Below are 115,343 nucleotides of genomic sequence, written 5' to 3' on the forward strand. Positions count from 1 at the left end.
GGTCAGCCAGCCCGCCTGGGCGGCATCGACTGGCGAGCCCGGCAAGATATCAGCGGCCAATTGCATCAAATCGCGCATGGACCCGTCAAAGTCCATACGCCCCTCCACGTAGGCCTCGCCCAACTGTCCGGACTGGCCGGCAGCCAGTTGCGCCAAGGTGGCATTGTCTTTGATCGTCAGATGAACCGATGCGTTGGTTGTCCCGACCTGCTCACCATTGGGCAAGGTCAGTCGAACCGGAACGCTGAGTTGATCTAATTTGGCTTGGACCATGGATGAAATTGAACTCAACTTCGCCTCCTTGCATGTAAACAAACAAAGATGACAATGTGCCGCCTACCGCGACACACCGCCCGTAAGCTGTCAATCCTGTAGCCTAATACAATCCGCCCCTGGATCCGTTGCGTCAAAGTCACGGATCACATACTTCAAACCTAAAGCACTCACCCCAATATTGACGTTGCCCCATGCTAAACTGCCTGCCTTTGGCCCATTGCATCGGCTTGCATTGATGCGCGGCACAGGGTAGTGGGTTCAGGCTCTCGGCCAGGATCTGCCCCACCTTAATACTTGGCCCGATGACACGCAACCACTCCCCTGCATTTCCACCCTGGCTGATTCTGATGGGGCTACTCACGGCCCTGGGCCCTTTGGCCATTGATATGTACCTGCCCGCCTTCCCGGCGATGGCCCAGAGCCTGAACACCTCGGCAGGCATGGTAGAGCGCACGCTAGCGGGTTTCCTCTTGGGCGTCGGTGTGGCCCAACTGGTCTATGGCCCAATGGCGGACCGCTTCGGCCGCAAGCTGCCCTTGCTGATGGGCGTGCTGATTTTCACCACCGCTTCTTTTTTCTGTGCACGCGCCAGCGATATTGATGAACTAACTGTCTGGCGTATCGTCCAGGCCTTCGGAGGGGCGGCTGGCATGGCCATTCCCCGTGCCGTGATCCGGGACCGTTTCGAGACCCGTGAAGCCGCCCGCGCCCTGTCCATGCTGATGCTGATCATGGGGGTTATGCCCATTCTGGCTCCGCTGATTGGCGGCCAGATCCTGCTGTTTAGCGACTGGCGCGGCATCTTTTACTTCATGGCAGGCTGTGGTGTGCTCCTGTGGCTGCTGACTTTTTTCACCATGAAAGAGTCTCTGGCCCCGGAGCGCGTACTGCCGCTGCAGCCCAAACTGATCGCACATAATTACAGCGCCTTGCTGCGTGACCGGCCGTTCATGTTTTATTCCCTGGCCGCCGGTTTCAGCTCTGCGGGCATGTTTGCCTATATCGCCGGATCGCCGCGCGTTTTTATCGACTTGTTTTCTGTCGAGCCGCGTCATTTCGGTTTTTATTTTGGTGCCAATGCGGCCTGTCTGATTGTTTTCTCTCAAGTCAGTGCCCGCTTGCTCAATACTTACAGCCCACCCACATTGTTGCGCGTGGCGCAGGGACTGCAGGTGATCTTTACTGTGCTGGGCGCGATTCTGACCCTGCTGGGCGTGCTGGATCTGACCTGGTTGATGGTGACACTGATGGGTTTTATGGCTTGTCAGGGCTTTGTAAACCCCAACTCCGCCGCCCTGGCCCTGTCTGAACAAGGTCTTCGCCTGGGAACTGCTTCGGCCTTGATGGGCGCTTTGCAAATGATGTGTGGAGCGTTAGCCGGTTTCGCCGTCAGCAGTTGGGCTGCTCCCAATGCTTTGCCATTGACCGCCGTATTGGCGATCTGTGCCATCTTATCGTGGCTGTTTGGCCGCAATGCCGCGAGGAAAGCACGGTAAAACTTGATCTAAGTGATTTTTCCATATTAGAATAATCTTCTTTGTACCCCAGCACTGGGGTTAACACGATCCTAATTTTACAATCGCCCGCGGCTTTTTTCGTTTAGCGGAGGCTGATTTAGATCTCAAGGGGTATGACCATGGCACGCGTATGCCAAGTGACCGGAAAAGGCCCAATGTCGGGCAACAATGTTTCGCACGCCAACAATAAAACCAAGCGTCGCTTCCTGCCAAACCTGCAGTCCCGTCGTTTCTGGGTTGAAAGTGAAAACCGCTGGGTTCGCCTGCGCGTTTCCGCTAATGCTATCCGCACCATCGACAAGAACGGTATCGACTCCGTTCTGGCCGAAATGCGCTCCCGCGGCGAAAAATACTAAGCTGCGCTTCTTAAACATTTAACCAGGAGCTCATCATGGCTAAAGGTATACGCGAAAAAATCAAACTCGAATCGTCCGCCGGCACCGGTCACTTCTACACCACCACAAAAAACAAGCGCAACATGCCTGAAAAAATGGTGATCAAGAAATTTGACCCCGTCGTTCGCAAGCACGTCGAGTACAAAGAAACCAAGCTGCGTTAATTCGCGCCCGCCGCTACTGCAGCGGATTGGTTTTCAAAAAAAGCCCCTGCCCTGCAGGGGTTTTTTTTGCGCTTCACAGGCTGCTGTGACAGGCCTGCCTCCTATCTGCCATTACGCTCATGCACACTGCCCACCATGCAGCCGTCCACAGCGAGATTTGCCCCGTATAATGGCGGATACTCCTTTACTTTTGTCTAAAACGGTATTGCCACTCATGCAGGAACGTTACAACCCCAGCGAGGTTGAACAACTCGCTCAGCAAAACTGGACCGATCGGGACGCCTATCGCGCCGTCGAAAACGCCACCGCTCCCGATGGCTCGCTCAAACCCAAGTTTTACGCATGCTCCATGCTGCCCTATCCCAGCGGCAAGCTACACATGGGCCACGTGCGCAACTACACCATCAACGACATGATGGCGCGCCAGCTACGCATGCGCGGTTTTAACGTTCTCATGCCTATGGGCTGGGATGCTTTTGGCATGCCTGCTGAAAACGCCGCCATCAAATCGCAAGTGCCACCCGCCAAGTGGACTTACGACAATATTGCCTACATGAAAAAGCAGATGCAGGCGATGGGGCTGGCTATCGACTGGTCGCGCGAAATGTGCGCCTGCGACCCTGAATACTACAAATGGAACCAGTGGCTGTTCCTGAAGATGCTGGAAAAAGGCATTGCCTACCGCAAGACCCAGACCGTGAACTGGGACCCGGTAGACCAAACCGTTCTGGCCAACGAACAAGTTATTGAAGGCCGTGGCTGGCGCTCGGGCGCGCTGGTTGAAAAGCGTGAAATCCCTGGCTACTACCTGCGCATTACCGACTACGCCGAAGAGCTGCTGGAGACCGTCAAAACCGGCCTACCCGGCTGGCCCGAACGTGTTCGCCTGATGCAGGAAAACTGGATCGGCAAGAGTCAGGGCGTGCGCTTTGCCTTCCCTCACGAAATTCGTGACGAGCAAGGCCAACTGATTCAGGATGGGCGACTGTACGTGTTCACGACCCGCGTGGACACCATCATGGGCGTCACTTTCTGTGCCGTTGCCCCTGAACACCCACTGGCTGCTTTGGCTGCTCGTCACAACCCTGAGCTGGCTGCCTTTATCGAGGAATGCAAGAAAGGCGGCACCACGGAAGCCGATATGGCGACCCGCGAGAAAGAAGGCCTGCCTACCGGCCTGAGCGTCAAGCACCCCCTGACGGGTGCGGACGTTCCTGTCTGGGTCGGTAACTACGTCTTGATGAGCTACGGCGACGGTGCCGTGATGGGCGTGCCCGCTCACGACGAGCGCGACTTCGCCTTTGCGCTGAAGTACCAATTGCCTATTCAGCAAGTCATTGGCGTTGAAGGCAAAGAATACGACGCCACCCAATGGCAAGACTGGTACGGTGACAAGCAGCAAGGTCAAACCATCAACTCCGGCAAATACGACGGCCTGGCGCACGTCGCTGCCGTCGATGCCATTGCTGCCGATCTGAACGCCAAAGAACTGGGCGAGAAACAAACCACCTACCGTCTGCGCGACTGGGGCATTTCCCGTCAGCGTTACTGGGGCACCCCAATCCCGATCATCCATTGCGACGATTGCGGTCCGGTGCCTGTTCCAGAAAAAGACCTGCCCGTGGTTCTGCCCGAAGAGCTGATTCCCGATGGCAGCGGCAACCCGCTGAACAAGCACGAAGCCTTCCTGAAGTGCGCTTGCCCTTCTTGCGGCAAACCGGCTCGTCGCGAAACGGACACCATGGACACCTTTGTGGACTCGTCCTGGTACTTCCTGCGCTACACCACCCCCAATCTGCACGATTCCATGACTGATCCACGTAGCGATTACTGGATGCCCATGGATCAGTACATCGGCGGTATCGAACACGCTGTGCTGCACTTGCTGTACGCCCGTTTCTGGACCAAAGTCATGCGCGACATGGGGCTGGTCAAGATCGACGAGCCCTTCACTCGCCTGCTGTGCCAGGGTATGGTGCTCAATCACAGCTACACCCGTCGCACCCCACAAGGGGGTATCGAATACTTCTGGCCTGAAACTGTCGAAAACATTTACGACGAGAAAGGCGCGATTATCGGTGCCCGCTTAAAGAGTGATGGTCAGCCCGTTCAATACAACGGTATTGGCACCATGTCCAAGTCCAAGAACAACGGCGTGGATCCCCAGTCCCTGATCGATACCATGGGAGCAGATACCGCCCGCCTGTTCATCATGTTCGCCAGCCCGCCTGAGCAGACACTGGAGTGGTCGGACTCGGGCGTGGACGGCGCCAACCGCTTTCTGCGTCGCTTGTGGGCCTTCTGCTACAACCGCGCCGATGCTCTGCGCGCTGGCAATGCACAAACGACCGACTGGAGCGATCTGGACGCTGCTGCCAAACGTGCCCGTCTGGAAATCCACTCCTTGCTCAAACAAGCCAATTACGACTACGAGCGCATTCAGTACAACACCGTCGTGTCGGCTTGCATGAAAATGCTCAACACCCTGGAGCAGACGCAATGGGAAGACACGCCGGCCGCACAACGTGCGCTAGCTGAAACTACCTCCATCCTGTTGCGCGTTCTGTATCCAGTTGTCCCCCACATCACCTGGCAGTTGTGGCGTGAGCTGGGTTGGGCTGACGGTCAAGGCGATATGCTGGATGCCCAATGGCCTGTCGTGGATGAACAAGCCTTGATTGCCGACGAAGTCGAGTTGATGCTGCAAGTCAACGGCAAGCTGCGCGGCTCTCTGGTCGTACCCCAGGGAGCAGAAAAGGCCGCCATTGAACAAGCCGCAGCCGAACACGCAGCGGTGCTCAAGTATCTGGAAGGCCGTCCCGCCAAGCGCATCATCGTGGTGCCTGGCAAACTTGTTAACGTCGTAGGTTAATCATGCACTTAGCCCGCCTGCTTCCTTCCAGCGCCTTGTCTGTTCCTGCACCCAGGTTCTGGGGACTGGCGGGCTTGATCATCCTGCTCAGTTTTTTTCTGACAGCGTGTGGTTTCCACCTCAAAGGAATAGCCCCACTGCCGTTCAACGCGATTTACACCAACATTACAGACAACAGCGCTTTTGGCGCGAACCTGCGTCGAACCCTATTGGCCAGCTCGCCTCAAAGTCGCTTTGTGGAGAGCCCGCAAGAGGCCCAGGCCATTTTGCGACAGCTCTCGCTCAACCGTAATCAGCGTGAAATTTCCATCAATGCCAAAGGCCAGGTGGAAGAATACGAACTGCAACTGACCTTCACATTTGAGCTGCTGGACGCCAAAGGCCGCGTAGTGCTGCCGCCCACCACGCTGGACGTCATACGTGAAGTGCCTTATGACGCGGAAGCCGTCCAAGCCAAAGACAGCGAAATCGAGATGATTTTCCGTGATATGGAACAATCCTTGATCAACCGCATTGTGCGTCGCCTAAGCTCGCCCGATGTCACCAGCGCCTACCTCTTCATCAGCAGTCAGCCCGAGCTCAGTTCCATGGAAGAGATGGAGCTGCTGCCCAACCGACAACAGGCACCGTTGTAAAGATGGGGCGCAGGGTCGACCACGACACCTTGCTGCGCGAGCTGGCCACGCCATCTGCAGCCTTCCAACCGCTTTATGTGGTGTCTGGCGACGAGCCCCTTTTGCTGGTTGAAGCCGCCGATGCCGTGCGCGCTCGCGCCCGCCAGGATGGTTTTACGGAACGCAGCAGCTTTACCCTGGATGCACGCGCAGATTGGTCACAGCTGTTTGCTGTCGCCCAGAACATCTCTCTGTTTGGCGATCAAAAACTGGTGGATGTCAGCATTCCCAGTGGCAAACCGGGCAAACCAGGCGGCGATGCTTTGCAAAAACTGTGCGGACTGATCAGTGGCGGGCAGATGGATGGCACCAGCTTTCTGATCCAACTCCCCCGCCTGGATAAAGCCACACGCAACAGCAAATGGTGCCAGGCCCTGGAGCAAGTGGCCAGTTGGATTGACATCCAGCCCGTCAACCGCAACTCCCTGGCAGGCTGGATTGCCCAACGCCTCAAAGCACAGGATCAAAGCCTGGAGCGCAACAGCCTGGAATGGATGGCTGACAAGGTCGAAGGCAACCTCTTGGCGGCTCACCAGGAAATCCAGAAACTGGCCCTGATTTACCCTCCCGGTCAGTTAAGCCAAGAGGAACTGGAAAACGCCGTCCTGAACGTGGCTCGCTACAGCGTGTTTGATTTGCGCGACTCCATGCTGGCTGGCCATAGTCAACGCGCCCTGACTGTACTCGATGGCTTGCAGGCAGAGGGCGAGGCCCTGCCTCTGGTCTTGTGGGCGGTAGGCGAGGAAATCCGCACCCTGGCACGTTTATCGCAAGCCCGTCAACAAGGGCAGGATCTGTCCAACCTGTTTCGCCAATACCGCATTTTTGGCCCACGCGAAAAACTCGTCCGTCAGGCATTGGACCGCATCCCGCCTCAAAGCTGGCCTGCCTCGGTGCTACATGCTCACGATATAGACCGATTGATCAAAGGCCTGCACCCCAGCGGACGTCAACAAGACCCGTGGGAAGAAATGCGCCGCCTGACCATGCGTATCGCGGTTGCGACACAAGCGCCCCGCCGCTAAGCGTCCGACACCCCTTAACTTCTTAATTGTTGCGATAATGCTCTCTTGAACCGGAGAGTTACACGGCTATGAACGATATCACCCAGTCCTCTACCACCACCCAGGTCGGCGATCTGTCCGCCATGATGCAAGATTTGGGCAAGCGCGCCCAGCTTGCAGCCCGTCGCATGCGCGCCGCCACAGGCAAAGCCAAGGCCGATGCCCTGCGCTATATGGCGGATGCCCTGATTGAGCAAAAAGCCCAGTTGCAAGCGGCCAACGAACTGGACTTGCAGGCAGCACGTGAACGTCAGATTCCCCCGGCCATGATCGAGCGCCTGGCTCTGTCAGACCGGGCACTGGAGATCATGACCACAGGCCTGCGTCAAATTGCGGACATGGACGATCCCGTTGGCCAGATCAGCGCCTCGCGCACCCGTCCCAATGGCATGCGCGTGGCTCAGATGCGTGTACCTTTAGGGGTGATCGGTATCATTTACGAATCGCGCCCCAATGTGACCATTGACGCCGCCGCCTTGTGCCTGAAATCTGGCAACGCCACCATTCTGCGCGGCGGCAGTGAAGCTTTTCACTCTAACCAGGCCCTGGCACACATTATTTCCAGCAGTCTGGAGCGTGCCGGCTTGCCTAAAGATGCCGTGCAAGTCGTTCCCACCACCGATCGCGACGCCGTTGGCTTGCTCGTCACCATGAACGACTACGTGGACGTCATTGTCCCGCGTGGTGGCAAGAGCCTGATCCAGCGGCTCAGCGCCGAAGCCACGGTTCCCCTGATCAAACACCTGGACGGAAACTGCCACGTCTACGTGGATGAATTTGCCGATCTGGAAAAAGCCTCTCGCATCGTGTTCAATGCCAAAACCTACCGCTACGGTATTTGCGGCACCATGGAAACCTTGCTGGTTCACCGCAGCATTGCACCGGCTTTCCTGCCAGAAATGGCCCGCCAATTACAGGACAAAGGGGTGGAGTTGCGAGGCTGTGAACAAACCCGTGCCCTGGTCGCCAACGTGGCCCCCGCTACCGAGCAAGACTGGGAAACCGAATTTGCCGCGGCCATTCTGGCGATCCGCATTGTCGATTCCATGGACCAGGCCATGGACCATATTGCCCAGTACAGCTCTGAGCACACAGAATCCATCGTGACAGAAAACCTGAGCCAGGCCGAGCGCTTCCAGCGCGAGGTAGACTCCAGTTCCGTCATGGTGAACCTGCCTACCTGTTTTGCCGATGGCTTCGAATACGGCCTGGGTGCAGAAATCGGTATTTCCACCAACCGTCTTCATGCCCGTGGCCCTGTTGGCCTGGAAGGCCTGACGACCTACAAATGGGTCTTGCATGGCAATGGCCAAATACGTGGTTAAATCATGCTTTGGTTAAAAACATTTCACATCTTGTTTGTAACCTCCTGGTTTGCGGGGCTATTTTATCTGCCCCGCATCTATGTCAATCTTGCCCAGGAGCAAGATACCAAGACCTATGAAACGCTCTTGGGTATGGCCCGACGCCTGTATCGTTTTATGGCCCCTTTGGCCATTTTGACCTTGCTGACAGGCCTGGGACTATTTTTGTATTACGGCATAGGCAAAGGACAGGGTTGGATGCATGCCAAACTAACCCTGGTTTTGATCCTGTTTGCCTTTCACGGTGTGTGCGGGCGCTATCTGCGGCAGTTCCAACAAGGGAAACAAAGCCGCTCACACGTATTCTTCCGCTGGTTCAATGAAATTCCGGTCATCGTTCTGCTGCTGGTCCTCATCCTGGTGGTTATAAAACCCTTCTAATACCTTATTCATGTCAGACCAATCTGAACGCAAGACACTTAGCCTGAGCCCAGGCACTAAAAAGAAAGCCAGCAATGCGGAACCCCGCGTGCGCTCGGGTGCGCGCGCACGTGCGGCCAGCCAGCAGCAAGACCGCCAAGGCGGCCCCAAACGCGAGGCACGCCCCTACGTAGAAAAACGTGACCAGGAACGCCGTGAGCGTCCCGCATTCAACCGTGACCGCGAAGGTGGCCGTCCGCAATCGGGCGAACGTCGTGAATTCTCTGGTGAGCGTCGTGAGCGTCCCGCATTCGACCGCAACCGCGAAGGTAGCCGTCCGCAATCGGGTGAACGTCGTGAATTCTCTGGTGAGCGTCGTGAGCGTCCCGCATTCGACCGCAACCGCGAAGGTGGCCGTCCGCAATCGGGCGAACGTCGTGAATTCTCCGGTGAACGCCGTGAGCGTCCCGCATTCAACCGTGACCGCGAAGGTGGCCGTCCGCAATCGGGCGAACGTCGTGAGTTCTCTGGCGAGCGCCGTGAACGTCCCGCTTTCGACCGCAACCGCGAAGGTAGCCGTCCGCAATCGGGCGAACGTCGTGAATTCTCTGGTGAGCGTCGTGAGCGTCCCGCTTTCGACCGCAACCGCGAAGGCGGCCGTCCACAATCGGGCGAACGTCGTGAATTCTCCGGCGAACGCCGTGAGCGTCCCGCATTTGACCGCAACCGCGAAGGTGGCCGTCCACAATCGGGCGAACGTCGCGAATTCTCTGGTGAGCGTCGTGAGCGTCCCGCTTTCGACCGCAACCGCGAAGGTGGCCGTCCGCAATCGGGCGAACGTCGTGAATTCTCTGGTGAGCGTCGTGAGCGTCCCGCATTCGACCGCAACCGCGAAGGTGGCCGTCCACAATCGGGCGAACGTCGCGAATTCTCTGGTGAGCGTCGTGAGCGTCCCGCATTCGACCGCAACCGCGAAGGTGGCCGTCCGCAATCGGGCGAACGTCGCGAATTCTCTGGTGAGCGTCGTGAGCGTCCCGCATTCAACCGTGACCGCGAAGGTGGCCGTCCACAATCGGGCGAACGTCGCGAATTCTCTGGTGAGCGTCGTGAGCGTCCCGCATTCAACCGTGACCGCGAAGGTGGCCGTCCACAATCGGGCGAACGTCGCGAATTCTCTGGTGAGCGTCGTGAGCGTCCCGCTTTCGACCGCAACCGCGAAGGTGGCCGTCCGCAATCGGGCGAACGTCGTGAATTCTCTGGTGAGCGTCGTGAGCGTCCCGCATTCGACCGCAACCGCGAAGGTGGCCGTCCGCAATCGGGCGAACGTCGTGAGTTCTCCGGTGAACGCCGCGAACGTCCCGCATTTGACCGCAACCGCGAAGGTGGCCGTCCACAATCGGGCGAACGTCGTGAATTCTCAGGTGAACGCCGCGAACGCCCGGCATTCAACCGTGACCGCGACAGCCGCCCGCAAACCGGTGAACGCCGTAATTTCTCTGGCGAGCGCCGCGAACGCCCTGCGTTCCAAGGTGACAAGGAAACTTCGGACCGTACCCCTGCTGGAAAAATGCCCAGTGGCTTATTCAAGCCCGCCGGTGACTCGGATGCCTTTCCGCAGTACGTGTCTCCCATCCAGCGTGTAGATAGCCCTCAGGCCCCCAAGCCCGGCCAACGCCTGCCCGATAGCAATATCGAGCAAAATGAGCGCGTCCAGGTCAAAGCCCTGCAAGGCGAACGCTACCGTCTATTTGCACCCTGCCCCCAAGGGCTGGAAGAGGCGCTGTCGCTGGAACTGCAAGCACTGGGTTACGAGAACGTTCAAACCGGCCGTGCCGGCTGCCATTTTGACGCAGACTGGATTGGCGTCATGCGCGCCAACCTGTCCTCAAGACTGGCGACACGCATTTTGCTGGAAGTCTCGCACGCTCCTGTCACCAACGAGGAAGACATTCTGGCCCTGGCCCGCGTAACGCCTTGGGAGCGCTGGTTCGGCCCCGAGCAAACACTGCGCGTTGACACCTCGGCGGTACGCAGCCCCATGCAAAGCCTGCAGTACTGCAATCTGCGCGCCAAAGACGGGATTTGTGACCGCCTGCGAGATCTGGAAGGCGCACGTCCTTACATCGACACGGTACGCCCGGACGCCAAGGTACATTTGTTCCTGGATGAGACCAGCGCCACCTTCTATCTGGACACCAGTGGCGAGTCCCTGTTCAAGCGTGGCTGGCGTCACGACAAGGGCGATGCGCCTTTGCGTGAAAACCTGGCAGCGGGCCTATTGGTCCTATCTGGCTGGGACCCTAGCAAACCCTTGATCGACCCCTTCTGCGGTAGTGGCACAATTCTGATCGAAGCCGCCTGGATGGCTCTGGGAGCACCTCCCGGAATCTGGCGCCCCTTCCATTTCGAACGTCTGCGCTGCCACGACCAGCGTTTGTGGCGTGACATCAAGGACGAAGCGCGTTCCATGATCGCCCCTCGTCTGGATACCCCGCTCATTGGCTACGACATCAACCCTACCGTTCTGGATGCTGCTCGTTCCAATCTGGAACGCTCGCACCTGACGCTGGAGACGATTCGCTTCGAGCAAGGCGATGCCCTGAAGATTCGCCCCGAGACAGAAGCCGGCTGGATTGTCACCAATCCTCCTTACGGCGAGCGTCTGGAACATCAGGACGAGGACTTCTGGCCAAACTGGGCCAGCAACCTCAAGCAAAACTTCGCCAACTGGAGCGTCAACATGATCAGCAGCGACCTGGAGCTGCCGCGTCATATGCGCCTCAAGCCCAAGCGTCGTTACCCACTGTATAACGGCGCTCTGGATTGCCGTCTGTTCTGCTTTGACATGGTTCCGGCCAGCTATCGCAATAACGAAACGGCCTCGGGCACCAGCGAAGATTCGGTCAACGACGATTAAGCGTTAAACAGTCTTGCACATGCCCCAAGGGCCAAGTCCATATCAATCAATGGCTTGGCCCTTGTTTATAGGGGCGACGTTCCGTTCGCCTCCGATATACGCGATAATGACAGTCTTGCCTGCTTCAAAACGCACCATGACACCCACCTTCACTACTCCTGGCCGCTGGCGACGCTTTGCCTGCATGATGTATGAATCCATCCTGCTGTTTGGCGTTATTTTTACTGCCGGCTATCTGTTTGATACTTTGACCCAAAGCCGTAGCGGCCTGGATCTGCGTCATGTGCGTCAGGTCATTCTGTTTATTGCATTGGGGATTTATTTCGTACTGTGCTGGCGCAAAGCAGGCCAAACCCTGCCCATGAAGACCTGGCATATGCGTCTGGTGAACGAGCAGGGCCAGATTCCTGCCCTCGGTACCCTGCTGCTGCGTTATATTCTGCTATGGCCCCTGCCCTTGCTGGGGGCTTTGCTGATTCAGCTTCTGTCTGGCTACACAGGCTATGCGTCCACGGACCTTCTTATTGTGTTTACGCCTTTTCTGAACTTTATCTGGACCTGGTTCGACAAAGACCAGCAGTTCCTGCACGACCGTCTTAGCAAGACTCGTCTGATCGATGCGCGCCCCACCCGTGTTACTTCGGCGGCCACCTGAGCAGGCAGGCTGCCTCTTCATTTTTTAGTAGTACCGCAAAGTCATGACTGACATTTTAAAAAAATACCTGTTCGCCGACCAAAGCACACGCGCCCAGATTGTCCATCTTGAACAAGCCTGGCAAATGGGGCTGGAACACCAACACTACCCTGCCTGCATCCGCGACTTGCTGGGCGAGTTGGTAGCCGCGTCGGTGCTCCTGGCGGGCAATCTCAAGTTTGACGGCTCCCTGATTCTACAAATCCAGGGTGATGGTCCCATTGCCCTGCTGGTAGTGGAGTGCACCTCGGACATGGACATACGCGCAACGGTTTCGCTGCGTGAGAACCATCCCGTGCCCCAAACCGGCACCTTGCAAACCCTGCTGAATCCGCAAGGCCAGGGCCGCTTTACTGTCGTCTTGGCCCCTCGCCAAAGCAGCAAGGACTTCCGTCCCTACCAAGGCGTAGTTCCGCTGGAAGGTGAAACAGTCGCCGAGGTGCTGCAAACCTATATGCGCACCTCCGAGCAACTGGATACACACTTGTGGCTGGCCGCCGATGAGAACCGCTGTGGGGGTCTTTTGCTACAACGCATCCCACCCCAAGGCGGCCACAGTCTGGCTCAGAACCTGGACACCTGGGAACGCGCTCTGGCGCTGGGCTCCACGGTCCAGACCCAGGAGTTATTGCAACTAGATAGCGACACCTTGATTCATCGCCTGTTTTGGGAAGAAGATCTGCAAGTCTTCGAACCCCAGTCCGTACGCTGGCATTGCCCTTGTTCCCGTCAACGCGTCAGCAATATGCTGCGTATGCTGGGCCAGGCAGAGATCGAGCAAATGCTGGCAGAACAAGACACCATCAATGTGTCCTGCAACTTCTGCGGTAAACCCTATCAGTACGATGCAATCGATTGTGCATCCCTGTTTGTCGACAAGGGCGACACGCAGCCGGGTGATGACACCCTGCACTAGGCCGATGTCTCTACGAGACACTACGCTCGCACAAGTCCCTCTATCGGGCTAGAAGACAGTCAGCCATGATGACAACCATCATGGCTGATTTTTTTTCTTCACTCCATCGCCAATCCGGCTTGGCAGGCTCTCACATCATGGGAGCCCTGCTGGCCATCATCCTGCTTAGCTGGCTGGTGCTGGACGTGCTGACGCTGTACTCCTTGCGCGTACGCCTACAGCACGGTCTGTTACAGGCCGCACGCCAGGCCAGCGTGCATCATGCCCAGCCTGAAACCATTGCCTTGGCATTCGGCCAAACACTGGCCGCTGCCAACGTGCCCCTACACGATCAGTGGCAAATCCAGATTCTGTCTCCCTCAGTGCAGGCTTTTATGCAGTACGGCAAGCCCTCCGGGCAGCATAAGGGGCGTGCAAGTATTACCCAAGGCTGGCAGGCGCTGCAAGACGGGCAAGCCAGCCACGGCGGCCCCAGCATCTACCAGGCCAACACACTACACTTGTACCTGCTCTATGCCCATAAGCCAGGGCCTCTTTCCTTGCTTCGCCTGCTACCCAAGTTTGCCGCCAGTATGCCCAGTCCTTCAGGTTCGGCAGCAGTCTGGCTACGCCTGGAAATCAGACACCCTATGCAGTCCGATGCAGTGCAGTGGGATGACTTAGCTGACGGTCGAGTTATCTATACCCAGCAAACTGAAAACGCGCTTGCCTTGCCAGTTTCCCAAACAGGCTGGTCAGCAGATAGAGAGCCAGCGGGAATACCATCGACGGATGGGAGTGGTCGTCTTCCCTCATGGAATGACTCTGTTCAAGGACCAGGTGATGGCACCCACTCTCCAGGACCTGCCGCCCCCACCCCAGACTCAGGAGGAGCTGACTCCCTGCCCCCAAACCCCGCCTGCTACTAACTGCAGCGCGACCCAAGGCGGGCGTCAGGTGTCGGCGGCATAGGACGCTATAAACGCATTCCTGCCCAAGCGGGATACAGAATTACAACCCGTTGTGGCCGTAGTCAGGGCAGTAAAGAAGACCAAGGAGAAAGAAAGTGCAGATAAGGCGATCACAAAACCCACAAAGCCAAAGGGACTTCATAGCCACTACGCCACTAACTCTTATCCTGAGATGACTGGCACTTAAAACCAAGTCCCATTCAGGCCCACATCCAAGGGGCGCAACAAAGCCCGGATCAACGACCCAAACATAAGGTAGAAGAATAATCAGAACTGAACTGGCTGATCAGCCATTCCAGCAGCGCCTTGCGCGCTACTTCTTAGCGTGGGCTGGCTGTCGTGGCAGCCGAACCACCGGGAGGCACGATCTGCACAAAGATCTCGCCTTCACGCATCATGCCAAACTCGCTACGGGCCCGCTCTTCAACGGCATGAGTACCCGAACGTAAATCCTGAACCTCAGCCAGCAAAGCGTTATTACGCGCTGTCAGGGCTTCATTGGTTTCTTTTTGCGCGACCAGCTTGGTCTGCATTTGCCGTACGTCCAGCCAACCGCCTTTGCCCCACCATAAAGCGTAATGGGTTACCAGGGTCAAACACAGCAGGAGCAGAACGATCAGGCGCATGGCGATATAAGAACCGGGTCTTACGACCCGGTCCATCAAACAGAATTAGCGCAGATTATAGAACGCTTCGCGACCTGGGAAGGTAGCAACTTCTGCCAATTCTTCCTCAATACGCAACAACTGGTTGTACTTGGACATGCGATCAGAACGGGACAAGGACCCTGTTTTGATCTGCATGGCGTTCGTCGCCACCGCGATGTCCGCAATGGTGGAATCTTCGGTTTCACCCGAGCGGTGCGAAATCACGGCGGTGTAACCAGCGCGCTTGGCCATCTCAATAGCGGCAAAGGTTTCGGTCAGGGTGCCGATCTGGTTGATCTTGATCAGGATCGAGTTACCGATACCCAACTCGATCCCTTTCTTCAGAATCTTGGTGTTGGTCACAAACAAATCGTCACCAACCAACTGGATCTTGTCGCCCAATTGCTGGCTCAGAATGCGCCAACCGTCCCAATCGTCTTCGGCCATGCCGTCTTCGATGGAGATGATGGGGTACTTGTCGCACCAGTTGGCCAACAGGTTGGCAAAGTCTTGCGAGCTCAGGGACACGCCACCTTCGCCAGCCAGGTGGTATTTACCATCGCGGTAGAACTCGGAAGCCGCGCAGTCCAGGGCCAGAGCAATCTGGGTGCCAGGCTCGTAGCCAGCTTGCTCGATAGCACGCAGAATCAGCTCGATCGCGGCTTCGTGGTTGGCCACGTTCGGAGCAAAACCACCCTCATCGCCCACCGCAGTGGACATGCCCTGATCGTGGATCAGGCCTTTCAAGGTGTGGAAAACTTCTGCACCCATACGCAGCGATTCGCGGAAGCTCTTGGCACCCACGGGCATGATCATGAACTCTTGCAAGTCCAGGGTGTTGTTGGCGTGTGCGCCACCGTTGATGACGTTCATCATCGGCACAGGCATGGCCATGGCACCGCTGCCACCAAAGTAACGGTACAGGGACAGACCCGAATCATCAGCAGCGGCACGGGCCACCGCCATACTGGCAGCCAGCATGGCGTTCGCGCCCAGGCGGCTCTTGTCTTCGGTGCCGTCCAGCTCGATCAGGGTGCGATCGATAAAGGTTTGTTCTTGAGCATCCAAACCCATCAAGGCTTCGGAGATCTCTGTGTTCAGGTTCTCGACAGCGCGCAAAACACCTTTGCCCAGGTAACGGCTCTTGTCACCATCACGCAGCTCCAACGCTTCGCGAGCGCCAGTGGATGCACCAGAAGGAACGGAGGCACGCCCCATAGCGCCCGATTCGAGCAATACATCACACTCCACCGTTGGATTACCACGGGAGTCCAGAATCTCGCGGCCAATAATATCTACGATTGCACTCATGATTTTGACAGTCCTGCCTGAAGTAGCATTAAGCTAGATAAGTTAAACAATCCTGCTGCCGGGCGTATCGCCGTAAACCGATATGAAGATCAGCTTGAAAAGGCGCCTAGCCTGGAAGTTGAAAAGATCAGCAAGCGCGACAGCTATAGTGCAATCAGCGCCCCTGCCCTCCTGCTAAAACAGGATTGTACCTGCCCATGACACAGCCGTGCCATGTCTGGTCTCGAAAGCTGGAAAAAAGCCGGGACTCCAGCCCCTGCCTTCGTCCTGATCGAAACCGGCACATGTTTATTATCACCAGAAATTCCGAGACTAGGCGGCGTCTCTGTAAATACAAAAAGTACCGATACGTCTCAAAGTAAATCTTTGTCGGCCGCTTTCAACAAGGCGCTTTCCCAGTTGCCCAACAAGGTGATCAACTGGTTCAAGTCCTGGTCGGAGAAATCTTGCAGCATGGCCTCCACTAGGCGGCGGCGACGCGGCAAGGTGGCCTCAACCAGCTCACGGCCAGCAGGACTTAGGCGCACATTGGTCAGCCGATTATCCTGCTCATCGGTGAAGCGCTCAACCAGCCCCAAGGACTCAATGCTTTTAAGCTGCCGTGTCACCGCAGCCGGATCAATGCGCAGCAAGCGAACCAACTGCTTTTGAGACAGGCAGCCGTTCTCTTGGTACAAGCCAATCAGGACACGCCAGCGCGGCAAGGGCATGCCCAACTGCTGGTCAAACGCCGCCATCAGACTGCGATAGGTGCGCCCCAATTGCTGAGCCGCTTGAAGTTGCGGAAATTCATTCATCATGTTCAAGACTGTTCTTGACGATTAAACCGTATTGGCGGCACTTTACGTACCCAATAGAAACACCAGACTATCAGCAGCAAGGTCACGGCCATACCCATATTGACGGCATGCGCCAGAGCATCGCGGGCCAAGCCCAGATACATCTGCCCGTCCAGCCCGGCCTGCTCCAGAAACTGTGACTGCTGGCTTGCACTCATCAAGACTTGCGGGTCTTGCAGCGCGTTAACGACATTTGCAGGCAAAGCCGTCAATTGCGTGCGGATGGATTCGCCATATTGGTAATTGATCAAGGCTCCGACAACAGCAGTTCCCAACATGCCGCCCACCATGCGCATGGACTGTAGCATGGCCGTGGCAATCCCCAGCATGGAACGCTCTACAATTTCCTGCGCAAACACCGTCAAATTCGGCATGATGAAACCAACCCCGGTTCCGGCAATCGTGGCGTACAGGACAAAATGCCAGTGCGGATCGGTTTTCTGGATGAACACCATGCCCAGACAGGCAATCGTCAACAACGTCAAGCCCAGGTACAACATCAGGGTGGGACGACGCAGCCGCGTAATCATACGGCCATTAATGATACTGCCCACCGTAATGAACACGACCAAGGGGGTGACCAATAAACCGGCTGTTTGAGGGCGTAGACCATACCCCCCTTGCAACAACAAAGGCGCGTAGAACAAGAGACCAAACAGGATAAAGCCCAAACCGGCAGACAGAACCAGCAAGGAGAATTGAGCAGGACTACTGAACAGAACCAAGGGCAACAAAGGTTCCGCAACCCGCCGCTCCCAACTGACCAATAAGACAAAAGCGGCCACACTACACAGCCCCAACAAGACCATCAAATAGCTGCCACCATAGTGAGGCAGCAGCTCTACCAATAGTTGAACACAGGCCAAACCGACCATCAGCAAAAAAGCGCCCAGATAATCCAGGCGAACTTGGGTTTGACGAAAGTGACGAATCTGCGGCAGGTAGCGATAGACAAAATACAGGCTGAGTAAGCCAACAGGCAGGTTGACATAAAACACAGAGCGCCAGCCGTAGTGCTCGGTCAAAATCCCACCCAGAAAAGGCCCTATCCCGTTCGCAATCCCAAAGGACGCGCTAAGCATCACTTGCCAGCGCAAACGCACACGAGGATCGGGAAACAGATCAGGCACACAGGCAAATGCCGTCCCTACCAACATGCCCCCGGCTATACCCTGCAAGGCCCGCGCAAGCACCAACTGCAGCATGCTTTGCGCCATGCCACAGAATACAGAGGCCAAGGTAAAAAGGACAATGGACACCAGCACGAAGCGGCGGCGTCCATAAAAATCCCCCAAGCGACCAAAGATAGGTACGGTAATCACCGAAGTCAGCAAATACGCGGTTGCCACCCAGGCATACAGCTCAAAGCCATGCAGCTCGGACACGATGGTGGGTAAGGCTGTCCCTACCACGGTCTGATCAATGGCTACCAACATCACCACAAAGCACAAACCCATCATCGCTAATATAGATTCTGTGACTGACAAGACACGCCCCGGCGTCTTCTGCGTCGATTCTGTTGCGTTTACCATTTCTATTGACCACACAATTATTGCCTAGTCAATGATTCTACGGGGGACTGAAAAACCTGACAAGTACGGCCTGAATCAACCCCTGTCCCACTATCCCGATACACAATAACGATCACCTGCAGAGCCATGCTCTCCACGCACATCTGTTCCACAGGAAAACAGTATGAATATCATGATTATTGGTGCCAGCATGGGTCTGGGTCGCGCCTTGATGGACGGCTTGGCCCAAGATGGCAACACGCTGTATGGTGTGGCCAGACGGCCACCCAGCACCTTGGCCAGCTCCCTGCACCCAGACCCCAGCGCCCATCAACATTGGATCAGCGCCGACTTGTCCGAGCCTGACGCCGCCAGCCAATTGGCAACCGCCTGCCCGGACTTGCTGGATGTCCTGATCTATAACCTGGGAATCTGGGAAGACACGGCATTCAGCCCGGAATACGATTTTCTATCGCAGTCCGATCAAGCTTTGCGCCGCCTGGTTGATGTAAACCTGACCGGCGCGTTATTGGCTATACGCCACTTGCTGCCCAATATGCTGCGCAGCAGCCAGCCCCGCTTGATTCTGACAGGCTCCACTTCGGGCCTTCGCCAAAGCGGTCGACCGGAAGTTGCTTTCGGGGCAACGAAATTTGCCTTGAGTGGTTTAGCTGACAGCCTGCGCGAAGGTTATAGGGATCAAGGCCTGGCCGTCACGTGTCTGCAACTGGGCTATCTGAATACGGAAGATGGCCTGGATGTTCCGCTGCGGGCCGCCGCTGAACGGGACCAAGGCCAGACAATTCCAGTCCATGACGTCCTCACCATTGTGCGCAGCCTGCTGCAACTGTCTCCCGCCAGTTTTGTCCGCGAGCTTACTCTGCCTGCCCTGCGTGATCCACGTTTTTAAACCGCAAGCGTCGCCACGTATTCACAAGGGGCATGGGACGATAAGGAAAGGAAAAAGCACTCTCTGCGGCTGATAGAGCACCTGGTGACGCTGAAAAATCCGCCCGCTCGCACCTGCCTTCAGGCACAAAGACATTCGGCATTCGGCATTCGGCATTCGGCATTCGGCATTCGGCATTCGAGAGCATTAAAACAAGAGCAACGCCTTCAGGCAATAGTGGTCGAGCAGGTCGGATCTATGCCTGCAAGCATAGAAAAAGGGAGTGTTTTCGCACTCCCTTTTTCTGCCTGTCTAGATGGAATAGCCTGTTTTTACAGACCTTGCACCACGTACATGGTCATTTTGGCCGCACCTTCACGCGCTTTACGGGCACGACGGTATTCCTCGGAATCATGGAAAGCCTGGGCCTGTTCCAGCGTGTCGAACTCCATGACCACGGTACGCAAAGGCGCATTGCCTTCCAGAGCGACCGTTTCGCCACCACGCACCAACACTTTCACATTGTGAGCTTTCAGGGCAAGGCTGGAAAACTCCTGGTACTGCTTGTACTGTTCGGGGTTGCTTACTTCGACATTCGCAATCAAATATGCAGGCATACTGTCTCCAAAACTATTTTTAATAGCCGTGCTGCAGGGCACCGCTGTTTTTAACAATCGAATCGATCTGTTGCAGCGTCCGCAGCAAATCTGACATCTGTGACAGGGGAACGGCATTGGGGCCATCAGACAAGGCCTTGTCCGGATTAGGATGAGTCTCCATGAACACGCCAGCCACACCTGCTGCAACTGCGGCACGCGCCAGTACGGGAACAAACTCACGCTGACCACCCGACGAGGTGCCCTGCCCACCCGGCAACTGCACCGAGTGAGTGGCATCGAACACGACCGGGCAATCCGTGGCGCGCATGATCGCCAAAGAGCGCATATCGGATACCAGATTGTTGTAGCCAAACGAAGCGCCACGCTCACAGACCATGATGGTGGAGCCATCACCGCCCATTTCCATTGCCGCTGCACGTGCTTTTGCCACCACCTGCACCATATCCTGAGGGGCCAGGAACTGGCCCTTCTTGATATTCACGGGTTTCAGAGTAGCGGCGCAAGCCTGAATAAAGTCGGTCTGACGGCATAGAAAAGCGGGGGTTTGCAATACGTCCACCACGGCTGCCACATCATCGACCTGATCTTTGTCGTGCACATCGGTCAGGACCGGCACTTTATAGTGTGAGCGCACATCCGCCAGAATCTGCAGACCTTCCGCCATGCCGGGACCACGATAGGACTTATCCGAGCTCCGGTTGGCCTTGTCAAACGAGCTTTTGTAGATAAAGGGGATACCCAGAGCCGAGGTAATCTCGGCGAGTTGACCCGCTGTATCAAACGCCATTTGACGCGACTCAATCACACAAGGGCCAGCGATCAGAAAAAAGGGGCGATCCAGGCCAACATCGTAACCGCATAAATCCATAATAGACCTCGTTTCAGTATTGCTGCATTCTCCCACATTCCAGACAGCGATGCTGCATCACCGTGCAGCATACTTGTCTGCCTAAATGAAAAAGCCCGCATAGCGCGGGCCTTTTCAGTCATACCAAGTTATCAAGCCGTTTTTTTCTGGCGCTCCAGAGCAGCTTTGATATAGCTGGTAAACAGCGGGTGGCCATCACGCGGGGTCGAGGTGAATTCCGGATGGAATTGCACACCCATGAACCAAGGATGATCAGGCAGTTCCATGATTTCTGGCAGGTTCTCGGTAGGAGTACGAGCCGAGATTACCATACCCACTTCTTCCAGGCGCGGCACGTACAAAGTGTTGACCTCGAAGCGGTGACGGTGGCGCTCGTTGACTTCTGGGCCATAAATGGCTTCAGCGCGCGAACCAGGTTTCACGGGGCAACGCTGTGCGCCCTTGCGCATGGTGCCGCCCAGATCGGAGGTGCCATCACGGTGCTCGATCTTACCTTCACGATCAGCCCATTCGGTAATCAGAGCCACTACCGGGTGCACGGCGGATGGATCGAACTCGGTAGAGTTCGCGCCCACCAGATTGCCCACATTGCGAGCAAACTCGACCACGGCCAATTGCATGCCCAGGCAAATGCCCAGGAATGGCACGCCGTTTTCACGAGCGTATTGAATGGCGCGAATCTTGCCTTCAGTACCACGTTTGCCAAAGCCACCTGGGACCAGAATGGCATCCAGACCTTTCAAGCAATCCGTACCTTCATTCTCGATCACTTCGGAATCCAGGTACTCGATATTGATACGGGTGCGAGTATGGATACCGGCATGAACCAGCGCTTCGCTTAGCGACTTGTAGGATTCGGTCAGGTCTACGTACTTGCCAACCATACCAATGCGTACTTCGTGCTCTGGATTCTCCTGTGCCTGGACCAAACGATCCCACATGGAAAGATCTGCCGGTGGAGGCGACAAGGCCAAGGCATCGCACACCAAGCTGTCCAGACCTTGCTTGTGCAGCATGGCTGGAATCTTGTAAATGGAATCCGCATCCCACACCGAAATCACGGCGTCCATGGGCACGTTGGAGAACAGCGAAATCTTGGCTAGCTCGTCATCAGGAATGACACGATCGGCTCGGCACAGCAAAGCATGGGGGTGAATACCGATTTCACGCAGCTTTTGCACCGAGTGCTGGGTAGGTTTGGTCTTGAGTTCGCCAGCCGATGCAATGAAAGGCACCAGTGTCAGGTGAACAAAAGCGGTGTTGTTACGGCCCAGGCGTAGGTTCATCTGGCGGGCAGCTTCCAGGAAAGGCTGGGATTCGATGTCACCCACTGTGCCGCCAATCTCGACGATGGCAACATCAGCCTCGCCATTGTAGGCAGCCTTGGCGCCACGAATGATGAAGTCCTGGATTTCGTTGGTGATGTGCGGGATAACCTGCACGGTCTTGCCCAGATAATCCCCGCGACGCTCTTTGCGCAGCACGGATTCGTAAATCTGGCCCGTGGTGAAGTTGTTGACCTTGCGCATGCGAGCGGAAATAAAGCGCTCGTAGTGGCCCAGGTCCAGGTCAGTTTCCGCACCATCCTCAGTAACAAACACTTCACCGTGCTGGAAGGGGCTCATGGTGCCCGGGTCTACGTTAATGTAGGGATCCAGCTTGAGCATAGTCACGCGCAAACCGCGGGACTCCAGGATGGCAGCCAGGGATGCAGCCGCAATACCTTTGCCCAGGGAGGACACAACGCCTCCCGTTACGAATACATATTTGGTGGTCATTATAAAAGGCGCCTGAGGTCAAATCAGGCGATAGCGGGAAATTTGGATTATAACGGCAAGCGCCCATGCTTGGCGACCCGACAAGTGGCATTTCACAGCGGAAATACCACTTGTCCTTGCAACTATTGACAACAGCAGACGGTGCGATCAGATCGCCTGCGTCCTTTGCTCAAGCCATGTACGTGCCTCACCATGAACACGGGGCAAGAGACGTTCGCGCACTTGCTGATGATATTCATTGAGCCACTGACGCTCGGCAGCGGTCAGTAGTGCGGCATCTATACAACGCGTATCAATGGGGCACAAGGTCAGGGTTTCAAAACGCAGAAATTGCCCGTACTCGCTGCGCATGGCTGGTACCGCCGCCACCAGATTCTCGATACGAATGCCCCACTGGCCGGGACGATACAAGCCAGGCTCGTTGGACGTAATCATACCGGCACGCATGGCCGAATGAGGTCCGATACGGCCTCGCCAGGAGATAGACTGCGGACCTTCATGCACATTCATGAAGTACCCCACGCCATGTCCGGTGCCATGACCGAAGTCCAGCCCCTGTTCCCACAAAGGCTGACGCGCCAGCACATCAATTTGCTGACCGGCAATGCCTTCCGGGAACACCAGCATGGACAAGGACACCATGCCTTTGAGCACCAGCGTGAAGTCACGAATCTGCTCGGCAGATACCTGCCCCACCGGCACCACTCGGGTGATGTCCGTCGTCCCCCCCTGATACTGCCCGCCCGAATCGATCAGCAGCAAGCCATTGCCATCAATACGGGCATGGGACTGCTGGGTAGCCTGATAGTGCGGCATGGCGCCATTGGCGTTATAAGCAGCAATCGTGCCAAAACTAGGGCTGACAAAGCCTTCCTGACGAGCACGGGCAGCGCAGATATGTTCATCCACATCCAGCTCATTCACGTCGCTTTGCTGCTCAAACCAGGCAAAGAACTCGCATAAGGCAGCGCCGTCTTTTTCCATGGTTTCACGCACATGATCCAGCTCGGCATCGGTCTTGCAGGACTTGAGCAATTGAGCGGGATTGATGTACTCCACTACATTCAAATGTGCCGCCAGTTGCGCCGCCCAAGCCGTGGTCCGCGCCATATCCAGCAGGATAGGCATGGACGCGGGTAAAGCACGCATGAAGGAGGACAACTCGGTATAGCCTTGAACTTGCACGCCGTCCAAAGCCAGCGCCTCCTGTATGCCTGCCGACAGCTTGTTGCTATCCACAAACAGAAATGCCTGATCCGGGCCAATCAACAAGTACGACAGGAACACCGGGTTATAGGACACATCACTGCCGCGCAGATTCAGGGTCCAGGCAATATCATCCAGTGCGCTCAGCAAATGCCAATGGGCGCCCTGCTCCTGCATGGCGGCCCGGGTGCTGCTCAAGTTTTCCTGACGAGTACGGCAGGCAAAAGGGGGCAGATGCTCCACCACCTGGCCAACAGGCGCAGCAGGCCGGTCCGTCCAGATCGGGCTGAGCAAATCGGCTTCCAGCACCCACTCCAGCTCCGGCGTGGCCTTTTGCCAGGCCAGCAGACTTTGTGCCGACACCGACTGGCTATCGAGCGCGACTCGCGAATGGGCAGGCAAATGCTCCGCCAGCCAATTGGCTGGCTCCGGCACGCCGGCCTCGCCGGCACGTTGCAATTGAATGCCGCTACCGTCCAGCTCCTTGGCTGCCTGCTCCCAATAACGGCTATCGGTCCACAAGCCGGCCCAATCGGCCGTCACCACCAGGAGCCCGGCCGATCCGACAAATCCGCTGAGCCACTGACGGCTTTTCCAGCGATCAGGCAGGTATTCAGACAGATGAGGGTCGGATGTAGGCCAGATGCTTGCCTGCACGGACTGAAATTGCATTTGTTCGCGCAGCGCCTGCAAGCGTGCGGCAACGGGGGGATGGGCCATGCCAACTTCCTTTACATAAACAGCGTTCACGCACCGATCAAACATAAAAAAAGCTCCGACTCGCGCCGAAGCTTTTTAAGCCAGAGAGACCGATCAGGCCACCGCACTGACGTCCAGCGGGACGCCTGTCTTGGACTGAATGTACTCAAGGCTGACTTCTGGTGCCAACTCAAGCAACTTTAAACCATTTTCCGTCACTTCCATCACTCCCAGATCGGTAATGATGAGGTCAACCACCCCCACGCCTGTCAGGGGCAAGGTGCAAGCAGGCAGAATTTTCAGGTCTTCCGTGCCATCTTTCTTGGTGGCCACGTGCTCCATCAGGACCACGACACGGCCAACGCCAGCGACCAGATCCATGGCACCGCCCATGCCCTTGATCATCTTGCCAGGGATCATCCAGTTGGCCAGATCACCCTTTTCCGACACCTGCATGGCGCCCAGAATCGCGATATTGATCTTGCCGCCACGAATCATGGCAAACGAGTCTGCCGAGGAAAAAATGGACGAACCGGGCAAGGTGGTGATGGTTTGCTTGCCAGCGTTGATAAGGTCCGCATCAATCTTGTCTTCGGTCGGAAAGGGGCCAATGCCCAGCAAACCGTTTTCCGATTGCAACCAGACTTCAATGCCCTCGGGCACGTGGTTGGCAACCAGCGTAGGCAAACCAATACCCAGGTTGACGTAAAAGCCGTCCTGAAGCTCCAGGGCGGCGCGTGCCGCCATTTGATCTCTATTCCAAGCCATTATTATCTTGCCTCGCTAATCAGGAAGAACGAACGGTACGCTGTTCAATGCGCTTTTCAGGCTGTGCATTGAGCACGATACGGTGCACATAAATACCGGGCAAATGCACATCATCCGGGTCCAGGCTGCCGGTCTCGACAATTTCCTCGACCTCGACAATGGTGATCTTGCCAGCCATGGCCACGTTCGGGTTGAAGTTGCGCGCGGTCTTGCGAAACACCAGATTGCCGCTGCGGTCGGCCTTGTAAGCCTTGACCAGTGACACATCGGGCACCAGGGCCTCTTCCATCACGTATTGCTGACCGTTGAACTCGCGAATTTCCTTACCCTCAGCCACGATGGTGCCCACGCCTGTTGCGGTAAAGAAAGCAGGAATGCCTGCACCACCGGCACGCAACTTTTCAGCCAATGTGCCCTGAGGGGTGAAGTCCAGCTCCAGCTCGCCGGCCAAATACTGACGTTCAAACTCTTTGTTCTCGCCCACGTAGGAGGAAATCATCTTGCGGATCTGACGAGTTTCCAACAACTGACCCAGACCAAAGCCATCCACCCCGGCATTATTGCTAATGCAGGTCAGGTTTTTGACTCCGCTATCGCGCAGCGCAGCAATCAGCGCTTCGGGAATTCCGCACAAGCCGAATCCACCTACCGCGACTGTCTGTCCGTCGGCAACGACTCCCTGCAACGCCTCCTTGGCGCTTGGATAGACTTTATTCAATTGACTCTCCAATAACTCTTTAATTGGCCTAAACAGCAAACTTTGTCCAATAATGCCGCTATGCACCATAAGGTGCTATCAGGCATTCTACGACTTGACTACGCTTTCCGTATACGTAAAGCTTAACCCTGAAAAACCGAGTGTATCTGTTTACGCTCATCTTCGGTCCAAGGTTGAGAGCCACCTTGGGGGTTAATGGACACTAGCACACAGCGACCACGTGCATAAATGACATCAGCTTGATTTGCGTCACCTACAAAGACTTCCAGCTCAATGCTGCTGCCGCCGACTTTCAATAATTTATGCACAATCCGAACAGTCGCCGGATACAGGATCGAACGCAGGAAATCCAGGCTGGCATGAGCCAGCACCCCGGTACGTGGAGAAGGTGGCACCATGCCCAGCCTCATCATTAACTGAACACGCGCTTCCTCGATGTAGCGAAAGTAAACCGTATTGTTAACATGATTCATGGCATCCAGATCGCCCCAGCGCACGGCAATATCAAAAGTGGCTCCTGCACCAGAATCTACTACTTGTGTCATTACATGCTCTCCTTACTGATATTTACTGATGAACCCGGAAGCGGACGGACACCCCCCCTAGCCTCTGAACTCAAAACGGGATTGCTCAGACTACAATACAATCGACCGTACGCACAGTACACGAATTTCACCCGCCAACAATCAAGAACAAAGCGCTAAGCCGTAATAGGAGATCAGCAGCAATGTCTGAACGTGAATCGATGGAATATGACGTTATTATCGTCGGCGCTGGCCCTGCTGGTCTGGCCACCGCGATACGTCTTAAACAGCTCGCCCAAGAAAAAGAACAAGAAATCAGCGTCTGTATCCTGGAAAAAGGCGCTGAAGTGGGGGCCCATATCCTGTCCGGCGCCGTCATGGATACGCGCGCGCTGGACGAACTGCTGCCGGACTGGAAAGCGCAAGGCGCCCCCATTTCGGTAGAAGTGACCGAAGACAAATTCCTGTTCCTGACCGAAAAAGGCGCACGCAGCACTCCCATGTGGTTGCTGCCCGACTGCTTCAAGAACCATGGCAATTACATCGTCCGCCTGGGCAATGTCGTGCAATGGATGGGTGAACAGGCCGAGGCCCTGGGCGTGGATATATTCCCCGGCTTTGCCGCTGCCCACATTCTGTACGACGAGCAAGGCGCGGTACGCGGTGTTTTGACCGGTGACATGGGCGTGGCCCGTGACGGCACCCACACCTCCCACTACCAGCCTGGCATGGAATTGCTGGCGTCCTACACGATTTTTGCCGAAGGCTCGCGTGGCCACCTGGGCCGTGAGCTGACCGAACGCTTCAAGCTGGACGAATCCCGCAATGCACAAAGCTACGGCATTGGCATTAAAGAGCTGTGGGAAGTCGATCCATCCCAGTCCCAGCCCGGTCTGGTGATTCACACCGCTGGCTGGCCTCTGGATTCAGACACCTACGGTGGCTCCTTCCTGTACCACCTGGATAACAATCTGGTCATGGTCGGGATGGTGGTGGGTCTGGATTATGCCAATCCCTGGCTGTCTCCCTTTGAAGAGTTCCAGCGTTACAAAACTCACCCTGCCCTGCGCGCCACATTTGAAGGCGGCAAGCGCATTGCTTACGGGGCTCGTTCCCTGACGGCCGGTGGTTTGCTGGCACTACCCAAACTCAGCTTCCCCGGTGGCGCACTGGTCGGTTGTGATGCGGGCTTCCTGAATGCCTCACGCATCAAGGGTAGCCACGCAGCCATCAAATCCGGTTCACTGGCCGCTGAAGCCGCTTTCGAAGCCTTGCAAGCGGGTCGCAAGCAGGACGAACTGTCGCAATATGCCGAGAATTTCAAACAGTCCTGGCTGCATGAGGAACTGAACAAGGCCCGTAACTTCAAGCAATGGTTCAAGAAAGGTCGCTCGATTGCGTCCGTCATGACCTTTGTGGAGCAAGGTCTGCTCAAAGGCAAAATGCCCTGGACGCTACGTAACAACAAGCCTGACCACGCCTGTTTGCAGCCGGCAGCCGAATGCGCCCGCATCGACTACCCCAAGCCTGATGGCAAGATCACCTTCGATCGTCTCAGTTCCGTGTTTATTTCAAACACCAACCACGAAGAAGATGAACCTGTTCACCTGACGCTGAAGGATCCATCCGTGCCTGTAGCCGTAAACCTGGCTCGTTACGGTGGCCCTGAAGCCCGCTTCTGTCCGGCCGGCGTGTACGAGTTCATCAAGACCGAAACCGGCGACGACAAGCTGCAGATCAATGCACAGAACTGTGTGCACTGCAAAACCTGTGATATTAAAGACCCTACCCAAAATATCGTCTGGGTGCCTCCACAAGGTGGTGAAGGTCCGGTGTACAACGGCATGTAAAAATAACTCTGGCCTTGGCGATAACACCAAGGCCAGACAGTTTGATGCTGAAAAAAACCACCCACTGAACTGCACCCCAAAAGTTGGACATTGATCCGACCTTTAGGGTGTTTTTCATGGCGAAATACAATAGTCAGTTCACACGCGGGTGGTTTTTTTAAGTTCTTTTTGACTTGCGCGATCGGCTGGGCCAGTTAACGACAAACAGCCCCAGTAGAATCAGGCCAGTTCCCATCAACTCCAATTGAGTGGGCCATTCGTCCAACAGCAACCAGGCCAGCAGAACGGTCAGTGCAGGCACACCCAAGCTGGACATACCAGCCAAGGTCGCGCTGACGCGGCTGACCACCGCCATCCAAAGCAACCAACCCACGCCAGTGGCGATCACACCCAGATACAGCACACCGCTAAACATTTGCCACTCCATCACCAAAGAGCGCTGGGGGATCAAGAAACTCAAGGGCAGGACAATGACCACTCCCAAAAGGCATTGCCAGACTGTGGCGTTAAGCAGCTCAACACGATGACGTTCAAATAGCTGCTTGGAGTAAATTGCCCCCAAGGCCCAACTCACACCGCTGAGCGTTGCCAAAACAGAACCCAGTATGCCGCCCATTCCCTTCCAAGGCGCGATCAGGAGCATCAAACCCAAAATCGCAGGCACCATACCCATTACGTGGCGCTTTTGGGGACGCTGTCCCAACATGGGCCAGGACAACAACAAGATCCAGATGGGCATGGTGTAAGCCAGGGCAACCATCTTGCCCGCCCCACCCACCTGCAAGGAAAACTGGCTAAGCAGCTGAAATCCAGTGGTCTGGAAAATGGCCACACCCAGACTCAGCTTCCAGGGTGTGGGCCGCAAATGTCCGCCTTTAAGACGCAGCACCAACCATAAGAAAACGAATGCCACTGCATAGCGTGCTGCAATCAGATCAACTGGCCCAATGTAGACGGTCATCGCCTTCATCACGACCCAGCTCATGCCCCAGGTCAGCACCACCAAACCCATCAGCGCCAAAGCACCCCTGTCTGCCTGCTGTTCCCCACTCAAACCTTTCCCCTTTTCTTTGAATTCATGGACCGATGTTTTGACCACGGACTCAATGCTAGGCTAATTCCGTATTGAGCAGGTCTCAAAGACACAATAATCAGAAGCAATAAAAAAACCCTGGCTCCGGAAAGAAACCAGGGTCAAACAGGAACTACCAAAAAACTTAGTGTGCTTCGGACAACTGATCCAAAATTGCTGGGTTTTCCAGCGTGGATACGTCTTGCGTGATCGGCTCGTTATTGGCAACAAAACGCAGCAAACGACGCATGATCTTGCCCGAACGTGTCTTGGGCAGGTTCTCGCCGAAGCGGATCTCACGCGGCTTGGCGATAGGACCAATTTCCTTGCCTACCCAGTTGCGCAGATCGGCGGCAACCTTGTCAGCCTCTTCGCCCGATGGCAGATCGCCATTGAGCACCACAAACGCCACAATGGCTTCACCCGTCGTTGGGTCAGGCTTGCCCACAACAGCCGCTTCAGCCACCAGTGGGTGGGCAACCAAAGCCGACTCCACTTCCATCGTGCCCAAACGGTGGCCCGAGACGTTCAACACATCGTCAATACGGCCCATGACCCAGAAATAGCCGTCGGTATCACGCTGCGCACCATCACCGGCCAGGTAATAGCCTTTGAGCTCAGGCGGAAAGTAGCTTTTCACGAAGCGATCCGGGTCACCCCAGATGGTGCGTATCATATTGGGCCAAGGCTTGCGAATGACCAGGAAACCGCCGTTGCCGCGCTCGACCTCCTCACCTACCTCATCCACAATCGCCACGTCCATGCCGGGAAATGGCAAACCGCAGGAGCCGGGTTTCAATGGAGTGGCGCCTGGCAAGGGAGTAATGACGTGACCGCCCGTTTCAGTTTGCCACCAGGTATCCACAATGGGGCAACGCTCGCGGCCCACATTCTTGAAATACCACATCCAGGCTTCGGGGTTGATGGGCTCACCCACCGAACCAATAATGCGCAGGCTGTCCAGATTGTATTGTTTGGGGTGAATGGCCTCGTCCGCTTCGGCTGCCTTGGTCAGGGAGCGAATAGCGGTAGGTGCCGTGTAGAACACCGTCACGCCGTGGCGCTCAATCATGTTCCAGAAACGGCCAGCATCCGGATAGGTAGGCACGCCTTCAAACACGACTTGTGTCACGCCAGCGGCCAGAGGGCCGTAGGTGATGAAGGTGTGGCCTGTTACCCAACCAATGTCGGCGGTACACCAGAACACATCGCTGTCTTTGGCATCGAAGGTCCACTGTACGCTCAGCATGGCACCTAGCAGGTAGCCAGCCGAAGAGTGCTGCACGCCTTTAGGCTTGCCAGTGGAGCCAGAGGTGTACAGAACAAACAGAGGGTGTTCTGCATTCACGGACACGGCTGGGCAATCGCTGCTTTGGCCCTTGACGGCATCTTCCCACCACAGGTCACGGCCTTCGTGCCAGGCAACAGGCCCGCCTGTACGCTTGTACACGATAACGTGACGCACGGCTTCGCAGTCGCCTCCGCTCAGGGCTTCGTCAACTGCATTTTTCAAAGGGATGGCACGGCCACCGCGACGTTGCTCGTCAGCGGTAATGACCAAGGTAGCGCCCACGTCCACCGCACGTTCGTGCAGACTCTTGGCCGAGAAACCACCAAACACCACAGAGTGGGTAATACCCAAACGGGCACATGCCTGCATGGCCACAATGGCTTGCACCGACATGGGCATATAGATCAGGGCGCGTTCGCCGGTTTTGTAGCCCAGGGCTTTCAAACCATTGGCAAACTGGCAAACTTGTTCGTACAGCTCGCGGAAGGTCACTTTAGTGACTTCGCCACCGTCAGCTTCAAAGATCAGCGCGGTTTTGTTTTCGGTGGGTGTGCCCAGGTGCTTGTCCAGACAGTTAGCCGAGACGTTCAGCTCACCATCATGGAACCACTTGTAAAACGGGGGCTTGCTATCGTCCAGAACCTGGGTGAAAGGCTTGGTCCAGACCAGACGATCACGGGCCAACTCCGCCCAGTAGCCGGGATAATCCTGCTCGGCCTTCTGGCAAAGCTCTTGGTAGGCTGCCATGCCAGCGATGCGAGCATCGCGTTCCAGATCCGGGAACACGGGAAATACCCGACTTTCCGACAGGACGGATTCAATAGACGTTGGACCGCTCATAGTTTGGCTCCTTTATTTTCCAGATTTGGTGTTTTTTTTGGGATGCGCAAGGGCAGCCCAGCTTAATTTTATATAAACGTAACGTGCCTTACTTACTCAATCCTGACAACTGAGATCGGCTTGATTCTTGGCCAAAATGCCACGCGGAAAATTCAAACGCGACAGGATCAGCAGGCCCGCCAGAAAAAACAATCCCGTGCAGGCCAGAGCCAAACGGTGGTTTCCACCACTTAGCCAAGTCACCAGACCATAAGACAGCGGACCACATACGGCAGCCAACTGAATGGCAAAGGTCCACAAGGCGAAAAACTCGGCCAAACGGCTCTTGGGTGCCAACAAGCCCACCATGGCCCGACCCGCACTTTGACTACTTCCTATACATAGCCCGGCAACGGCTGCTGCGGTCCAAAATCCGGCCAAAGAACGCGTACTGACCGCAATCCCCACCATGACTAGCCAAGCGCACAGCGTCAGTGCCAACGCACGCCGATGGCCAATGCGATCTTGTACATGGCCAAACAGCAACGCCCCCACCGCTGCCGCGATATTGACGGTAAAAATCAAGGCCATGGTTTGCGCCATCGTAAAGCCCATGGCCTCAGTGGCGTACACCGCTGACAAGGTAATAATGACGGCAATCCCGGCCTGATAGGCAGCACCACACAACAACAAGGTGCGGAAATCGGGAAAATGCTGATGCACATCGCGCGCCGATGCAATCAGACGCGACAGCATGCCTTGCTGCTCTGCGCCACTAGGTGCACTGCGTTCGCGCAGAAACAAAAAAGAAGGCAAGGCCGACAGAGCAAACAAGGTAGCCGTAATCAAAGCAATGCCCGGTACATACTCCTGAGCCGTCCAGCCCTGCGACGTTGCCCAGGTCAAGAAACCGAGAGACAGCCCCAAAGCCAACATGCCCCCAAAATAGCCAAAACCCCAGCCCCAACCAGAGACTCGCCCCAAGGCGTCAGGCCGAGCGATTTCCGGTAAGAAAGCGCCGATAACGGACTCGCCTATGCAGTAGCAATAATTGGATAACGCAATGAAAACCAGAGCCCAGACAATGTCATTGGGGCCGGCCCAATACAACATCACGGTTGCCAACACGCAACCTATGGTGCTGCTAAACAAAAGCCGTCTTTTGCCTTGACGGGCATCGGCTTTTGCACCGAGTCCGGGCATGGTCAACATGATGCTTAAATACGAAGCAGACAAGGCCAAGGTCCATGCCAAGGTAGCCCAACTGCGGCCTTCAGCGATCACACCTACAAAATAGGCACTGTAAACACTGGTCAAAATCACGGTGGTGTAGCCAGAGTTTGCAAAATCGTACATGGCCCAAGCCCACAACTCACGCAGCCGTACTCCTTCATTTAGTGCTTTCCCTAGGGCTTGTCCTATAAATCGCATCATTCAATCTCTATAAACAGTAAAACTTCGCTCTATTTCGGTTAATTTCCTGCAAGCCACCCAAAAGAGCACTGGACCCATGAACAGGGCCTGAAAACCGCTGCCAGCCACACTTTGCAACTGTATGATTCAATCGCAAAATACACTCCTACAATGCTTTACGGTGCAATTATCATCCGGTACACTGCTTAGCACTCAACGCACAGCAACGTTCGGCAAAGTATGGTGCTTTTAGCCATACTTACAGCCCTGATACCCATCAATTGCTGCTAATTTCAGCAAAAATAGGCATCAAGGTTGTGCTGCTGCCCACCAAGTCCTTAAAAAAGCCCTGGTCATGCCGCCACATTACCTGAATCCACCCGCACTTTTGCATATTACTTATCGCAGCGCCAAGTATCTTTTGTTAGCCGGTGCGCTAGCCTTAACCGGGTGCGCCACCACTGGAACTCAACAGTCCAGCCAGAACAAAGATCGTGCAGAGCTGGATCACGCTTACTACGCCGATTACGAATTCCAGACCGAGTCCGACCCGTTAGGTACGTATCTGGCCAATCGCGCTCGCAACGACATTAATATTGCGTATAGCAGCGATCGTCGCCAAGGGCGCACCGAAAGCCGCAGCAGCCGAAACGCTTCCTCTAACCATGGCTTGGCCACCACTGCCCTTAATTTTCTGGGCGTGAAGTACAGCTTTGGTGGCGACGCTCCCAGCACTGGCTTTGATTGCAGTGGCCTGGTGTCTTACGTCGCTGAAAAATCCCTGGGACTGAAACTGCCCCGCCAATCCAAAGACATTGCTAAAGAAGGCATCTCAGTTAACCGTAGCGAGCTGCGCAAAGGCGACCTGGTGTTCTTCAATACCCGTGGCGCTCGTTTCTCTCACGTAGGCATTTACTTGGGCGATGACAAATTTGTTCATGCGCCTCGCACTGGCGCCGTAGTACGCGTTGAGAGCATGCAAGTGGGTTACTGGAAAAAACGCTATAACGGTGCACGGCGTTTGGCCGCTGCCGATACCCAGCAATCCGAAGCCCGTCTGCGTAGCGTCAAGTAAAGACCGCCCTGCTGCCATTTCAGGCAATACACAAAAAAGCCACTGTGATGAAACAGTGGCTTTTTTTCTTACAGATTCCTTCTTTGCCCCAGTAAGTCATGCCGCCAATCTAGTGGCTCTTGGACTTACCGAGCGGACAAGACTCACAATAGCCGCATTGGGTTAAGGCTTGCTTCATACTGCAAACCGAGCGTCGGCAGGCGACCACTCGAATACCGGACTTCAAGGCAGCGGCCCGGAAGGTTTTCATGACGTTGTGACCCAGGAAATCGGTCAGGAGAATCAACAAATCGGTGCCCGAAGGCAACTGCAGGGTTTTTTTCTGATGCGCGGGATCACGCCCGCTAATATGGTGTTTGATCGAAATATTGTGGATCTTGAGCAGGTCGGGAATATTCCCCAGACGGTCTGCTCCAACCACGACTGCACTGACGTATTGAGACACAGAAAGCTCCATTGGCTAAGAAAGTTGGATAATGATAATCATTCTTATTATCATAGTCAATTGAGTCGATAGCTTGTTTCAATTTTTACTTATTACCTTCGACCATAAGTCCTTACCAACTTTGCAATCATCCGCTGGCAGCACAAACAAGAAGAGCCACCGTGTGATCACGATGGCTCTGTTACCAGCCCAACAGCCGCTGCTTTACAACGGGCTACCAGTCTGCTTTTCATCCAGAGCGCTAAGCACCACATCGCGGGTCAATTCCGGTGCCAACATCTCCAGCAACTCGAAAATGTAGTCACGTAAGAAGGCCCCGGCTTTCACCGCTACCTTGGTATGGTGCGCGCCGAACAAATGCCCTGCTGGCAGGCCCACCAAACCCTTGTCACGACGCGGATCGAACGCGATGCCAGCGATGATACCGATACCCAGACCGACATCAACGTAGGTCTTAATCACGTCAGCGTCAATCGCCTCCAGCACAATGTCCGGAGTGATGCCGTGCTTGGCAAAGGCCTCATCAATCGAACCCCGACCCGAGAAGGCATGGTCGTAAGTCACGATGGGATATTGCGCCAGGGTTTCGATGGACAGTTGCTTGTTGGCAGGCAGATCAGCCAACGGATGATCCGGCGTCACCACCACCGTGTGCTCCCAGGTGTAGACCGGCAACGCGACCAGGCCCGGCGTCAAGGCCAGGGTTTCAGTTGCAATCGCAACGTCGGCCTGCTCGTGTAGCACCATCTGGGCCAGCACGGGTGGGCTACCTTCCGCCAAGGACATATGGACCTTGGGAAAGCGACGACGGAATTCAGGGATCACCTTGGGCAGCAAATATCGTGCCTGGGCATGGGTACAAGCAATGACCAAAGTGCCCTCATCGCGGCGGGCGAAGTCGTCGCTGACACGCTTGAGGTTGTCGATCTCGCGCATGATGCGGTCAATCACCTCAGCGACGGCTTCGCCCGGTCGGGTCAGGCCCTTAATGCGTTTTCCATGACGTTCAAAAATCTTGATGCCCAGCTCATCTTCAAACTCGATGATCGCCTTGGACACCCCCGGCTGGGAGGTATAAAGCGAACGAGCGGCTTCAGTCAGATTGAAGTTACGTCGGATGGTCTCTCGGACAAAGCGGAATTGTTGAATATTCATATGTTAATAGCCCCAGGTACAGGACTATTATATGTAATAAGAAGCAGCCCGCTTATTGCATTAAGTTATATATATAGATGCAACCATTACGTCATGCTGATGGTTGTATTCATTGTATTGGCGTGAGCCTGCCAACGAGCCGTGACGGTTTTGGTCTGTGTCCAGAACTGAACAGCCTGTTTGCCGTTCGGGCCCAGGTCGCCCAACTTGGACGCACGCGAACCCGTGAAGCTGAACCAGGCTACAGGCACAGGGATAGGGATATTGATACCAATCTGGCCTACGTCGATACGGTTCTGGAAGTAGCGCGCATGGCCGCCATCCTGGGTGAAGATGGACACGCCATTACCATTGGGGTTGCGGTTGATGAACTGCACCGCTTCTTCCAGGGTGTTGACACGCACAATGCACAGCACAGGCCCGAAGATTTCTTCTTCATAAATGCGCATGTCGGCTTTCACATCATTGAAGATGGTTGGGCCTACAAAGTTGCCGCTTTCATAACCAGGCACCTTCACGCCACGCCCATCGAGCAAGAGGCTGGCACCTTCCTGTACCCCAGCTTCAATCAAGGACTCCACACGCTGACGAGCACGTGGCGAGACCAGTGGGCCCAGATCGGCCTGACGATCAGTACCGACATTGACCTTCATGGTTGCGGCACGCTTGACCAGCTCATCGATCCACTCGCCGGTTTCACCAACCATGACGGCCACCGAAATCGCCATGCAGCGCTGGCCTGCCGCACCAAAAGCAGCACCCAGCAACTGGTTGATCGCTACATCACGATCGGCATCTGGCATCACGATGCAATGGTTTTTAGCACCCATCATGGCTTGCGAGCGCTTGCCTGCCTCCGTCGCACGACGGTGGATCTCGGTGCCGACAGCAGTCGAACCAATAAAGGACACGGCTTTGACTTCGGGGTGAGTGACCAAGGCATTGGCAATCTCTGCACCGCCGTGAACCACGTTCAGCACGCCTGGCGGCAGACCGGCCTCCAGAGCCAGCTCGGCCAGCATCAGACTGGCGCTAGGATCCTGCTCGGAAGGTTTGAGCACGAAGGTATTACCGCAAGCCACGGCCAGCGGGAACATGAAGCACGGCAGCATCACCGGGAAGTTGAATGCGGTCACGCCTGCACACACGCCCAAGGGTTGGATCAGGGTGTAGACATCAATACCACCTGCGGCGTTTTCTGCATACTCGCCCAACTGCATCGAAGCAATGGAACACGCGTATTCGATCACCTCCAGGCCACGGCCTACTTCACCTTCAGCATCGGGCATGGTTTTGCCGTGCTCACGCGAGATGGCCTCAGCCAGCTTGGTACTGTTTTCACGCACCAGACGCTGCAGATTCAGCATGACGCGCATGCGAGCGCCCTGGCTGGAATGGCGCCAGCTTTCATAGGCTTTGGCCGAGCTGGCAATAATGGTCTCCAGCTCTTCCATTGTGGCGTAAGGCACTTGGGCCACCACTTCCTGGGTGGCTGGATTGAGCACATCGTCCCAACGGGTGCTCTTGGATTGAACATGTTGTCCATCGATCAGCAAAGGTACACGAACCACTTCCGTCATAGCATGTCTCCAATGAATTGCTCAGGCGGCTAAGCCTTATTTGTTATCCCACTTGTATGAGGGTTCTCATCGAGTGTAGAAGCCTCAAGACCCGTTTACCATGATGAAAAATGCACAGGAGCTGGGCATTTATGCACAAGTCTTTTTCAAGGCGGGCTCATCACGATGGACTGGGATAATCTGCGTTATTTTCTGGAAGTGGCTCGCTGCCAACGAATCAGCGTCGCGGCCCAGCGGCTGGGCGTGCAACACAGCACCGTAGCCCGCCGTATCCAAGCCTTGGAGCAGGAATTGGGCTTGCGCCTGTTTCACAAGTCCACCGTCAGCGGCTATAGCCTGACCAGTGAAGGGCTGAATCTGCAGCAACGCATGGAGCCAGTAGAAAACCGCTTGCTGGCGGCACGAGATGCGATTACCGGCAAGGCCAGACCTTTGACAGGTAAGCTGCGCCTGGGCTGCACCGAAGCCTTCGGCAGCTATGTACTGACACCCTTACTCAGCATTTTTCAGACTCAGTATCCGGAGCTGACTCTGGAGCTGCTGCCCGTGCCCCGGCCTATCAGCCTGTCACGTCGGGATGCGGACTTGGCCATTGCACTGGAGCGCCCCCAGCGTGGGCCGTACTGGTGCACGCGTTTGGCTGACTACAGCTTGCGGCTCTATGCCCATCAAGATTATTTGAATAGCCACCCACCCATAGAAAGCGTGCAGGATCTGTCTCGGCATCGCTTTATTGCCTATGTAGATGATCTGGTGTTCAGTGACAGCCTGCGCTACCTGGAGGAAATTGTCCGATCTGCCGCCGTACGCTTTCGTAGCACCAGCGTGATTGCACAGTATCAGGCTACCTTGCAAGGGCAAGGGATTGCCGTGCTGCCCTGCTTTTTGGCGAAAACCGATCCACGCTTGCGCTGTGTTCTGCCCGATCAGGTGGAGTTGCGTCGCCGCTTCTGGATGTTCTGCCATGAAGAGCAACGTCAAAATCCCAGCCTGACCCGGTTGTGGCACTTTCTGAAGCAGTCGGTGGAAGAGCGACAAGATTTGCTGGATGGGGCGTAAAGATCAGCTTCCTTCTATACACCTCAAAGCATAGAGAAAGACCGAGCCTGCCTCGGTCTTTTTACATTTACCTCCCTAACTCATGCAGACCCCGCCTCAGGCGCCGATTCCCAGCCGTAGCCTCACTCCTGAACGCTTAATTCCCTCCTTCCGCATTCTGCTTAATTTTTAAGTAATGCGAATTATTTACATTGACCGACGGTCGGTCGGTAATTACAATCACCTCCGCTTGGCCTTCTGATCTCTCCCACACCTCAGGAAACGTTGTTATGAACTCCCATTGGTTTTCCAGAACCCATTCGGCAGAAATGGGCTGGTCGGCTTCACCTCGTTTGCGCTACACCGCACTTGCCACCACTTTAATGTTGATCAGCGCACAGTACGCGCAGGCACAAACCACCGCGCCGTCCTCTCAAAAAACCACTACATCCAACGCCCAGCAGCAGTCCGACGATGTGGCTACCCTGCCTTCAATCACTGTCACATCCCAGAGTGGCTCAGACACGGAAAACGGCCCGGTACAAGGTTATGTGGCAGAAAAATCCCGCATCGGTACCAAGACCAGCACCTCCATTCTGGAAACACCCCAATCGGTTTCCGTTGTGACTCGCGAACAAATGGATTTGCAACAACCCACCAGCAGCAGTGCTGCCTTGCGTTACGCTGCCGGTGCGACCAGCGAACGCTATGGTGGCTTTGGCAGCTATCTGGATATGACCCGTATTCGCGGTGTGGACGCGGACTACTACCTGGATGGACTGCGTGTTATCGGCAACCCCGGTAGCTGGCTGCCCCAAGTAGATGCCTATTCTCTGGAACGAATTGAAGTGCTGCGCGGGCCTGCCGCCGCCATTTATGGTCAGGGAACCGGCGGCGGGATCGTGAATCAAGTCAGCCGCAAGCCGCAGGACATCGCCGCCCATGAACTGAATATTCAATATGGCCGCTTCAACCGCAAGCAACTGGGCTTTGACAGCACCGGCCCCATGAATCAGGACGGCACCTTACTGTACCGAGTTACAGCCAGCGGGCTGGATAGCGAAGGCCAAATTGAGGACACACGCCACAAACGGCTCTACCTCGCCCCCGCCATTACCTGGCGTCCCAACACGCAAACATCATGGACAATTCTGGCTACCCACTCGCGTGAGCCCGAGCTGCCCAACTACAACAGCCTGCCCGCTGCCGTTCTGGGTCTGGAGGGCGGGGCTTATCCTGAAGTGGACCGTCATCGCAACTTCACGGACAGCAACTTCGCCCAGTCCTCCCGCAGGCAGAACTCCATCAGCTCCTTGTTCGAGCACGAGTTCGACAATGGCTGGAATTTTGTCAGCAACGCTCGCTATATGTATGTGCAGTCCAATATTCAGCGCGGCGTAGTGTATGGCTATCAGGACGTCAATGGCATGCCGCAGTTGAAAGGCTCGTATGAACTGACGCCCGCCAAGGTCAACACCTTTTCGATGGACAACTATCTGCGCGGCGAACTGAAGTTGGGTGCCACCACGCACACGGTTCTGGCTGGCATAGATTACTCCAAGGGTACCCTCAGAAACGAGCTGTACAGCGTTGGCCCCATCCTGTTTGACCCGTATGGCGACATTCACCACCCGAATATCTACCCGGACTTCACCGCCAGCTACGCTGCACCCTGGAAAGTCCAGCAGGACTTCACCCGCGTTGGTGTGTATCTGCAAGACCAGATTGCTTACGGGCGCTGGCGTCTGACCTTGAGTGGCCGCCACGACTGGTCCAAAACCGACGATCAGACCCACAGCTACTCCCCCACTCCGCGCGACACCCATCAAAACGACAAGAAATGGAGTGGCCGCGCCGGTTTGAGCTATCAGTTCGATATGGGCCTGGCTCCCTACATCAGCTACGCCACTTCCTTCGATCCGATCCTGGGTACCAATTACAAAGGTGAAGCCTTTGTCCCTATCGAGACCAAGCAAACTGAACTGGGTATCAAGTATCACCCTGCTGGATCGAAAACCTTGCTGAGTGCTGCCGTCTTTCAGCTTGAGCAAACCAATGTCAAAACAGCGGATGCCAGCCATCTGGGTTTCAACACGCAAGCCGGAAAAGTGCGTACCCGTGGCCTGGATCTGCAAGCTACAACCGAGCTGGCCCGTGACCTGAACCTGATTGCCAGCTACACCTATCTAGACAACGAGCTGGTGCAAGACGCGAGCTATCAAGGCAAGAGCCTGACACAAACGCCCAAACACAGTGCCTCCCTGTGGATGGACTACGCCTTCAAGCAAGGTCTACTCAATGGTCTGCAAATGGGAGCAGGCGTTCGCTATCTAGGCAAAACCTATGGTGATCCCACCAACAAGCTGGAAGTTCCCTCGGCAACGCTGGTGGACCTGGGCCTGAACTACAACCTAGGCATGCTCTCCCCAGACTTGAGCGGCGCGACCCTCAGCCTGAATGTGAACAATCTGACGAACAAGCAGTACATCGCCAGTTGCACCTCTCGCCTATATTGTTTTGTTGGTCAGGATCGAACCATTACGGCCAGCCTGAACTATCGCTGGTGATCCCTTTGTCTGCACAACGCTATACCCGACGCGATGTCCTGACTCGCCTCCTGGCGGGTGGGGCCTTGCTCGCCAGCCCAAGTCTGCGGGCTGGCACTGCCAACGTCATTGAAGATATTGCGGGACGCCGCGTCACGCTTGGCCAACCCATCAAACGGCTTTTGCTGGGCGATGGGCCCTTGGCCTATGTGATGGCCCTGCTCAAACCCGAAGATCCCTTTGGTGGCATTGTGGGCTGGGGAGATAACTTTCGGGCGGCGGATCTAGATGGCTATCAAGCGTATTTGGACCGCTTTCCGAGCATAGACCGCATTCCCACCTTCTCCAGCCGAACAGTGGACTCTATCGGCACCGAATTGGCCATTTCATTAGAGCCCGATGTTCTCATCATGAACCTGAGCTCCAAGCCTGCCGCCGAATCCTCGGGTTTGATGACGCGCCTGACCCAGGCCGGTGTGCCCGTGGTGTTTGTGGACTTTCGCACACGCATGTTTGGCAACACCGCCCGCAGCATCCTGATTCTGGGCGAGCTACTGGGACGCCAGGCACAGGCACAGAGCTTTCTGGACTTTCGACAAACGCAAATTGATCGGGTCAGCACGGCCCTGCAGTCCCTTCAGCACCGGCCCACGGTCATGATTGAACGCGCCGCCGGACTATATGATGACTGCTGCCTGAGCTATGGCGATGGCAACTTTGGCGAGCTGGTTGCCGCAGCCGGGGGCGACAATCTGGGCACCCGCTTTCTGCATGGCACGTTTGGCACGCTACATCCCGAACAAGTCATTGAGTCCGACCCGGATATCGTGTTGGTCACTGGCGCAAACTGGGCTTTGTATTCGCCAACCGGAGATTGGGTCAATCTGGGGCCAGGGGCCGATCCCGAGCAAGGCCAGGCACGCCTGCGACGCTTGATGAAGCGCCCCGCCTACCGCTCCCTGTCAGCCGTACAGGAAGGCCGGGTTCACGCCATCTGGCACCCCTTCTACGACAACCCCTACTACTTTATTGCCCTACAACGTATCGCCAAGTGGCTGCATCCCGAACGGTTCCGCACACTGGACCCGGACGCTACGTTTGACGAGCTGCATCAGCGCTTTCTTCCCGTTTCTTATCAGCCCGGCTATTGGCTTAGCCTGAGCGGAGTTTCCCCATGAATCCTCTCCTTGTTTCGGGGTCAGCCCCGTCAGGTCGGCAGTTTTACACCCGCCTGATTCATCGCCGGCGGCTGTTGCTACTGACTATCAGCGTTCTGACCCTGCTCTGTTTTCTAGCCGACTTGTCCTTGGGGCAAGCGCATTACAGCCCAACCCAAGTGCTGGCGGCCTTATGGGATAGCCAAGCGCCCCTCTCCGTCCAGGTGATTCTGTGGGATATACGCCTGCCAGTCGCGTTGACGGCTTTAGTCGTTGGCGCCAGCCTGTCCGTAGCAGGTGTACAAATGCAGACCGTACTGGGCAACCCCTTGGCCAGTCCGTTTACCCTGGGCCTGTCTGCAGCAGCCAGCTTTGGGGCGGCACTAGGCTTGATTCTGGGTGTCAGTATCTTGCCAGCATCCGCCGTCTCATTTGCCATTCCCGTCAATGCCTTTCTGGTCTCCATGCTGGCGGCCTTGTTCATTTACCGGCTAAGCCAAAAACGGGGTATCACCACCGAGATGATTGTGCTGCTGGGCACCACGCTGGTCTTTACTTTCACCGCCTTGCTGGAAGCTTTGCAATACGTGGCCCCCGATCAGGCCCTGTCTGCCGTGGTGTTCTGGACCATGGGCAGTTTGTCGCGCAGCAATTGGCTAAAACTGGCCATCATGAGCGGCATCTTGCTGACGGTCTCCCTGGCCTTTGCCCGCCACGCCTGGGCCTTGACGGCTCTGCGGCTGGGCGAGGCCCGCGCCAGCAGCCTGGGAGTTCCGGTGGCTCGCTTGCGCCTAAAAGGTATTTTGCTCGCAAGCCTGCTGGCCTCTGTCTGCGTCTCCTTTGTGGGCACGATAGGTTTTGTGGGTTTGGTCGGCCCTCATATTGCCCGTCTGCTCGTGGGTGAAGATCAACGCTTTCTGCTGCCCGCCTCTGCACTTTGCGGTGCCTGCATGCTGTCGGCTGCCTCGGTATTGAGCAAGACACTGGTGCAAGGACAAGCCCTGCCCATTGGCATTGTGACCTCATTGGTTGGGGTGCCTTTATTCTTCATCTTGATTCTGCGTACAAGGAAAGTCTAATGGACCTGCTCAACGTCACCAATCTGTCCGTATCCTTTGCCTCGCGCCAGATTCTGCACAAGCTCAGCTTTGGTCCATTGAAGGCAGGCTCCCTCACCGCCCTGCTGGGCTCCAATGCCGCCGGAAAATCGACACTGCTCAAGTGCCTTGCCGGAGAGCTGGGTGGAACGGGGCAGGTAGAAGTGCTGGGTCAGCCGCTGGAATCCTGGCCCCCTTTTCACCCCCATCGCCCGGCTCATGTTCCACAAGACATATCCATGAACTCGTCCCTGCGTGTCTTTGAGGCCATCCTGTTGGCCAGCAAGCAAGGCGGTGGCTGGGGCGTAGAGGATCAAGAGCTGGATAAGGTCAGCCAGATGCTGAAAACCCTGCAAATTCAGGCTTTGGCAGACCGTGAGCTGGCTGCGCTGAGCGGCGGACAACGCCAACTGGTGTCAATAGCACAAGCCCTGATTCGCCAACCCCGCTTGCTTTTGCTGGATGAACCAAGCAGCGCGCTGGATCTGCAAAACCAGTATGAAGTTTTTGACTTACTGCGCCGTGTCGCTCAAGAACAAGCCATGTGCATTGTCATGGCCATCCATGACTTGAACCACGCCCTGCGCTTTAGCGACTGGGTAGTGGTCCTGCATCAGGGTCAGGTTGAGGCCATGGGACCTCCTTTAGACGTCCTGACCCCGGATCTGCTGGAAAAAGTCTATGGCGTACAGGCCCGCGTGGAGATGTGCTCGCAAGGCCATCCCTTCTTGCTGGTGGATCAATCTGTACGTAAACAACTGCGCTTTCAAACACAGGTAGCTTCATGATCACTCCCCCCTTGATTCTTTTAGCCATGCCCAGCATTCATTCAGGCGCCTGGCGGTATCCTGGAGCGCATCCGGGTTTCCAGACCGATTTTGAACAAATGAAATGGTTCGCCCAAACCCTGGAGCGGGCCTGCTTTGATGGCCTGTTCCTGCCCGATACACTGGCCATCCGGGCCGCCCCCATGGAAGCACTGATGCGGGGACACAGCACGGTGACGCTGGACCCGTTAACCCTGCTGCCGGCCCTGGCCGCCGTTACCGAGCATCTGGGCCTGATCGCCACGGCCAGCACGACCTACAACGAGCCCTACATGCTGGCCCGCCGTCTGGCCTCGTTGGACCGCATCAGCGCAGGCCGCGCAGGATGGAACCTGGTGACCTCCAGCAATCCCAATGAGGCCGCCAACTTTGACCTGGAAGAGCATATGGAGCACAGCGCCCGCTATCATCGCGCCCGTGAGTTCTGCACGGTCATGGATGGCTTGTGGGAAAGCTGGGAAGAAGATGCCTTTTGTCGGGACACCCAGACCGGCCAGTATTTCCAGCCCTCCAAGATGCAGGTTCTGAATCATCAGGGCGAACATTTCTCGGTACGTGGCCCCTTGAACGTCGAAAGACCTGTCCAAACCCGTCCCGTCATCGTGCAAGCAGGAGCATCAGAGGCAGGACGCCAGATTGCTGCCGAAACCGCCGAAGTGATCTTTACCTATCAAACAGACCTACCTTCGGCCCAGGCGTTTTATGCCGATATGCAAGCCCGTGCCCAGGCGGCTGGCCGGGAACAGGCTTTGAAAATCATCCCGGCTGTTTTTGTAGTCTTGGGAGACAGCCTGGAGCAGGCCCAGGCCAAACGACGCCAATTAGATGAGCTGGTTGACCAAGCCAGTTGTCTGGCTACCTTGTCCATTGCTCTAGGACACGATATTTCCGGCTATGACCGTAACGGCCCTCTGCCAGAAATACCGGACAGCAATGCCAGTAAAAGCGGCCGTGAGCGTGTGGTGCAACTGGCAAAAACCGAAAATATGAGCATTCTGGAACTGGCCAGGCGGATTTGTGGCTATCAAGGTTTAGAGATGGTGGGGACCGCCAGCATGGTGGTTGACCAGATGCAACATTGGCTGGAGCAATCGGCGGCAGATGGCTTCAACATCATGTTTTCCCATCTGCCTGGGGGCGTCTGCGAGTTTGCCGAGCAGGTCGTGCCGGAGCTTCAAAGACGGGCTTTACTACGAACTCGCTATGCAGGCCGCAACTTTCGAGAAAACCTGGGTTTGCTAAAACCGGCTCCAGGTTACTCGCGCCGCTAAGCCTTATAGGGTCAGCCCTGAGTCTGAGCAGCCGGGGCTAGGCAACAGGCGCATACAGGCATCGGCCACCGCCCGTGCAAAGGGCAAGCTATCCGTGGCTTGCGCCGCAATGATCTCATCCGTAGCCCCATGAACGCCCGAATAGATCAGCAAACCCACAATTCTGGGGTTTGCAGGTGCCCACAGGCCTGCGTCCATACCACTTTCAATAATGGCCAGCAGCTGATCCAGAATCGCGTTTTTGGCCTGGTTACTGCGGTCATGATGGTGATGGTTGATATAGACCACGTCGTGAACCTTATAGGTCTCCACATAGACTGTGATGCTGGTACAAATCCAGGCACGCAGCTTCTGGGCCCAATCATCCGCCGGGCAAGCGTCTACTGCTTGTTCCAGACGCTCCAGAAAGTAGTCGGTATAGCGTTTGGCCAAGGCATCCAGCATTTCATTCTTGGATGCAAAGTAGTGGTAGAAAGTGCCTTTGCCAACCTGGGCCCGCGCCACGATGTCATTGATGGTGGTGGCCTCAAAACCCTGCTCAAGAAACAGTGTCTGGGCCGCATTCATCAACTCGTCAAGACGCACCTGCGCCGGTTTGGTGCGGGGGGGCTTCGTATCGGCAGTCTTCAAGGTCATGGTTTGGATTCTCAACGACGTAAAAAAGGGGCTGCTCGCCCCTTTTGTTTCTGAGTAGTTTAACTGGCTGGCGGTTTAGGAGCCTTGATGCGCAATTTACGCCACATCATAAAGACCATGATCAGCAAGAAGATTGCATGGACCAACCACAGACCAACCTCAAAGCCCAACTGCTCATTGCGTATCCAGCCACGCGACAGGTTGATCAGGTTCATATACAACAGTCCGACCAGACCCGCCACCAGAATATTGCCCGACCGACCCATACGCGGGTTCACCGCCCCCAAGGGGATTGCCAGCAAAGCTAAATTCAATGCCGCCAACGGCAAGGCCAAACGCCACATGATCTGCGAGCGTGACTCGGGATTGTCATCACTGAATAACAACGTGGTTTGACGAGCCTTGATCTGCTGCTCGGCACGGGCACGGATGGTTTCTGCAGTGTTGCCCGCGTCACGGCTTTCCAGACGCATGCCATAGCTTTCAAAGTCCACCATGCGGAACTCGGCCTGACCGGGCTTCAAGTCATAGCGATGGCCTTCGCTCAAGACCAGAAAACGATCGCCATTGGGCTGCTCTTCCATGCGGGCGCTTTGCGCTGTCACAATGCTGAGCCACTGCGGGTCGATCACACGGGCAATCACATTGCCCAGCTCGTCTCCTTCTTTTTCCGGGGAATCCGCGTAAAACACACGGGCGCCGTCATCGGACTCAATAAACTGCCCGGCAGTGACTTTGCTCAGGTCCGAACGCTGCTCAAAACGCTGGCGGTATTCGGCAATCTGACGATAAGCCCAGGGCGAAGCCTGCAAGGTCAGTACGGCAATCAAGATCGCAACCGGCACCGCGCATTGCAAAACGGGGGTGATCCAGTTTTTCAAGGACAGGCCGCTAGCGAACCAGACCACCATTTCGGACTCTCTGAAACTGCGTGTCACCGTCGTGAGCACGGCAATGAACAGGGAAACAGCCAGAATAATCGGCAAGGCGGTAATACTGGAAAAGGCGGCCAGACCCAGCACCACGTCAGGGCCAATCGTGCCATTGGCCGCTTCGCCTAACAAACGCACCAGAAGTACACTAAGCCACACAATCAGCAAAGTGGACAGTACAACGCCACTGTGACTTAAGATTTCGGATACCGCAGAGCGTTTAAATAGAGACATATGAGAATTTGCGAGATAATCGCAGGTACGATTTGCGACACACTGAGGATAGTTGAATGGAATTTAGCACACAGACATCCGCTTCTTTGCACCAAATTAAGACGGCCGCACTAGGCGTTGGCGTCTTTGCCGAGGGCATTCTAAGCCCTGCAGCGGAACTTATCGACCGCGCCAGCAACGGAGCGGTGAGCGCTGCTGTCAAAGCCGAGTTTAAAGGCAAGCCCAATACCCACCTGGTGCTGCGCAATCTGCCTGGCGTTAAAGCCGAACGCGTTATTTTAGTCGGCTTAGGCGCTCAAGAGGAATACAAAGCAGCAACTCATACGCAAGCCCAGGCCTGCCTGGCTTCTTACTGCCTGAAAGCAGACCTGAAAGAAGCCGTTTCGGCCCTGGCCAGCATCGATTGCAAAGGCACCACCTTGCGCAGCCGTGCCCAGGATGCAGCCGTCGCAGTATGCCGCGCCAGCTACCGCTACACGGCAACACTGAGCAAACCGGAACCCGCCCCCCAGCTAAGCCAGTTCCTGCTGTGGACGGCCCGTACCCAAGCCAGCGAAGCCAAGGCCGGTCTGGAACAAGGTCAGGCTATTGGTAACGGTGTGAACCTGACCCGACTGCTGGCTGACCTGCCCGGCAATATCTGCACCCCCACTTATCTGGGCAAAACGGCCAAACAGTTGGCCAAGGAGTTCAAGACGCTGAAAGCCGAAGTGCTGGAGCGCAAGCAGATTGAAGCCTTGAAAATGGGCTCGTTCCTGTCCGTTGCCAAAGGCTCGGATGAACCCCCTGCATTCATCGTGTTGCGCCACACCCCCAACACCAAGACCAAACACGAAGACGGCCCTATCGTTCTGGTGGGTAAGGGTCTGACATTCGACTCGGGCGGTATCTCCATCAAGCCAGCCGGCAATATGGACGAGATGAAGTACGACATGGGCGGTGCTGCCAGCGTTCTGGGCACCATGCGTGCCATTGCCGAGCTGAACATCGACCGCGAAGTGATTGCCGTGGTGGCTTCGTGCGAGAACATGCCTAGCGGCCGCGCCAACAAACCAGGCGACGTCGTGACCAGCATGTCAGGCCAGACCATCGAAATCCTGAACACGGACGCCGAAGGCCGTCTGGTCCTGTGCGATGCCCTGACCTACGTCGAACGATTCAAACCCGCCGCCGTCATCGACATGGCTACTCTGACCGGCGCGTGCGTCGTCGCGCTGGGCCACGTCAACACGGGCCTGTTCTCCACCGACGACGACCTGGCCGACGAGCTGATGCAAGCGGGCAAGCAAACGGGCGACACGGCATGGCGCATGCCCATGGACGATGCCTACCAGGAGCAACTGCGCTCGAACTTCGCCGACATGGCCAATATCGGTGGCCCACCCGCCGGTTCGGTCACCGCCGCCTGCTTCCTGTCCCGCTTCACCAAAGCGTACCGCTGGGCTCACCTGGACATCGCTGGCACCGCCTGGCGCAGTGGCAAGGACAAGGGCGCCACCGGCCGTCCCGTACCTTTGCTGGTTCAGTACTTGCTTAATCAGTGTCGCTAAGCATGAGTCGCGTCGATTTTGCTTTCGGCGCACCAGATCGCTTGCGTACGGCCTGCGAGGTCGTACGCAAGCATTACGAAGCGGGCCGTCAGGTGGTGGTGTATCTGTCCGATGCCCGCCAACTTGCTCGCTTCGATCGGCTGCTCTGGGGGTTTGAATCCACGGCCTTTGTGCCACATGTGGGTGTAGAAGACCCTTTGGCAGCCACCACCCCGGTTTTGTTGACCAGCGCCGCCCCCGTGCCCACTGATGAACAAAGCTGGCTCTTGAATCTGGATGCCCAATGCCCGCCCGGTTTTGAACAATTTGCGCGTATTTTGGAAATCGTGTCCGAACGGGAAGCTGACCGTACCCAGGCCCGCGAACGCTGGCGTGTATACCAGACACAGGGATGCCAGGTACATGCCCACAAACTGAGGGCTTGAATAATAAAGAAGATTCTTGATTATTCAGGTAATTGTCAGTTATCCTTGACCACTGATCTCTCTGTATTCTAAGGACTCATCATGAGCGAATTTCGTCAATCAAGCTTGCCTGAGCATAACGGCACCCTGGGCACCCAGTCGCTGATTGCTCGCAATCGCGTCCTGCGCAACACCTACTGGCTGCTGGCCTTGTCCATGATTCCCACCGTGTTGGGAGCCTTGCTGGGTCTGTCGTCGGGTATTAACCGGGTAATGGGCGCCAGCCCAGGCCTGAGCGCTATTGTTTTCCTGGTCGGTGCCTTTGGCCTGATGTTCTTGGTCGAAAAGAACAAGAACAACTCAATGGGTGTTGTCCTGCTGATGGCCTTCACCTTCTTCATGGGCATCATGCTGTCGCGTCTGCTGGGCTTTGTCCTGGGCATGGGTAATGGCGCACAACTGATCATGCTGGCCTTTGGCGGTACCGCCGCAGTCTTTGGCACCATGGCAACCATTGCCAGCACCACCAAACGTGATTTCTCCGGTATGCAGAAGTTCCTGTTTGTCGGTGCCGTCATTTTGCTGGTTGCGGCTCTGGCCAATATCTTCCTGCAACTGCCTGCGCTGATGCTGACCATCTCCGTGATGGCTATCGGTATCTTCTCGGCTTTCTTGCTGGTTGATCTGCAGCGCGTCATCAACGGTGGCGAAACCAATTACGTATCGGCCACCCTGGCAATCTACCTGGACGTCTACAATATTTTCAGCAACTTGCTGATGCTCTTGGGCATACTGGGCGGTAACCGCGAATAAGATCGCGAACCCGCCTCCCCCAAGCCCCCTTTCCGAAGGGGGCTTTTTTATTGCCGGCTGATTCAAACGCCTTAGCTTGAAAACCCACGTATCCCCCCTCATCTGCGTGATCTTGCCCTAAGCGTGAAGTGATACCCTCAGACCTGATTAACGTTCCGACGAATCATCCTGATGAAGCGCCCTGTTTTTCGTGTCCTGGATCAGACGCGCGGGTATAGTAAACCTTGTAAAAAATTTCCCCTCTGGAGAACACTGGTGGCAGTCTTTGAAACTCAACACATCGTCGACAATCTGCGCGGGGCCCGCGAAGAATGGCGACAGGCGCATCAACGCTTGAACGAGCTTGAAGGCCAGGAATTTCCATCCGTCCAGGCATTGATTCAAGTCACCGAGCAGCTCAAAGGCATTTTGTTCCCAATGCGTCTGGGTAGCCCGGAACTGCGCCGTGAGTATGAAGACCACTTTGTCGGCCACCACTTGGGCCAAGCTCTCAACACCCTGCTGCAACAAGCTCGGATCGAACTACAACGCGCTGCTCTGCTGCGCGGCGACCAACATGACCGTCAGACCATTGAGGAACAGGCTCACAAAGCCATTCAGGCCTTTGCTGACAAACTGCCAGACTTGCGCCGCACCCTGGACCTGGATGTAGTCGCTGCCTATCAAGGCGACCCGGCTGCCCGCAACGTCGATGAAGTGCTTTTGTGCTATCCCGGCCTGCTGGCCATGATTCACCACCGCATCGCCCATACCCTGACCAATTTGGGTCTACCGCTGACCGCCCGCATTATTGCCGAACTGGCCCATAGCCAGACCGGTATTGATATTCACCCCGGCGCACAAATTGATCACTCCTGCTTCATCGACCACGGCACTGGCGTTGTCATTGGCGAGACGGCCATTATCGGCAAACGGGTTCGGATTTATCAAGCCGTCACCCTGGGTGCCAAACGCTTTAGCAAGGACGAGAAAGGTTTGCTGCTCAAGGGCCAGGCCCGTCACCCGATTGTGGAAGACGATGTCGTCATTTACGCTGGCGCCACGATACTGGGTCGCGTCACACTGGGAGCAGGCTCCACGATTGGCGGGAATGTCTGGATTACGGAAGACGTGCCGGCTGGTTGTTCGGTCACCCAGGCAAATCTGTTGCGCAATCAACCTGACTGTCCCGAGACACTGCGCTAAGCGGCATATTTGGGCCACGCAGGACAAGCTCCGGTGCCTCCCGGACGATCTCTCCAAGAAGATTTTCATAGTCAAAAAAACGACTCCCGATATGCCCCCCCTTTGAAAACCGGATAACAATCCGAGTTTTTCGGGGGTTATGACAGGAGTCGTTTTTTTTAAGAGTCCGCCACACTCAAGAGAAACCCTCAAAACGTCTTGTTCGACGCAGACAACCTTGGGGTACTAGGCAGACAGGATTCACGCCTTGAGAGGCGGTACAGGCGGTCCGGGCCGCCACATCTTGATAAGCCCTTCCAAAGCCATCAAGGCGATGGCAATCCAGATCGGAATATAAGTCCACCACTGATTCACGCTCATGGGTTCGTCCAGCAGCAAATACGCCACCCAGAACAAGAGCACCGGCTCCACATAGCCCAGGATGCCAAACAAAGCCAAAGGCAGTTGACGGCTGGCAGACAGATAGCTGACCAGCGCAACCGAGCTGATCAGGCCCAGAACCGGGACCTGCCAAAGCAAGCGCGGCTCATTGCCAAACAGGCCCCACATCTGCGTGTCTTGGACAAAAAGCAACCAGCAGGCGGGCAAAAACAAGAAACTGAGGTCAAACCACAGCGAAGCCAGCGAACCCAGGCGCAGGTAACGGCGCAACATGAAATAAGGCGGATAGCCCAGGACCACCACTGCTGTTGCCCAGGACACACTCCCTACGCGGAACAGCTCATGCAGCACGCCTAAGCCCGCCAGCACAACTGCAATCCACTGGATAGTACTCAATCTATCTTTGTAGATCACCCGTCCTACCAGCACCATCACCAACGGCAGCAGGAAGTAGCCCAAGGACACATCCAGCGCCATCTGGTGCAAAGGTGCCCAGACAAAAATCCAAAGCTGCACCCCGACCAATACAGCCGCCAGCAAGAGCAGCGCAAAATAGCGCCAATTACCGGGCCAATGCCGTAGAACCCAACGCACTTCCCGCCAGCGCCGTGCACGGGTAATCACCAACGCCAACGCAGGCAGACCCAGCACAATACGCCAGGCAAAAATCTGCTCACCACTGAGCGGATGCAGCACGGTGGCGTAATAGTACAAGCAAGCGAACAATGCTGAGGCTAGAACCGACAGCAAAACACCTTGCTTCATGAGTGTGCCTCGTCCATTTTCTGACGCCGCAAATAAGCCTGTCCCACACTGAACAAACGATCACGCTTTAACAAAGTATGCGTATCCAGTGCCTGCGCTTCGGGCGTCAGCATCAAAGCGGGCAAACCATCCAGCAAACGCTGCATCAAGTCCGGATGCGCGGCCATATGCAAAGCTAACAACTGATCCGGCTCCCACAGGCTGATCCCCAGGCGTCGCAGCTCGGAGCGATTAAAGTCTTTCAGATTCCGGGTCAGGATACCGACTGGCTGATCAGGATAACGCTGCTGCGCCAGACGGGCAGTGGCGATCACATGCCAGTCCTTGACATCGGAATAGCGCAAATTCTTCTTGAACTCGCTACTGTCGCCTAAATCGGCTTCAGGGTAACGCTGTTGCAGCTCTTCCCACTGCTCCTCGATGGAGAGGGGCATAACTTTCCACAGGCGGCCCGCATTACGACGCCACTCATCACCAATGACGGGACTCCAGACAGGTTTGAACAGTTGCTCATCGGCCAGGGCCAGGAGCAAGCGACGCAGAACGTTGGAGATCAGGACGCAGGTATCCAGAACCAGCACGGAAGGAAGGGAGACGGCCATATCAATAGCGTTGCAACTGCATAAGAACGGATCGGGTATGCAAGGGGCGGCCCAGCAGACTGTTCAAGCGTTCACGCAAGCGTATGCGCAACTCCGGCTCACCGACTGGATCGTTGAAATCAGGGGTGGCCTCATCAAAGCCATAACCTGTTTCGGTCAGCAGCACCCACTCAAAACGCCGCAAGGCCCCCGCCACAGGCGGACGAGGAATCTGTGCCAAATGCACCAGGGCTTCTTCGTAAGCATCGAACAAAACGGGGTGCGGGTCCTCACGCGGCAACAAACGAATCAATAATTCATTCATGTACCAGGCCGACATCAGGGCGCGGCCTTTCAAAGGGCGAATCCCGGCGCAATCCGCCCGCGTCAGTGTCTTGACTTCATTCTTGCCCGACCAGGCCAGCAATAAAGGCTGAAACACAGACAAAGCAGGCCGCAAAATAGAATGCGGCCTTTTGGCGCCTTTAGCGACCATCGGCACCAGCCCGTGGTTACGCGTAAAGGCATGACAGATCAGAGACGTTTCACGCCAGGCACTGGTGTGCAGTATGTAGCCCGCTTCGTCCTGATAGCGATGACGGGGATTACTCATACCCCAGGTCGCGCAGGACCGCTTCACGATCAGACCAGCCCTTACGCACCTTGATGTACACATCCAGGAACACAGGCTTGTCGATCAGCTTGGCAATATCTTGGCGAGCCTCAGTCGCAATGCGCTTCATGTGCATGCCACCAGTACCCAACAGAATCGGACGATGGCTTTCGCGTTCCACCACCACGCAGGCGGAAATACGGGCACCCTGCTCGTTTTCGTCCCACTGCTCGATGACCACGGTACAACCGTAAGGCAGTTCATCACCTACCAGACGGAAGATCTTCTCGCGCAGCAGCTCCGAGGTAATGAAGCGCACCGAGCGGTCGGTAATGGTATCCGCGTCGAACATGGCCTCGCCTTCAGGCAAACGGGAGGCGATCTCGTCCAGCAAGGGGTCCAGTTGCAGGCGCTTGGCCGCGCTGACCGGAATCACGGCACCGTATTCGAATTCCTGCGACAGGCGGGCGATATAGGGCAGCAAGTCATTCTTGCTCTTGAGCGCATCAACCTTGTTGATGACCAGAATGGTCTTGCCGCCTTTAGGCAGCATGGGCAGCAGCTCGGCATCCGAAGCGGACCACTTGCCAGCCTCGACCACGTGCACCACCACGTCCACATCGGCCAGCGCCTGGGTAACAACACGATTCATCATGCGGTTCATGGCCCCGCCGTGCTTGGTCTGAAAGCCGGGGGTGTCCACAAATACCATTTGATCGTGGTCACGCGTCAACACGCTGTTGATGCGGTGGCGTGTAGTCTGCGCCTTGCGCGACACAATCGAAATCTTGCTGCCGATCAAAGCATTGGCCAGCGTGGACTTGCCGACGTTCGGTCGTCCGACAATAGCCACGAAGCCGCAGCGAAAAGGGGTCTGTGTCATTCTGCTTCCTGCGACACTGCCACAGGCAGTGTCAATTGTGAGGGGCGACGATGGCGACTGGCGCGCGTCGTCTTGGCTGGAAATTCAGCTTGTAAAATAGCAATGGCCTGCGTTGCGGCGGCTTGTTCAGCCGCACGACGGCTGCTGCCACTGGCACGGACATGGATGTTGAGCTTGGCGATCGTGCATTCGATATCGAAAAGCTGATCGTGGGCTGCGCCATGCGTGGCCACCACGGTATACAGCGGCAAATCCAGCTTGCGACCTTGCAGCAGCTCCTGCAGCAAGGTTTTGGGATCTTTCCCCAAGGTTTTGGGGTCCACATCAACCAGCATGGGTTCATACAGCTGAGTGATGACGGTTTGGGCCTGTGTGAAACCCGCGTCTAGAAAAACAGCGCCAAAAATCGCTTCCAGCGCATCCGCCAAAATGGAAGGACGGCGGAAACCACCGCTTTTCAGCTCCCCTTCTCCCAGACGCAAATAATCCGACAAACCCAGACGGGTTGCAATTTCAGCCAGCGCAGCCTGTTTGACCAGATTCGCTCGCAGGCGCGACAAATCGCCCTCATCAATGCGCTGAAAGCGGTCAAACAACAAGGCCGCAACCGTGAAGTTCAGAATCGAATCGCCCAGGAACTCCAGCCGCTCGTTATGACGAGCGCTGTGGCTACGATGGGTCAAGGCCTGCTCCAGCAGGCCGATGTCTTTAAAGGAGTAGCCGATAGCGGCTTCAAGCAAAGCAAGACGTTTCATTAATGGAAGCGACCTATACGGCTAAGTTCGCGGAAATTCATCCAGATAAAGAAGGCGCGTCCCACAATATTCTCATCGGGCACAAAGCCCCAATAACGACTGTCCAGACTATTGTCGCGATTGTCTCCCATGACAAAGTAGTTGCCATCAGGCACCACACACGAAATGCCATTGGAAAAATATTCACAAGAATCACGATGGGGGAAGGCCACGATGGGCATCAAACCCTGAGGCGCAGTTTTGTTCAGCAAGATGTTGTGCTGCACCTTGCCCAGCTCTTCCAGATAACGCCCAATGTAAGCGGAGCGATCCGGTTCGTAGTAATCACCACTGCGCACTTGGGTAATGACCTGACCGTTTACGGACAACACCTTGTCGCGATACTCCACACGGTCACCGGGCACGCCGACCACGCGCTTGATGTAGTCCACGGACGTATCCACGGGGTAACGAAACACAATCACATCGCCACGCTCGGGATGCCCCAAAGGAACAACCTTGGTGCCACTAACAGGCAGACGAATACCGTACTCGTATTTGTTCACCAAAATCAGGTCGCCATTTTTCAGCGTCGGCAACATCGAGCCCGACGGAATGCGAAATGGCTCGATAATGAACGAGCGCAAGACGAATACAAACAAAATGACTGGGAAAAAGCTGACGCCATATTCAATCCACCAGGGCATACGGTTGGCCTGGTCATACGCATCCTGGCGCAGCTGCTGCAAATGCTCAGGGTCTTGAGCTGCCGTTTCCGGTATTGCTTGCATCGCGGCCCGCGCACGCGCCAGACGGCGGGAACGCAGGAAGAATCGATCCAAACACCAGATTACGCCGGTCAGTATTAGCAGTACAAACAAAATCAGAGCGAAATCCCAGCTCATCGGTTTCCTTTAAAGAAATTAAGGCAGTCCTGGCTGTGGTCGGCTTGGGGTGCCGACTACAGCATTACTTATCTTCGACCTGCAAAATTGCCAAAAAGGCTTCCTGCGGAATTTCGACGTTCCCAACTTGCTTCATCCGCTTCTTACCCGCTTTTTGCTTCTCAAGCAGTTTCTTCTTGCGAGAGATATCACCGCCGTAACACTTGGCCAGCACGTTTTTACGCAATGCCTTGACGTTCTCGCGAGAAATAACTTCGGCACCAATGGCGGCCTGAATAGCAATATCAAACATCTGGCGCGGGATCAAGGAGCGCATCTTGGCGACCACTTCGCGTCCACGGTAACGGGCATTGCTACGGTGCACAATCATGGACAAGGCATCGACGCGGTCGCCGTTAATCAGGATATCCACCTTGACCACATCGGCCGAACGGTATTCCTTGAACTCGTAGTCCATGGAAGCGTAGCCACGCGATACGGACTTGAGTCGGTCAAAGAAGTCCAGCACGATCTCAGCCAGGGGCATTTCATAGACTAGATTCACCTGACGGCCATGATAGGTCATATTTAACTGCAAACCGCGCTTGGCTGTACACAGGGTCATGACCGGGCCCACGTATTCCTGTGGCATTAGCAGCGAAACCACAACAATAGGCTCGCGCACGTCTTCGATATGGGACACCTCCGGCATGCGGGAGGGGCTCTCAATCATCAGGACTTCGCCATCACGGCGCTCGACCTCGTACACCACCGACGGCGCGGTAGTGATGATATCCATATCAAATTCACGCTCCAGACGCTCCTGGACGATTTCCATGTGAAGCAGGCCCAGAAAGCCGCAACGGAAACCAAAACCCAGCGCCTGAGACACTTCGGGCTCAAACATCAGGGAGGAATCGTTCAGCTTGAGCTTTTCCAGGGAATCGCGCAGCTGGTCGTACTCACTGCTTTCCACCGGGTACAAGCCGGCAAACACCTGAGGTTTCACTTCTTTAAAGCCAGGCAGCGCCTTGTCCGCAGGTTTGCCAGCCAGGGTGATGGTATCGCCCACCTTGGCGTGTTCCAGCTCTTTAATACCGGCAATGATGAAACCCACCTCGCCAGCAGACAAATGAGGACGGTTTTCCGATTTAGGAGTGAACACACCGATGTGCTCGACCAGGTGCGTGGCGCGGGTGGCCATCAACAGGATTTTTTCCTTGGGCTTGAGCATACCGTTAACGATGCGCACCAACATGACCACGCCCACGTAGTTGTCAAACCAGGAGTCAATGATCAAGGCCTGCAAGGGCGCTGCCGGATCGCCCACAGGTGCAGGCACACGGGCGACGATGGTCTCAAGGATTTCGTCGATCCCCTGACCCGTTTTTGCACTGGCCGCAATCGCATCGCTGGCATCAATACCGATAACGTCTTCCACTTCCTGGCGTGCCGAATCCGGATCAGCCGAAGGCAAATCCATTTTATTGAGCACGGGAATCACTTCGACGCCCTGGTCCAACGCGGTGTAGCAGTTAGCCACCGTCTGCGCTTCCACACCTTGGGAAGCATCCACGACCAGCAAGGCACCTTCACAGGCCGACAAAGAACGGCTGACCTCGTAGGAGAAGTCAACGTGGCCGGGAGTGTCGATCAAGTTCAGGTTGTATACCTTGCCATCCTGAGCCTTGTAGTGCAAAGCGGCGGTCTGGGCCTTAATCGTAATGCCACGCTCTTTCTCGATGTCCATCGAATCCAGAACCTGGGTCGACATCTCGCGGTCGGCCAGGCCACCACAGCGTTGGATCAGGCGGTCAGCCAAGGTCGATTTGCCATGATCGATGTGGGCAATAATAGAGAAATTGCGGATGTGGTCCATAAACCCGTTAATAAACAAAGAAAATGTTGAGGCGCAATGCCAGAGAAACGGCACAAGAAAGGGGCGCCCATGACGCCCCTTTTCAGTCCACGCGCCGAAAACGCAAGACCCGTCCTGTCAGACGGGCGCACGTGGAACCATAATCTATTCGGGGCAAAATGCCCCCGCAAATAGTGGCGAAAAAACTCCGGCCCCTGGCCGGAGTTCATCAATGGCTATCATTTTAGCCGTTTTACAGAATTTTTATTTCGATGGCGTAATCAAAACCCATTGCGACTGGCCTGCACGCAAAACCAGCAAGGCCGCAGGTTTGGATTTATCCAAAGATGCAACCATTTTAGCGTATTGATCCGGTGTCCCTACGTCTTTATCGTTGACGCGCAAAATAAGATCACCGGGCTGCAAACCGGCCTCGCTGGCAGGAGCGGTCGCATCCACGACCTGAACAGCACTCTCGACACCTAAACGCTTCAAATCAGCATCAGAGACAGCAGTCACTTTCAGACCAAAGGCGTCCGTACTGCTGGCGGTTGGTGCGTCTTTCTGATCCTTGCCGGCGACAACCGGGCTGCTGGAAGGCATTTCCTCGACATCGATCTTGACTGTCTGCACCTTGCCCTTACGCCATATTTCCAACGTGGAGCTTTGACCTGGTTTGGTACCACCCACAATACGGGGCAGATCCGTCATTTGATCAATGGTGCGACCATTGAACTTCAAGATCACGTCACCGGACTGAATACCGGCTCTGGCAGCAGGACCACCCTCTTCCACGCTGCTGACCAAGGCACCCTTGCTGTCTTTCAGGCCCAGCGCTGTTGCCACATCATCGGCCACCGGGGTGATCTGCACGCCGATACGACCACGAGTCACCTTGCCGTCGGATTTGAGCTGCTCAACCACATTCATGGCTTCATCGATGGGAATGGCCAGGGAAATACCCATAAAACCACCACTGCGCGAAATGATCTGGGAGTTCACGCCCACCACTTCACCATTCAAGTTGATCAAGGGGCCGCCGGAGTTACCGGGGTTTACAGCCACGTCAGTCTGAATGAAAGGCAGGTAATCGCCCGTTTCGCGGTTGATGGCGCTGACAATCCCGGAGGTCACCGTGGACTCCAGACCGAACGGCGAACCAATCGCCAGAACCCACTGCCCTTTCTTGAGCTGCTTGGAGTCCCCAATAACCATAGGCTTGAGGTCTTTGGCTTCGATCTTGATCAAAGCCACATCGGTGCGTTCGTCCGTACCGATGATCTTGGCTGGATATTCCTTACCATTGCTCAGCGTGACGAAAATGCCGTTGGAGTCCGCCACCACATGATTATTAGTCAGGATGTAGCCATCGGCCGAGATGATAAAGCCCGAGCCCACGCCACGCGGCACGGTGCGCTCCTGGGGCTGCTGCCCATTATTGCCCCCATGGGGCCGTTGGGGAGCCATGCCTGGCGGCATGAAATCAGGCCCAAAAAACCAGCGGAACATGTCGTAGGGGTCCGAACCGGGGCCCATGGCAGGTGAGCGTACCCGCACCGCCTCTGTGGTGCGAATATTGACCACCCCATCTTCGGTCTTGGCAACAACTCCCGTAAAATCAGGCAGGCCCAATGTCGTGCTTTGGACCTGCTCGCTTGTCGTGACAGGCTGGGCCTGCGCGTAGACCATAGGCGCACCCGTTGCCAGTACCACGGCAGCCGTCAAGGCCGAGAGAACAGGAATACGCATTTTATGACTCGATTTTTCCATTCAAATACTCCTGGTGGACGATAGTCAATGTGTCCGGGATGGTGGGGTGAACTGTGTGCCTTCAAGCAAAGCGCGCAGAGTCTGTACAGGGACAGCCCCCGTACTGGTTAAAACATAATCGTTGATGCGACTGCGGTACATATTCATGGAGCCACGGTGAAAGGCACCCAAGCTATTTTCTTCTGCTTCGGGAGTCCCTACCTTTTCCAGAAACACGGAAATAGCGGCCAGACCGTCAGACATCATCAGATGGGTTACCTGACGACCAGCCCGCATGGGCCGAAGCATTTCGGAGCGCAAGGTAAAACCGGCCGGCATAGCCAAATGCCACCCCAATTCGCTTATATCAATTTTCTGCACTTCGGGCTCAACCACGTCCCACTTGCTGGGGTTCCAGTTGGTGCGCAATTGCTGCAAATCCACCTGCTCTCCAAAAGCGACCGAGGCAAAAGCGATCTGATCCACTACCGCTTGTTGTGGGTCCAAAGTCTGCATTTTCAACAGCAAATGGTGATCGGTATCGGCACACACACGGTAGCCATAACGCTGATCATCCTTGGGGACCAACTCGATCAGATCGCAAGGACGGCCCGCCACGCGCTCGCGCGAAGGCAAACGGCGCATATCGTAGAATTTTGGCAATTGACTGACATCACCGACCAGAAAACTGGGAAAGCGCTCGTTTTCACGCCGCTCGATCACCACCATTTTCTTTTCGGGAATCAGGCATTGGGTCACTTCGTTCTGACGCAGAAACTCACGCGGTTCACCATCCAGAATTTCCAGACGCTCGCGCTCGCCAGTACCATCAATAATGTGAACCAACTTCATGGACTGGCTGGCCTGATCCTGCGTGTAAATAATGACCCCGGAGTAATCCAGATCGCGCGCCGCTTTGTGAACTTTCTGTAACCAAGGCAGATCCAGAGGCTCCAGCCCGTCAGCCCCCTGAGCCAGCACCGGTGTACACAACACCACCAGCGAAAAGGCAAGCAAACCCTTATAGAGACGCGCCAAACCCATCTGCGATGGCATACGTACAGACCTCATTGACCCAGGGCTCCACTTTCAAAGGACACATGGCGTACTGGGCCGGTACCAACAAAATCGCGATGCAAATCCGCGTAATCATTCCAGAGCTGATCGTCCTGGGCGCTGGCCACCAAAGTGCCAGGCACTGAAGTCACGCCCATGTAAGGTAATCCCACCCACAAGGCTGCCGCCACCGCTGCCACCACAGCCAAGCCGCTGACACCGTAGCGCTGCACCAAAGGACGTTTCATGGCGCTTGGAGCAAGCACAGTAGGCTCTTCGTCGATCGCTTTGGACAGACGTGCGTAAAAACGGTCCGAAGTACGGATAGCCAGTGCGTCGGTACGCATGACGTCACCAATCAAATGATAGGTATCCCAGACTTGACGCCCATAAGGGGAGTCCAGTTCCTCGGGCCGTATTTCAGCCTCACCATCCACCCAGGAAGACACGGCGGCCTCCCAGGCATTCAGTTGATCTTCATCGGAATGGGATTTCAGGGCTTGCATCATCAATCCTTACCACCGTCGTTCACTATCTTCACCATCAAGTATGGGACGCAACTGCGCAGCAATGGCGTCGCGGGCTCGAAAGATGCGTGAGCGTACAGTTCCTATAGGGCAGTCCATGGTCTGAGCAATATCTTCGTAGCTCATACCTTCTATTTCACGTAGCACGATAGCTGTCCGCAACTCTTCGGGCAGCGCCTGGATTGCTGTATTCACTGTTTCAGCAATCTGGCGGCTGACCATCATGGATTCTGGCGTGCTTATATCGCTTAGGTTGTCGATTCGGTCAAAAGTTTCACCTTCTTCGGTTTCGACGTTCTGCAAAGTGTTGGGACGTCGTGCGGCCGAGGCCTGCCAATTACGGGCCGTGTTGATCGCAATACGGTACAGCCAAGTGTAAAAAGCACTCTCACCCCGAAACTGAGGTAGAGCTCGGTACGCTTTGATGAAGGTTTCCTGAGCCACGTCTTCAACTTCAGACGGGTCACGTACCATACGGCTGAGCAGACGCATGATTTTGCGCTGGTACTTCAGTACCAGCAGGTCAAAGGCTCGCTTATCCCCACGCTGAACACGTGCAACTAGTTCGGCATCGGTATCGCGTTCACTCATTAAGAATCCTTATTCTGAGCACGGACCTGATGGGACAGCCGGTTAGCACATAGACACAAGGCCCACCAGGCCTGCGACGGCTGAGTACGGCGCCATACAGTAATCGTACGGCAGGCCCTACCGGCGCAATCAAAACGCAAGCGCAAAGTCATGAACCAAGCACACCGCCAGATCTGCTCTATTTGCACGGACGCCTTTGCTGTGCCCTCGTACTGCAAGAAGTATAGCCCTGCCCGATGCGCTAGTGTAGCGCGCCCACCCCACACCCGACGACTGCGAGCATACAAAAAATTAGCCCACAAAGCACCTACGAACAGACAAACAGCCCAGGGCCATTGCCAGCTGTACATCGCCCAGGCCAAGCCTGACGCAAGCAATACATAAACAACAACGCCCAGTCGGCGCACCGGGGCCGGAGCTCCGATCGACCAGGACTGGGCGTCAAGAGTGGGACGGTCTAACTTAGCGAAGACGACGAACCACCATCGAACCGTTAGTGCCGCCAAACCCAAAAGAGTTGGACAAGGCCACGTCAATCTTCATATCACGCGCTTGGTTAGCGCAGTAATCCAGGTCACAAGCAGGATCCTGATTGAAAATATTGATCGTTGGAGGCGAGATCTGGTTATACACCGCCAAGGTGGTGAACACCGCTTCAATACCACCGGCAGCACCCAGCAGGTGACCCGTCATGGACTTGGTGGAATTGACCACCAGCTTGTAAGCGTGATCGCCAAAAGCCAGTTTCAATGCTTCGGACTCGTTCACATCGCCCAGCGGCGTGGAAGTACCGTGTGCGTTGACGTACTGAACCTCGTCGGCGTTGATACCACCATTGCGCAAGGCATTCATCACGCCACGACGCGGACCGTCACGGTCTGGCGAGGTGATGTGGTGAGCATCCGAGCTCATGCCGTAGCCGGCGAACTCGCCGTAAATGCGGGCGCCACGTTTCTTGGCGTGTTCGTACTCTTCCAGCACCAGCACACCAGCACCCTCGCCCAGCACAAAGCCGTCGCGGTCCATATCCCAGGGACGCGATGCCGTTTCCGGGTCGTCGTTACGGGTGGACAGTGCACGCATGGCCGCAAAACCGCCAATGCCCAGCGGGGACACAGTGGATTCGGCGCCACCCGCAATCATCACATCAGCGTCGCCATACTCGATCAGACGAGCAGCATCACCAATGGAGTGCAGACCGGTTGTACATGCCGACACAACCGCGTAGCTAGGACCTTTCAGGCCCAGACCGATGGACAACTGGCCGGACACCAGGTTGACCAGAGAACCAGGCACAAAGAACGGGGAAATCCGACGTGGCCCCCGTTCCAGATATTCTTTTTGGGTTTCTTCAATACGGGGCAAACCACCAATCCCCGAACCTACAATAACGCCAACACGCTCAGCATTGATGCTGTTGATGTCCAAGCCGCAATCCTTCCAGGCTTGCATACCTGCTACCACGCCGTAATGGATAAAGGTATCCATCTGCTTGGCTTCTTTGACTGAAATGTAGGGTGCTAATTCAAAACCTTTGACCTCACCCGCTATCTGGGCTGTTAGGGCCGAAGGATCGAAACGGGTAATACGCCCGATGCCCGAACGCCCATTGACGATGTTATCCCACGCGGTAGGAATATCGTTGCCGACCGGGGAAACAATACCCAGCCCGGTAATCACGACACGTCGTTTCACGGATGACTCCTAAACACAAAAAAAGCGGTTTAAAGGGAATAACTGCGTCTTGCAAGCTAAAGCCGCCGGGCACAAGCTACTCTCTGGAAACCGCTCTGGAGCGAGGGCGTGCACATGCCGCCCACCCTCTTAATTGAACTTACTGCTTGCTGTGAGAATTGATGTAGTCCACAGCTTGCTGGACCGTCGTGATTTTCTCAGCTTCTTCGTCTGGTATTTCGGTTTCGAATTCGTCTTCGAGCGCCATCACGAGCTCGACCATGTCGAGCGAGTCGGCACCGAGGTCGTCGAGAAAAGAAGATTCGTTTTTGATCTCGGCTTCGTTAACGCCAAGTTGTTCAGCGACGATCTTCTTGACGCGCTGTTCGATGCTTTCCATGCAGATTCTCCAAGTTGGGAAAAATTCCCGCAAATTATAGCCAATCCATACTACTAAGAGGGATAAGCTATGACAAAAAACGGCGTTCTTGTATGAGGCCTAACGTTATTCGTACAACGCCGGCTCAAGCAATAGGCCCCAAATAATCCCGCAATTTTACCTCAGCCGGGCGCGATGCCAAGCCTTACATATGCATACCACCATTCACATGGATGGTGCTGCCCGTAATATATTGCGCTTGCGACCCGGCCAGAAAGGCTACCGCGTTGGCGATATCCTCAGCAGCACCCAGTCGTCCCAGAGGGATTTGCGACAAGATTGCCGCCGACTGCTCAGGGGTCAAAGAGCGTGTCATGTCCGTATCGATAAAACCCGGAGCGACACAATTAACTGTAATGTTACGGCTACCGAGCTCGCGCGCCAAGGCGCGGCTCATGCCGGCCACACCGGCTTTGGCAGCGGCGTAGTTGGCTTGGCCAGGGTTACCACTCTCGCCCACCACCGAGGTGATGCTAATGATGCGGCCCCAGCGGGCTTTCATCATGGGGCGAATAACGGCACGCGACAGGCGGAATACGGCACTCAGATTAGTCTGGATAACTGCATCCCAATCTTCATCTTTCAAGCGCATGGCCAGGTTGTCACGCGTAATACCGGCATTATTGACCAGGATATGCGGACCGCCATCTTCTTTGCTCAAGGCAGAAATCAGCGCTTCGCAAGCAGCCGGGTCGTCCACATTCAATACATGGCCGTAGCTGCCATTCTGGTCCAGTACAGCAGAAATCGCCTGCGCGCCGGACTCAGACGTGGCAGTACCAATAACCTTGGCGCCACGTGCCATCAATTCTTTAGCAATCGCCTGACCGATACCGCGCGATGCGCCAGTTACCAGGGCAGTCTTGCCGCTTAGATCCAATTCTTGCATTTATGCTCCCTCCAGGGCTTCCAAAGTGGCCTGCAAGGATGCAGGGTCGCTGATCGACAAGGCAATCAGATCACGGTCAATACGCTTGACCAGACCGGTCAGCACTTTGCCTGGACCACACTCGACTACATGGGTAACACCTTGGGCCTTCATGGCCTGGATGGTTTCCACCCAGCGTACAGGATGCCAAGCCTGACGAACCAGCGCGTCTTTAATCTGCTCAGGGTCGGTAGGTGCAGCTACGTCCACGTTATTGATAACAGAGACCGTGGGAGCCTTCACATCCACCGACGCCAGCGCCTGAGCCAGCACGGTGGCAGCCGGTTCCAGCAGGCTGGAGTGGAACGGGGCCGACACGGGCAGCACCAAGGCACGCTTGGCACCGGCCTCTTTGGCCAGAGCACATGCACGATCTACCGCTTCTACATTCCCGGCAATCACAACCTGAGCAGGCGCATTGTAGTTAACAGCCTGAACAATCTGCTGCCCCTCGGAGGCTCGCGCACATACATCGCGCACCTGATCATCATCCAGACCCAACACGGCAGCCATGGTACCCGCACCGACGGGCACAGCAGCCTGCATGGCATCGGCACGAATGCGAACCAGCGGGACAGCCTGTTCCAGGCTCAACGCACCGGCAGCAGTCAGGGCCGAGTATTCACCCAGGCTATGGCCGGCCATCACGGCAGGAACGGGGCCTCCGGCCTGAATCCAGGCCTGGTACATGGCCACGGCGCTCGCCAGCATGACAGGTTGAGTATTGGTAGTCAGATTCAAAGCCTCAGCAGGCCCTTGTGCCATCAACTGGGCCAGGTCCTGACCCAGCGCCTGGCTGGCTTGTGCAATGGCTTGCTGTACGACAGCGGACTCGGCCCAGGCATCGAGCATGCCCACGGACTGCGAGCCTTGTCCTGGAAAGACAAACGCAATTTTCATGGTAGAAAAACTCAAAGAGATGAGGCGGTAATCCGAATCGCGCTACTTAGCAGCGGACCAGCACCGAACCCCAGGTAAAGCCGCCACCCACGCCTTGCAACAGCGCCAGATCACCGGTACGGATACGACCATCCCGGCGAGCAGCATTCAGGGCCAAAGGTACACTGGCTGCCGAGGTATTGGCATGTTGATCAACCGTGATAACCACCTTCTCGGAGGGGATACCCAGCTTACGACCTAGAAAATTGATGATGCGAACGTTGGCCTGGTGCGGAACCAGCCAATTGATGTCAGACAAGGAAACACCAGCCTGTTCGCAGACTTGATTGGCCGAAGCGGCCAGTGAAGTGACAGCCAGTTTGAACACAGCCTGACCGTCCATACGCAGGAAGGGATCACCCACAACCTGACCGTGCGAGACATTGCCTGCCGCGCACAAAATACCCATTTGGCTGCCATCCGCATTGAGCTGGGCGGCCAAAATACCGGGTTCATCACTGGCTTGCAGAACCACAGCGCCCGCACCGTCGCCGAACAGGACGCAGGTAGAGCGGTCGTTCCAATCCAGGATGCTGGAGAACACTTCAGCACCGATAACCAGCGCATTGCGCGCACGGCCTGCCTTGATCATGGCGTCGGCGGTCGTCAGTGCATAGACAAAGCCGCTGCACACCGCTTGTACGTCGTACGCGGCCGCGCCCTTGTTGCCCAACTCGGCTTGCACCAGGCACGCCGTGCTGGGGAAAACGTAATCGGGAGTGGAAGTAGCCACCACAATCAGGTCCAGATCCTGGGCAGCAATGCCCGCATCTTCCAGCGCCTGACGCGCGGCGTGTGTTGCCAAATGACTGGTACGAACACCGGGATCAGCAAGATGACGCTGGTGAATACCGGTACGCTCGACAATCCATTGATCGGAGGTTTCGATACCCTTTTGAGCCAGCTCAAGCGCTAGATCATCGTTAGACACAATCCGAGGAGGCAGATAGCCACCTGTACCGATAATCTTGGCAAATATCGTCATTTTATGTTCCCGATCAAGCCCGTTCTTATGAGGACGAGGGCTCTGAAGTATGGCGTGTATCTGGTTCGCCGCTTTGCTGTTCATGCAAGCTCACACTTTGCATGATGCGTTCGACTGCCTGGCTGGTACCGCTGAGCAGACCATTGAGCACCGCACCGCGGGCTCGTTGCAAAGCATAACCGAAAGCGTAGGCATCGGCAGAACCATGACTCTTGATAACAATACCGCGTAAACCCAAAAGGGCTGCACCGTTATGACGGCGATTATCCACCCTGTCGCGGAAACGATTCAAGACAGGACGAGCCAGCAAAGCGGACACTTTGCTTAAAGGGTCACGGGTAAATTCGTCGCGCAGCATACTGCCGACCATCTTGGCCAGACCTTCAATGGACTTGAGGACCACATTGCCCACGAAACCGTCACACACGACCACGTTGACAGTACCTTTACAGATATCGTCACCTTCTACGTTGCCGTAAAAATTCAGTCCGCTAGAGCGTAACAATTCAGCCGCCTTTTTGACGACCTCGTTGCCTTTGATGACCTCTTCCCCAATGTTGAGCAAGCCCACAGTGGGACGCTCATGGCGATCCACGATACTGGCCAGAGCAGATCCCATAATGGCGAACTGCAAGAGGTGTTCTGCAGAGCAATCCACATTGGCACCCAGGTCCAGCATGATCGTGGCCCCGCCCTTTTGGTTCGGGATGGACGTAGCAATGGCTGGGCGATCAATCCCATCCAAAGTTTTGAGTACGTAGCGCGAAATTGCCATCCAGGCGCCGGTATTACCCGCAGAAATGCAGGCATCAGCTATCCCGTCCTTGACAGACTGGGCAGCCACTCGCATGGAGGAATCTTTTTTGCGGCGCAGGGCCACCTCGACCGAATCGGCCATGGTGACAACTTCGGATGCGGGAAGAATGTCGTACCAGGAGGTATCGACATTACCTTGCGCACGCAATGTTTGCTCGATGGCCTGAGGCTCGCCAACCAATAAGCAGTGCACATCCGGATAGCGCTTGGCAAAAAGCAGCGCTGCAGGGACAGTGACGGATAAACCGATATCGCCGCCCATGCAATCGATGGCAATACGTATTTTTTTGTTAGACATCAAGCATGCAACCTATGTTGCTTGCAACGACAAAGAGACTATTACTCGTCGTTCTTTGTCTTCAGCACTTTACGGCCACGATAGATGCCGTTGGGGCTGATGTGGTGACGCAGGTGCAATTCGCCAGTCGTAGGCTCGATAGCCGTCGAAGGACCAGTAAGCGCGTCGTGCGAACGACGCATGTTACGCCGGGACGGGCTCTTTTTATTCTGCTGAACAGCCATGATGACTCCTGTAGATGGACAACCCCGAATAAATGGGTGCAGCCCGAAAAATTAACGAATTAGTAACAAACAATCAAGACTTCTTGAGCGAACCCAGCACAGCAAACGGGGATGGCCGCTCAAAAGCGGATTCATCCAGGTCGTCTGACTTAGCTTCCATGGACAGCGACTGAGCGTCGGGACAAACCTCATGGCGCGGCACATAAGGCACGCTGAGAATCAGTTCATCCTCGACCAGCCCCAGGACATCCAACTGGCCTTCACACAAGATACGATCAGGACCTTCCGTATCGTCATCGTCCAGCTCCAGTTCTTCCTCGGTTGCCACAATCTGCACTTCGTTAGAAATATCGATGGGCCACGCAAAAGGCTTCACACAGCGCTGGCATTCCAAAATGACACTACCTTTGGCCTGCACATGCACAAACCGACGTCGGGCAGAATCCTCCCGACCCGAAACGCTCCAGTCAATGCGCAAATCGCCTTGATCGGGCAAATCGGATACCAGACGAGACAAATCCTCCACCAGCACCTGGCCCGACATTTCCTGAGGGGCACGGGCGAGATTCAAGGTGTCGATATACTGTGTCGTCATAAGTATGCTTAGGGCATCAAACCGCGGTCTTGCCAGGATTTGGATACCGCTTGTTTGTTTTGCTTGTCGCTTGTTTGCTGCTTGTTTGTTTTACTGCCTTGGTATCGCTTGGGTGCGCTCTACCATTTTTCTTGTACTGCTTCTTTTCCCTGCCCTTCGGTATTGAAGCATGTAAAACCTCGCTGGCAAACTGCCAAGCTAGCCCACAACCATTTCAATAACGAAGAAAACATTAGATAATACCGTGCTAAGCACAAGGCAGTCAAACCAAAGCACAGCTAAAACACACCATGCGTCTCATCCTTGCATCAAGCTCAGTCTATCGCCGCGCTATGTTAGCGCGTTTGGGCCTGCCTTTCACCTGTCAGTCTCCTGACATTGACGAAACCCCACTTCCTGGGGAGGCTCCTGCACAGCTCAGTCTGCGTCTGGCGCGTGAAAAAGCCACCCGTATCAGCCAGCTAAACCCAGGCGCACTGGTGATTGGCTCCGATCAAGTTGCCACGTCGGGCCAGGACGCCATCGGCAAGCCCGGCGACCACGCTGGTGCACAGAAACAACTGCGTCGCCTAAGCGGTCAACACATTGATTTCCATAGCGCCTTATGCGTGACTGACGGCCAGGAACTGCTGTGCAGCGATATTGTTACCAATTGTCGTTTTCGTGCATTAAGCGATGAGGAAATTGAGCACTATTTGCTACAAGAAAGGCCTTATGACACCGCTGGCAGCGCCAAAGCCGAAAGTCTGGGGATTGCCCTGATGGAATCCATGCGCTCGGACGATCCGACCGCGATCATCGGCCTGCCCCTGATCGAGCTGTGCTCCATGCTGCGTCACTTTGGATTAAACCCCTTGCGCCCCAACCTTCTTACCCCTTCCGTTTAGGACTGATTCGCCATGCCCCAAGCCGCCCCCTTGCATCTGATCCCCGTAGGCTTAAGCGAGAGCCCGATCAGCGGCTGGCTACCCGCCGACGTCAAAGCCTTGACGCGCGAACTGACCGTCTTTATTGCCGAGAACGCCAAAACCGCCCGTGCTTTTCTGAAACTGGTCGAGCCAGTGGTGCCTTTGCAGGAAATCACCATTCATACCTTGGACAAGCGCGGCAACAAACCCGGTGAAATGCGCGAGTGGTTGAAAGTCGCCCTGCAAGGCCAGGCGATTGGCCTGGTGTCAGAAGCTGGCTGCCCTGCGGTGGCCGACCCCGGCGCGCTAGTGGTGGCCATGGCCCACGAAATGAAAATCCCTGTGCGTCCACACGTTGGCCCCTCCTCCATTTTGTTGAGCCTGATGGCCAGCGGCCTGGACGGACAACAGTTTGTATTTCACGGCTATGCGCCTGTCGATGGCGCCGCACGCGCCAAGCAGCTTAGACAATGGGAAAGCCAGTCCCAGACCTTGGAACAAACTCAGATCCTGATCGAAACGCCTTACCGCAACCAGGCCATGTACAGCACCCTGCTGCAGGCACTGAAGCCCACAACACGCTTGTGTCTGGCACGTGATCTGACGGGTTCGCGTGAATTGATCCAGACCGCCACGGTGGAACAGTGGCGCGAACGCCCAGCGCCCGCCCTGGACAAAACCCCCTGCATTTTCTTGTTTCTGGCGGGTCGTTAAGATGAAACCCCTGTCTTGCCTTACCCCCGCCTTGAAACGCAGCCTTCGGATTGGCGCGCTCAGCCTGACGGCCTTATTGGCGGCTTGTGGCGGTAGTGGCCCCTTCAAACTTGATGACAGCTATAGCGCTCAGGGCCAAAACAGCCGAGTGCGATATCTGGTCATGCACTACACCGCCGGCGACCACGCCACGTCTCTAAAAGTGCTGACACAACGCGATGTCAGCGCCCATTACCTGGTCAGCGACGAGCGTCGTCCTACTGTCTACCGCCTGGTTCCGGAAGAGCGCCGCGCCTGGCACGCTGGCATAGGCTCCTGGTACGGCTTCACGGACCTGAACACCGGCTCTATCGGCATCGAAATCGTGAACATGGGACGCCTGGCAGATGGCCGCTGGGCCCCGTATACATCCGGGCAAATTGAGGCAATCAAAGTATTGTTAAAAGATCTGGCTCAGCGCCATGGCGTGTCTGCTCGCAATATTATTGGTCACAGCGATGTGGCCCCACAGCGCAAGCTGGATCCCGGCCCCCATTTCCCCTGGAAGGAACTGGCCCAAGCGGGCATAGGCCGTTGGTACAAGGAATCACAGGCTCACGCGCTGCAAGCACAGTACGCTACGCGCCCCCTGCCCTCTGCTGCTCAAACTCAGGCTCTGCTGCGAAAAGCAGGCTATGAGACTCCGGACAGTGGTGTTTTCGACAAGGCCACACAAAACGTGATTGCCGCTTTTCAGATGCACTACCGTCCGGCCCGCTATGACGGTATTCTGGACGCCGAAACAGCCGCCATTTTGCAAAGTTTGGATTAAGAAAAAAAACAGGTAATGGGCTAGTGCTCATTACCTGTTCTTTTTAATGCCCTGTCTTATTCAGGGTGGGCCAGCGGCGCAAAATCAACAAGCCCGCCAGCACCAAACCATAAACATAGACCTCCACCACATCATTTTTACCGATACGAATCAGATAAAAATGCAGAATGGATAGGACCGCCGCCAGATACACCGTCTGATGCAAACGACTCCAGCCACGCCCCAAACGCTTTTGCCAGCCATTCGTGGAGGTCAGGGTCAAGGCCAATAAAATCAGCACAGCCACCACACCAATAGCGATCAAGGGCCGCTGTACCACGTCCTGCCACATGGACAGCCAATCCCCCGAACGATCCCACCAGGCCCAGGCCAGCGTATGCAAAGCAGCATAAAAGAAACTGAACAAACCCAACATACGACGCCAACGCACCAAAGCGGGTTGCGCCAGCAAACGCCGTACGGGGCTCAAGGCCAGGGTCAGCAATAACAGCACCAAGGCCCAGACCCCGCTGGAGCGCGTCAAAAACTCGGCGGGATTCGCACTCAGACCATTATTAAAACCCAGCCATACCCAGCGCCCCAAGGGAAACAAGCCCAGCAAAAACACCAGGGGCTTGAGCCTGTCTAACTGGGCGGCCTTCCAGGTAGCCATTAGTAAAACCGCCTCAAATCCATATCGGCATACATGCCAGCCACGTCTTGTGCATAGCCATTGAAAGGCAAGGTCGGCTTTTTAGTGGCAAAAAATCCCGAACCAATGACTCGCTCAGTCGCCTGACTCCAGCGCGGATGCGGCACCTCGGGGTTTACATTGGCGTAAAAACCATATTCATGAGGAGCCACCTTCATCCAGCTGGACTCGGGCATGGTGTCCGTCAGGGTAATTCGCACCAGGGACTTGGCCGACTTGAAGCCATACTTCCAGGGCACGATCAACCGCACAGGCGCTCCGTTCTGAACAGGCAGACTTTTTCCGTAAAGACCGGTAGCCAGCAAGGTCAACGGGTGCATGGCCTCATCCAGCCGCAATGCTTCCACGTAAGGCCAGTCCAAGATACGTGAGCGCAAGCCCGGCATAGTTTCCGGGTCTGCTGCCGTTTCAAAGCGAACAAAGCGGGCTGAGCCTTGGGGCGACGCCTGTTTCAACAGGGCCGACAAGGAATACCCTACCCAAGGCACTACCATGGACCAGGCTTCCACACACCGCAGGCGGTAGATACGCTCTTCCAAGGGGGCGAGCTTCAAGATCTGATCCATATCCAGGGTCAGCGGCTTGTTCACCAAACCGTCGATCTGCAAGGTCCAGGGTTCCGTCTTGAATTTCCCCGAGTGACGCGCAGGGTCTTCCTTGCCCGTTCCAAATTCATAGAAATTATTGTAGGTGGTGACATCGGACTCACGGGTGGGCGTCTCGTCCAGCTTCCAACGCTGGGAAGGCGTGAACGTCAAGGCCTGCCCCACAGGGACGGCCTGAGCCTGACCCGGCAAGCTGGCCGCCAAGGCCAAGGCCCCCGGAGCCTGCAACAGCAGACGGCGGCGAGCCCGCCAGACCGACTCATCAGTAATTTCAGAGGGACGTATGGGCTGCGAGCGTGATTTGAACATCTCCATCTCCTTGAACCTGCCGGCAAGGCGGCTATCAAACCCGCTTGCCTTGTCTTAAATCCGTGCCAATACCCAATCGCGCATTTGCGCCACATTATCAACCATGACCGTAGGCTCTGCCTTGGCCAGAGTTTGAGGATCGTGTGCGCCATATGTGACAGCCACACTATCCATGCCCGCATTGGCCGCCATGTGAATATCATGCACGGTATCACCCACCATCAAGACCTGTTCGGGCTCCAGCATCAATTCAGCCAGCAATTGATGCAGCATTTCCGGATCCGGCTTGCTACGGGTTTCGTCCGCACAACGGGTCGCATCAAAAAAAGTGCTGAGTTTGACCTGCTGCAACACCCTGTCCAGACCTTGACGACTTTTACCTGTTGCCACTCCTAAGGCAATCTGACGGCCACGAAGTTCACCCATGAAAGGTAAAATTCCGTCAAAAAGCTTGATATGAGGGTCACGCTGCATGAAATGATAGCGGTAACGCTCCAGAAACAGCGGCATCTGCTCGGCAGTCAAATCCGGTACAGCGCGGTACAAGGCGCTTTCCAGCGACAAACCAATAACCCAACTGGCTTGCTGAATCGAAGGCACAGGCAATTGCAGGTCCGCACTGGCCAACTGAATAGAACTGGCAATTGAGTACGTCGAATCCATAACTGTGCCGTCCCAATCAAACAGAACGGCGGCGTAACGCGTCATAACAACTTCTCCAAACGCTCAAGAGCGGCCTGACAGGCCGCTGGCAAAGCCGCCTCCAGAACCAGGGGCTGTCCGGTGACAGGATGATTGAACTCCAAGCGTCCCGAATGCAGGAACATGCGCTTGAAACCTTGACGGGCAAATTGATCGCGGATGGCATCGTCGCCATATTTATCATCACCCACAATCGGAAAACCCGAATGGGCCAAATGAACACGAATCTGGTGAGTACGGCCGGTTTTCAGCTCGGCCTGCACCAAGGTAAAGCGGCCAAAGCGGCGCTGCATGGTGATGATGGTATGCGCAGGCTTGCCAGCCGGGTCAACCTTGACGCGTCGCTCGCCACTTTCAGTCAGCCAGCGCAGCAAGGGGAAACGAATATGTTGACGATCGTTCACCCAATCGCCCTGCACCAGCGCCCAGTAAAACTTGCGGGCACGGATTTCACGAAACATATCATGCAAGCCGACCAAAGCCGCGCGACGCTTGGCAATAATCAGCAAACCGGAGGTGTCACGATCCAGACGGTGGGCCAGTTCCAGAAAGGGTGCCTGAGGGCGCGCCGCACGCAACTGCTCGATGACACCAAAAGACACGCCACTGCCACCATGCACAGCCACACCGGCAGGTTTGTCGATCACCATCATGTGCTCGTCCTCGAACACCACTGGGAAAACGGCAGCGGGGACGGGACGGGCCTGCTCGGGTTCAGGCAGGCGCAGAGGCGGAATCCGCACCATATCGCCATCTTGCAAGCGATAGTCGCTGCTGATGCGGCCTTTGTTCACGCGAACCTGACCGCCGCGAATGGCTTTGTAAATGTGGCTTTTTGGCACCCCTTTACATTCGCGTAACAAAAAATTATCTATACGCTGACCCGCCCGCGTTTCATCAATGCGTAATATTCGCACTTGAGGGGCTGATCTTTGTGATTCATGAGGTTTGCACATAACAAAAAGGGGCATATAATCGCTTCAGCCTATAGAAGCTGAGACTGGGTCCAGCGTAGAGATGCAAAGGGTGCGTCTCCGTTGGATAACCAAGGACTGATAATTGTATCCTTGAGTTCCAGCTTCCGGGTCATAAGGTCGCCGGGGTGAGTCCGAAATAACGAAAGTCGTGTGGCAAGAAGGCCCGCTTTCCAAGAGATGCTTTCCTCCCGCGTGCGGCGCTGAATTCCTGCACAGATTGTCCCGTTCTTTTGCACCAGCCGCATGATTTATGCGACTGCCGTTCCCCCAGCAATTTTATATTCGTCAAACACACACTGTGACTCTGACCCTCCTGCTGATTGAACTTCGCGCTTTGGCGCGACTCGTGCCTCCCAGACTATAAGCCGGTAGGCCGATTTTGCCTGCCTGCCCCAAACTGATGCAGCTATAGCGCTACACACCTGTGACCCGCGGTCGTGCGCCGATATTTCGGTGCTCCATGACAACGGAGATCCACACTCATGAAACGCATGTTGTTCAATGCGACGCATCAAGAAGAACTACGCGTCGCCATTGTTGACGGTCAAAAACTCATTGACCTCGACATCGAAACAGCCGGGCGCGAACAGCGCAAAGGCAATATTTACAAAGGGGTCATCACCCGTATCGAACCCGGCCTGGAAGCCTGCTTCGTCAGTTACGGTGAAGAGCGTCACGGCTTTCTGCCCTTCAAAGAAGTGGCTCGCAGCTACTTCAAAGAAGGGGTTGATGTACGCAGCGCCCGCATCCAGGACGCCCTGGTCGAAGGCCAGGAACTGATCATCCAGGTTGAAAAAGAAGAGCGTGGCAACAAGGGCGCTGCCCTGACCACCTTTATTTCCCTGGCAGGTCGCTATCTGGTTCTGATGCCCAACAACCCTCGTGGGGGTGGCGTATCGCGCCGCGTGGAAGGCGAAGACCGCCAGGAACTGCGCGAAGCCATGGACCAGCTGGATATCCCGCAGGGCATGAGCATCATCGCCCGCACCGCAGGTATCGGCCGCAGCGTCGAAGAACTGCAGTGGGACCTGAACTACCTGATGCAGCTGTGGACCGCCATTGACGGCGCGGCCCGCGACAATGCTGCCCCTATCCTGATTTATCTGGAATCCAGTCTGGTTATCCGGGCGATACGCGATTACTTCTCGCCCGATATTGGCGAGATCCTGATCGACACGGATGAAATTCACGAGCAGGCCGCCGCCTTCATGAGCGTGGTCATGCCCGACAACTTGCATCGCGTGAAAATGTACCGCGATGATATCCCCCTGTTCTCGCGCTTTCAGATCGAACACCAGATCGAAACTGCTTACTCACGTACCGTGCAATTGCCGTCGGGTGGTGCTGTCGTTATCGACCATACCGAAGCGCTGGTTGCCATTGACGTGAACTCGGCCCGCTCCACGCGTGGTGCCGATATTGAAGAAACCGCCCTGCGCACCAACCAGGAAGCCGCCGACGAAGTGGCCCGCCAGTTGCGTTTGCGTGACTTGGGTGGCCTGATTGTTATCGATTTCATCGATATGGAAGACAGCAAGAACCAGCGTGCTGTCGAACAACGCCTGCGTGACGCCCTGCACCTGGATCGTGCTCGTGTTCAGATGGGTAAGATCTCGCGCTTTGGCCTGATGGAACTGTCTCGTCAGCGCCTGCGCCCTGCCCTGAACGAAGGCTCTCACATCACGTGCCCACGATGCACCGGTACCGGCGTGATTCGCGATGCTGAATCCAGCGCCCTGCATGTTCTGCGCCTGCTGCAAGAAGAAGCCATGAAAGAAGGCACTGCCGCCCTGCACGCTCAAGTGCCGGTGGACGTGGCTACTTTCTTGCTGAACGAAAAGCGCGCTGACATCACCAAAATCGAATCGCGTCTGAACATCGCCCTGATCCTGATTCCCAACAAGAATCTGGAAACCCCGCACCACATCATCGAGCGCCTGCGCCACGATGACCCACGCCTGGACGAACTGCGCAGCAGCTACGAGCTGGTTCAGCAGCCCGAACAGCAAGACAGCCTGGTGCCGCACCGCAGCCACGAAATCAAGCCTCGTCCAGAAGCCCTGGTCAAAAGCACCACGCCGGCCCAGCCTGCTCCCATGAGCAAGCCAGCTGCTGCTGCCGCAGCCGCCAGCGCCGCTGCCAGCGACAACAAACCCGGCCTGCTCAAACGTTTGCTGAGCTGGTTGTCCGGCACACCCACGGAGCCCGTGACCGAAGCCAGCAAATCCGAAGAGAGCAAATCTCCTTCCGGTCGCCGCCAAGGCCGTCCAGGCCAATCCCACGGTGGCCGTGGTCAAGGTGGACGTGGTCGTCGCCAGTCCAACCGCCCGGAAGCAGCTCAGGAAGAAAAAGCCAGCACGGAAAGCACCAGCGCGAATACCCGTGGTCGCCGCCGCAATGCCTCGGCCAATAACGAAGCCGCCTCGGAAGCCCCGCAAAGCACCAGCACGACTACGACGCCTGCCACCGCCGACGAAGGCAGCAGCAACAGCCGCAACCCACGTAACCGTCGAGGCCGTGGCCGTCAACGCCGCGAAGAAGGCAGCACAGAAAACGTCGAGCTGAACAAAGACCTCAACAGCACGGCCGCCCAGCCCGAACAGGCTGTTGCCAGCATTGCCGCAGCCTCTGCTGTTGCCGCCACCAAGCAAGAAGCACAAAAACGTGCTGAACAGCTGGCTGAGGCCGACAACACTGATACCGGCGACAACTCGGATACTGAAACGGACGAAAACAGCGAGAACGGCGCCCTGGATCCAGAGCGCAAACGTCGCCGTCGTCGTAGCCGTCGTGGTCGTCGCAACACAGACGCCAACGCAGTGGCCGAAAACGAAGAGAACAGCGAAGAAGGCAATACCAGCGCCTACGTTGCTCACGCAACACCCAGCTTTAACCCCGCTGCCCTGGATGCCCAGGAACAAGCCGCTGCCCAAACCGCAGCAGCCGAGCCTGAGCAGCCCCAAGCAGCCGTAGAGGCACCAGCAGCCCAAGAAGCGACGGCTGTCGCCGCTCAGGAAGCTCCAGCCGCTGCCGAAGCTGCACAACCTGCTCAAGAAGTCGTCACGACTCAAGCAGCCGCAGTTGAAACCGCCTCAGCTCAGGAAGAAGTAGCCGCTCCAGCCGTTCAGGCCGAAGTTGCTCCAGAAGCTCCTGCTGCTGAAGAAACTGTTGCTCCTGTGCAAGCAGAAGCTGCTGCCGAACCTGCAAAAGCAGAAATCGTTGAAGCTCAAGCCGAAGCCGTAGAAAAAGCTGCAACTCCAGCAGAAGCCCAAGCCGTGGCAGAAACCCCAGCCGTTGAAGCTGCTCCAGTGGAAACTGTAGCCGTCGAAACCGCTGCTGCTCAGAAAGAGACAACTGTTCCCGCCGCCGAAGTCGCTCCAGAAGCTCCTGCAGCTGAAGAGGCCATTGCTCCTGTACAAGCAGAAGCTGCTGCCGAACCAGCCAAAGCAGAAGTCACCGAAGCTCCAGCTGAAGCCGTAGAAACAGCCGCGACTCCTGCACAAGCTCAGTCCACAACTGAAGCCCCAGCCGTTCAAGCCACTCCAGTGGAAACTGCAGCCGCAGAGACTCGCGTAGAGACTCAAACCGCTGCCGCAGAGACTCCTGCCGCCGAACAAGCACAGAAGCCCGCTGCCGCTCCTCTGGAAGCCGTACTGAACGCCGCAGGCATCGAACTGGTGGAAACCGCTCGCTCGGCAACACAGGACAACTACCAGCCTGCACCAGTGCGCCTGGGTCGCCCACGCAAGCAACGTACTGCAGAAACCGAGAACAGCGAACCGCTGCAACAGGTCGAAACGCAGTAAACAGCAAGACTAAAAACGCCGCCCTCCAGGGCGGCGTTTTTTATGCCTGTCGTATCCACAAAGAGCAATCACCTGAGCCCCTTCTCCTTCTCCTTCTCCTTCTCCTTCTCCTTCTCCTTCCCCTTCCCCTTCCCCTTCCCCTTCTCCCTTCCCGCTAATCCAAGCCACTCCCCCAACAAGCCCCTATCCTCTTTCACCCAAACTCCAGCCTAGCCCCACCCGCCTCGGCATCTAGCTCAGCATTAAACCCGCCCTAGCCTTAGCCCTAAGCGCAAACCCACCACTCTTTCAACTCCAGTTGCATACAAAGCCGAAGATAGGAATAAAGAGAAAAAACAAAGCTGAAGCCAACAGCGCAGAAAACGTACGCGCATACACAACCGAACGAGGCATAGGCCAAAACACAGGCTCAGACACAGGACAGTTGCAGGTGCAGACAGCAGATACAGCCCTCTATTTGAGCCCTCTGCGATATTCCCTTTTTCTTGAGGTAGGGAGTACAGCCCGAATGCGAGTCAGAGCTTTGGCCGCGGACTATTGAACAATCCAGGGTGCAAACCCAGCGCTGTTCGGGCCAGACGCTTGTACTTGGTCCGAGGGGACCGAGTACCTGGCGAGTTCACTGGGCGCCTGGGTTGTTCAATAGCCAAGAGCACCCGTGCGCAGCACGGGCCAAGGCCCCGCCCCCAGGCCGTACTCCCCCCACCCCAAGAAAACCAAGCCAATCTCGCCCTGAAGTCTCAACCAAGAGACCAACGTTCCAATAGCACAACCCCCTATGCAAAAAAAACTACAGCGGAGTAGGCAAAAAAAAACGCCACCTGAACCCAGATGGCGTTTTTCCCTAAGCGTCAAGCCGTGGCAATCAAGAATGACGCGACACAGCCTCAGCCGGTTGACGAGTCAACAAAGCCAGCAGCTCCGCCAGTTCACGCTGCAACTCACGACGGTCCACCACCATATCGATCGCGCCCTTCTCCAGCAAGAACTCGGCACGCTGGAAGCCTTCAGGCAGCTTCTCACGCACAGTCTGCTCAATCACGCGAGGACCGGCAAAGCCAATCAAGGCATTAGGCTCGGCAATCACCACATCGCCCATAAAGGCAAAACTGGCCGATACACCACCCATGGTTGGGTCAGTCAAAATACTGATAAACGGCAAACCCGCCTCGGACAGTTCGGCCAGAATAGCCGTGGTCTTGGCCATCTGCATCAGGGAGAACAAGCTCTCCTGCATACGCGCGCCACCCGAAGCGGCCACACAGATGAAAGGACTACGGTCGGCAATAGCCGCCTTAACACCACGTGTGAAACGCTCACCCACCACCGACCCCATGGAACCGGCCATGTATTCAAACTCGAAGCAAGCCACCACGGCTGGCACAGACAAAATCGTGCCGCTCATGACCACCATCGCCTCAGTTTCGCCCGTTTGTTTGGCTGCCTCGGAAACGCGTTCGGTGTATTTGCGCGAATCGCGGAACTTCAAGGGGTCCATAGGACGGGTGTTAGAACCAATTTCGGTCTGGCCTTCGGGGTCCAGCAAGGATTTGATCCGGCCACGCGCACCAATACGCATGTGATGACTGCACTTGGGGCAAACATTCAAAGTTGCCTGGAGATCTTCCTTGTAGAGCACAGACTCACACGACGGACATTTCACCCACAGCCCCTCGGGAACGCGACGGCTGCTTTCGGGGTTACGGTTAATTCGCGGCGGGAGTATTTTCTCGATCCAGCTCATTGTTAGATCCTGTTTTCGCTTGGCCGGCACCCGGCCCACCAAACTCTTTATTCTGAAAAAAAGCGCCTGTTCCTCAAGAACAGGCAGATGATTCTATACGCGGAATAGGTATTTAGGCTAATTATCCAGCGCCTGACGTATCTGTGCGAGCCATTGACTGGCCGCGGCAACCGCCGCTGCGTCCTTATCCTTTTGCTCTTTGCCCGCGTTTTCTTGCACGGCCTGCTCCATAGTCTGAATCAGCTTGGAACCAATAACAACTGCGTCCGCACAACGGGAGATGGCTTTGGCACTTTGCGCATCACGAATCCCGAAACCTACTCCGACCGGAATTTTGACGTGCTGACGAATGCGCTGCAAGTGGTGTTCCACATCAGCCACATCAATCTGGGCCGAACCGGTCACCCCTTTCAGGGAAACATAGTACACATAGCCTTGAGCCAACTCGGCCACCTTGGCAATGCGTTCGTCCGTGGAAGTGGGCGATAGCAGGAAAATGGTGTCCACGCCCTGCTCGGTCAGCAAACGGGTGAAATCCTCGGACTCTTCAGGCGGGTAATCCACCGTCAGCACGCCGTCCACACCCGCCTTGCCCGCCATCACGGCAAACTCGGCCTGACCGATACGTTCGATAGGATTGGCGTAACCCATCAGCACAACCGGCGTTTCCTCGTCGATCAGGCGAAACTGCTGCACAATCTCCAGCACTTTACGCAAGCCGACACCACGGCTGATGGCACGTTCAGCGGCTTGCTGAATCACCGGGCCATCGGCAGTGGGATCAGAAAAAGGCACACCCAATTCAATGACATCTGCCCCGGCCTGACGCAAGGCATGCATCAAGGCCACGGTAGCGGGCACCGAAGGGTCTCCGGCCGTAATATACGGCACCAGGGCGCAACGCCCGTTCAAACCTTCAAACGTCTTTTGCAGACGCACATTACTCGACATATCAGTTCCCGATTGCTTACAGAGTCAAGCCGCCGTACTCGGCGACCGTATGCATGTCCTTATCGCCACGACCGGACAAACTGACCAGAATGATTTTATCCTTGGACAAAGTCGGAGCAATGCGAGCCGCATGAGCCAGCGCGTGCGAGGACTCCAGCGCAGGCATGATGCCTTCGATGCGGCAGCAATCGTGAAACGCTTTCAGAGCGTCTTCATCGGTGCAGGTGGCGTAGTGGGCGCGGCCACAATCTTTCAGCCAGGCGTGCTCGGGGCCCACACCCGGGTAATCCAGACCAGCCGACACCGAGTGCGTAGGCATGACGTTGCCGTCATCATCCTGCAGTACATAGGTACGGTTACCGTGCAGCACACCCACCAGTCCCTTGTTCAGGGAAGCCGAGTGCTCCAGCGTATCCAGGCCGCGTCCAGCCGCTTCCACACCGATCAGCTCCACGTCCTTGTGCTCGATATAGGGGTAGAAAATGCCCATGGCATTGGAACCGCCACCGACTGACGCCAAGACGTAATCAGGCTGACGACCGGCATCCTCAGGCATTTGCTGCACGCACTCTTCACCGATCACGCATTGGAAGTCGCGCACCATCATCGGGTAAGGATGAGGACCAGCCACCGTGCCAATGATGTAGAAGGTATTACTGATGTTGGTGACCCAGTCACGCATGGCCTCGTTCAGCGCATCTTTCAGGGTGCGCGAACCGGATTCCACGGGCACAACCGTCGCACCGAGCAGCTTCATGCGGTATACATTGGAAGCCTGACGACGCACGTCCTCGCTACCCATGTAGACCACACATTCCAGACCGTAACGGGCAGCGACCGTAGCCGTTGCCACGCCGTGCTGGCCTGCACCGGTTTCAGCAATAATGCGTGGCTTGCCCATGCGGCGAGCCAGCAGGATCTGACCAATACAGTTATTGATCTTGTGTGCGCCAGTGTGATTGAGGTCTTCGCGCTTGAACCAGATCTGAGCTCCACCTAGTTGCTCCGACCATCGACGGGCATGGTACACGGGGCTGGGACGACCGACAAAATGCTTGAGTTCGTAATGAAACTCGCGCAGAAACTCAGGATCGTTCCGATACTGTTCGTAGGCTGCTTTCAACTCGTCCAGGGCGTGGACCAGCGTTTCAGCGACAAACGAACCACCAAACTGACCAAAATGTCCATCCGGGTCGGGCAAGGTATAGGTTTTCAAAGCTCGCTCTCTTGATTGACAAGAACAATCGCGGGCACAACACCCGCGAGGTTTAGGTTTACCAATTTTAGCAGTTCAGGACGAGTAGCGGCGGGCGCTAACACCCGATAACTCGTTCAAGGCCGCTAAAGCCTTTTGAATTTGCTCGCCATCACGCACTTCAATGGTAAATATCATGCGTGTCAACGAACGACGGCTCAAGGTATTAATACCCGTTACGTTCAAGCGCAGGCGGGCAAATACTTCAGACAGATCACGCAAGAGGCTGGGATGCTCCTGAGCCTCAATCGCCAGATCCACCGGATACTGAGTATCCCCCGTATCGCCCCAATCAACGCTAATAGCCCTTTCAGGTTGTCGATCAGCCAGTTCCTGATAAGACTTGCAGTCAGCACGGTGTATGGACACTCCCCGACCACGGGTCACAAAACCGGCAATCAGGTCAGGCGGTGCGGGACGGCAACAGCGGGCCAGCTGTGTCATGAGGGAGTCCACGCCCACCACCAGCACACCGCTTTTCCCGGTTTTGGAAACACTTTCCCGGGCCGCATCAAACACGCGCTGTACGGGTTCTTCTTCCTGCACATCCTCACGGAACAAGGCGTCCACTTGGCGCAGACTGAATTCATCCTTGGCCACCGCCACATACAGGTCATCCGCCTTGGCAAAACCCAGTTGCTGGGCCATCTGTTCCAGATTGACGGCGGTACGGCCCAGCCTTTGCAGCTCTTTTTCGACCATGCTCTGGCCTTGGGAGATACGCTGCTGCAATTCAATCGCGTTGAACCAGGCCCGCACCTTGGAGCGCGAACGCGGGCTGGCCAGAAAGCCCAGTTGTACGTTCAGCCAGTCACGCGAGGGGCCACCGGATTTGGCCGCCACAATCTCTACTGTCTGGCCCGTCGACAAGCGCGTGGACAAAGGCACCATCTGCCCATCAACCCGCGCACCGCGACAACGGTGGCCCAGATCGGTATGCAGATAGTAGGCAAAGTCCACCGGCGTCGCCCCCACAGGCAGCTCGATAACGCGAGCCTGCGGCGTCAGCACATAAATATGCTCGTCTTCCTGAGCCTTCAAAGGCCGGGCGACTGCCGGTTTCTTACTGGCGACGGGTTCTACTGTCTTTTCGGAAGCCGACTCTTTGCTGCTGTCTGCTTGCGGACCAGGCGCGGTAGCGTTTGACGTGGACGCCTCCCTGTCCCAGGCCAGCAATTGACGCATCCAGGCGATCTTTCTATCGTCCTCACCATCGGCCACCTGCTGCCCGCCTTGGGCTCCCGCTTCCTTGTAGCGCCAGTGGGCAGCCATCCCGTATTCCGCGAACTGATGCATGTCGCGCGTGCGGATCTGAATTTCAAAGCAACGCCCCTGCGCATCCGCAATGACGGTATGCAAGGAGCGATAACCATTGGGCTTGGGGCGGGAGATGTAATCGTCAAACTCCTCGGGCACAGGCGTCCACAAGGAATGCACCACAGCCAACGTGTGGTAGCAGCTGCGTTCATCCTCAACGATGACGCGCAAGGCGCGCAAATCAAACAGTTGTTCAAAGTCCAGATGCTTGTTACGCATCTTGTTCCAGATGCTGAAGATATGCTTGGGTCGGCCCGAGACCTCGGCCACGATATGCTCGCGTTTCAAGGCCGCCAAAAGTTGATCACGAACCTGACTGATCAGGGTTTCGCGCTCCACGCGCTTGTCTTCAAGCTGACTGGCAATATGTTTGTAAACCTCGGGGTTCAGAAAACGAAAGGCCAGATCCTCCATTTCCCACTTGATCTGCCAAATCCCCAGGCGGTTAGCCAGCGGCGTATACAGCTCCAGCGTTTCGCGCGCGAACCCTACCGGGCAGACATTTCTGGACTGTCGGTACCAGCGCAAGGACTGCAAGCGCGAGGCCAGGCGCATCAAGACAATGCGCAAATCGGCGGCCATCGCCAGCAGCATCTTGCGCTTCATTTCTTTTTGATCACCCCCGCCCGTCTGCTCCTTGGCCTGGCCTGTCAGCGATCCCAGGCGGTACAAGGCGCGCGAGCCACGCACCAGGGTCATGACCTCGGCACCAAAGGCTTTTTGAACCGGATCCTGTTTGATCTCCGGCCCAGGGGCGGGGGTGACGGCCAACAAGGCACTGGCACGGGTTTGGGCATCCACACCCAAACCAGCCAAAATAAGCGCTACCTGAGCGCAATGGCTGTCCAACGGTTCGCCGGTACTTCCGGCCAGATCCAGCAAAATAGGCCCCGCCCAGTCGGCAGCCGCCTGCAATAGCGTACGCCCTGCTTCATCCAGTCCGTGGCTGGCTTGCGCGAACCATAGAGGGTTGAAGGCCGACTCGGCCATAGGGGGAGAAGCGGTGTGATTCATGTGAATTACGTCGATGTGGCCACTCAGCGCTGAGGTGGCTCTCTATACTGTAGACGCTAGTCTATCACCGCGAGTAAGAGCTTATGAGTCTGAACACATGCCGCCAGCTTCTATTGATTTGGCACTCCCGTACCGGCGCGGCCCGGCAATTGGCTGAACAGGCTGAAGAAGGCGCGCTGGAGGTGCTCCAGGAGTTGGGAGGGCTAGAACAGATCCGTATCAAACGTTTGCATTGCGATCAGGTGCAAGCGCAGGATTTGCGCGACTCCCACGCTTATCTGTTCTGCGCCCCCGAAAACCTGGCCAGTCTGAGCGGGGCCATGAAAGAGTGTCTGGACCGGAATTACTACGAGGTGCTGGATCAGCTAAATGGCCGTCCCTACTCTGCCTTAATCAGTGCGGGTAGCGATGGACAAGGAGCCCAGCGACAACTGGAGCGGATTTGTACCGGCTGGCGGCTGGAGCTGGCCGCCCCGATCCGGATCTTCAATTTTCACGCCCAGACGCCTGAGGCCATTCTGGCGCCCAAGACCTTGAATGAGGAGCACATTGCCCAGGCACGTGAAGCCGGAGGGCACCTGGCGGCCCTGCTTTGTCTATGAAAAAAACCCTTTGCGTGTGCAAAGGGTTTTGAAACAACATTAACGCCTCAGGTCGCCAAAGGCTTACGCTGGCGGCAACTGAAAAACCTGCCGCAAATACGCCAGATACGCCGGATCATCACACATAGTCTTTTCCGGAGCATCGGACACTTTCGCCACCGGCTGACCATTGCAGCGCACCATCTTCATGACAATCTGCAAAGGCTCATGGCCAAGGTCATTGGTCAGGTTGGTGCCAATCCCAAAAGACACCTTGCAGCGACCTGCAAAACGCAGCGCCAGCTCAATGGCTTTGGGAATGGTCAAACCATCAGAAAACACCAAGGTCTTGGTACGCGGATCGGTACGGTTAGCCTGATAGTGCGCCAGCAAGCGCTCACCCCAGATGAAAGGATCGCCCGAGTCGTGACGGGCACCGTCAAACAGCTTGCAAAAATACATGTCAAAGTCGCGCAGGAAAGCATCCATGCCGTACACATCCGACAAGGCAATGCCCAGGTCACCGCGATATTCTTTGGCCCACACCTCCAGGGCGAAAATCTGCGAATCACGCAAGCGAGGGCCCAGAGCCTGACAAGCCTGCAAGTACTCGTGTCCCATGGTGCCCAGCGGCGTTACCCCATACTTCATGGCCAGCCAGACGTTGCTGGTGCCGGCAAAGTGCGGTTTCATCTGCTCGATCATGGTGGTGACCACTTCTTCGTGCCACTGCTTGGAAAAGCGGCGGCGCGTGCCGTAATCAGCCACACGAAAGTCACTTAAGGCCGGATCATCGACCACCAGACGCATCTTGGACTGCAGACGCTCGCGCCCTTCCGCCCATTGTGGTTGTGGACATTCGTTGCGAAAGTAGACCTCGTTCACGATGGCCAGCACAGGGATCTCGAACAGAATCGTATGCAGCCAGGGGCCTTGGACCGAAATTTCGATCTCGCCGGGAACAGCCCCAGCCTGCACCTGAATACAACGCTCGGGCAGATGGAACAGACCCAGAAAATCGACAAAATCGCTTTTGATAAAGCGCAGGCTGCGTAAATAATCCAGCTCGGCGTCTGAAAAACGCAACTGGCACAGGGCATGAATTTCCGCCCGGATCTCGTCCAGGTACTGGCTTAAATTAATATTGGGAGTGCGGCATTTATAGCGATACTCCACGTGCGCAGCCGGGAAATGATGCAAGACAACCTGCATCATGGAAAACTTGTACAGGTCCGTATCAAGTAAAGAGGTAATGATCATCACAAACCTACCGATTTTGATTGCGCAACCATAGCACGGGCGTCAGTTCTTGCGTACCGCTATCTAGCAGATGAGCTATTGCGCCATCTCAATAAGCAAGAAGCTGAATATTCGTTAAAATCGAAAGATTCGATTCAAATCCCATTTTTATCGTTCAGGCCCTGTGCGTTGTCGCGCACCCCATCCACGGCCTTTTGCCGTGATCAACCGCCTTAGCGATACCGCAGGAGTGTTACTGAAATGACCCACGTCGTCACCGAAAACTGTATCAAGTGCAAATTCACCGATTGTGTGGACGTGTGCCCCGTCGACTGTTTTCGTGAAGGCCCGAACTTTCTGGTGATTGACCCGGACGAGTGCATTGACTGCGCCGTCTGTATTCCCGAATGCCCGGCCAATGCCATTTTTGCCGAAGAGGACGTGCCCCAAGATCAGGTGCACTTCATCGAACTGAACGCTGAATTGACGCCTGTTTTTGGCAGCATCAACCGCTCCAAAAAACCGCTGGAAGATGCGGACGACTGGAACGGTGTGGAGAACAAACTACAGTATCTGGAACGCTAAGCACGTCGCTCGCTCTATATAGACCCGACTCGGTGGCTGCGTTTGTATCCAGCCACTCTTGCGCCCAATCTCGCCTTTTGATAAAAAAACCTGCCGCACCGCAGCAAGGGAAAATACCAAGGCCAGAGGAACGATAAACGTCGTATTGTTTCCCACAAGGAAATAAGCATATACATTCCTCTGTATCAAATTAGGCAACACCAAGGCGCACACTATGCTTTACGATCTGCACGAACTTCAGCGGTCCTTTCTGGCTCCGCTCGCCGCCTTTACCGGCACCGGCTCTCAATGGTTTTCCAACCCCTACAGTCCACTGGCCTATACGCCCCTGTCGCGCCAACTGGCGGCGGCCTCTGAACTGGTACACCGTATCGGCAAGGATTACGAAAAACCAGCCTGGGGGCTGGACGAAACCCAGATCGACGGCCAAACCGTCGCCGTGCAGGAGGTCGAGCACCTGAGCAAACCGTTCTGTAGGCTGATCCACTTCAAGCGCGATCATCCCAAAGCGGATCAGGACCCCACGATCCTGCTGGTCGCGCCTCTGTCCGGCCACCACGCCACCTTGCTGCGCGAAACCGTACGCGCGCTGCTGCCCGATCACTCGGTTTATGTCACTGACTGGATTGATGCCCGCATGGTGCCTCGTTCAGCCGGCCCCTTCCATCTGGACGATTACGTCCTGTATGTGCAGGAATTCATCCAGGCACTGGGCCCGAAAGTGCACGTCATGTCGGTTTGTCAGCCCACGGTGCCGGTCTTGGCTGCCGTCTCCTTAATGGCAAGCCGTCGCTCGGCCGTGATGCCACGCAGCATGATCATGATGGGTGGGCCTATCGACACGCGTCAGTCACCCACCGAGGTGAATCGTCTGGCCACCACCAAGTCCTATTCCTGGTTCGAAAACAATCTGATTCACCGGGTGCCCACCAAATACCCTGGTGCTCACCGCCGTGTGTACCCCGGCTTTTTGCAGCATGCCGGTTTTGTCGCCATGAATCCGGATCGTCACGTCAGCTCACACTACGACTTTTATCAGCACCTGATCAAAGGTGACGATGACGATGCACAAGCCCACCGCCGTTTCTACGACGAATACAATGCCGTGCTGGACATGCCCGCCGAGTTCTACCTGGACACGATCCGCATTGTGTTCCAGGAGCACCGTCTGCCCAAAGGCCAATGGCACGTACATGGCGAACAAGTCCGTCCCCAGGATATCGATGGCGTGGCCTTGTTTACTATTGAAGGCGAATTGGACGATATTTCCGGCCAGGGCCAGACTCATTCGGCTCAGGGGCTATGTTCGAAAATCGCGCCTGAACTCAAGCAACAATTCACCGCGCCCAACTGTGGTCATTACGGGATTTTCTCCGGAAGCCGCTGGCGCACGCTGATCTGTCCTAAAATCAGGGACTTCATCCGTCAGCACAACTGATATTTGGCTAAGGCCGTTTCTGACGGGGCCAGAGGGCCCCGTTTTTGCATTCATGTCCAACACCTTAATACGGCGCATTGACGCCCTGCTCCCTCAAACCCAGTGCACCCGCTGTGGTTACGATGCCTGTTTGCCCTATGCCCAAGCCATTGCGCTTGAAGGCGAGGCGATCAACCGCTGCCCGCCCGGCGGCCAGGAAGGCGTGCAGGCCCTGGCCGAGCTGCTGGGTCGTGAAGCCCTGCCTCTGGACCCTTCCTGTGGGGAATTCACCGGCCCCAGCCGCGCAGTCATTATTGAAGAGCACTGCATTGGTTGCACGCTCTGTATTCAGGCCTGTCCGGTGGACGCCATTATCGGTGCCAACAAATTGATGCACACCGTACTGGCTGACCGCTGTACCGGCTGTGAGCTATGTGTGCCGCCCTGTCCAGTAGACTGCATCAGCATGATCCCTACGGATGAATGGAGCAGCGAACAGGCCATACAGGCTCGCCTGGACACGGAACGACGCCGCGACCGCCTGCTGGCCCGACACCAGGAAAGCTCGGATCTGGCTGCCCGTACGCTGGCTAATAAACCCGTCCTGGCCAACTCGGCCGATCAGGCCGATAAACGAGAGGCCTCCATTGCCTCTGCTCTGGCCCGCGCCCGTGCGCGACGCGCCGGCAAGACTGCAAGCGAAACTACGCCATGAACGCTGCCAAGCGCCACGAGATTTTCAGCCGTTTTCAGGCCGCCAACCCCAAGCCCACCACCGAACTGGAATACGCCGACACCTTTCAACTGCTGATTGCGGTGATTCTGTCGGCCCAGGCTACTGATCGCTCCGTGAACCTGGCTACTGCCCGCTTTTTTCCCGAACACGGCACACCGCAAGGGATTCTGGCTATGGGTGAAGAAGGGCTGCGTGAAGCCATCAAGACCATTGGCCTGTACAAGACCAAAGCCGCCAACGTCATCAAGACCTGTCGGATTTTGCTGGAGCAGCATCAAGGCCAGGTTCCCTGTGACCGCGCAGCACTGGAGGCTCTTCCTGGCGTAGGACGCAAAACCGCCAACGTGGTCTTGAATACCGCTTTTGGCCTGCCCACCATTGCCGTGGATACCCATATTTTTCGCGTTGCCAACCGCACCGGCATTGCGCCAGGAAAAAACGTGGTCGAAGTAGAAAAGAAGCTGGAAAAAGTGATTCCCAAGCCTTTTTTACTGGACGCCCACCACTGGCTGATTTTGCATGGCCGCTACATTTGCGTGGCCCGCAAACCCAAGTGTCCCCAGTGTGGTATCTCGGACTTGTGTGACTTCAAGCCGAAAACCGTTAACACTTAAGTAACACATGCCTGGTTTAACAACATTTGTTTACCAAACAGTGCATTAAACCGATCTCTCCTATGACAAACCCGCATGGTTTTGCTTCGTTGGCGCTTCCATACTGAAACACATGAAGAACCCTGCCTAAAGTTCGCTGGTGATGGAATCACCACAATCAGCGGCGAAGGACACGTAACGGAATCCTGAGCCGACCAGCCAACGTACAGGCCCATATTGACGCCTTACGACAAGGAGCATTCTCATGACACGGGCTGCCCTGGATATTGAGAATCTGTACGCCTGCCAACGAGAGTTTCCGCTCTTGCGCGGATTGAGTTTGCAGGTTGCTGCGGGGGAGATCTGCACCGTACTGAGCCGAAGTCGGGCCGGCCGCAGCGCCATGTTACGCGCCATCGCGGGATTAACCGATAGCCGTCGAGGCTCCATCCGTATTCAAGGCACCGAAACCATACACCTGAGCCAACACCAGTTGGCAGATCTGGGAGTGGGCTACAGCCCTTACGAACAGAGCATCTTCACCGGTCTGAGCTGTGAGGAAAACCTCTTGCTACCGCCCGCTATAGGGACTGCCCTGGGTGGTGGAATGTCACTGGTGCAGATCTATGAGCTGCTACCCAGCCTGGAGCAACGTCGCCACCATATGGCCACCCATCTGTCTACCGGCGAACAAAAAATACTGGTCATTGCGCGCTTGCTGCGCACAGGTGTGAATCTACTGCTGCTGGACAAGGTGTCCGAGGGACTGGCTCCGGTACAGGCCCAGGCACTTGGCAAGCTGATCTGCACCTTACGCCACGAAGGCTACACCATTGTGCTGGCCGAGCAATGCCCACAGTTCTCGGCGGAATTCAGCGATCAGTTTCATGTCTTGGAACAAGGGCAAATTATCGAGCGATTCAGCCGCAGCGAATTAAGCCATAAGTACGACGCCCTGCACGCACTCCTGGGGGTGTGAGCCCATCATCCGAGCTCTCTCACGCCCGCCTTTCTCTTTTCCAGCTCGTTACCAGGTGATGCAAAAAACACACATAGGGGTGAATTTGGCCCCGTATGAATTCTACTTACTTGATCTACAACAAGGTCAGGCGGTCAACTACCCCTGAAGCTTGCTTTGGATCAAATCTGCAAACCCAGCCCTCATTCACTCTGTAGGCTTTACACCCCCCTACGGAGTCATTATGAAAGCCCGCCACTTGTTTCCCGGTCTGCACCTGTCCTTGCTCGCGGTAGGACTGGCCGCTGTTTTGTACGCGCCTCAAGGCCAAACACACGAAGCGGGTGATTTCTTGCTCAAAGGTGGCGTGACCTGGGTATCCCCAAAATCCAATAACGGCTCTGTGGCTGACGGCACCGTCAAGCTGGACGTAGGCAATAATGCCCGCCCCAGCTTCTCGCTGACCTATATGGCCACCCGCAATATTGGTATTGAACTGCTGGGCGCTTTCCCCTTCCAGCACAATATTGACAGCAATCTGGGCCGTATCGGCAAAACCAAGCACTTGCCCCCAACCCTGAGCCTGCAATACCACTTCCTGCCTGACAGCGACTTCCAGCCCTATGTGGGCGTGGGCGTGAACTACACCATGTTCTTTGACACCGAATCGCGCGGTGCGCTGGCGGGCTCCGACCTGAAACTGAAAAACAGCTGGGGTTTTGCAGCCCAGGTCGGTGTGGATTACAAGCTGGACAAGAACTGGTTCCTGAACGCCGATGTACGCTACATCAGCATCCGTCCAGACGTGAAACTGAACGGTCAGTCCATTGGTAAGGCCAAGCTGGACCCCGTGGTTGCCACCATCGGGGTCGGCTACCGCTTCTAAGCGCTGGCTTCTTCCTGCTCGCGTTTGCCCTGCCCCAAGCCCAGATAGCTTTCTATCACTCGGGGATTATGAGCCAGGTCAGACGCGGGCCCTTGCAGCACCACATCGCCCGTCTCCAGTACATAACCGTAGTCAGCCACTTGCAAAGCGGCACGCGCATTTTGCTCGACCAGCAAGATGGCCACGCCGGTACTGCGCAGTCGGGCGATGATCATAAAGATCTCCCGCACCACACGCGGCGCCAGGCCCAGGCTGGGTTCATCCAGCATCAGCACTTTGGGTTGCGCCATCAAGGCACGGCCTACGGCCAGCATCTGCCGCTCCCCGCCTGACAAAGTCCCTGCCAGCTGAGTACGGCGCTCTTTCAAGCGTGGAAACAAGGTGTAAACCTTGTCCATGGTGTCGCGCCAGCCGGGATGACGGGCGCGATACAGGCGAAAGCCGCCCAGCAGAAGATTGTCTTCCACCGTCATGCTGCCAAACAGCTCGCGGCGTTCCGGCACCAGGGAAATGCCAGCCGCCACGCGACGCTCCACTTCCCAATGACTGATCTCCTGCCCTTCGTACTGCACTGAGCCTGTGCTGCGGCCCACGCTGGGCAAAGAACCCATCATAGAGTTCAGCAAGGTGGACTTACCTGCACCATTGGCGCCGATCACCGTCACAATGCTGCCTGCCCGAACGTCCAGACTAGCTCCCGTCACGGCTGTGACTTTGCCGTACTGAGCCGCCAGATTGTCTACTTTCAGGATAATGTCTTTCGATTGTGCCGAACTCATAGCGCTGCTCCTGCCGAGGCGGGCTCATTGACCTGATCCAGATCCAGGTCGTCATCAATACCACCCAGGTAGGCTTCCAGCACCGCTGGATTTTCCTGAATCTCCTTGGGCAAACCTTCGGCCAGCTTGGTGCCAAAATCCATGACAACCAGCTTGTCCGTCAAATTCATGACAAAGTCCATGTCATGCTCAACCAGCAAAATGCTCATGCCTTCGCTACGCAGCTGATCCAGCACTTTGGCCAGTTCCTGCTTTTCCTTGTAGCGCAAGCCAGCAGCCGGCTCGTCCAGCAGCAAGAGCAGCGGATCGGAAGCCAGGGCACGGGCAATTTCCAAAATACGCTGTTGGCCCAGGGCCAGATTGCCCGCCTCTTCGTACAGGTAATCACCCAGGCCCACGCGCTGCAGCTGAACAGCCGCTTCGTGCAAAAGCTCGGCTTCGCTACGGCGCTCAGTATGCAGAACGGCGGACACCACACCGACATTGCGACGCAAGTGAGCGCCCAATGCCACGTTTTCCAGAACCGTCATGGTAGGCAGCAGTTGCACGTGCTGGAAGGTACGGCCTACGCCCAGACGAGAAATCTCGCGTGCAGGCTTGCCATCAATCCGCTGCCCCAGGAAGCTGACCTGGCCGCTGGTGGCCGACAGCACGCCGGTAATCAGGTTAAAGGTTGTGCTCTTGCCCGCGCCGTTAGGACCGATCAGGCCCATGATCTGACCCGCATTCAAGGTGAAGCTGATGTCATTCACGGCGACCAGACCACCGAACTCCTTGCGGATCTTGTTCACTTCCAGAACCAGCGAGCCGGCCTGGGGACGCTCACGCTGAGGCAGAGCCTCGGCTTGCGGAGGAGCCGCCTGATTGCGCTTCTGCGCACCGAAAACCTGTTCCCAAGCCTTGTGCAAAATGGGCCACAGACCGTCGCGAGCGTATTGCAGAATCAGCACCATCAAGATACCGAAAACGATCAGCTCGAAGTTGATGTCGGTATTGAGCAGCTTGGGCAGCCAGTTCTGCAATTGATCTTTCAGGCTCAGCACGAGAGCCGAACCCAAAACAGCACCCCAAACACTGCCTGCCCCGCCCAGCACAGCCATGAACAAGTATTCAATACCGTAGTTCAAGCCGAAAGGACTGGGTGATACCGCGCGCTGGTAGTGCGCATAGAGCCAACCGGATACGCAAGCCAGCAAGGCAGCGTAAACGAACACAATGACCTTGTAATTGGCCATGTTCACGCCAAAGGATTCGGCCATGCCGCTGCCATGCTTCAGAGCACGAATGGCACGTCCGGGACGGGAGTTCAGCAGGTTGCGCGTACCCCACATCGCCAGCAAGGCGAACGCCCAGATCAGGTAGTAAATATCCCGGCCCGAGGACAGGGAAATACCGAAGAACTCCAAAGGAGCAATACCGGAAATACCGTCGTACTGCCCCAGGAACTCCAGGTTGCCGAACAGGTAGTACAAGGCCAGCCCCCAAGCCAAGGTACACAGGGGCAGGAAGTGGCCGGACAAGCGCAGTGTGATCGCCCCCAGAATGTAGGCCACCATCATGGTGATAGCCATGCCAATCAGCAGATTGAACCAGGGCGACCAACCCAGACGAGCCGTCAGATAGGCCGTGGTGTAGGCACCCAGACCCACAAACGCGGCCTGACCAAACGAAGTCAAACCACCCACGCCGGTCAACAGCACCAGGCCCAGAACAACCAGGCTGGTCAAGCCAATATAGTTAAGCTGGGTAATCCAGAATTCGGGCGTTGCGCCCAACTGCGGCAAAACCAACAGAACCGCAATAAACAGTAGCGTCAGCAAGTGTCTCATGTGATTTACTCCTCATCATCCACGTGCTTGCTACCGAAGGAGCGCCACAACAACACCGGTATCACCATGGTAAATACAATAACTTCTTTGTAGGCACTAGCCCAGAAAGAGGAAAACGCCTCCAGAACACCCAGGAACAAAGCGCCCAACAAGGTGACGGGGTAACTGATCAAACCGCCAAAAATCGCCGCCACAAAACCTTTAAGACCGATCAAAAAGCCGGTGTCGTAGTAAATGGTCGTCACAGGAGCGATCAGCATGCCGGACAAGGCACCAATGGCTGCAGCCAGCGTGAAAGTCAGAGAGCCGGACATATTGGTGCTGATACCCACCAGACGGGCACCACGACGGTTCACCGCCGTTGCACGCAGAGCGCGACCATACAGGGTCTTACCGAAAAAGCCCCACAAGGCCAGAATCAGCAACACGCAAGCGCCCATCACAAAAAAGGTTTGGGCCGACCAGCTTACTGCGCCCAGGGACACTTCGCCTTCCATGAAAGGAGGCGTGCGCCAGCCTTCCGGACCGAAGAACACCAGACCCAAACCGGTCAGCGCAAAGTGCACGGCTACCGAAGTAATCAGCAGCACCAGCACGCTGGCTTCGGCAATTGGCTGGTACACCAGGCGATACACCATGGGACCCAGCGGGATCACAACCGCCAGTGAGAACAATACGGCCACCCACAAGGGCAACTGCGAGCTGACAATGGCAGGGGCGGCAAAGTAAACCGCGACAGGAATCACGATATTGACCAGAAACTTGCGTGGCATGCCTGTCAGGCTGCGACTGCGCAAGGCAGAGAGCAACTCCAGCAAGAACACCAGAGCACCGGCGATCAATAACAAAATAACGGTTCCCGGCATGCGGCCATTGACCACGAAAGCCAAGGTCAAGGCGCCAAAGGTGACGAACTCACCTTGTGGAATAAAGATGACGCGGGTAACCAGGAAAACCAGAACCAGGGCGAGCCCGAGCAAAGCATAGATGGCGCCATTCAATATGCCATCCTGCAACAAAATCAAAGCGATGGTGGTATCCATGTCGGACAACATCCTGTACAACAAAAAGGGCAAAGGGCTTACGGCAAACGCAGGCCTGTAGCGGGAACGGGCGCCAGGATCCTCAGGCACCCGCCTTGGAAAAAACCGGCTTGGGAGCCGGTTTTTGCCTGTCAGATATTACAGATCAGGCTGATACGTCCATTTACCGTCGACCACTTTCACAATCACGTGGGCCCGCTTATCCAGACCGGCATGATCTGTTGCAGACATGTTGAACACGCCCTGGGAAGCGGCCAGTTCCTTGGTTTGCTCCAGAGCATCACGCAAGGCTGCGCGGAACTCGGGGGTACCTGGCTTGGCACCAGATTTCAGGGCCTCTGGAATGGCTTCGGTCACGAGCAGACCGGCATCCCACATATGCCCACCAAAGGTGTTGATGGAGCCAGCACCATATTTGGCTTCGTATTTTTCCTTGTACTCCATAGCCGTCTTTTTCACCGTGCTGCTGTCAGGCAGTTGTTCGGCGACCAGCAAAGGACCGGCTGGCAAGATCATATCGTTACAGTCCTTGCCACATACACGCAGCACGTCGCTGTTGGCGGCACCGTGTGTCTGGTAAATGATGCCTGCAAAGCCACGGCCTTTCAGTTCACGCTGAGGCAAGGCAACCGGAGTACCGGAACCGGCGATCAAAATGGCATCGGGTTTGGTGCCCAGCAGCTTGAGAACCTGACCGGTCACACTGGTATCGTTGCGGCCATAGCGCTCGGCACCCAGCACTTTAATGCCCTTGGCTTGAGCCGCTTCAGTAATCACGTTCAGCCAGCCATCACCGTAGGCGTCGTTGTAACCAATAAAGCCCAGAGTTTTGACGTTTTGCTTGACCATGGCCTCTGCCAAGGCACCGGCCATCAACTGGTCATTCTGGGGAGTTTTGAAGACCCAGGTACGAGCGCCTTCGACAGGCTCAACAATCTTGGCGTTGGCAGCCACGCTGATCATGGGAGTCTTGGTTTCACCAGCAACGTCCACCATCGCCAGGGAGCCGGGAGTCACGGACGTACCGATCACCACGTCCACTTTGTCGTCCGTAATCAGCTTGCGCATATTGCGTACGGCCACCGTGGTATCGGTGGCATCGTCCAGAACGATGTACTCGATTTTCTGGCCGGCCACCTCAGTAGGCAACAGGCTGACGGTATTGCGTTCAGGAATGCCCAGCGAGGCCGCCGGTCCTGTCGCTGCCACCGTCACACCCACTTTGATCTGCGCAGACACGGCGACGGGCAGACTCAAAGCCAGGGCTGCAGCCAATGTCGTCAGACGACCAGTAGTAATGCAGTTCATCCTTTTCTCCCAATATTTGTTCGTTGTTGTGGACCGATTTCACGGTCAAAAAATCGTAATACAGATAATCACCAGCAGATACCAGAAACGTATCAAGTCACACGAATTTCAGATATTGGTGTTTACCTTAAATATTAAAAGTTTAAATAGTGCACTAACTAAAGTGATAGCTCACTAAGTAAGTGCCCTGTACCGCTATTTTCTTGACTGGGCAGTCAGGACAGGCTGCACTTTGGAACCCTCTGTTCCAAACGCACTCTAATTGTCGATTACTATGTAGGACTGCGCCTCTTGTAGGCATTGATCTGTTTTTCATAAGGCAGCACACGTGGAAAAAGTACGTAAAACCGAAGCCGAGTGGCGCGCCCAACTCAGCCCCGAAGAATTCTATGTCACGCGTCAGAAAGGGACGGAACGTGCCTTTACCGGCCGTTACTGGGACACCACCACGCCCGGCATTTACCGCTGTGTTGGCTGCGGCACGCCCCTGTTTGCTTCTGACACCAAGTTTGATGCCGGTTGCGGCTGGCCCAGCTACTTCACTCCCCTGAACCCGGACAATGTGCGCGAGGAACTGGATACCAGCCACGGCATGCGGCGCATCGAAGTGCTGTGCAATGTCTGCGATGCTCATTTGGGCCACGTCTTTGAAGACGGCCCCCCACCCACTGGGCTACGATATTGCATTAACTCCCTGTCCATGACCTTTGAACCTGACGCATGAAGAAGCTTTTATTTGATCTGTTCCCGCTCGTTCTGTTTTTTCTGGCGTTTCGTTTCTCCGACATCTATGTCGCAACCGGCGTGGCCATGGCCGCCTCGGTATTGCAGATACTCTGGTTAAAACTCACCAGCAAGGCAATCGAGACCTCGCACTGGATCAATCTGGCCGTCATTGTGGTCTTTGGCGGTGCCACCTTGTTTTTCCACAACGATGTCTTCATCCGCTGGAAACCGACCGTGCTGTATTGGATCTTTGCGCTGGTGCTGCTGGGCGGACGCTATCTGATGCATCGCAACCTGATGCAAAAATTCATGGGCACCCATCTGGTATTGCCCGGCCATGTTTGGGACAAATTAAACCTGGTCTGGGCCAGCTTCTTTGTCGCCATGGGCCTGGTGAATTTGTACGTTGCCTTCTCGGGCCACTTTACCGAGTCCCAATGGGTCAACTTCAAAGCCTTTGGCCTGCTGGGTTTGATGCTGGTGTTTGTCGTTGCCCAATCCTTGTGGCTGGGCCGCTACCTGCAAGACTCGTCCGACAACTCCACTCCCCCAAAATCTTGATTTCACCATGACAGACGCACTCGCTTCCCTGATTCACGAACGGCTCCAGGCTCTGGAACCCTCTGAACTGGACATCATTAATGAATCCCATCTGCATGCCGGCCACGCCGGTGCTCAAGGGGGCGCAAGCCACTTTCGGGTGATCATCGCCTCGAAACAATTTGATGGAATTTCAACACTGGCACGACACAGACTTGTGTATGATCGCGTCCACGATCTAATGCCTTTCCCGATTCACGCATTGGCTATTCAAGCCAAAACTACTGCTTAAGGATGCTCATGAAACGTATTGCCGCATTTGCCTTGACCTGCGCTATGGCTGCTCCGGTCTATGCACAGACGATTGCCACCGTAAATGGCAAAAACCTCACGCAAAAAGACCTGGATCAGTTCGTCGCCGTTCTGGTCGAGCAAGGCGCCAAGGACTCGCCCGAGCTGCGTGAGCAAGTCAAACAGGAAATGGTCAACCGTCTGGCCGTGGTGCAAGCCGCTGAAAAAGCCGGTATCGACAAGACCAACCAGGTTCAACAAGAGCTGGAACTGGCTCGCCAGAGCATTCTGGTCCGTGCCTTGATGGCCGATTACCTGAAAAAGAACCCTGTTACCGAAGCCGATCTGACCAAGGAATACAACACCATCAAGGCGATGGAAGAAGGTCAGCAGGAATACAAGGTGCGCCACATCCTGGTCAAGGACGAAGCGGCTGCCAAAGACCTGTTGGCAAAGATCAAGTCCAAGAAAGTCAGCTTTGCGGATGCCGCCAAGAAAGACTCCATCGACACCGGTAGCGGCCAGCAAGGCGGCGATCTGGGCTGGGCGCCTAGCTCCACCTACGTACCGGAGTTCGCTCAGGCGGTAGAGAAAATGAAAAAAGGCGAACTGAGCGCAGCACCTGTGCAGTCCCAGTTTGGCTGGCACATCATTCAGGTAGACGATGCTCGTCCTGTGACCTTCCCGGCCATGGCTGAAGTCAAGCCTCAACTGGAAGAGATGATGCGTCAGCGCAAGCTGGCCGAGTACCAGCAGAAAATCCTGAAAGAAGCCAACATCAAGTAACGGCTTTGACGGCCGCTTTGTCTTTCCGATAAAACGGCTGGCAGGAAAACAAATATGGCGCCCTTGAGGCGCCATATTTATTACTCATGAAGTCGGATCATGCCTCTTTCGGAACCAAGGCCAAGGATAACCCCTCGGTCAATTCACCTCGGGCTTGAAACAAGAGGTAAAGCGCCAGCAACTCTACGCTTGTTCTCCCGCAGACAATAACAAGAATAAGACTCTGCTGGACCGCTGGCTTCAGACAAGAGCACTCCGCTCCTCATGCTCGCCAGACACTGACCTTCATACACCAGCGCCTTACTCACCCGCCAATAAAGCCAGAAACTGGGCTTCGTCCAAAATAGTCACGCCTAATTCTTGTGCCTTGGTCAGCTTGGAACCGGCCTCAGCTCCCGCTAGCACATAGGCGGTCTTTTTGGAGACTGAGCCACTGGCCTTGCCGCCCGCCTCTAATACGCGGCGCGTAGCCTCGTCACGGCTCATGCTGGGCAAGGTTCCCGTGATGACAACCGTTTTGCCCGCCAGCGGCAGATTAGCGCTATTGGCACGGGCTTGTGCCTGTTGAGGTGTCACCCCAGCGGCCAGCAAATCATCCAGGGCTTCACGATTATGAGGTTCCTGAAAAAAGTGCCGTACGGAAGCCGCGACAACCGGGCCCACTTCGTTAACTTGCAGCAGCGCCTCTTCATCAGCCTGCTCCAAAGCCTGCAAGGAGCCAAAATGCTGTGCCAGATCGCGTGCCGTAGTCTCGCCAACATGGCGGATACCCAAGGCATAGATCAGACGATTCAAGGCTGGCTCACGCACCTTGTTGATCGCCTCGATCAGGTTCTCGGCGGACTTGCGTCCCATCCGCTCCAGCAGCACCAACTTCTCTACCTTCAGCTTGAAAATATCGGCTAAGGTATGGACCAGTCCGGTTTCCACCAACTGGTCCACCAGCTTTTCACCCAGGCCTTCAATATCCAGGGCTTTACGGCTGGCCGCGTGAATCAGCGTTTGCTTGCGCTGGGCGGGGCAAATCAAGCCACCGGTACAGCGCCAGGCGGACTCACCGTCCAGACGCTCCAGCGCCGAATGACACGCCGGGCACTCCTTGACCATCTCGAAGGGCATACTGCCTTCGGGGCGCTGCTCTAGCACCACGGCAACAACTTCCGGAATCACATCCCCGGCACGACGAACAACCACGGTATCGCCTGCGCGCACATCTTTGCGACGTACCTCGTCTTCGTTATGCAGCGTGGCATTGGTCACTGTAACGCCACCCACAAAGACCGGTTTCAAACGTGCGACTGGCGTGACAACACCGGTGCGACCCACTTGAAACTCGATGTTCTCCACACGCGTTATTTCTTCCTGCGCGGGGAATTTGTGAGCGACAGCAAAGCGTGGCGCACGTGCCACATAGCCCAGGACACGCTGCGCGGCCAAAGAATTGACTTTGTACACCACACCGTCAATTTCAAAGGGCAAACCGGTACGGCGCTCTTGCGTCTCGGTATAAAAATCCAGCAGGCCCTGCACGCCCTTGACGACTTTTCGGTCGCGGCTCAAGGGCATACCCAGGCTTTCCAGCCAGTCCATCATGCCCGATTGGGTATCACGGGGCAGCGCATCGCCTACGGGTTCGGCAAACAAGGCATGTTGCGGCTGAGTCACGGCAGGCATAGGGCTGACTTCCCCCCAGCCATAGGCAAAAAAGCGCAAAGGCCGTTTAGCAGTGATTTTCGGATCCAACTGGCGCAAGCTGCCTGCGGCCGCATTACGCGGATTCACAAATACTTTTTCGCCACGCTTGGTCTGGTTCTCGTTCAGGCGCTCAAAGTCCGCCCGATTCATCAAGACCTCGCCCCGCACCTCCAGCACGGCGGGCAATTGCGCCGCATCGCCGCGCAAGCGCAGAGGAATGGATTTAATGGTGCGAATATTGCTGGTGACGTCCTCACCCGTGGTGCCATCACCGCGAGTCGATGCTTGTACCAACAGACCTTGTTCATAACGCAGGCTGATCGCCAAGCCGTCAAACTTGTATTCGGCCAGATAATCTACCCGGCGGTCTAAACCCACCACACCGGCCTCGACCAAGGTATCGGCGACGCGCTTGTCAAAAGCCTGCACCTCCGCATCATCAAAGGCATTACCCAAAGACAACATGGGAACGGCATGCTCAACAGTGTCAAAGCCGTCCAAAGGTGCTGCGCCCACGCGTTGCGTAGGAGAGTCCGGGGTAATCCATTCCGGGTGCTCGGCTTCCAGCGCCAGCAGCTCGTTCATCAATGCGTCGTATTGCGCGTCCGAAATGCTGGGTGCATCCTGAACGTAATAGGCCCAGTTATGCTGGGCCAGTTCTTCATGTAACTGCTGTACTCGCTTCAAACTCACGAAAAAATCCTGCCTGTACGTTCCTGGCCTGCCGTAAAGCCAGCTTGCTCCAGGCGTTCGTACAGATTGCTTAGTTGCTCATCAATGTTTTGATCGGTGCTCTCGGGCAAAGGGCGACCTTGGTCATCCAACACCACGCCGTCCAGACGGCTGGCCAGATCACGGGCCACCGTTGCCATACGGCTAAAGGCATGATCGTCCGCCGGGCTGTTGGGCAAGTCCAGCAACAGGTCAATACGCTCAATGCTGGCCGACTGAATATCCCTGGGTTGGGCGCCGTCGAACATGGCGGTAAAACGGGGTTGGCCCGAATCGGCCAGCCAGGCCAGTTGCTGACCAAAGGGTAAAAAACCGGCGTCCTTGACCATCTGAATCACGGAAGAAGCCGGCATAGGGCCGGGCAAACGCACCGACACCCCCACCAACGCGTCCAGATCGGCGCAGGTATTGTCCAGGGCAGTTGCACGACGCAACACATCGTCCTGTTCAGGACCTTCTACCGAGCCATCAAATTGTTGCGCCAACGCTTGCGCGGCCATCCAGACCTGCGACCACTCAATGGCTGACAAGGGACCGCTGCGATTGGCCAGCAAAACGGCAATTTGCATGCTGGCGTAGGACTCGCCCGAACGCAAACGAGCACGATGACCGCCCCCTTCGCACTCGGCAAAGTAACGCACGGGCTTGGCACCCGTACGCGAGATGGACTGCAAGGCCTGAGCCAAATCCTGGGCGTCCACTGGCTGGCTGAAACTGATGTCAATGACGGCCTCGGTGGTGCAATCGGCCTCAGCGGCATCGTGCTCGCTGCCAGCAGCCGCAGCATCCCCGCCACGCGTCATGCTGGGCTCGCGACGTTCCAGCTCGGTGAGCTGGCTCATCAAAGGATCCGTATCCCCATCCGGGAATTGGCTTTGCATCTGCTGGCGCACTCGGCGGTCTTGCCACCAGTTAAAGACCACCACGAGCAAGATGAGCAAAATGCCCAATAAAATCAGTGCGATTTGCAAATCACTCATTGTCAGTTCCGTCGAATCAACACTAGCGGATTAAAAAAAACAGGCTTACACACTGCTCATTTGCATGGCAGCGTCTACGTCCACTGCCACAATTCGGGACACACCTTGCTCTTGCATGGTGACACCGATCAGTTGCTTAGCCATCTGCATGGCAATTTTATTGTGAGAAATAAACAAAAACTGGGTTTGTTCACTCATGCTGGCCACCAGATTGGCATAGCGTTCGGTATTTGCATCATCCAATGGCGCATCCACCTCGTCCAGCAAACAAAAGGGGGCAGGATTCAGTTTGAAAAAGGCAAAAACCAACGCTGTCGCGGTCAAGGCCTTTTCACCACCAGAGAGCAAATGAATCGTGCTATTGCGTTTACCTGGTGGTTGAGCCATGACTTGCACCCCGGCTTCCAGCACTTCATCGCCCACCATCGTCAGTTTAGCCTCTCCACCACCAAATAGCCTTGGGAAAAGCTCACCAAAGTGCTGATTAACGATGTTGAATGTTTCCATGAGCAACTGGCGCGTCTCGCGGTCAATCTTGCGAATTGCATCTTCCAGGGTCTCGATGGCATCACTCAAATCCTTATGCTGGGCATCCAGATAAGTCTTGCGTTCTTGTGCTGTAGTCAGCTCTTCAAGGGCCGCCAGGTTCACCGAACCCAAGCCTTCAATCTGGCGCGAGATACGCTGCACTTCAGACTGCAACCAACCCACGCGCTGCCATTCCGGTGTCTTTTCCTGTAACAAGCTCCACAGTTCGGAACGGTTTACCTTTCTGCTGTCCAACTGTTCAGCAAACTGTTCGACCGCCAGACGCGACGCTTGTTCCTGCAACTGCAATTCAGTGACTTGCTCGCGCAAAGGTCCCAGATTCTTTTCATGCTCGGCACGGGCCTGTTCATGCTCGCGCAATTGGGCTGCCAGTGTATCGAGCTGGATTTTTGCCAAGCGTACTGCTTCCTCGCGTTCGGCACGCAATTCCAGCGCATCCTGCAAACCGGCTTGTGCGGCCGAGGCATCCAGATCCAGCAGTTCGCCTTGCAAACCTTCCAACTGGCCGGCAGTGCGTTGTGCCTGCTCCTGCGCCAAGGCCAGATTGCGCTCCAGTTCGGCCATACGTTGCACTAAGGCACGTTCGGCAAACTGGGCATCGTGCACAGCACGTTCGCGCTCGTGGACTGTGCGCCGAGCCTGCTCAGCCTGCTCGGCGCCCTTCTCGCCTTCCATCTGCGCTTCGGCAAATACCCCCTGATGCTCGGCCAACTCTTCGTCCAGCGTTTCAAAGCGGGCCTCGAACTCCTCGCGGTTCGCTTGCAGCTCTTCGCGCTGCACCGCCAGTTCTTCCAGTTCCTCGTTGATACGACCACCGCGCTCTTGCGATTGCTGCGCTTGCTGAGCCAGCTTGGAGTGTTCCAATTGCACATCGTGCATACGAGCAGTCAGCTCGCCCACGCGGGCTCGGGCCGGAACCAGACCATTACGCACTTGCTGCAAGGCCATTTCGGCCTGGGTGCTGGTATGGCCCAGCTCGTCCACAATCAATTGAGCGCCACGCAGCTCTCGCTCGAGATGCGCAATTTCCTGCTGACGTGCCAACATCCCGGCTTGCTCGGAGTCTGGTGCATAAAAGCGAATGCTGTGCTTATCCACCAAATGACCGCCACGCACCACAATGGCCATTTGATCCGTCAGTTGCTCGCGCAGGCTCAGGGCCTGCTTCAAATCCTGGCAGACATAAACCTGGTGCAACCAGTTATCCAGCAAGCTGCGCAAACCGCCTTCCTGCTGTCGCAGCACCGAGGTCAGCAAGGGCAAATCCAGCGCGGGCTTGGCAGGCGCCCCCGCTTCGGGCAACTGGTAAAAACTTAAACGAGCAGGTGGCGCATCACTGGCGAACGCAGCCGCCATATCCAGGCGACGCAGCTCCAAAGCCGTCATGCGCTCACGCAGCACGGCTTCCAGCGCGGTTTCCCAGCCCTTCTCCACGTCCAGGCTTTGCCAAAGACGTTTCATGCTCTCCAGCCCGTGCTTGGCCAGCCAGGGTTCCAGAGTCCCCTTGCGGGCCACGTCTTCCTGCAAACGGCTCAAGGCCAGATGACGCGCTTCCAGGCGGGCCATGTCCTGCCCGCCTTGCACAGCTTGTTCCTGCGCTTCTTTGCGCTCTTGTTCCAATCGAGGAAGCTGGGCTTCCAGATGCTGCATATGCTCCTGAGCTTGCTGCAACTGATTTTGCAGCATATTCAGATCGCCTTGCAGACGTTCCAGATTGTCCGGGTCCGGGGCATTGAGTTCGCGCAGTTCCTGCTTCAAGCGCTCCTGACGCTGCTCCACGCCTTGAATCTGGCGGTCAGCATCGCGCTGCGATTGTGCCGCCAAGGCCAGATTCTGCTCCAGACGCGCCAAAGCCATGCGCATTTCGTCCCGACGCTGGGCCTGTTCGCGTACACGCCGCTCCAGATCGGGCAAGGCTCCTTGCGCCTCTTCTAGCTGAATCTGTAACTCCTCCAGCTTTACCGCCGCCTCTTCACGCTGCTGTTCGCTGTTTTCCAGCTCCTGCTGACAATGTTCTTGTTGCTCGACCCAGTCGTGCTGTTGTTGCTCCAGTTGCTCGCGACGCTGCGCCATGCGGCTGCGCGAATCGAGCACGTGGCGAATTTCCGCCTCCAGGCTAGACACTTGGGAGCCGGCCTCATACAACTGGCTTTGCGCTTGATGCAAAGCGTCCCCGGCCTGCAAATGCGCCTGTCGCTGAGACTCCAACGCAGACTCGGTATGCCGCAAACCTGCAATAGATTCTTCCAGCTTGGTCTGGGCTTGCTCAATTGCCAGGAAACGGGCTTTCTGATCGCCCTGCGCATTGGACTCTTTGAGCAGCCACAGCAGATTTTGCTTGAGCTCGCCATCTTGCTGCAAATCACGATACTGGCGCGCCACTTCAGCCTGCGCCTGCAATTTCTCCAGTTGCGCATCCAGTTCTCTTTGGATGTCTTCTACCCGCAGCAGGTTTTCGCGGGTGTCGCGCAGGCGACTCTCGGTTTCGCGACGACGTTCCTTGTAGCGCGACACGCCCGCCGCCTCTTCCAGAAATACGCGCAGCTCTTCGGGCTTGGCTTCAATCAGGCGGTTAATCATGCCCTGCCCGATGATGGCGTAACCACGCGCCCCCAGGCCCGTACCTAAAAAGATGTCGTGAATGTCACGCCGACGAACGGCCTGATTGTTCAGAAAATAGCTGCTTGTCCCGTCCCGACTCAGGACACGCCGTACCGAGATCTCGGCATAGGTGCTCCACTGGCCTGAGGCCCGCCCTTCGGAATTATCAAAAACCAGTTCAACCGACGCACGGCCAGCCGGTTTACGTTGCGATGAACCGTTGAAAATAACGTCCTGCATGGACTCGCCACGCAACTCGGAGGCTTTGCTCTCGCCCAGCACCCAACGCACCGCATCGATGATGTTCGATTTCCCACAGCCATTGGGCCCGACAACACCCACCAACTGACTGGGAGTTGGGATGGAGGTCGGGTCCACAAAAGATTTGAAACCAGCGAGTTTGATCTGGGTTAGACGCACAGGGTAGAAGTCAGCTCAGAAAAGAACAATTTGAACAGGCACACGGCGCCATTTTGATCTGCCTAGCACCGCGAGTCGTATGATACCGCAGCACCTGCCACCCACCGCAAAGACAGCTAAAAAACAAATGAAAACCACGGCTCGGCTGCTGAAATAGTAAGGCAGCCCCCATCGCCCGCCGTCAAGCCCTGTTTACCCTGCGTGGCAAGCGGGGCAATAGTGTCGAGCAGACCATTTACAATAATGCTTTGGCAGTGCCCGCTCGTCCCGAAAATCCAGGCAGACAAACACATGCAATGAATTTCTGATACCACTGCCCCCGCAGTCCCTGTTATTCTTGCTCCCCATCTCTGTTCGTAAATTTCGCACCGGCACAGGTTTTTCAGGAGAACCGTGGTGAGCAGCCCCCCGGCCAGCTCGTCCTGCCTGATACCTGGCCTAGATTCGTGCTTTGCAGCCACCATACTGTTTTCAAAAAGCACACGCATTCGGAATGTATTTTGAATAAAGGTTTTTATCTGGTCATGGCCGCGCAGGCATTGTCATCAGTTGCTGACAATGCCTTGCTGATTGCCGCTATCGCCCTGATCGCAGATTTGCACGGACCTATCTGGATGGTCCCGATGATGAAATGGTGGTTTGCACTGTCCTACGTCCTGTTGGCGGCGTTTGTAGGTGCTTTTGCCGACTCGTATCCCAAGGGTCGAGTCATGTTCGCCACCAACGCCATCAAGCTGATTGGCTGTATGTTGATGTTCTGCCACCAGTACTTTGGCATGAACGACTCCCAGCAGTTGGTTCTGGTCTTTATCTCCTACACCCTGGTTGGTATCGGTGCTGCCGCCTACTCCCCCGCCAAATACGGCATCGTCACGGAAATGCTCAAGCCCGAACTGCTCGTCAAGGGCAATAGCTGGATTGAAGGGCTGACCGTTCTGTCCATCATCGGCGGCACGGTGTTGGGCGGTATCCTGATCAACCCATCGATCGCTAGCGCGCTGGCCGAACACCCTCTGATTGCACCGTTGGCCCAGACGCGTGCCGAAGTCGCTATCTTGCTGATTTCCTTTATTTATCTGTCTGCAGCACTGTGCAATCTGCTGATTCCCCGCACCAATATCGACTACCCACCTCAACAAAAAAATCCCATCTTGCTGCTCAAGGAATTTCGTTCCTACGTGTGCATTTTGTGGCAGGACAAGCTGGGCCAAATCTCACTGGCCGTCACTACCTTGTTCTGGGGTGCCGGTGCCACCTTGCAATTCATTGTGATCGAATGGGGCGCCCAGCATCTGGGCTACCGTTTGGATCAGGCCTCGGTGCTGATGGGAGTAGCAGCCTTGGGAACGGTTTTTGGCGCTGTCTTTGCCGCTCGCGTTCCTTTGAAGAAGTCCCTGGCCGTTCTACCGGTGGGCGTGGCCATGGGCTTTGTGGTTTTGCTCATGCCGTTGGTCCACGAAAAATGGGCGGTCTATACCCTGCTGATGGGTATTGGGGGCTTATCCGGCTTTTTCGTCGTCCCCATGAACGCCCTGCTACAACATCGCGGCCACGTCATGTTGTCGGCCGGTCACTCCATTGCTGTCCAGAACTTCAATGAACAACTGAATATTCTGTTCATGCTGGCGCTGTACAGCCTACTGCTGTGGCTGCGTTTACCCATCAACTACATCATTGTGTTCTTTGGCCTGATGGTGGCATCCTTGATGACGGTATTCATCATCTGGAAAAATGCCAATCTGCGCGCCCATCCCGAGTTGGAAGCCTGCATCGGACAAGAAGGACATGGGCAGGCATTGACGGCCAAGTAAGCAAAAGCGCCCCAAAGGGGCGCTTTTTACCAGGGACGCCGAGCCTTAGGGCGGCCCGGCGATAAAACATACCCCCCACGCTGCGCCTGCGGCTTGCTGCCCCCCAAGGGGGCGCTTTTTATCTTGGGGCGGCCCGGCGATAAAACATACCCCCCACGCTGCGCCTACGGCTTGCTGCCCCCCCAAAGGGGGCGCTTTTTATCTTGGGGCGGCCCGGCGATAAAAAATACCCAAAGGACCTGTATCAGGGCTGGTTTTGCAATTCGCGCAGCAAAGACAAATCCCGCCAGGCATTGGCTTTGTGCTGCGGGCGCAACAAGAGCGAGGCCGGATGGTATGTCACCACCAAAGGCAGGCTGCGCCCCTGAGCATCGGTATACGTTAAAGCCTGACCCCGCAAGGTTTCCAGATCCTCATCACGACCACTTAGTGCCACCGCCGCCAAATGGCCGACGGCCAACAAACGACGTGGCTGTACCAAGCGAATTTGGGCGTCCAGAAAAGCCCGGCATGCAGCCAGCTCTTCCTGTGTGGGGGGACGATTACCCAGGGGGCGGCACTTCACCAGATGCGTTTTATAAACCGAGGCATTGGGAATCGCGCTATTGAGCATGGCTTGCAAGAGCAGACCCGCCTTGCCATCAAAAGGCTTGGCGCTACGATCATCGCTCGTGCCCGGTGCTTCGCCAATAATCATCCAGTCCGGCTCGGACAAGAGCTCTGAACCAAACACTACTTGAGCTCGCCCCGTGTGCAAACCACATTCCTGACAAGCCTGTACTTGCTCCAGCAAGCTGGCCATATCCTGCGCTTTTTCAGGCTGAATCAGCACGGCAGGCCGCTGCACCACTTCCTCGACAGGAGCTGCCGCTACCGGTCTGGCACCGGATTTACGCAAGACAGCCAGTGCCTGATCTCGGGCCGACATGGCATCCGTAGCCGCTGCGGGGGCTGAGGGGGACGGACTGCCCGCATCATTAAGATGCCGCTTTACCGGCTGAGCCGTCTGCATCGCTGCTGCGGCCTCTTGCGCAGGGGCGGCCACAGGGGCGGACTGCCCACCAGGCTGCGCCTGGGGCAGACGCGCCAAAAAAGCACGCTCCAGCCCCAACTCCAAAAGCCAGGTGCGCTGCAAAGGGGAGATAGGCTGAAAATCGATCATGCCCCTGCCTTGCTGGCCAAGCTCAGGCTCATCAAGACCGCGTCTTCACGCTGTCCATCGCTAAGCGGATAGTAGTTTTTACGTAAACCATCCGCCTTGAAACCATACTTCTGATATAAGCCGATAGCCGGCGCATTTGAGGCTCGCACCTCCAGAACCACGCGCTCGAGCTGCTGCTGACGGGCCCATTCCAGGCCATCGTCCAGCAATTGCCAAGCCAGACCGCGGCGCTGCTGCTCGGGGGACACCCCAATCAGCAGAAGTTCAATCATATCGGGGGCTTGCAACCAAATGGCATAGCCTTGAACCTGCCCTTGCTTGTGAATGATTCGGGAGCAATACGCACTATTGCCCAAAGCATCCGTGAAATTACCTGCCGTCCAAGGGTGAGTTTCCACGCAGCGTTCAATATCCAGCACAGCAGATACATGGCCTGCCTGCATGGCTTCAATTTGCAGAGGTTGATCCAGAGCGGCCGGGTTTCCACCCAAGCCCTGTTCACGTTCCTGAATGGTGTAGGCAACTTTCTCGCGCACATACAATGGCATGGCCAGGTCTGGGGAGACACCGCGTCCTTCGTCCAGATCATGCAAGGCCAAATGCGCCACACTGGCACCGGTTGCACGCCACGGCTGGCCCACTTCCCAGCCCTGAGCCAGAACGGCTGGGGCTAGATCAGGAAACTGCTCCAGAGCGTCACCAAGGACACAAATGGGCTGTTGCTGGGCAATCAACCCTTCCGCTTGCAAACGGACAATCCAGGTAGTGACCTGGGCGGCATCGAGCAAGACCGGACTTTGCAGCACGGACCAGGAACCCTTGGCCGTCCAACTGTACACAGCGGCATACACCTCTTGCATGCGCGCATCCTGTGCCACCACATAAGCCGTCCCCTCGATGGGCGTGCCGCAAGCGGCAGCCGCCAACAAGGACGAGACCGGCAGTACCGGCAATCCCAAGGCAAAAGCCATACCCTGAGCCACGCCACAGGCCACGCGCAGCCCGGTAAATCCACCTGGACCTTGCCCGAACGCAATCGCGGTCAAGGCGTGTCTATCCACCCCCGCCTGCTCCAGCAGTTGCTCGGCCATGGGCAAAAGGCGTTCGGCGTGGTCGCCGCTCCCCTCGTGACTCAGCTCCACAAGCGAAATACCCGCCTGTGTGCGAGATAACAAGGTCAGTTCACAGAGATTGGAGGAAGTCTCCAAGGCAAGAATATGTGCATCCATCGCGCTATTTTAGTTTAAGCAGCCTCAAAATAGGCAGCTCCCTGGGATCGGACAAGGACAAAACACTCCACAGCGCAACTCAGAGCGCATTTCTTCTCTGGCCGCTCTTTTTTTTGACTTGGCTCAAACCGACCAATCAGATTATTTGCCACCATACAATCGTCTTCTAAATCACCCTAAACCTGCTGCAAGGCGCATAAATAGTACAAAACACTTAATGTGTAATATTTTTCTACACCCCCCTATACGCGCTTTCTGATGCCTGTTACATTTTCGCTATGAATACGCCGACACCCCCCCTCACCCGCAAAATCCTTGTCGTTGACGACGATCCCCGGCTGCGCGATTTGCTGCGCCGCTACCTGTCTGAACAAGGATTCAACGTCTTCGTTGCCGAAGACGGTAAAGAAATGGCCAAACTCTGGCAACGTGAGCATTTCGATCTGCTGGTACTGGATCTGATGCTGCCAGGCGAGGATGGCCTATCCATCTGTCGCCGGCTGCGCGGCGGTCACGACAATACCCCCATCATCATGCTTACCGCCAAGGCCGAAGAAATCGACCGTATCGTGGGCCTGGAAATGGGTGCCGATGACTACCTCATCAAACCTTTCAACCCCCGCGAACTGCTGGCCCGTGTCAACGCTATCTTGCGACGCCGTGGTACCGAGGAACACCCCGGCGCACCTAGTCAGGAAAATGAATCGATTGAGTTCGGTCCTTATGTGCTGAACCTGTCCACTCGAACACTGACACGCAATAACGAAGTTGTCCCCATCACAACGGGCGAGTTCTCCGTGCTGAAAGTGTTTGCCCGTCACCCCAAGATCCCCTTGTCGCGCGACAAACTGATGGAATTGGCGCGTGGCCGTGAATACGAAGCCTTTGACCGTAGTTTGGACGTCCAGATTTCGCGTCTGCGCAAGCTGATCGAACCCAATGCTTCCAAGCCCGTGTTTATTCAAACGGTCTGGGGCCTGGGCTACGTTTTTGTTCCAGACGGCGGTAACTGACCTTGTCTTCCGGTCAGCAAGACGGGCGGCCCGCCGTGGCCGCCCAACGCCGAGCAACAAAAAACTCAAGTATCCGGCTGGGTTTATTCAGCCGGTCTTTTTTATTGCTCGCAGCGTTAATGCTCGTCAGCCTGGGTGCCTGGCTGCAAGTATTCTTCAGTATGGAAGAAGGCCCACGCGCAGCCCAAATGGCGCAACGCGTGGCGTCCATTGTCAGCATCACCCGATCGGCTCTGGTGTACGCACCCCCGGCGGTACGACCTGCCCTGTTGCTGGATCTGGCCACCAAGGAAAGTCTGCGCGTGCAACCACGCGAGAACACGGACGAGCTTGAACCCCTGCCGCGCTCCAACTACTGGCAGCATGTCTCTACCGAAGTGCGTGGCGCATTAGGCAGCCAGACCTTGATCATGTGGTCGGTCAACAGCGTGCCGGGCATCTGGGTTTCGTTTGATATCAATGACGATCAGTATTGGCTGGTCTTTGATCGCGAACAATTAAGTCTGACCGCCGGAGTGGAATGGCTGGGCTGGGGCGCTACCGCCTTGCTGCTGGCCCTGATCGGTGCCGCTGTCAGTGTGCGCTTTGTGAACCGGCCTTTGGCCCAACTGGCCAAAGTGGCCCAGCAGTTGGCTCGTGGTGAAACACCCAGCACCCTGCCTGAAAAAGGCCCGGTTGAAATCCGTGACATGAATATCGCCTTTAACCGCATGGCCCGAGATATCCGCCAAACAGAGGCGGATCGAGAGATCATGCTGGCCGGTATTTCGCACGATTTGCGCACACCACTGGCCCGCATGCGTCTGGAAATTGAATTAAGTCAGGTATCGGACGAGACTCGTGCCGCCATTGACGAGGACTTGGCTCAGATTGACCACAGTATTGGTCAATTGATGGAATATGCCCGTCCTGCTGCGGCTGTGCCCGAGCATGGCATTGATGTGTCCGCCGTGCTCAATGATGTCTACGAGCGTGAGCGCACGCATACCGAATCCTTGGGTGGCATTTTGACGGCCTCCGTCGAACCCAATCTGTATGCCCGCATCAGCGCACACGATTTGAAGCGTATCGTCTCCAACCTGATCGAAAATGCCCGCCGCTATGGACGCAGTCCCGAAGATGATCGGGCACGCATCGAGCTGTCGGCGCATCAACATGGCAATATTTTGATCATCGCCGTCAAGGATCAGGGAGCCGGTATTGCAAAAAGCGACATCCAGCGCCTGCTACGCCCCTTCTCGCGCGGTGTCTCTGCCCGCACAGGTGTCAGTGGTGCTGGTTTGGGACTGGCGATAGTGGAACGTTTGCTAGGACAGGTCGGAGGGCACTTTGAACTGGTCAGTGCTCCGTCCGAAGGCTTGACCGCCCGTATCCAGTTGCCACGTATCCGTGCCAGTCGCAATGCGCCTGGAACGCAGAGCGATAAGGACAGCAAAGCTTCCTGAGCCGAATAAAACTTGGGCAGGGATTTTCCCTGCCCAAGGCTAGTCTCAGACCAAAACCACTCAGGCGCGATACAGCAGAGCCACGGCAGTGACCGCAATCCCTTCCTGGCGCCCGACAAAGCCAATCGCCTCGTTTGTCTTGCCCTTGATGTTCACACTGCCAGGCTCCAATTTCAGATCGGCCTCGATATTGGCCACCATCGCCGGGGCATGTGGTGCGATCTTGGGTTTTTGCGCATGAATCGTGGCATCTACATTCCCAACCAACCAACCCGCAGCGCGCACCTGCTCATAAGCATGACGCAACAAGACACGGCTATCAGCGCCCTTGTATTGAGGGTCTGTATCGGGAAAGTGGCGACCAATATCGCCCAGGCCTGCCGCCCCCAAAATCGCATCGGTAATGGCATGCAGCAAGGCATCGGCATCCGAATGCCCCATCAAGCCATGCGTATGCGGGATGGTGACGCCGCCCAAGATCAAAGGCCGGCCTTCGCACAGCACATGCACATCAAAACCTTGTCCTACGCGAATTGGCATGCTCATAACCACTTCTCCATCAATTCAAAATCTTCAGGCCAGGTGACTTTAAAATTCCGCGCCGACCCCAATATTAATAAGGGTTGGCTACCCGCCAATTCCATGGCGCTAGCCTCATCCGTCACCACAAAACCCTGCTCTTTAGCCGCTTGTAAGGCCCCACGTAAGGCACGGGCGGGAAACAACTGGGGAGTCTGCGCCAGCCAGAGTCCTTCTCTGTCCACCGTTTCCAACACCCCCACTGGCTCCGCAGGCGTTGCGCGCTTGACAGTATCAGGCACGGGCAAGGCCAACAAGCCACCACGTTGCGCCTGCAAGCAGGCATCAATCAAACGTGCCAGGGCCTGCTTGGGCAAACCGGGGCGAGCGGCATCGTGAACCAGAACCCAGGCCTGTTCGTCCTTATCCAGGCTCTGCACAGTATTGAGCACCGTTTCAGCCCGCGTGTCACCACCACAGGGCAGGCAAACCGTACGCGGCAAGCCGTCCAGTGCCGCCGTCGCCCAGGTATCACCGGGGGCCACGGCCACCCGCACCTGGCTGATGCGCTCATCAGCCAGCAAAGCCTGTACCGAACGGCGCAACATGGGCTGCCCGCCCAGCAAACGATATTGCTTGGGCACGCCTTGCGTCTTCGTGGCAGAATCCAGGGCGCGCGAGCCAATACCGGCGGCTGGAACAATTGCAATCAAGGTAGTCTTCATAGGTGGGTGATTTTATAATGACAATCCTGATGGAAACCGAAAAACAGCACTCCCTGTCCCTGCCCAGCACTCAAGATGTGCTGGCCGCCTTACGCCCCGGTCAACGCTACTCGCAGCCCATGCCTCCTGGCTCGGGCGATGCCTGCCTGATTGCCGACCTGGCCCGCCAGCATAAAGAGCCTATTCTGGTACTGTGTGCCGATCCCTTGACCGCCCAAAGGCTGGCCGAGGAAATCCTGTTGTTTGGACCCGCCCTGCGCGTGCGCCAGTTGCCGGACTGGGAAACGTTGCCCTATGACAGCTTCTCTCCCCACCAGGATCTGATCTCCGAGCGTTTGCGCACCTTGCATGCCCTGACCATGCACGAGGTTGATGTGCTGACGGTTCCCGTCACCACCGCCCTGTATCGTCTGGCACCGCCTTCTTTTCTGGCCGCCTACACCTTTTCCTTCCGCCAGGGCGATGAGCTGGACGAGGCGCAATTGCGCGCCCAGTTGATGCTGGCCAATTACACCCACATGACACAGGTCAGCGCTCCGGGCGAATTCAGTATTCGCGGTGGCCTGATTGACCTGTTCCCTATGGGTTCGGTGCTGCCCTACCGTCTGGACCTGTTCGACAACGAGATCGAAAGCATACGCAGCTTTGATATCGATACCCAGCGCAGCCTGTATCCGGTCAAGGAAATCCAGCTCTTGCCCGGTCGTGAATTCCCTATGGACGAAGAGGCGCGCACGCAATTCCGGGCGCGTTTTCGCGAGTTTTTTGAAGGCGATCCTTCACGCGCCCTGCCCTATAAAGATGTAGGCAATGGCATTGCCTTTGCGGGCATCGAATACTATCTGCCGCTCTTCTTTGAAGAGACCGCCACCTTGATGGACTATGTGCCAGCAGGCAGCCTGGTCATCACGCACGGGGACGCACAAAACGCGATTGGCCGCTTCCAAAGCGATACCCATAGCCGTTTTTCCTTCCTGAAAAACGACCGTGAGCGCCCGATTTTGCCTCCAGAAAGCCTGTTTCTGTCTGATGAGCAGTTTTTCAACGGCATCAAACCTTTTAGTCGCCTCAGTCTGAACACGCAAGCTGACGATCAGCCCATTGCCCACCCAGACTTCGAGGCTTTACCCCTTGTCGCAGTCAACCGGCGCGACAAGGATCCGTTGGCTCAATTGCGGCAAGAGGTGTTGGACCCAAAGAACCGGACGGTGCTGTGCGCTGATTCGGCGGGCCGTCGGGAAACCTTGCTACAAATGCTGCGTGACCACGATCTGTCGCCCGCAGCCGACTGTCAGAGTCTGACCGATTTTCTGGAGTCGGACGCCGCTTTTGCCCTGATCGTCGCCCCCCTGTCGCGCGGCTTTGCGCTGGTGCACGACAGTCTGAGTCTGCTGACCGAAAATGACCTTTACCCCTCCCAGACACGCACACAAAGCAGCCGCCGCCGCAACGAGCGCAGCAGCGATGTGGAAGCGATGGTGCGGGATCTGTCGGAACTGCGCGAGGGCGACCCCGTGGTTCACGCCGAGCACGGGATTGGTCGCTACTGCGGTCTGAAAGAAATGGACCTGGGCGAAGGCCCGGTCGAGTTTCTGCATCTGGAATATGCCAAGGGCAGCACCTTATATGTGCCTGTGGCGCAGTTGCACGTCATTGCCCGCTACAGCGGTGCCGACCCCGAACATGCGCCCCTGCACCAACTGGGCTCCGGTCAATGGGATAAAGCCCGCCGTCGCGCGGCCAAGCAAGCGCGTGACAGCGCGGCTGAATTGCTGGCACTGTACGCCCAGCGCGCTGCTCGTGAAGGCTTTCAATTCAAACTGCCTCTGAATGATTATCAGGCCTTTTCCGAAGGTTTCGGCTTTGAGGAAACACCGGATCAGGCCGCTGCTATTGAGGCAGTCGTAAAC

General features: G+C 56.1%; 104 protein-coding genes (2 of these 104 only partly in view). 44 read left to right on the forward strand and 60 right to left on the reverse strand.

The genetic code is table 11. From position 1 onward, the window contains the following. Positions 1-273 carry the 5' portion of a class I SAM-dependent methyltransferase gene (locus OKX01_RS12410; protein ID WP_094197263.1) on the reverse strand. Its footprint begins 966 nt before the window's first position, so the window shows 273 of its 1,239 coding nt (coding positions 1-273); it begins with the start codon at positions 271-273; its stop codon lies off the left edge, out of view. A gap of 350 nt (positions 274-623) precedes the next feature. Here OKX01_RS12410 and OKX01_RS12415 point away from each other — a divergent pair, with 350 nt between their 5' ends. The 12 genes from OKX01_RS12415 (at position 624) to OKX01_RS12470 (ending at position 14,121) form a co-directional block, all read left to right on the forward strand. Further along, positions 624-1,772: a Bcr/CflA family multidrug efflux MFS transporter gene (locus OKX01_RS12415; protein WP_264672879.1), complete on the forward strand. Its 1,149-nt coding sequence runs from the start codon at positions 624-626 to the stop codon at positions 1,770-1,772. A gap of 140 nt (positions 1,773-1,912) precedes the next feature. Next, entirely contained in the window at positions 1,913-2,149 is a 237-nt protein-coding gene (gene rpmB / locus OKX01_RS12420; RefSeq protein ID WP_003802782.1) for a 50S ribosomal protein L28, read from the forward strand. A 35-nt stretch (positions 2,150-2,184) separates the two neighbouring features. Beyond that, positions 2,185-2,352 (forward strand): 50S ribosomal protein L33, encoded by a 168-nt coding sequence (gene rpmG, locus OKX01_RS12425; protein WP_003802781.1) that lies wholly within the window; start codon positions 2,185-2,187, stop codon positions 2,350-2,352. Positions 2,353-2,566: 214 nt separating this feature from the next. After that, positions 2,567-5,224, forward strand: coding sequence for a leucine--tRNA ligase (leuS, locus tag OKX01_RS12430; RefSeq protein WP_094197264.1), 2,658 nt, complete (start codon positions 2,567-2,569; stop codon positions 5,222-5,224). A gap of 2 nt (positions 5,225-5,226) precedes the next feature. Next, the gene (lptE, locus tag OKX01_RS12435; protein WP_094197265.1) at positions 5,227-5,859 is read left to right on the forward strand and encodes an LPS assembly lipoprotein LptE; all 633 of its coding nucleotides are present in this window, start codon (positions 5,227-5,229) and stop codon (positions 5,857-5,859) included. A gap of 2 nt (positions 5,860-5,861) precedes the next feature. Next, on the forward strand, positions 5,862-6,923 hold the full coding sequence (gene holA / locus OKX01_RS12440; RefSeq protein ID WP_094197266.1) for a DNA polymerase III subunit delta: 1,062 nt from the start codon (positions 5,862-5,864) through the stop codon (positions 6,921-6,923). A 68-nt stretch (positions 6,924-6,991) separates the two neighbouring features. Further along, positions 6,992-8,287: a glutamate-5-semialdehyde dehydrogenase gene (locus OKX01_RS12445; RefSeq protein ID WP_413544453.1), complete on the forward strand. Its 1,296-nt coding sequence runs from the start codon at positions 6,992-6,994 to the stop codon at positions 8,285-8,287. A 3-nt stretch (positions 8,288-8,290) separates the two neighbouring features. Beyond that, complete coding sequence (locus tag OKX01_RS12450; RefSeq protein ID WP_094197268.1) at positions 8,291-8,707, forward strand: CopD family protein; 417 nt, start codon at positions 8,291-8,293, stop codon at positions 8,705-8,707. 1,546 nt (positions 8,708-10,253) lie between these two features. Then, the gene (locus tag OKX01_RS12455; RefSeq protein WP_264672881.1) at positions 10,254-11,603 is read left to right on the forward strand and encodes a THUMP domain-containing class I SAM-dependent RNA methyltransferase; all 1,350 of its coding nucleotides are present in this window, start codon (positions 10,254-10,256) and stop codon (positions 11,601-11,603) included. A 106-nt stretch (positions 11,604-11,709) separates the two neighbouring features. After that, positions 11,710-12,258, forward strand: coding sequence for an RDD family protein (locus OKX01_RS12460; protein ID WP_162496899.1), 549 nt, complete (start codon positions 11,710-11,712; stop codon positions 12,256-12,258). A 43-nt stretch (positions 12,259-12,301) separates the two neighbouring features. Further along, positions 12,302-13,213 (forward strand): Hsp33 family molecular chaperone HslO, encoded by a 912-nt coding sequence (gene hslO, locus OKX01_RS12465; RefSeq protein ID WP_094197271.1) that lies wholly within the window; start codon positions 12,302-12,304, stop codon positions 13,211-13,213. Positions 13,214-13,278: 65 nt separating this feature from the next. Beyond that, positions 13,279-14,121 carry a TadE/TadG family type IV pilus assembly protein gene (locus tag OKX01_RS12470; protein WP_230017723.1) on the forward strand — a complete coding sequence of 281 codons (843 nt, stop codon included), beginning with the start codon at positions 13,279-13,281 and terminating at the stop codon, positions 14,119-14,121. 362 nt (positions 14,122-14,483) lie between these two features. Here the strand turns inward: OKX01_RS12470 and ftsB are convergent, their stop codons facing one another. The 4 genes from ftsB to OKX01_RS12490 form a co-directional block, all read right to left on the reverse strand. After that, the gene (gene ftsB / locus OKX01_RS12475; RefSeq protein WP_230017720.1) at positions 14,484-14,825 is read right to left on the reverse strand and encodes a cell division protein FtsB; all 342 of its coding nucleotides are present in this window, start codon (positions 14,823-14,825) and stop codon (positions 14,484-14,486) included. Positions 14,826-14,834: 9 nt separating this feature from the next. Next, a complete protein-coding gene (gene eno, locus OKX01_RS12480) occupies positions 14,835-16,121 on the reverse strand; it encodes a phosphopyruvate hydratase (protein ID WP_009456510.1) in 1,287 nt (428 codons plus the stop codon). Positions 16,122-16,474: 353 nt separating this feature from the next. After that, positions 16,475-16,921, reverse strand: coding sequence for a MarR family winged helix-turn-helix transcriptional regulator (locus tag OKX01_RS12485; RefSeq protein ID WP_094197273.1), 447 nt, complete (start codon positions 16,919-16,921; stop codon positions 16,475-16,477). A gap of 2 nt (positions 16,922-16,923) precedes the next feature. Then, the gene (locus tag OKX01_RS12490) at positions 16,924-18,492 is read right to left on the reverse strand and encodes an MFS transporter (protein ID WP_264671806.1); all 1,569 of its coding nucleotides are present in this window, start codon (positions 18,490-18,492) and stop codon (positions 16,924-16,926) included. A gap of 163 nt (positions 18,493-18,655) precedes the next feature. Here OKX01_RS12490 and OKX01_RS12495 point away from each other — a divergent pair, with 163 nt between their 5' ends. Next, the gene (locus OKX01_RS12495; RefSeq protein ID WP_264671807.1) at positions 18,656-19,381 is read left to right on the forward strand and encodes an SDR family NAD(P)-dependent oxidoreductase; all 726 of its coding nucleotides are present in this window, start codon (positions 18,656-18,658) and stop codon (positions 19,379-19,381) included. Positions 19,382-19,692: 311 nt separating this feature from the next. Here the strand turns inward: OKX01_RS12495 and OKX01_RS12500 are convergent, their stop codons facing one another. The 7 genes from OKX01_RS12500 to OKX01_RS12530 form a co-directional block, all read right to left on the reverse strand. Next, a complete protein-coding gene (locus OKX01_RS12500) occupies positions 19,693-19,977 on the reverse strand; it encodes a DUF1330 domain-containing protein (RefSeq protein ID WP_094197276.1) in 285 nt (94 codons plus the stop codon). 19 nt (positions 19,978-19,996) lie between these two features. Beyond that, the gene (gene kdsA, locus OKX01_RS12505; RefSeq protein ID WP_166726999.1) at positions 19,997-20,848 is read right to left on the reverse strand and encodes a 3-deoxy-8-phosphooctulonate synthase; all 852 of its coding nucleotides are present in this window, start codon (positions 20,846-20,848) and stop codon (positions 19,997-19,999) included. Positions 20,849-20,979: 131 nt separating this feature from the next. Continuing rightward, complete coding sequence (locus OKX01_RS12510) at positions 20,980-22,626, reverse strand: CTP synthase (RefSeq protein ID WP_094197277.1); 1,647 nt, start codon at positions 22,624-22,626, stop codon at positions 20,980-20,982. Between the two features lie 147 nt (positions 22,627-22,773). Further along, positions 22,774-24,552 (reverse strand): aminopeptidase P family protein, encoded by a 1,779-nt coding sequence (locus tag OKX01_RS12515; RefSeq protein ID WP_264671808.1) that lies wholly within the window; start codon positions 24,550-24,552, stop codon positions 22,774-22,776. Positions 24,553-24,645: 93 nt separating this feature from the next. Continuing rightward, on the reverse strand, positions 24,646-25,299 hold the full coding sequence (locus OKX01_RS12520; RefSeq protein WP_042482349.1) for a CoA transferase subunit B: 654 nt from the start codon (positions 25,297-25,299) through the stop codon (positions 24,646-24,648). A 19-nt stretch (positions 25,300-25,318) separates the two neighbouring features. Beyond that, positions 25,319-26,017 carry a CoA transferase subunit A gene (locus OKX01_RS12525; RefSeq protein ID WP_094197279.1) on the reverse strand — a complete coding sequence of 233 codons (699 nt, stop codon included), beginning with the start codon at positions 26,015-26,017 and terminating at the stop codon, positions 25,319-25,321. Positions 26,018-26,139: 122 nt separating this feature from the next. Next, positions 26,140-26,562 carry an acyl-CoA thioesterase gene (locus OKX01_RS12530; RefSeq protein ID WP_094197280.1) on the reverse strand — a complete coding sequence of 141 codons (423 nt, stop codon included), beginning with the start codon at positions 26,560-26,562 and terminating at the stop codon, positions 26,140-26,142. Between the two features lie 182 nt (positions 26,563-26,744). Here OKX01_RS12530 and OKX01_RS12535 point away from each other — a divergent pair, with 182 nt between their 5' ends. Next, the gene (locus OKX01_RS12535) at positions 26,745-28,391 is read left to right on the forward strand and encodes an electron transfer flavoprotein-ubiquinone oxidoreductase (RefSeq protein ID WP_162496901.1); all 1,647 of its coding nucleotides are present in this window, start codon (positions 26,745-26,747) and stop codon (positions 28,389-28,391) included. Between the two features lie 157 nt (positions 28,392-28,548). On the opposite strand, the gene OKX01_RS12540 is transcribed toward OKX01_RS12535, so the two are convergent. The 3 genes from OKX01_RS12540 to OKX01_RS12550 form a co-directional block, all read right to left on the reverse strand. Then, a complete protein-coding gene (locus tag OKX01_RS12540) occupies positions 28,549-29,445 on the reverse strand; it encodes a DMT family transporter (protein ID WP_234354320.1) in 897 nt (298 codons plus the stop codon). Between the two features lie 163 nt (positions 29,446-29,608). Then, positions 29,609-31,594, reverse strand: coding sequence for an acetate--CoA ligase (gene acs, locus OKX01_RS12545; protein ID WP_121739246.1), 1,986 nt, complete (start codon positions 31,592-31,594; stop codon positions 29,609-29,611). Positions 31,595-31,690: 96 nt separating this feature from the next. Beyond that, on the reverse strand, positions 31,691-33,007 hold the full coding sequence (locus OKX01_RS12550; RefSeq protein ID WP_230017710.1) for an MFS transporter: 1,317 nt from the start codon (positions 33,005-33,007) through the stop codon (positions 31,691-31,693). A gap of 334 nt (positions 33,008-33,341) precedes the next feature. On the opposite strand from OKX01_RS12550, the gene OKX01_RS12555 reads away from it, so the two are divergent. After that, positions 33,342-34,061 (forward strand): C40 family peptidase, encoded by a 720-nt coding sequence (locus tag OKX01_RS12555; protein WP_395013561.1) that lies wholly within the window; start codon positions 33,342-33,344, stop codon positions 34,059-34,061. Positions 34,062-34,170: 109 nt separating this feature from the next. Here OKX01_RS12555 and OKX01_RS12560 read toward each other — a convergent pair whose 3' ends face one another. From OKX01_RS12560 to OKX01_RS12570, 3 genes are all read right to left on the reverse strand, one after another. Further along, positions 34,171-34,506, reverse strand: a complete 336-nt coding sequence (locus OKX01_RS12560; protein WP_009456553.1) for a DUF2325 domain-containing protein — start codon at positions 34,504-34,506, stop codon at positions 34,171-34,173. Positions 34,507-34,710: 204 nt separating this feature from the next. Further along, positions 34,711-35,661: a CysB family HTH-type transcriptional regulator gene (locus OKX01_RS12565; RefSeq protein ID WP_094197285.1), complete on the reverse strand. Its 951-nt coding sequence runs from the start codon at positions 35,659-35,661 to the stop codon at positions 34,711-34,713. 86 nt (positions 35,662-35,747) lie between these two features. Then, the gene (locus OKX01_RS12570; RefSeq protein ID WP_094197286.1) at positions 35,748-37,241 is read right to left on the reverse strand and encodes a CoA-acylating methylmalonate-semialdehyde dehydrogenase; all 1,494 of its coding nucleotides are present in this window, start codon (positions 37,239-37,241) and stop codon (positions 35,748-35,750) included. Between the two features lie 165 nt (positions 37,242-37,406). On the opposite strand from OKX01_RS12570, the gene OKX01_RS12575 reads away from it, so the two are divergent. From OKX01_RS12575 to OKX01_RS12600, 6 genes are all read left to right on the forward strand, one after another. Continuing rightward, the gene (locus OKX01_RS12575; protein ID WP_094197287.1) at positions 37,407-38,300 is read left to right on the forward strand and encodes a LysR family transcriptional regulator; all 894 of its coding nucleotides are present in this window, start codon (positions 37,407-37,409) and stop codon (positions 38,298-38,300) included. A gap of 269 nt (positions 38,301-38,569) precedes the next feature. Next, complete coding sequence (locus OKX01_RS12580; RefSeq protein WP_264671809.1) at positions 38,570-40,846, forward strand: TonB-dependent siderophore receptor; 2,277 nt, start codon at positions 38,570-38,572, stop codon at positions 40,844-40,846. A 5-nt stretch (positions 40,847-40,851) separates the two neighbouring features. After that, a complete protein-coding gene (locus tag OKX01_RS12585; RefSeq protein ID WP_199827830.1) occupies positions 40,852-42,003 on the forward strand; it encodes an ABC transporter substrate-binding protein in 1,152 nt (383 codons plus the stop codon). After that, positions 42,000-43,061 carry a FecCD family ABC transporter permease gene (locus OKX01_RS12590; RefSeq protein ID WP_264671810.1) on the forward strand — a complete coding sequence of 354 codons (1,062 nt, stop codon included), beginning with the start codon at positions 42,000-42,002 and terminating at the stop codon, positions 43,059-43,061. Before OKX01_RS12585 ends, OKX01_RS12590 begins: the two co-directional genes overlap by 4 nt. Continuing rightward, complete coding sequence (locus tag OKX01_RS12595) at positions 43,061-43,867, forward strand: ABC transporter ATP-binding protein (protein ID WP_264671811.1); 807 nt, start codon at positions 43,061-43,063, stop codon at positions 43,865-43,867. The genes OKX01_RS12590 and OKX01_RS12595 overlap by 1 nt, the downstream gene beginning before the upstream one ends. After that, on the forward strand, positions 43,864-45,177 hold the full coding sequence (locus OKX01_RS12600; protein WP_094197290.1) for an LLM class flavin-dependent oxidoreductase: 1,314 nt from the start codon (positions 43,864-43,866) through the stop codon (positions 45,175-45,177). Before OKX01_RS12595 ends, OKX01_RS12600 begins: the two co-directional genes overlap by 4 nt. Before the next feature lie 3 nt (positions 45,178-45,180). Here OKX01_RS12600 and OKX01_RS12605 read toward each other — a convergent pair whose 3' ends face one another. Together OKX01_RS12605 and lptF are read right to left on the reverse strand one after the other, a co-directional pair. Next, on the reverse strand, positions 45,181-45,813 hold the full coding sequence (locus OKX01_RS12605; protein ID WP_264671812.1) for a TetR/AcrR family transcriptional regulator: 633 nt from the start codon (positions 45,811-45,813) through the stop codon (positions 45,181-45,183). 59 nt (positions 45,814-45,872) lie between these two features. Beyond that, positions 45,873-46,979, reverse strand: coding sequence for an LPS export ABC transporter permease LptF (gene lptF, locus OKX01_RS12610; protein WP_264671813.1), 1,107 nt, complete (start codon positions 46,977-46,979; stop codon positions 45,873-45,875). 56 nt (positions 46,980-47,035) lie between these two features. On the opposite strand from lptF, the gene OKX01_RS12615 reads away from it, so the two are divergent. From OKX01_RS12615 to epsC, 4 genes are all read left to right on the forward strand, one after another. Further along, the gene (locus OKX01_RS12615) at positions 47,036-48,529 is read left to right on the forward strand and encodes a leucyl aminopeptidase (RefSeq protein WP_108727746.1); all 1,494 of its coding nucleotides are present in this window, start codon (positions 47,036-47,038) and stop codon (positions 48,527-48,529) included. A 2-nt stretch (positions 48,530-48,531) separates the two neighbouring features. Continuing rightward, the gene (locus tag OKX01_RS12620; RefSeq protein ID WP_094197294.1) at positions 48,532-48,954 is read left to right on the forward strand and encodes a DNA polymerase III subunit chi; all 423 of its coding nucleotides are present in this window, start codon (positions 48,532-48,534) and stop codon (positions 48,952-48,954) included. Positions 48,955-49,035: 81 nt separating this feature from the next. Beyond that, on the forward strand, positions 49,036-49,746 hold the full coding sequence (locus OKX01_RS12625) for a Bax inhibitor-1/YccA family protein (protein ID WP_094197295.1): 711 nt from the start codon (positions 49,036-49,038) through the stop codon (positions 49,744-49,746). A gap of 255 nt (positions 49,747-50,001) precedes the next feature. After that, entirely contained in the window at positions 50,002-50,931 is a 930-nt protein-coding gene (gene epsC, locus OKX01_RS12630) for a serine O-acetyltransferase EpsC (RefSeq protein WP_108727747.1), read from the forward strand. Positions 50,932-51,171: 240 nt separating this feature from the next. On the opposite strand, the gene rarD is transcribed toward epsC, so the two are convergent. From rarD to OKX01_RS12725, 19 genes are all read right to left on the reverse strand, one after another. Beyond that, entirely contained in the window at positions 51,172-52,077 is a 906-nt protein-coding gene (gene rarD / locus OKX01_RS12635; RefSeq protein ID WP_094197297.1) for an EamA family transporter RarD, read from the reverse strand. Continuing rightward, on the reverse strand, positions 52,074-52,679 hold the full coding sequence (locus OKX01_RS12640) for a PIN domain-containing protein (protein WP_264671814.1): 606 nt from the start codon (positions 52,677-52,679) through the stop codon (positions 52,074-52,076). Before OKX01_RS12640 ends, rarD begins: the two co-directional genes overlap by 4 nt. Position 52,680: 1 nt before the next feature. Next, positions 52,681-53,271, reverse strand: a complete 591-nt coding sequence (recO, locus tag OKX01_RS12645; protein ID WP_094197299.1) for a DNA repair protein RecO — start codon at positions 53,269-53,271, stop codon at positions 52,681-52,683. Further along, positions 53,264-54,154 (reverse strand): GTPase Era, encoded by an 891-nt coding sequence (gene era, locus OKX01_RS12650; protein WP_264671815.1) that lies wholly within the window; start codon positions 54,152-54,154, stop codon positions 53,264-53,266. Before era ends, recO begins: the two co-directional genes overlap by 8 nt. Beyond that, positions 54,151-54,909: a ribonuclease III gene (gene rnc / locus OKX01_RS12655; RefSeq protein WP_264671816.1), complete on the reverse strand. Its 759-nt coding sequence runs from the start codon at positions 54,907-54,909 to the stop codon at positions 54,151-54,153. The genes era and rnc overlap by 4 nt, the downstream gene beginning before the upstream one ends. Next, a complete protein-coding gene (gene lepB / locus OKX01_RS12660) occupies positions 54,909-55,793 on the reverse strand; it encodes a signal peptidase I (RefSeq protein WP_094197302.1) in 885 nt (294 codons plus the stop codon). Before lepB ends, rnc begins: the two co-directional genes overlap by 1 nt. A 64-nt stretch (positions 55,794-55,857) precedes the next feature. Then, positions 55,858-57,651 carry a translation elongation factor 4 gene (gene lepA, locus OKX01_RS12665; protein ID WP_094197303.1) on the reverse strand — a complete coding sequence of 598 codons (1,794 nt, stop codon included), beginning with the start codon at positions 57,649-57,651 and terminating at the stop codon, positions 55,858-55,860. Between the two features lie 243 nt (positions 57,652-57,894). Further along, the gene (locus OKX01_RS12670) at positions 57,895-59,400 is read right to left on the reverse strand and encodes a DegQ family serine endoprotease (RefSeq protein WP_094197304.1); all 1,506 of its coding nucleotides are present in this window, start codon (positions 59,398-59,400) and stop codon (positions 57,895-57,897) included. A 24-nt stretch (positions 59,401-59,424) separates the two neighbouring features. Beyond that, positions 59,425-60,450, reverse strand: a complete 1,026-nt coding sequence (locus tag OKX01_RS12675) for a MucB/RseB C-terminal domain-containing protein (protein ID WP_230017701.1) — start codon at positions 60,448-60,450, stop codon at positions 59,425-59,427. Next, a complete protein-coding gene (locus OKX01_RS12680; protein WP_094197306.1) occupies positions 60,447-60,944 on the reverse strand; it encodes a sigma-E factor negative regulatory protein in 498 nt (165 codons plus the stop codon). The genes OKX01_RS12675 and OKX01_RS12680 overlap by 4 nt, the downstream gene beginning before the upstream one ends. Before the next feature lie 6 nt (positions 60,945-60,950). Then, positions 60,951-61,553, reverse strand: coding sequence for an RNA polymerase sigma factor RpoE (gene rpoE / locus OKX01_RS12685; protein WP_009456579.1), 603 nt, complete (start codon positions 61,551-61,553; stop codon positions 60,951-60,953). Between the two features lie 462 nt (positions 61,554-62,015). Continuing rightward, the gene (fabF, locus tag OKX01_RS12690) at positions 62,016-63,248 is read right to left on the reverse strand and encodes a beta-ketoacyl-ACP synthase II (RefSeq protein ID WP_094197308.1); all 1,233 of its coding nucleotides are present in this window, start codon (positions 63,246-63,248) and stop codon (positions 62,016-62,018) included. A 139-nt stretch (positions 63,249-63,387) separates the two neighbouring features. Next, a complete protein-coding gene (gene acpP, locus OKX01_RS12695; RefSeq protein ID WP_003800961.1) occupies positions 63,388-63,627 on the reverse strand; it encodes an acyl carrier protein in 240 nt (79 codons plus the stop codon). Positions 63,628-63,811: 184 nt separating this feature from the next. Continuing rightward, the gene (fabG, locus tag OKX01_RS12700) at positions 63,812-64,555 is read right to left on the reverse strand and encodes a 3-oxoacyl-ACP reductase FabG (protein WP_042482415.1); all 744 of its coding nucleotides are present in this window, start codon (positions 64,553-64,555) and stop codon (positions 63,812-63,814) included. Next, positions 64,556-65,494, reverse strand: coding sequence for an ACP S-malonyltransferase (fabD, locus tag OKX01_RS12705; RefSeq protein ID WP_121739263.1), 939 nt, complete (start codon positions 65,492-65,494; stop codon positions 64,556-64,558). A gap of 46 nt (positions 65,495-65,540) precedes the next feature. Next, positions 65,541-66,518 (reverse strand): beta-ketoacyl-ACP synthase III, encoded by a 978-nt coding sequence (locus OKX01_RS12710; protein ID WP_094197310.1) that lies wholly within the window; start codon positions 66,516-66,518, stop codon positions 65,541-65,543. 25 nt (positions 66,519-66,543) lie between these two features. Continuing rightward, positions 66,544-67,632: a phosphate acyltransferase PlsX gene (gene plsX / locus OKX01_RS12715; RefSeq protein ID WP_094197311.1), complete on the reverse strand. Its 1,089-nt coding sequence runs from the start codon at positions 67,630-67,632 to the stop codon at positions 66,544-66,546. 41 nt (positions 67,633-67,673) lie between these two features. Then, complete coding sequence (rpmF, locus tag OKX01_RS12720; RefSeq protein ID WP_003800968.1) at positions 67,674-67,856, reverse strand: 50S ribosomal protein L32; 183 nt, start codon at positions 67,854-67,856, stop codon at positions 67,674-67,676. A 73-nt stretch (positions 67,857-67,929) separates the two neighbouring features. Beyond that, positions 67,930-68,451: a YceD family protein gene (locus tag OKX01_RS12725; protein ID WP_094197312.1), complete on the reverse strand. Its 522-nt coding sequence runs from the start codon at positions 68,449-68,451 to the stop codon at positions 67,930-67,932. Positions 68,452-68,741: 290 nt separating this feature from the next. Here OKX01_RS12725 and OKX01_RS12730 point away from each other — a divergent pair, with 290 nt between their 5' ends. The 3 genes from OKX01_RS12730 to OKX01_RS12740 are packed head-to-tail and all read left to right on the forward strand — an operon-like array spanning position 68,742 to position 70,884. Further along, entirely contained in the window at positions 68,742-69,338 is a 597-nt protein-coding gene (locus OKX01_RS12730; RefSeq protein WP_264671818.1) for a Maf family nucleotide pyrophosphatase, read from the forward strand. Between the two features lie 12 nt (positions 69,339-69,350). Beyond that, positions 69,351-70,073, forward strand: coding sequence for an SAM-dependent methyltransferase (locus OKX01_RS12735; protein WP_264671819.1), 723 nt, complete (start codon positions 69,351-69,353; stop codon positions 70,071-70,073). A gap of 1 nt (position 70,074) precedes the next feature. Beyond that, positions 70,075-70,884, forward strand: coding sequence for an N-acetylmuramoyl-L-alanine amidase (locus OKX01_RS12740; protein WP_094197315.1), 810 nt, complete (start codon positions 70,075-70,077; stop codon positions 70,882-70,884). 43 nt (positions 70,885-70,927) lie between these two features. Here OKX01_RS12740 and OKX01_RS12745 read toward each other — a convergent pair whose 3' ends face one another. From OKX01_RS12745 to OKX01_RS12760, 4 genes are read right to left on the reverse strand one after another with little or no spacing between them, the layout of a single operon-like run. Continuing rightward, the gene (locus OKX01_RS12745; RefSeq protein WP_125276543.1) at positions 70,928-71,536 is read right to left on the reverse strand and encodes a sulfite oxidase heme-binding subunit YedZ; all 609 of its coding nucleotides are present in this window, start codon (positions 71,534-71,536) and stop codon (positions 70,928-70,930) included. Then, positions 71,536-72,489: a protein-methionine-sulfoxide reductase catalytic subunit MsrP gene (msrP, locus tag OKX01_RS12750; protein WP_108727755.1), complete on the reverse strand. Its 954-nt coding sequence runs from the start codon at positions 72,487-72,489 to the stop codon at positions 71,536-71,538. The genes OKX01_RS12745 and msrP overlap by 1 nt, the downstream gene beginning before the upstream one ends. Before the next feature lie 54 nt (positions 72,490-72,543). Continuing rightward, positions 72,544-73,197, reverse strand: coding sequence for an HAD family hydrolase (locus OKX01_RS12755; protein WP_094197318.1), 654 nt, complete (start codon positions 73,195-73,197; stop codon positions 72,544-72,546). After that, entirely contained in the window at positions 73,194-74,162 is a 969-nt protein-coding gene (locus OKX01_RS12760) for an RluA family pseudouridine synthase (RefSeq protein ID WP_208393542.1), read from the reverse strand. Before OKX01_RS12760 ends, OKX01_RS12755 begins: the two co-directional genes overlap by 4 nt. A 488-nt stretch (positions 74,163-74,650) precedes the next feature. On the opposite strand from OKX01_RS12760, the gene OKX01_RS12765 reads away from it, so the two are divergent. Further along, on the forward strand, positions 74,651-77,974 hold the full coding sequence (locus OKX01_RS12765) for an Rne/Rng family ribonuclease (protein ID WP_264671820.1): 3,324 nt from the start codon (positions 74,651-74,653) through the stop codon (positions 77,972-77,974). A 68-nt stretch (positions 77,975-78,042) separates the two neighbouring features. Here OKX01_RS12765 and OKX01_RS12770 read toward each other — a convergent pair whose 3' ends face one another. The 5 genes from OKX01_RS12770 to OKX01_RS12790 all read right to left on the reverse strand — a co-directional run bounded on the left by OKX01_RS12770 (position 78,043) and on the right by OKX01_RS12790 (position 84,255). Beyond that, positions 78,043-78,171: a hypothetical protein gene (locus OKX01_RS12770; RefSeq protein WP_264671821.1), complete on the reverse strand. Its 129-nt coding sequence runs from the start codon at positions 78,169-78,171 to the stop codon at positions 78,043-78,045. 668 nt (positions 78,172-78,839) lie between these two features. Then, positions 78,840-79,718, reverse strand: coding sequence for an acetyl-CoA carboxylase, carboxyltransferase subunit beta (accD, locus tag OKX01_RS12775; protein ID WP_094197320.1), 879 nt, complete (start codon positions 79,716-79,718; stop codon positions 78,840-78,842). A gap of 117 nt (positions 79,719-79,835) precedes the next feature. Next, the gene (gene trpA, locus OKX01_RS12780; protein WP_094197321.1) at positions 79,836-80,669 is read right to left on the reverse strand and encodes a tryptophan synthase subunit alpha; all 834 of its coding nucleotides are present in this window, start codon (positions 80,667-80,669) and stop codon (positions 79,836-79,838) included. A 16-nt stretch (positions 80,670-80,685) separates the two neighbouring features. After that, positions 80,686-81,885 (reverse strand): tryptophan synthase subunit beta, encoded by a 1,200-nt coding sequence (gene trpB, locus OKX01_RS12785; RefSeq protein WP_094197322.1) that lies wholly within the window; start codon positions 81,883-81,885, stop codon positions 80,686-80,688. A gap of 75 nt (positions 81,886-81,960) precedes the next feature. Continuing rightward, a complete protein-coding gene (locus OKX01_RS12790; protein ID WP_108727757.1) occupies positions 81,961-84,255 on the reverse strand; it encodes a RelA/SpoT family protein in 2,295 nt (764 codons plus the stop codon). Positions 84,256-84,338: 83 nt separating this feature from the next. On the opposite strand from OKX01_RS12790, the gene OKX01_RS12795 reads away from it, so the two are divergent. After that, positions 84,339-84,857: a flavodoxin family protein gene (locus OKX01_RS12795; protein WP_264671822.1), complete on the forward strand. Its 519-nt coding sequence runs from the start codon at positions 84,339-84,341 to the stop codon at positions 84,855-84,857. Positions 84,858-84,920: 63 nt separating this feature from the next. On the opposite strand, the gene pncB is transcribed toward OKX01_RS12795, so the two are convergent. After that, on the reverse strand, positions 84,921-86,096 hold the full coding sequence (gene pncB / locus OKX01_RS12800) for a nicotinate phosphoribosyltransferase (RefSeq protein WP_094197325.1): 1,176 nt from the start codon (positions 86,094-86,096) through the stop codon (positions 84,921-84,923). 240 nt (positions 86,097-86,336) lie between these two features. Here pncB and fdxA point away from each other — a divergent pair, with 240 nt between their 5' ends. The 6 genes from fdxA (at position 86,337) to OKX01_RS12830 (ending at position 91,250) form a co-directional block, all read left to right on the forward strand. After that, positions 86,337-86,660 (forward strand): ferredoxin FdxA, encoded by a 324-nt coding sequence (gene fdxA / locus OKX01_RS12805; RefSeq protein WP_026483116.1) that lies wholly within the window; start codon positions 86,337-86,339, stop codon positions 86,658-86,660. Between the two features lie 214 nt (positions 86,661-86,874). Next, positions 86,875-88,098, forward strand: a complete 1,224-nt coding sequence (locus OKX01_RS12810) for a polyhydroxyalkanoate depolymerase (RefSeq protein ID WP_094197326.1) — start codon at positions 86,875-86,877, stop codon at positions 88,096-88,098. Positions 88,099-88,150: 52 nt separating this feature from the next. Further along, entirely contained in the window at positions 88,151-88,792 is a 642-nt protein-coding gene (locus OKX01_RS12815; RefSeq protein ID WP_094197327.1) for an RnfABCDGE type electron transport complex subunit B, read from the forward strand. After that, entirely contained in the window at positions 88,789-89,427 is a 639-nt protein-coding gene (gene nth, locus OKX01_RS12820) for an endonuclease III (RefSeq protein WP_108727760.1), read from the forward strand. The genes OKX01_RS12815 and nth overlap by 4 nt, the downstream gene beginning before the upstream one ends. Before the next feature lie 244 nt (positions 89,428-89,671). Next, positions 89,672-90,385, forward strand: a complete 714-nt coding sequence (locus OKX01_RS12825; RefSeq protein WP_264671823.1) for an ATP-binding cassette domain-containing protein — start codon at positions 89,672-89,674, stop codon at positions 90,383-90,385. Between the two features lie 223 nt (positions 90,386-90,608). Further along, a complete protein-coding gene (locus OKX01_RS12830) occupies positions 90,609-91,250 on the forward strand; it encodes an OmpW/AlkL family protein (protein WP_094197330.1) in 642 nt (213 codons plus the stop codon). Here OKX01_RS12830 and OKX01_RS12835 read toward each other — a convergent pair. From OKX01_RS12835 to OKX01_RS12850, 4 genes are all read right to left on the reverse strand, one after another. Next, on the reverse strand, positions 91,247-92,029 hold the full coding sequence (locus tag OKX01_RS12835) for an ABC transporter ATP-binding protein (protein WP_094197331.1): 783 nt from the start codon (positions 92,027-92,029) through the stop codon (positions 91,247-91,249). The genes OKX01_RS12830 and OKX01_RS12835 overlap by 4 nt on opposite strands. Continuing rightward, the gene (locus OKX01_RS12840) at positions 92,026-93,858 is read right to left on the reverse strand and encodes an ABC transporter permease subunit (protein ID WP_094197332.1); all 1,833 of its coding nucleotides are present in this window, start codon (positions 93,856-93,858) and stop codon (positions 92,026-92,028) included. Before OKX01_RS12840 ends, OKX01_RS12835 begins: the two co-directional genes overlap by 4 nt. A 5-nt stretch (positions 93,859-93,863) precedes the next feature. Next, positions 93,864-94,901: a branched-chain amino acid ABC transporter permease gene (locus tag OKX01_RS12845; RefSeq protein ID WP_094197333.1), complete on the reverse strand. Its 1,038-nt coding sequence runs from the start codon at positions 94,899-94,901 to the stop codon at positions 93,864-93,866. 138 nt (positions 94,902-95,039) lie between these two features. Then, positions 95,040-96,209: an ABC transporter substrate-binding protein gene (locus tag OKX01_RS12850; RefSeq protein ID WP_094197334.1), complete on the reverse strand. Its 1,170-nt coding sequence runs from the start codon at positions 96,207-96,209 to the stop codon at positions 95,040-95,042. Positions 96,210-96,537: 328 nt separating this feature from the next. On the opposite strand from OKX01_RS12850, the gene msrB reads away from it, so the two are divergent. Genes msrB through OKX01_RS12870 form a run of 4 tightly spaced genes read left to right on the forward strand, consistent with a single transcriptional unit; the run spans position 96,538 to position 98,552 of the window. Next, entirely contained in the window at positions 96,538-96,933 is a 396-nt protein-coding gene (msrB, locus tag OKX01_RS12855) for a peptide-methionine (R)-S-oxide reductase MsrB (protein WP_264671824.1), read from the forward strand. After that, positions 96,930-97,496 carry a septation protein A gene (locus OKX01_RS12860; protein WP_009456639.1) on the forward strand — a complete coding sequence of 189 codons (567 nt, stop codon included), beginning with the start codon at positions 96,930-96,932 and terminating at the stop codon, positions 97,494-97,496. Before msrB ends, OKX01_RS12860 begins: the two co-directional genes overlap by 4 nt. 7 nt (positions 97,497-97,503) lie before the next feature. Continuing rightward, entirely contained in the window at positions 97,504-97,767 is a 264-nt protein-coding gene (locus tag OKX01_RS12865; RefSeq protein WP_009456641.1) for a BolA family protein, read from the forward strand. An 8-nt stretch (positions 97,768-97,775) separates the two neighbouring features. Continuing rightward, positions 97,776-98,552 carry a peptidylprolyl isomerase gene (locus OKX01_RS12870; protein ID WP_094197337.1) on the forward strand — a complete coding sequence of 259 codons (777 nt, stop codon included), beginning with the start codon at positions 97,776-97,778 and terminating at the stop codon, positions 98,550-98,552. Positions 98,553-98,852: 300 nt separating this feature from the next. On the opposite strand, the gene ligA is transcribed toward OKX01_RS12870, so the two are convergent. From ligA to smc, 3 genes are read right to left on the reverse strand one after another with little or no spacing between them, the layout of a single operon-like run. Continuing rightward, positions 98,853-100,940 carry an NAD-dependent DNA ligase LigA gene (ligA, locus tag OKX01_RS12875; protein WP_108727762.1) on the reverse strand — a complete coding sequence of 696 codons (2,088 nt, stop codon included), beginning with the start codon at positions 100,938-100,940 and terminating at the stop codon, positions 98,853-98,855. After that, a complete protein-coding gene (locus tag OKX01_RS12880) occupies positions 100,937-101,959 on the reverse strand; it encodes a cell division protein ZipA C-terminal FtsZ-binding domain-containing protein (RefSeq protein WP_108727763.1) in 1,023 nt (340 codons plus the stop codon). The genes ligA and OKX01_RS12880 overlap by 4 nt, the downstream gene beginning before the upstream one ends. Positions 101,960-102,004: 45 nt before the next feature. Next, positions 102,005-105,529 (reverse strand): chromosome segregation protein SMC, encoded by a 3,525-nt coding sequence (smc, locus tag OKX01_RS12885; protein WP_264671825.1) that lies wholly within the window; start codon positions 105,527-105,529, stop codon positions 102,005-102,007. Positions 105,530-106,029: 500 nt separating this feature from the next. On the opposite strand from smc, the gene lplT reads away from it, so the two are divergent. Further along, entirely contained in the window at positions 106,030-107,340 is a 1,311-nt protein-coding gene (gene lplT, locus OKX01_RS12890; protein ID WP_094197341.1) for a lysophospholipid transporter LplT, read from the forward strand. Between the two features lie 244 nt (positions 107,341-107,584). On the opposite strand, the gene OKX01_RS12895 is transcribed toward lplT, so the two are convergent. Beyond that, entirely contained in the window at positions 107,585-108,502 is a 918-nt protein-coding gene (locus tag OKX01_RS12895; protein ID WP_264671826.1) for a uracil-DNA glycosylase, read from the reverse strand. Continuing rightward, positions 108,499-109,731 (reverse strand): tRNA (adenosine(37)-N6)-threonylcarbamoyltransferase complex dimerization subunit type 1 TsaB, encoded by a 1,233-nt coding sequence (gene tsaB, locus OKX01_RS12900; protein ID WP_264671827.1) that lies wholly within the window; start codon positions 109,729-109,731, stop codon positions 108,499-108,501. Before tsaB ends, OKX01_RS12895 begins: the two co-directional genes overlap by 4 nt. A 278-nt stretch (positions 109,732-110,009) precedes the next feature. Here tsaB and ompR point away from each other — a divergent pair, with 278 nt between their 5' ends. Together ompR and OKX01_RS12910 are read left to right on the forward strand one after the other, a co-directional pair. Then, complete coding sequence (gene ompR / locus OKX01_RS12905) at positions 110,010-110,744, forward strand: two-component system response regulator OmpR (protein ID WP_003801024.1); 735 nt, start codon at positions 110,010-110,012, stop codon at positions 110,742-110,744. A gap of 35 nt (positions 110,745-110,779) precedes the next feature. Beyond that, a complete protein-coding gene (locus OKX01_RS12910; protein WP_283255439.1) occupies positions 110,780-112,189 on the forward strand; it encodes an ATP-binding protein in 1,410 nt (469 codons plus the stop codon). Between the two features lie 60 nt (positions 112,190-112,249). Here the strand turns inward: OKX01_RS12910 and ispF are convergent, their stop codons facing one another. Next, a complete protein-coding gene (gene ispF, locus OKX01_RS12915; RefSeq protein WP_125277934.1) occupies positions 112,250-112,735 on the reverse strand; it encodes a 2-C-methyl-D-erythritol 2,4-cyclodiphosphate synthase in 486 nt (161 codons plus the stop codon). Next, positions 112,732-113,433, reverse strand: coding sequence for a 2-C-methyl-D-erythritol 4-phosphate cytidylyltransferase (gene ispD, locus OKX01_RS12920; RefSeq protein ID WP_108727768.1), 702 nt, complete (start codon positions 113,431-113,433; stop codon positions 112,732-112,734). Before ispD ends, ispF begins: the two co-directional genes overlap by 4 nt. A gap of 29 nt (positions 113,434-113,462) precedes the next feature. On the opposite strand from ispD, the gene mfd reads away from it, so the two are divergent. Next, positions 113,463-115,343, forward strand: partial view of a transcription-repair coupling factor gene (gene mfd, locus OKX01_RS12925; RefSeq protein WP_264671828.1) — the 5' portion only. The gene runs 1,599 nt beyond the window's last position; only the first 1,881 of its 3,480 coding nucleotides appear in the window; the start codon lies at positions 113,463-113,465; its stop codon lies beyond the right edge, outside the window.

It is taken from the genome of Alcaligenes sp. SMD-FA, from assembly GCF_025960365.1.
GTDB classification, from domain to species: domain Bacteria; phylum Pseudomonadota; class Gammaproteobacteria; order Burkholderiales; family Burkholderiaceae_B; genus Alcaligenes; species Alcaligenes aquatilis.

Bases quoted from the DNA above. Each gene is read 5' to 3' on its own strand.
- OKX01_RS12450 (WP_094197268.1), top strand. From the start codon at position 8,291: ATGCTTTGGTTAAAAACATTTCACATCTTGTTTGTAACCTCCTGGTTT.
- OKX01_RS12730 (WP_264671818.1), top strand. From the start codon at position 68,742: ATGCGTCTCATCCTTGCATCAAGCTCAGTCTATCGCCGCGCTATGTTA.
- ispD (WP_108727768.1), bottom strand. From the start codon at position 113,433: ATGAAGACTACCTTGATTGCAATTGTTCCAGCCGCCGGTATTGGCTCG.
- OKX01_RS12825 (WP_264671823.1), top strand. From the start codon at position 89,672: ATGACACGGGCTGCCCTGGATATTGAGAATCTGTACGCCTGCCAACGA.
- hslO (WP_094197271.1), top strand. From the start codon at position 12,302: ATGACTGACATTTTAAAAAAATACCTGTTCGCCGACCAAAGCACACGC.
- eno (WP_009456510.1), bottom strand. From the start codon at position 16,121: ATGAGTGCAATCGTAGATATTATTGGCCGCGAGATTCTGGACTCCCGT.
- recO (WP_094197299.1), bottom strand. From the start codon at position 53,271: ATGAGTAATCCCCGTCATCGCTATCAGGACGAAGCGGGCTACATACTG.
- OKX01_RS12860 (WP_009456639.1), top strand. From the start codon at position 96,930: ATGAAGAAGCTTTTATTTGATCTGTTCCCGCTCGTTCTGTTTTTTCTG.
- OKX01_RS12590 (WP_264671810.1), top strand. From the start codon at position 42,000: ATGAATCCTCTCCTTGTTTCGGGGTCAGCCCCGTCAGGTCGGCAGTTT.
- OKX01_RS12815 (WP_094197327.1), top strand. From the start codon at position 88,151: ATGTCCAACACCTTAATACGGCGCATTGACGCCCTGCTCCCTCAAACC.
- OKX01_RS12470 (WP_230017723.1), top strand. From the start codon at position 13,279: ATGATGACAACCATCATGGCTGATTTTTTTTCTTCACTCCATCGCCAA.
- OKX01_RS12745 (WP_125276543.1), bottom strand. From the start codon at position 71,536: ATGGCTACCTGGAAGGCCGCCCAGTTAGACAGGCTCAAGCCCCTGGTG.
- ispF (WP_125277934.1), bottom strand. From the start codon at position 112,735: ATGAGCATGCCAATTCGCGTAGGACAAGGTTTTGATGTGCATGTGCTG.
- tsaB (WP_264671827.1), bottom strand. From the start codon at position 109,731: ATGGATGCACATATTCTTGCCTTGGAGACTTCCTCCAATCTCTGTGAA.
- rpmG (WP_003802781.1), top strand. From the start codon at position 2,185: ATGGCTAAAGGTATACGCGAAAAAATCAAACTCGAATCGTCCGCCGGC.
- OKX01_RS12580 (WP_264671809.1), top strand. From the start codon at position 38,570: ATGAACTCCCATTGGTTTTCCAGAACCCATTCGGCAGAAATGGGCTGG.
- kdsA (WP_166726999.1), bottom strand. From the start codon at position 20,848: ATGGATTTATGCGGTTACGATGTTGGCCTGGATCGCCCCTTTTTTCTG.
- lepA (WP_094197303.1), bottom strand. From the start codon at position 57,651: ATGGACCACATCCGCAATTTCTCTATTATTGCCCACATCGATCATGGC.
- OKX01_RS12515 (WP_264671808.1), bottom strand. From the start codon at position 24,552: ATGGCCCATCCCCCCGTTGCCGCACGCTTGCAGGCGCTGCGCGAACAA.
- leuS (WP_094197264.1), top strand. From the start codon at position 2,567: ATGCAGGAACGTTACAACCCCAGCGAGGTTGAACAACTCGCTCAGCAA.
- OKX01_RS12840 (WP_094197332.1), bottom strand. From the start codon at position 93,858: ATGAGACACTTGCTGACGCTACTGTTTATTGCGGTTCTGTTGGTTTTG.
- OKX01_RS12790 (WP_108727757.1), bottom strand. From the start codon at position 84,255: ATGAATCACACCGCTTCTCCCCCTATGGCCGAGTCGGCCTTCAACCCT.
- OKX01_RS12535 (WP_162496901.1), top strand. From the start codon at position 26,745: ATGTCTGAACGTGAATCGATGGAATATGACGTTATTATCGTCGGCGCT.
- OKX01_RS12845 (WP_094197333.1), bottom strand. From the start codon at position 94,901: ATGGATACCACCATCGCTTTGATTTTGTTGCAGGATGGCATATTGAAT.
- lptF (WP_264671813.1), bottom strand. From the start codon at position 46,979: ATGTCTCTATTTAAACGCTCTGCGGTATCCGAAATCTTAAGTCACAGT.
- rpoE (WP_009456579.1), bottom strand. From the start codon at position 61,553: ATGAGTGAACGCGATACCGATGCCGAACTAGTTGCACGTGTTCAGCGT.
- OKX01_RS12445 (WP_413544453.1), top strand. From the start codon at position 6,992: ATGAACGATATCACCCAGTCCTCTACCACCACCCAGGTCGGCGATCTG.
- ompR (WP_003801024.1), top strand. From the start codon at position 110,010: ATGAATACGCCGACACCCCCCCTCACCCGCAAAATCCTTGTCGTTGAC.
- pncB (WP_094197325.1), bottom strand. From the start codon at position 86,096: ATGATCATTACCTCTTTACTTGATACGGACCTGTACAAGTTTTCCATG.
- rpmB (WP_003802782.1), top strand. From the start codon at position 1,913: ATGGCACGCGTATGCCAAGTGACCGGAAAAGGCCCAATGTCGGGCAAC.
- OKX01_RS12510 (WP_094197277.1), bottom strand. From the start codon at position 22,626: ATGACCACCAAATATGTATTCGTAACGGGAGGCGTTGTGTCCTCCCTG.
- OKX01_RS12810 (WP_094197326.1), top strand. From the start codon at position 86,875: ATGCTTTACGATCTGCACGAACTTCAGCGGTCCTTTCTGGCTCCGCTC.
- OKX01_RS12850 (WP_094197334.1), bottom strand. From the start codon at position 96,209: ATGAACTGCATTACTACTGGTCGTCTGACGACATTGGCTGCAGCCCTG.
- rarD (WP_094197297.1), bottom strand. From the start codon at position 52,077: ATGAAGCAAGGTGTTTTGCTGTCGGTTCTAGCCTCAGCATTGTTCGCT.
- OKX01_RS12640 (WP_264671814.1), bottom strand. From the start codon at position 52,679: ATGGCCGTCTCCCTTCCTTCCGTGCTGGTTCTGGATACCTGCGTCCTG.
- fabD (WP_121739263.1), bottom strand. From the start codon at position 65,494: ATGAAAATTGCGTTTGTCTTTCCAGGACAAGGCTCGCAGTCCGTGGGC.
- OKX01_RS12550 (WP_230017710.1), bottom strand. From the start codon at position 33,007: ATGATGCGATTTATAGGACAAGCCCTAGGGAAAGCACTAAATGAAGGA.
- lepB (WP_094197302.1), bottom strand. From the start codon at position 55,793: ATGAGCTGGGATTTCGCTCTGATTTTGTTTGTACTGCTAATACTGACC.
- msrP (WP_108727755.1), bottom strand. From the start codon at position 72,489: ATGTTCAAATCACGCTCGCAGCCCATACGTCCCTCTGAAATTACTGAT.
- accD (WP_094197320.1), bottom strand. From the start codon at position 79,718: ATGAGCTGGATCGAGAAAATACTCCCGCCGCGAATTAACCGTAACCCC.
- OKX01_RS12575 (WP_094197287.1), top strand. From the start codon at position 37,407: ATGGACTGGGATAATCTGCGTTATTTTCTGGAAGTGGCTCGCTGCCAA.
- fabG (WP_042482415.1), bottom strand. From the start codon at position 64,555: ATGCAAGAATTGGATCTAAGCGGCAAGACTGCCCTGGTAACTGGCGCA.
- OKX01_RS12415 (WP_264672879.1), top strand. From the start codon at position 624: ATGGGGCTACTCACGGCCCTGGGCCCTTTGGCCATTGATATGTACCTG.
- OKX01_RS12565 (WP_094197285.1), bottom strand. From the start codon at position 35,661: ATGAATATTCAACAATTCCGCTTTGTCCGAGAGACCATCCGACGTAAC.
- OKX01_RS12455 (WP_264672881.1), top strand. From the start codon at position 10,254: ATGCCCAGTGGCTTATTCAAGCCCGCCGGTGACTCGGATGCCTTTCCG.
- OKX01_RS12755 (WP_094197318.1), bottom strand. From the start codon at position 73,197: ATGACGCGTTACGCCGCCGTTCTGTTTGATTGGGACGGCACAGTTATG.
- plsX (WP_094197311.1), bottom strand. From the start codon at position 67,632: ATGTCTAACAAAAAAATACGTATTGCCATCGATTGCATGGGCGGCGAT.
- OKX01_RS12760 (WP_208393542.1), bottom strand. From the start codon at position 74,162: ATGCCCCTTTTTGTTATGTGCAAACCTCATGAATCACAAAGATCAGCC.
- OKX01_RS12870 (WP_094197337.1), top strand. From the start codon at position 97,776: ATGAAACGTATTGCCGCATTTGCCTTGACCTGCGCTATGGCTGCTCCG.
- OKX01_RS12600 (WP_094197290.1), top strand. From the start codon at position 43,864: ATGATCACTCCCCCCTTGATTCTTTTAGCCATGCCCAGCATTCATTCA.
- holA (WP_094197266.1), top strand. From the start codon at position 5,862: ATGGGGCGCAGGGTCGACCACGACACCTTGCTGCGCGAGCTGGCCACG.
- OKX01_RS12830 (WP_094197330.1), top strand. From the start codon at position 90,609: ATGAAAGCCCGCCACTTGTTTCCCGGTCTGCACCTGTCCTTGCTCGCG.
- OKX01_RS12500 (WP_094197276.1), bottom strand. From the start codon at position 19,977: ATGCCTGCATATTTGATTGCGAATGTCGAAGTAAGCAACCCCGAACAG.
- OKX01_RS12495 (WP_264671807.1), top strand. From the start codon at position 18,656: ATGAATATCATGATTATTGGTGCCAGCATGGGTCTGGGTCGCGCCTTG.
- OKX01_RS12570 (WP_094197286.1), bottom strand. From the start codon at position 37,241: ATGACGGAAGTGGTTCGTGTACCTTTGCTGATCGATGGACAACATGTT.
- OKX01_RS12605 (WP_264671812.1), bottom strand. From the start codon at position 45,813: ATGACCTTGAAGACTGCCGATACGAAGCCCCCCCGCACCAAACCGGCG.
- acs (WP_121739246.1), bottom strand. From the start codon at position 31,594: ATGAGCGGTCCAACGTCTATTGAATCCGTCCTGTCGGAAAGTCGGGTA.
- OKX01_RS12485 (WP_094197273.1), bottom strand. From the start codon at position 16,921: ATGATGAATGAATTTCCGCAACTTCAAGCGGCTCAGCAATTGGGGCGC.
- trpA (WP_094197321.1), bottom strand. From the start codon at position 80,669: ATGTCGAGTAATGTGCGTCTGCAAAAGACGTTTGAAGGTTTGAACGGG.
- rnc (WP_264671816.1), bottom strand. From the start codon at position 54,909: ATGAAACGTCTTGCTTTGCTTGAAGCCGCTATCGGCTACTCCTTTAAA.
- OKX01_RS12735 (WP_264671819.1), top strand. From the start codon at position 69,351: ATGCCCCAAGCCGCCCCCTTGCATCTGATCCCCGTAGGCTTAAGCGAG.
- OKX01_RS12880 (WP_108727763.1), bottom strand. From the start codon at position 101,959: ATGAGTGATTTGCAAATCGCACTGATTTTATTGGGCATTTTGCTCATC.
- OKX01_RS12490 (WP_264671806.1), bottom strand. From the start codon at position 18,492: ATGGTAAACGCAACAGAATCGACGCAGAAGACGCCGGGGCGTGTCTTG.
- OKX01_RS12625 (WP_094197295.1), top strand. From the start codon at position 49,036: ATGAGCGAATTTCGTCAATCAAGCTTGCCTGAGCATAACGGCACCCTG.
- OKX01_RS12710 (WP_094197310.1), bottom strand. From the start codon at position 66,518: ATGACGATATTTGCCAAGATTATCGGTACAGGTGGCTATCTGCCTCCT.
- fdxA (WP_026483116.1), top strand. From the start codon at position 86,337: ATGACCCACGTCGTCACCGAAAACTGTATCAAGTGCAAATTCACCGAT.
- OKX01_RS12765 (WP_264671820.1), top strand. From the start codon at position 74,651: ATGAAACGCATGTTGTTCAATGCGACGCATCAAGAAGAACTACGCGTC.
- OKX01_RS12620 (WP_094197294.1), top strand. From the start codon at position 48,532: ATGAGTCGCGTCGATTTTGCTTTCGGCGCACCAGATCGCTTGCGTACG.
- OKX01_RS12895 (WP_264671826.1), bottom strand. From the start codon at position 108,502: ATGATCGATTTTCAGCCTATCTCCCCTTTGCAGCGCACCTGGCTTTTG.
- OKX01_RS12740 (WP_094197315.1), top strand. From the start codon at position 70,075: ATGAAACCCCTGTCTTGCCTTACCCCCGCCTTGAAACGCAGCCTTCGG.
- ftsB (WP_230017720.1), bottom strand. From the start codon at position 14,825: ATGGACCGGGTCGTAAGACCCGGTTCTTATATCGCCATGCGCCTGATC.
- era (WP_264671815.1), bottom strand. From the start codon at position 54,154: ATGACACAGACCCCTTTTCGCTGCGGCTTCGTGGCTATTGTCGGACGA.
- OKX01_RS12595 (WP_264671811.1), top strand. From the start codon at position 43,061: ATGGACCTGCTCAACGTCACCAATCTGTCCGTATCCTTTGCCTCGCGC.
- OKX01_RS12795 (WP_264671822.1), top strand. From the start codon at position 84,339: ATGAGTCTGAACACATGCCGCCAGCTTCTATTGATTTGGCACTCCCGT.
- OKX01_RS12670 (WP_094197304.1), bottom strand. From the start codon at position 59,400: ATGGAAAAATCGAGTCATAAAATGCGTATTCCTGTTCTCTCGGCCTTG.
- OKX01_RS12680 (WP_094197306.1), bottom strand. From the start codon at position 60,944: ATGATGCAAGCCCTGAAATCCCATTCCGATGAAGATCAACTGAATGCC.
- OKX01_RS12520 (WP_042482349.1), bottom strand. From the start codon at position 25,299: ATGGCTTGGAATAGAGATCAAATGGCGGCACGCGCCGCCCTGGAGCTT.
- OKX01_RS12675 (WP_230017701.1), bottom strand. From the start codon at position 60,450: ATGAGGTCTGTACGTATGCCATCGCAGATGGGTTTGGCGCGTCTCTAT.
- OKX01_RS12865 (WP_009456641.1), top strand. From the start codon at position 97,504: ATGACAGACGCACTCGCTTCCCTGATTCACGAACGGCTCCAGGCTCTG.
- OKX01_RS12615 (WP_108727746.1), top strand. From the start codon at position 47,036: ATGGAATTTAGCACACAGACATCCGCTTCTTTGCACCAAATTAAGACG.
- acpP (WP_003800961.1), bottom strand. From the start codon at position 63,627: ATGGAAAGCATCGAACAGCGCGTCAAGAAGATCGTCGCTGAACAACTT.
- OKX01_RS12460 (WP_162496899.1), top strand. From the start codon at position 11,710: ATGACAGTCTTGCCTGCTTCAAAACGCACCATGACACCCACCTTCACT.
- OKX01_RS12835 (WP_094197331.1), bottom strand. From the start codon at position 92,029: ATGAGTTCGGCACAATCGAAAGACATTATCCTGAAAGTAGACAATCTG.
- OKX01_RS12555 (WP_395013561.1), top strand. From the start codon at position 33,342: ATGCCGCCACATTACCTGAATCCACCCGCACTTTTGCATATTACTTAT.
- rpmF (WP_003800968.1), bottom strand. From the start codon at position 67,856: ATGGCTGTTCAGCAGAATAAAAAGAGCCCGTCCCGGCGTAACATGCGT.
- OKX01_RS12530 (WP_094197280.1), bottom strand. From the start codon at position 26,562: ATGACACAAGTAGTAGATTCTGGTGCAGGAGCCACTTTTGATATTGCC.
- lptE (WP_094197265.1), top strand. From the start codon at position 5,227: ATGCACTTAGCCCGCCTGCTTCCTTCCAGCGCCTTGTCTGTTCCTGCA.
- nth (WP_108727760.1), top strand. From the start codon at position 88,789: ATGAACGCTGCCAAGCGCCACGAGATTTTCAGCCGTTTTCAGGCCGCC.
- OKX01_RS12725 (WP_094197312.1), bottom strand. From the start codon at position 68,451: ATGACGACACAGTATATCGACACCTTGAATCTCGCCCGTGCCCCTCAG.